The organism is Microbacterium sp. BLY, from assembly GCF_017939615.1.
Lineage (GTDB): Bacteria > Actinomycetota > Actinomycetes > Actinomycetales > Microbacteriaceae > Microbacterium.
The window spans coordinates 382,194-493,458 of sequence record NZ_JAGKSR010000001.1; the positions used below are offsets into that span (position 1 = coordinate 382,194).

The following is a 111,265-nucleotide window of genomic DNA, read 5'->3' on the forward strand; positions in this document are numbered from 1 at the left end:
GCACCGAGGTTGGTGGTCATGATGATGACCGTGCTCTTGAAGTCCACGATCCGACCCTGACCGTCGGTGAGGCGACCCTCTTCCAGGATCTGCAGCAGCGAGTTGAAGATGTCCGGGTGCGCCTTCTCGATCTCGTCGAAGAGGACCACGCTGAACGGCTTGCGCCGTACCTTCTCGGTGAGCTGACCACCCTCTTCGAAGCCGACGAACCCGGGAGGGGCACCGAACAGCCGCGAGACGGTGTGCTTCTCGCCGAACTCGCTCATGTCGAGCGAGATGAGCGCGGCCTCGTCGTCGAAGAGGAACTCCGCGAGCGCCTTCGCGAGCTCGGTCTTTCCGACGCCCGTGGGACCGGCGAAGATGAACGAGCCCGACGGACGCTTCGGGTCCTTGAGGCCGGCACGCTGACGACGGATGGTCTTGGAGAGGGCCGCGATGGCCTCCTCCTGACCGATGACGCGCTGGTGCAGCGCCTTCTCCATGAAGACGAGTCGGCTGGACTCCTCCTCCGTCAGCTTGAACACGGGGATGCCGGTCGCCTGGGCGAGCACCTCGGCGATCAGGCCCTCGTCGACGACCGCCTGGGTCGCGACGTCACCCGCACGCCACTGCTTCTCGAGGCGCAGGCGCTCGGCGAGGAGGCTCTTCTCCTCGTCGCGCAGCGAGGCGGCCTTCTCGAAGTCCTGCTCCTCGGAGGCGATCTCCTTCTGCTCGCGCACGGCGGCGATCTTCTCGTCGAACTCGCGCAGCTCGGGCGGGCTGGACAGGATCGACAGACGCAGGCGGGCGCCGGCCTCGTCGATCAGGTCGATGGCCTTGTCCGGGAGGAAGCGGTCGGAGACGTAGCGGTCGGCGAGGTTCGCCGCGGCGACGATCGCGCCGTCGGTGATCTGCACCTTGTGGTGCGCCTCGTACCGGTCGCGCAGCCCCTTGAGGATGTTGATCGCGTGCGGCAGCGTCGGCTCGTTCACCTGCACCGGCTGGAAGCGGCGCTCGAGCGCGGCGTCCTTCTCGAAGTGCTTGCGGTACTCGTCGAGCGTGGTGGCACCGATCGTCTGGAGCTCACCGCGGGCGAGCAGCGGCTTGAGGATGCTGGCCGCGTCGATCGCGCCCTCGGCGGCACCCGCACCCACGAGGGTGTGGATCTCGTCGATGAAGACGATGATGTCGCCGCGCGTGCGGATCTCCTTGGTGACCTTCTTCAGGCGCTCCTCGAAGTCGCCGCGGTAGCGGGAACCGGCGATGAGCGAGCCGAGGTCGAGCGAGTAGAGCTGCTTGTCCTTCAGCGTCTCGGGCACATCGCCCTTGACGATCGCCTGGGCGAGGCCCTCGACGACGGCGGTCTTGCCGACGCCGGGCTCGCCGATGAGAACGGGGTTGTTCTTGGAGCGGCGGGAGAGGATCTGCATGACCCGCTCCGCCTCCTTCTCGCGCCCGATCACCGGGTCGAGCTTGTTGTCGCGCGCGGCCTGCGTGAGGTTGCGACCGAACTGGTCGAGCACCTGCGAGCCGCCCTGCGCACCCGACGGGGTGTCGTTGGACTGCGCGCCGACGGATGCGGGCTCGCGGCCCGGAGCGCCGGAGAGCAGCTGGATGACCTGCTGCCGCACCTTGTTGAGGTCGGCGCCCAGCTTGACGAGCACCTGAGCGGCCACGCCCTCGCCCTCACGGATGAGGCCGAGGAGGATGTGCTCGGTGCCGATGTAGTTGTGACCGAGCTGCAGGGCCTCGCGGAGGCTCAGCTCGAGCACCTTCTTGGCGCGCGGCGTGAACGGGATGTGGCCGGTCGGCTGCTGCTGACCCTGGCCGATGATGTCCTGCACCTGCTCGCGCACGGCGTCGAGGGAGATGCCGAGCGACTCCAGCGCCTTGGCTGCGACGCCCTCGCCCTCGTGGATGAGGCCGAGCAGGATGTGCTCGGTGCCGATGTAGTTGTGGTTGAGCATCTTCGCCTCTTCTTGGGCGAGGACGACCACTCGACGGGCTCGGTCCGTGAATCTCTCGAACATGTTGACTCCTTATTCGCACGGGGCGAAGACGCATGAAGCGCTTGTACATCGAGAGTAACGACCAGGAATGGCGGGTATGCCCGTGTTCGCCGTGGGCATAGCGAGGCCTTGACGGGTTTATCGACAGTCGTTATGTTAACGAAAGTCGATAACCCATGAACCTCAGGAGGAGCACATGCTCGCCACGGAAAGACGCCCCGCGCTCGCCGACGGCATCGCGCTCGGGCTCATCGCGACCGGCGCCGTCAGCGTCGGGATCGGCGCCATCGTCGCCGTCGGGCAGGCCGCCGCCGCCCTGTTCGCGCCCTCGCCCACGGTCGCGATGCCGGTGCACGACGTCGACCTCTCCGCCCTCGACGGCGTGGCCAGAATCGCGGGCGCCACCGTCGACTCCGCCCTCGTCACACTCACCGCACCGCCCACGGGCGCCCGCTGGCTCCTGCTCCTGGAGACGGCGCTCCCCGCGCTCGCCACCGTGGCTCTGTGCGCGGTGGTCTGGTGGCTGGGCGTCTCGCTCATCCGCTCCCGTCCGTTCCGCGCCTCCCTCGGGTGGATGTTCGCCGTCGCCGCCTGCCTGCTGATGGCGGGCACGCTGTTCGGACAACTCGCCGGCGGCATCGGCCGCGCCGAGATCGTGAAGGATCTGGCCGCGACCGACCCGGGGGTCGAAGACGTGCTGTGGACGCTGCTCGTGGAGTTCGACCTCGCACCCGTGGGATGGGCGTTCGCCCTGGCTCTCGTGGCGGGCGTGTTCACGATCGGCCGCCGCCTGCAGCGCGACACGGAAGGACTCGTCTGATGACCGCCACCACCGCCACCCGCTCCGAACGCGCCGACGCGAGCGCGGTCATCTTCTACGCCGCGGCAGCCCTCGTGGCCGTCGGCATCGGCACCGCGCTCCGTGTCGCCGCCACCTTCCGGGAGGTCGGCATCGCCTGGTCGATGCCGATCGACGAGCAGCCCCTCTCGGCGACCGTCGACTCCGGACAGCAGTCGATCGACGGCGTCGCCCAGGAGGTGATGGTGTTCGCGACCGGCGTCGACGGTGCCGCCGTCGCCGCCATCGTCGCGTCGATCGCTCTGTGGGCCCTCGCCGCCACCGCGGTCATCGGCGCCGTGACCCTCGTCGCCTGGAACTTCCTCCGGGGCCGGTTCTTCGTGCCGAGCAACGCGCGCGCGTTCGACGTGATCGGTTGGACGCTGGTGCTCGCACCGATAGCGATCGTGATGCTCGAGGCGGTGGCCCGCAACGGGATCTCGGCCGCCCTCGGCCTCGGTGCCGGCGAACCGGCGCATCCGATCGAGTTCTGGGCGGTCGCCCCCATCTTCGCCACGGGAGTCGCCGTCGGCCTCATCGCCGTCGCCTTCCGCCGCGGTATCCGGCTGCAACAGGAGAAGAGCGTGCTCGAGAAGGAGACGGAGGGGCTCGTCTGATGATCACGTTCGGTTCGGAGGCCGTCTGGCCCTCGCTGCTCAACATCGGGATCGCGCTCGCGGTCTGCGCGGCCGTCGTCGCGATCGTGGTCTGGAACAGCCGCCGCCGGGGCAGCCGCACCGTGGCCCTCGACGCGGCCCTCACGCTGTCCGGGTGGTGGATCACGCTCTCCGTGCTCGGCGCGGTGTCGTTCATCATCAAGGCGTTCGCGGTCGACTGGGCAGAGCTGCACGGCGGGACGACCGTCTTCCTCGACTGGCCCTCGAGCCTCCCGTGCTCGGAGAACGGCGACAGCACGACCACCATGCTCTCCTGCGGCGGGACAGAGCTGTCGGACTTCACCGTGGGCAACGCCTCGCTCGGGCTACGCCTCCTCGCCGCGGCCGCACAGCTCAGCACCCTCGCCCTCACCACGCTGCCCGCCATCGTCCTCGCGCTCATCTGCTTCCACACCCTTCGGGGACGCGCGTTCTCGCGCACCGTGACCCGCGCCCTGGTCGGCGGCGCGATCGCTTTCGCCGTGCTGGGGGTGCTCTCCGACCTCCTCAACGGCATCGCGGCCACCACCGGGCTGCGGGAGGCCCTGCCGGCGGACAGCCCCTGGTACCCGCACGCGTACCAGCTCACCGTCACACCGCTGCCGTTCGCCGCGGCGCTCGGCCTCCTCGCCCTCGCCGCGGTGTTCCGCCAGGGCATGCGCGTGGAGCAGGAGCGAGCCGCCCTGGAGCGCGAGACGGAGGGGCTGGTGTGAGCCCGGCGGAGAGCGACGACGAGTTCACGGGCATCCATTGCCGTCTCGACGAGCTGCTGGCGGCCCGCGGGATGACGCTGACGGAGCTGAGCGCCGCCGTCGGCGTCAGCATCGTGAACCTGTCGGTGCTGAAGAACGATCGTGCCCGCGCGATCCGCTACTCCACGCTGCGGGCGATCTGCGAGGCCCTCGACTGCGAGGTCGGCGACCTCCTCGTCCTCGCCGATCGCTGACTTCCGTCGACCCACCCCCTTCGGTGCACCCCGGCCCGTTGCGCGCGACCGCAAGGGGCCGGGGTGCGCGGAAAGGGGTGGGTCGACAGAAGCGAGCACGACCGTGCCGCGCTTCGCAAGCCCCTTCTATGAGTCGTCTGTGAGTGGGTACGGTCGTCCCATGATCAGCTCTCGCACCTCGTCGCGCCGCGGCCTCCGCCTTCTGGCGATCGCTCCGGCCGCTGTCCTCGCCTTCTCCCTCGCCGCCTGCGCCGGAGAGAGCCGCCCCTCGGTCGACGAGGTCGCCGACGGCATCCAGAAGGTCTTCGAGGGCACGCCGCAGGAGGAGGCCATGACCGACGACGCCGCCACCTGCCTGGCCGAAGCCCTCGTCGACTCCGACCTCAGCGACGAGACGCTCGGCTACATCGCCGACGGCGAGGACAAGCAGCGGGACGAGGCCGACAAGGCGCTCACGACCCAGATCATCCAGGACAACCTCCAGGACTGCGTCACGCCCTGAGGCGGAACGCAGCGAAGGATGACGGCCCGGGGAGGGCGGCCGTCATCCTTCGTCATATCCGCCCAGGGAATTCCCAGGCTCTCCTAGCGTTGAGCCTCATGGCGTGCACTCGGCGCGCCGCGATTCTGGAGTACCCACCTCAATGAGCACCACCGCACGCGCCCAGAAGGCGCCAGACACCCGCGGGCCGGTCCGGAAGCTGCTGACATCGTTCGGCTTCCAGATCATCGCCGCCCTCGTCCTCGGCATCGCCGCCGGTCTGATCGGCCGCCAGCTGGGCGCCACCGCCGAGAACCCGACCGGCCTGTCGACCACCCTCGACACGATCGGCAGCTCCTACGTCACGCTGCTCCGCGCGGCCGTCGTCCCGCTGATCTTCACGGCGATCGTCGCCAGCATCTCCAACCTGCGTCGCGTGCAGAACGCCGCCCGCCTCGCCGGACAGACGATCCTCTGGTTCGCGATCACCGCCTTCATCGCCGTCATCATCGGCATCGTCCTCGGCCTCGTGATCCAGCCGGGTAGCCGTGCCGGTGAGGGCCTGGAGCCCGGCGAGCCGTACACGGTCGGCACCTGGTGGAACTTCCTCCTCGGCCTGATCCCGCAGAACTTCCTCGGCCTGACCGTCAGCACCTCGCCCGGAGCGACCGACGGCTCCTTCACCTCGAGCGTCGGCTTCAACATCCTCCAGGTGATCGTGGTCGCGGCCGTCGTCGGCATCGCGGCGCTCAAGGCCGGCAAGAAGGCCGAGCCGTTCCTCGTCTTCACCGAGTCGCTGCTCAAGGTCATCCAGCGCGTGCTGTGGTGGATCATCCGCATCGCCCCGCTGGGCACGTTCGGCCTCATCGGCTCCGCCGTCATCAAGTACGGCTGGGAGAAGCTGGCGTCGCTCGGCTGGTTCGCGGCCGCAGTCTACATCGGCCTCGCGCTCGTGCTGTTCGTCGTGTACCCGGTGCTGGTGCGCACGCACGGGCTGTCGATCAAGCAGTACTTCTCGGGTGTGTGGCCCGCGGTGCAGCTCGCCTTCGTGAGCCGCTCCTCCATCGGCACGCTCCCCCTCACGGAGCGCGTGACCGAGCGCAACCTCGGCGTGCCCCGCTCGTACGCCTCGTTCGCCGTGCCGCTCGGTGCGACGACGAAGATGGACGGCTGCGCCGCGATCTACCCGGCCATCGCGGCGATCTTCGTCGCGCAGTTCTTCGGCATCGAGCTGAACTTCGTGCAGTACCTGCTGATCGTCATCGTCTCGGTCGTGGGCTCCGCCGCCACCGCCGGCACCACCGGCGCGGTCGTCATGCTCACGCTGACGCTGTCGACCCTGGGACTGCCACTCGAGGGCGTGGGCCTGCTGCTCGCGATCGACCCGATCCTCGACATGGGTCGCACCGCGGTGAACGTCGCCGGTCAGGCGCTCATCCCGGCGATCGTCGCGAAGCGCGAGGGCATCCTCGACGAGGAGCTCTACAACGCACCGCGCGAGGGTCTGCCGTTCGCCGACGACTCCGGCGACGACGCCCCCGAGGCGCCCGCCACCTCCACCCCGGAGCCCGCCGGCACCCGCTGACCCCGGTCTCCCGACGAGCGCCCCATCTTCCTCCCGGAGGTGGGGCGCTCTTCGTATCCCCGCACCTCCGCCGACCCACCCCTTTTCGTGCGTCCCGGCCCCTTGCGTGCGACCGGAAGGGGCCGGGACGACCGGAAAGGGGTGGGTCGGCGGGAAGGGGAGTCAGTTGCGGCGCAGGGGGCGAGTCGCGCCGCGGGTGTCGAGAGCGAGCTCCTCCGCATCCATCGCGGCGAGCAGCTCCCGCATGACCTCCTCGTCGAGGTCGCCCGCATCGCGCTCCGCCACGAGGATCTCCCGCCGCACCTGCAGCCATCCCTTCGTCAGCGCGACGAGGTCGTCGTAGGACGGACGGGCGACGGCGTCCTCCACCTGCTGGGCGTCGTCGGTGTCCTTCTCCACCCGGGTCATGCGCTTCGTGAACGCGTCGAACATCCCGAGGTCGACCTCGCCGTGCTTCTGCTCCCACTCCCGGCGCTTCTCGGCGAGGTACGCCTTGCCGGCCTCACGACTCTTGGCCTTGACGGTCTCCAGGGCCGCCACATCCTCCTCGTGCTCCTCGTCCCCCGCGATCTCCAGGCGCCGGATGAGCAGCGGCAGCGTGAGCCCCTGCAGCAGCAGCGTGCCCACGGTGACGATGAACGCGACGACGACGATCGCGTGCGCGGCCTCGGTGTCGAGCCCGGCCAGATCGGCGGCGGCGACGGCGATCGCGAGGGTCACCACCCCGCGCATACCCGCCCAGGAGATGACGGCGTTGTCCTTCCAGGTGAGCCGCAGCCCCGCCATGCGCTCCCGCACGATCTGCGTCCGCAACTCGTCGGTGCTCTGATCGCGCCACCGTCGGGACCGCCGTCGACGCTCGTCGAACTCCCCGGAGGCGATCCCCCGATCCATGCGCGCCAACCGGCGACGGTCCTGGAAGTTCGACCACGCGCTGATCGGATAGATGTAGAGCGGCCGAACGACCAGCACCACGAGCAGCACCGCTCCGGAGAGCAGGAGGATGTGCCCGACCGACTCGCTGCCGAGGTCGTTGAGCACCCGCGGGAACTGGAGGCCGATGTACGCGAACACGAAGCTCTCCAGCAGCAGGTCGGCCGACAGCCACAGCGGCGCCTCCTGCTGCCGGGTCGTGTAGTCGGTGCGCGGCGCGTTGAAGCCCACGAAGAGCCCCATCGCGACGACCGCGAGGACGCCGGAGCCGAGCAGGTGCTCCGCGATGTTGTAGGCGCCGAAGGGAGCGAGCAGGCCGAACGTGCCGATCACGACCGGGTCGCCGATGCGCATCCGGAGCTGGTGCAGCACGATCCCGAAGACGAGCCCGATGCCCACCCCCACCCCGACTGCGAGGACGAACTGCCCGACACCGCCCCCGATCGACACGGTCGCCCCCGCGAGGATCGCGGCGAACACCCGGTAGAGGGTGAGCGAGGTGGCGTCGTTGATGAGGCTCTCGCCCGACAGCACCGTCATGATGCGGCGGGGAAGCCCGAGACGACGACCGATCGCCGCCGCCGACACCGCGTCCGGCGGGGCGACGATGGCCCCGAGCAGGAGCGCCCCCGGCAGGGTGAGCGACGGCAGGATCCACCAGGCCACGAGCCCGACAGCGAACGCGGTCAGCAGGACGAGCCAGATCCCGAGACGGCGGATCTGCGGGAGGCTCCGCTTGAACCCCACGAACGACACGTCGAGCGCCGCCGAGTAGAGCAGCGGCGGCAGCACGAGGCTCAGCAGCAGATGCCCGTCGATCTCCATCTCCGGCACCACGGGCAGGAACGACGCGGCGAGCGCGACGACGGTCACCAGCAGCGGGGCGGGCCATCCCCGCCAGCGCGCGATCGCGGCGACGGCGACAGCTCCGACGAGGACGTAGAAGATCCCGGCTTCCATGCGGAAAGCGTAGCGGCGTCATCGATGCGCCCCGGCGGCGGCGTCATCCGGGGCGGGTGGCGCACCGCGGCGGCTGCGGTCGGTCAGGGGGTCGCGGGGCGTTCGCGACCGGCGGTGTTCTCGGCGTCGAGGGCCTCCCGAAGGCCCGCGTTCTCGTCCTGCAGGTCGAGCACGCGGGCGATCCCGGCGATGTTGATGCCGTCCCCGCGGAGTGCGGCCGCCCGGCGCAGCCGCGTGATGTCGTCGTCGCTGTACCGGCGCGTGCCGCCGTCGCTGCGAGCGGGCGCGAGGAGCCCCTTGCTCTCGAAGAGCCGGATCGTCGCCTCCGGGAGGTCGACGAGCTGGGCGGCCACGGCGATGCCGTAGAGCGGGGTACGCGAGTCGCGGGCGGTCATTCGGGGTGTCCTCATTCGGGGTTGCGAGATTTCTGACGGTGTTCTATAACAAATCTATACCTGAAGTGCAGATAATCTGCACCGCACCTCAGCCCTCAGCAGGGCCGCACGAAAGGAGAAACCTCATGGCACTGACCTTCGACCCCTTCAGCCAGCTCGATCGCTTCGCCGCGAGCGTGTTGGACTCCGTGCGCGCACCCCGGTCGATGCCGGTGGACCTGTACCGCGACGGTGACCGCTACATCCTCCACGCCGATCTCCCGGGGGCGGACCCCGGCTCCATCGACGTCGACCTCGACGGCGGCCAGCTCACGATCCGCGCCCAGCGGACGGCCGACACGCGCGAAGGCGTCCGCTGGCTCGCCCGCGAGCGTGGCGCCGGATCGTTCCTCCGCCAGTTCTCGCTCGGCGACGGCGTCGACCTGGACAACATCAGCGCCTCCTACGAGAGCGGCGTGCTGTCCGTCGTGATCCCGGTCAGCGAGCGCGCGAAGCCGCGCAAGATCACCGTCGAGTCCGGCGAACAGCGCCAGGCCATCGACGCCTGATCGCCCGGGGGCGGCCTCGCGCCGCCCCCGCTCCCTTCCTCTCTTCTCACAGAAAGGACGACTCATGGCCCTCTCCCCCACCCTCGACCGCTTCCTCGCCGACATGGAGTACCCGGCGACCCGCGATGACCTCCTGCGCGAAGCCGCACGGGAAGGGCTCCCCGCCGACGACCGCGCCGCACTGCGCGACCTTCCGGAGCAGAGTTTCAGCGCCGCCTGGCTCATCCGCTACCGGCTCGCGCGCGCCGCCCTCGCCGACGCGCTGACCCCTTCGTCGCCCCTCGCCGCCTAGGGAATGCCGGAGCGGCCGCCGAGGTTGCACCCGGAGATGAACGACGTCGCCCTCTCCGTCCTCGACCTCGTGCCGGTCCGCTCCGGCCAGACCAGCGCCGAGGCCATCACCGCTTCCCTCACCCTCGCCGAGACCGCCGACCGGCTCGGATACCGACGCTTCTGGTTCGCCGAGCACCACAACATGCCCGCCGTCGCGTCCACCACGCCGCCGGTCCTCATCGCGGCCGCGGCGACCCGCACCTCCCGCCTGCGCCTCGGGTCCGGCGGCGTCATGCTGCCCAACCACGCGCCGCTGATCGTGGCGGAGCAGTTCGCGGCGCTCGAGGCGATCGCCCCCGGACGCATCGACCTGGGTCTGGGCCGCGCCCCCGGCAGCGACCCGGTGATCACCCAGCTGCTCCGCGGATCCGGCACCACCAGCGACGTCGAGCAGTTCCCGCGGCACGTGCAGGACATCGCCGCCCTCTTCACCACCGAGGGCGCCACCGTGCGCTTCACCTCCGGCGGCGAGTACACCGTGCGGGCCACCCCCGCCGCGACCGGGGTCCCCGAGGTGTGGCTGCTGGGATCGAGCGACTACTCCGCGCAGCTCGCCGCCTCCCTGGGGCTGCCGTACGTCTTCGCGAACCACTTCTCCGGACAGGGTCTCGAGCGCGCGCTCGACCTGTACCGCACGAACTACCGTCCGAGCGAAGAGCACCCGGAGCCGCGGACCTTCCTCACCGTCAACGCCGTCGCGGCCCCGACCGCCGAGGAGGCCGAGGACCGCGCCCTGCCGCAGCTGCGGATGATGGCGCGACTCCGGCTCAACCAGCCGCTCGTCCCGTTGGAGACCGTCGAACAGGCCCTCGCCGCGGAGCACGACGCCGCGACCGACCAGGTCGTCGAGGCCGCGCGATCCCGATGGTTCGTCGGCACGGGTGAGACCGTCGCCGCCGACGTCCGCGCCTTCGCCGCCCGCTTCGGGGTCGACGAGGTCATGCTCTCCCCGGTCGCCGGCGCCTACGACGCGGAGCCCCGCGACGCCGCTCCCGGCCGCACCCAGACCCTGGAACTCATCTCCGCCGCCTGACCCCACCCTGGTCCCCCTGGTCCCGGCCCTCGCGGGATCAAAACCGCCCCTCCCCGCCCGTCCCCACGCCCCTTTCCGATCCCCGCTCCACACGCCCCAGGGTCGCGGGATCGAAAACGGGCCCGAAGCGAGGAACCGGGGAACCTTTTGGATCCGGGCTGCGAGGGCGTCGGCGAACAGGCGTCATCCCGCACACCGGACGGCCGTGACGGGTTCTCCACACGGACTGGAGAGTGGACATCGGGTGAGCTCCGACGGCGGGAAGCCGCGCGCAGCATGAAGGAATGCGACACCGGACTCCTCTCCCTCCCGACCTCGGGACCGCCTTCGCCGTGCGTGACGCCGCCGCGAGAGGCGTCGGCCGAAAGCGGTACTCCAGCCGGGACCTCGCACGGCCCTTCGCCGGGGTCCGGGCGATCCGGACCCCGACGACGTTCGACCAGCAGATCGCCTGCTATCTGCCCCGCCTGCGCGACGGACAGGCGTTCGCCGGACGGACGGCCCTGCGCCTGTGGGGCATCCCCATCCCGGCCCGGTGGACGCCCTCGGAGCCGCTCGATGTGGCCGTCCCGACCGGCACGTCGCCGCCGCGCACCCCGGGCGTCCGCGGCCGCCGCGTCGCACCCGACCGGATCGAGGTGTGGCGCGTCCGCGGAGCCCCGGTCCTCGACCCGATGTCCGCGGTCTTCCTCTGCGCGCGAGAACTCGCGGCTCCGGCGCTGACGGTCGCGCTCGACGCGCTTCTCACCGGCAGCGACGCCTACCCCGGCCTGTACGCGGCGCTCCCTGTCGCGAGCGTCTCGGACATCGAGGAGCGCCTGGCGTGGTGGGGACGATTCCCGGGATGCGGGCGCATTCGCGACGGGCTCCGGCTCGCGCGCCCCGGCGTCGAGTCGCCGAAGGAGACCGAGACCCGTCTCCTTCTCGGGCGATTCGGACTGCCCGAGCCCGCCGTTCAGCACGTCGTCCGGGCGGGCGGCCGATTCCTCGCCCGGGTCGACCTCGCCTACCCGGAGTGCCGCATCGCGATCGAGTACGAAGGGGACGGCCATCGGACGGACCGTGATCAATGGCGGGTCGACGTCCGACGCCAGCGCGACCTCGAGGATCACGGGTGGCTCGTGATCCGGGTGACCGAGCTCGACTTCCGCGACGGCGGCGAAGCGCTCGCGGCACGGGTGCACCGAGCCCTCGCGAGGGGCGGAGGGCACAGCGGATGAAGGCGGACGGTGATCGGCGGACGCGGAAACGAGGGCTCTTCGTTGCGGCCAGAAGGAGGGGCTGGCCCCCGCGAACCGCGAGGCGTAGCCTCAGCGGAAGGAAGGGGTTCGACGATGAGCACCAAGACACTCGCACTCTGGGTCGCCTACGGAACGAACGGCGTCGTGGGCAGCATCCGCCATGACGAGGCCGGCTACGTGGTGACCATGGCGGGAGCGGACGCCGCCACCGGCACCTATCCCACCCTCGCCTCCGCGAAGGGCGCCCTGCACGCACGCATGCTCCCCGGCAGCGCGTGGCCGCGGTTCCAGGAGCACTGACCGCACCCACGGTCCGCCCCGCACCCACGGTCCGCCCCGCACCCGCCGTGGCGCTCTGCACCCGCGAGCCGGAGGGAAAAGGCGCCCGCCGCGCGGGCGGGAGGAACGTTTCTCGTCCCGCCAGCGCGGGAGAGAGCCACGCGGACGGGTCAGGACTCGGGTTCGCCGGAGAGGATACCGCGGAGCCAGTCGCGCGCTTCGATGAAGACCTCGTCGGAGTAGCGGTCCGGATACTGCACGATCTGCCGGTCGGCCCGGGGATACGAGCCGAGAAACACCACGCGCGGGCTGAAGCGGCGGATCCCGAGGAGCGCGTCGGCCATCCGCTCGTGCTCGATGTGACCGTCCGCGTCGATGACGAACCGGTACCGACCGAGCTCGTCGCCGATCGGCCGGGACTCGATGAGAGAGAGGTTGATGCCGCGGGTCGAGAACTGCTCCAGCATCTCCAGCAGGGAGCCGGGGTGGTCGTGCGGGAGCTCCACGATCAGCGAGGTCTTGTCGGCTCCGGTCGGCGCGGGGGAACGGGTGGTCCGGGTCACCAGCACGAACCGCGTGACGGCGGCCGCGTTGTCCCCGATGCCCTCCGCCAGCACCTCCACGTCGTAGTGCTGCACGATCCCGGGCGCGGCGATCGCCGCCTGCGCCGGCGAGGTGCCGTCGAGCACGCCGATCGCGGAGGCGACGTTGCTCGCCGCCGGCACGTGCGAGTGCGTCGGGAGGTGCTCGCCGAGCCAGCCGTGGCACTGCGCGTAGGCGACGGGGTGCGCGGCGATGACCTCGACCTGGTCGAGCGTGGTCCCCCGGGGCGCGACGAGCACGAAGTTCACCTGCACGAGATACTCGCCGATGATGCGCAGGCCGGGGAGGGTCGCCAGCGCATCCTGCGTGGTGGAGACACCGCCCTCGATGGAGTTCTCGATGGCGATCATCGCCGCGTCGCTGCGGCCCTCCAGCACGTCCGCGAGCGCCTCGCCCACGTTGTGCACGGGGCGCCACTCCTGGCCCCGGGCCTCCGCCACCTGGTCGAGGGCCGCCTCCGTGAAGGTTCCGGCTGGTCCGAGGTAGCTGTAGGTGCGGCGTGCGGTCACGGCGTTCAGCCTATCCCTCGGTGACTCATCGCATTCCCGCATGTCAAGGCGGATGCGCGCATCGGCCGCACGGGGCAGACTGAGAGCATGAGCAGCCGTGCCGGCCTCCCCGCGGAGGAAAGTGACCTGATCGACGTCGACGAGCTGATCGCCGCCTACTACGACCGCGTACCGAACCCGGACGTGGCGGCCGAACGGGTCGTGTTCGGCACCAGCGGCCATCGCGGCTCGTCTCTCACGAACAGCTTCAACGAGCACCACATCCTCGCCACCACACAGGCGATCGTCGACTACCGCGCGGCGCAGGGCATCACGGGACCGCTGTTCCTCGGTCGCGACACCCACGCCCTCTCCCTCCCCGCCGAGCGCAGCGCCATCGAGGTGCTGCTCGCGAACGGCGTCGATGTGCGCGTCGACGCCCGGGACTCCTGGGTGCCCACCCCCGCACTCAGCCACGCCATCCTCACCTACAACCGCGGGCGCGCCGCCGATGACCCGGGCCGGGCCGACGGCATCGTCGTGACCCCCTCGCACAACCCTCCCCGCGACGGCGGCTTCAAGTACAACCCGCCGCACGGCGGACCCGCCGACACGGACGCGACCGGCTGGATCGCCGACCGCGCCAACCAGCTCATCGCGGGCGGACTGTCCGACGTCCGGCGCGAGCGGTTCGCCGACGTGGACTGGGACGCGATCACCGGCTACGACTTCCGGGACGCGTACGTCCGCGACCTTCCCTCGATCATCGACTTCGAGGCGATCCGTCGCGCGGGCGTGCGGATCGGCGCCGATCCTCTGGGTGGCGCCTCCGTGGAGTACTGGTCGCTGATCGCGGAGATGCACGACATCGATCTGACGGTCGTGAACCCGGAGGTCGACCCCACCTGGCGCTTCATGACGCTCGACTGGGACGAGAAGATCCGGATGGACCCGTCCTCGCCCTCGGCCATGGCCGCCCTCGTGGCCAAGAAGGGCGACTACGACATCCTCACCGGGAACGACGCCGACGCGGATCGTCACGGCATCGTCACCCCCGACGCCGGGCTGATGAACCCGAACCACTACCTGGCCGTCGCGATCGACTACCTCTTCTCGCACCGCGAGCACTGGCCGCGCGACGCCGCGGTGGGCAAGACGCTCGTGTCGTCCATGATCATCGACCGGGTCGCGGAGTCGCTCGGTCGTCGCCTGCTGGAGGTGCCGGTCGGCTTCAAGTGGTTCGTGCCGGGGCTGCTCGACGGCTCCGTCGCGTTCGGCGGGGAGGAGTCTGCCGGCGCCTCCTTCCTCCGTCACGACGGCTCCGTGTGGTCCACCGACAAGGACGGCATCCTCCTCTGCCTGCTGGCGGCGGAGATCCTCGCCGTCACGGGCAAGACCCCGTCCGAGCGCTACGCCGAGCTGGAGGACGCCTTCGGGTCGTCCGCGTATCAGCGGGTCGATGCTCCGGCGACTCCCGAGCAGAAGGCCACCCTCGGCAGGCTCGCTCCCGAGTCGGTGACCGCGACCACCCTCGCCGGCGAGGACATCACGGCGAAGCTGTCGCACGCTCCCGGCAACGGCGCGGCGATCGGCGGGCTCAAGGTGCAGACGCCGCACGCGTGGTTCGCCGCCCGGCCGTCCGGCACGGAGGACGTCTACAAGCTCTACGCCGAGAGCCTGCGCGGCCCGGAGCACCTCGCCGAGGTGCAGGCCGAGGCCCGCGCCGTGGTGTCCGCCGCCCTCGGCGACTGACACTCCCTCCCGCGGCGCCGCCTCCCGGGCGTGCTGCGGGATCGAAACCGCTCCCCTCGGCCGCCGCCGGGGGGAGTTTTCGATCCCGCCCTGGGCGTCCGCCCGGCACCACCCCTGTCGCGGGATCGAAAACGGGCCCGGGGGACGCTGGGGAGGGGCGGTTTTGATCCCGCACGGGGGCGGGGGCGGGGGGGACGGGGGGACGGGAGCGCGGGGGTCAGTCGGCGTCGGTGGAGGAGCCGAGGAGCTCGCGGACGCGGCTGGAGACGCGGTGGAACTCCTCCGTCTCCAGCACATCGGCGTAGCCGCGGCGGGCCGGGAGGTCGACGCGGTGCTCCTCCAGGATCCGTCCGGGGCGCGGCCCCATCACGATCACGCGACTGGCGAGGTACACGGCCTCCGCGACCGAGTGGGTCACGAGCAGCACGGTCGTGCCGGTGGCGCTCCAGATGCGGTTGAGCTCGACGTTCATGCGCTCGCGCGTGAGGGCGTCGAGGGCACCGAACGGCTCGTCCATGAGCAGCACCCGCGGCTCGTGCAACAGCGCCCGGCAGAGCGACACCCGCTGCTGCATGCCGCCGGAGAGCTCATGCGGCAGCGACTTCTCGAAGCCGGTGAGCCCGGTCATCTCGATGAGCTCGTCGGCACGGGCCTGAGCCTTGCGCATGTCCATCCCGCGCATCTCGGCCTGCAGGAGGATGTTGCCGCGGACGCTGCGCCACTCCAGCAGCGCCGCCCGCTGGAACACGTAGCCGATGTCCTGCCGCGGACCGCGCACCTCGTCGCCGCGGAGACGGATGCTCCCCCGGCTCGGAGCGGTGAGTCCGGCCACGGCCTTCAGGAGGGTGGACTTGCCGCAGCCGGAGGGCCCGGCGATGGAGAGGAACTCCCCCTCCTCGACGCGCAGGTCGACGCCCTCGAGGGCCGTGACCTGGCGTCGCTTGGAGGCGAAGGTGATCGCGAGGTCCGTGACCTCGAGCGCCGGCGCGGTACTCGTGACCGCGGTGTCGCGCTCCTGCTGAACGTGAGTGCCCATGACGTTCGGTCTCACTTGCCGGGGGTGAACGAGTCGTCGAAGTAGGTGTCCACGTCGCCGTCGCCCGAGATGAGCCCGGCCTCGGACAGCACCTCCAGCGTGGACTCCCAGTCCTCGGTGGCGTTCGCGCCGGGCGCCTGGCCCTCGGTGGCGTCGGTGTGGAGCAGCTCGATGGTCTCCTCCCACTGGTGGAGCAGCACCTCCTGCGACGGCATCTGCGGGTCCTTGCCCTCCATCGCGGCGACCGCCGCCTCCGGGTCCTCCTGCGCGGCCTCGAAGGCCTCGGAGGTCGCTGCGACCAGCGCCTCGACGAGCTCCGGGTCGTTCTCGATGGTGTCGGTCGGGGCGATGAGGCCGTTGCTGAAGAAGTTCAGCCCGGCGTCGGAGTAGCGCAGGTACTCGACGTCCTTGCCGCTCTTGTCGGCGATCGTCGGACCCTGGTCGTGGGCGAAGCCGATGAGGCCGTCGACCTTGCCCGAGAGCATGGCGGCGATCTTGCCCGCGGCGTCGAGGTTCTGCTGCGTCACGTCGCCCTCGTCCAGGCCCACGGCCTCGAGGTACATCGGGAAGGTGGTGGTCGGGGCATCGCCCGCAGAGACCGCGATGGTCTTGCCCTTGAGGTCTTCGGGGCTGGAGATGCCGGAATCGGCGAAGACCTGCACGGCCGACGGCGTGGTCTGCAGGAAGACGCCGACGCTCTTGATGCCGACGCCCTTGTCGATGTTCGCGAGGACGGCGGGGGTGTCCGCCCAGCCGAAGTCGACCTGCCCCTGCCCGACGGCCTGCGCGGTCTTCGTCGACCCCTGACCGGCCTTGATCGTGAGGTCGATGCCGTGCTCCTCGAAGATGCCCTGGTCGACGCCGTAGTAGAACGCGGCGTGCTCGCCGTACGGGTACCAGTTGAGCATGAGGGTGACCGGCGTGAGCTCGTCGTCGCCGTCGCCGCCGTCACCGGAGCCGGCGGGCGCCGAGGTTCCTCCGCATCCGGAGAGGGCGAGCACCGCGGCGGACGCGAGGGCGATCGAGCTGAGGATGGTGCCTGACTTCTTCATCAGTGCCTTCTTTCGTGGGAGGGGGGTCAGAGTCGGACGGTGGCCGCGGCGACGTCGCGCTTGGAGGCGTGCCACGGGATGAGGAAGCGCTCGGCGATCTGGATGATGCCGAAGAGGATGACGCCGAGCAGCGACATGATGATGAGCGCGGCGAAGAGCATGGCGGTGTCGAGGTTGCCGTTGGCCTGGAGGATCACGTAGCCGAGGCCTTCGTTCGCACCCACGAACTCACCGACGACGGCACCGGTGACGGCGAGCGTCGCGGCGACCTTGAGGCCGGAGAGGAGCTCGGGCAGCGCCGCGGGCAGTCGCACCTTGAGGAACGTCTTGAACCGGCTGGCCCCCATGGTCGACGCGAGCTGGAGGATCTCCGGGTCGACGGTGCGCAGGCCGGCGAGGCCCGAGATGACGACCGGGAAGAAGGCCATGAGCACGGCCACGAGGATCTTGGGCTCGGCCCCGAACCCGAGCCACACCACGAACAGCGGCGCGATCGCGATCTTCGGGATGACCTGGGCGAAGAGGATGACCGGATAGAGGGTCTGCTCCAGGCCGCGCGAGTAGACCATCAGCACGGCGACGAGGACGCCGACGACGACCGCGATGACGAAGCCGATGACGGTCTCGTAGGTGGTGACCCAGGTGTTCTGCGCGAGGTAGGCGGCGTTGTCGGTGAAGGCGGACCAGGTGTCGGCGGGCGACGGGATGATGAACGCGGGCACCCACCCGAGGCTCGTGGACACCCACCACAGGGCGAGGACGGCGAGCACGAAGACGAGCGGGTGCCAGTGGCGGCTCCACCAGCGGACGATGCCCGGGGGCTCGGGGCGATCGGCGGCCAGCGCCAGGGTCATGGTCGCGTTCGGGGCAGACGACATGGGGTCCTCGACATCTTCGTGAAGGATTCGGGAAAGCGCATTCCCGAGTGGTGGTGCGAGTCTATGCCGAGCGTTCTGCCGTGTCAACGCGCGGTGTCGCCGACACGCGGATCACCCGCGCCCGTGCGGCGTCCCGGACCGTCACCGCGCCCGGGCCAGCTCCGCGCCCGCGACCCGCAGCCAGCGCGCGGGATCAGCCAGGGCGGCGTCCGTCGAGCCCGCCAGCGCGGTCAGCGACCGGGCCTCCGTGAACAGACCGGCATCCGCGTCGTCCGCGATGCGGCCCGCGACGAGCAGCGGTCGTGCCCCCGCCTCGGCCGCGAGCCCGGCGAGGAACGACGGCACCTTCCCATCGCCCGACTGCCCGTCATACGACCCCTCGCCCGTGATCACCACGTCCGCCCCGCGCACGGCCGCGGCGAGATTGATGAGCGCAGCCACCTCCGCCGCCCCCGGCGCGAGCACCCCACCCCAGCGCACGAGAGCCGCCCCCGTGCCCCCGGCGGCACCCGTGCCGGGCAGCTCGGCGTCGACGGGCAGGAGGGCGGCGAGATGGGCGAGCGCGTCGTCGACGCGGGCGATGTCCTCCGGTGCCGTGAGCCCCTTCTGCGGGCCGAACACCGCCGCCGCGCCGCGCGGGCCGGTGAGCGGATTGGTGACATCGGTCAGCACCCGCACGTCCGGTGCTGCCCGGAGCGCCCCCAGATCCGCCCTGACGATGTGCGCCAGGCCCCGGGCCCCGCGGGCGACCGGCCTGCCCTCCCCATCGACGAACCGCGCGCCGAGCGCGGTCAGCAGGCCGGTGCCGCCATCCGTGGAGGCGCTGGACCCGATCCCGAGGATCAGGCGCGAGACCCCGTGGTCCAGAGCGGCGACGATCGCCTGGCCGAAACCGGTCGTGTCGGCGTCCCACGGACGCAGGCCGTCGAGGAGCTCGATGCCGGAGGTCGAGGCGATGTCGACGACGCCGGTGCCGCCCGGGGCGTCCGCCGTGGGCGGCAGGAGGAGCCACGAGGTCTCGACCGGAGCACCGCCCGGGCCGTCGACCGTGACCGGCATCCGCCGGGCGTCGGGAACGGCGGTCGCGAACGCCGCCACGGTCCCCTCCCCGCCGTCGGCCATCGGCCGGAGCACGACCTCCGCCTCCGGATCGACATCCCGCCAGCCGGCGGCGAGTGCCGCCGCAGCATCGGCCGCGGTGATGGTGCCCTTGAAGCTGTCCGGAGCGACGACGACGCGGGTCATGCCCCGAGCCCCGGCGTGCTGGCGCGGACGACCACCTCGAGCGGGAGGGCCGGCTGCTGCCAATCGTCATCGACGATCGCGCGGAACGCCTGGTAACCGGCATCGCTCAGCGGGACACAGACCGTGGTCAGCGCCGGGCTCACGTCGCGACTCGACGGCACGTCGTCGAACCCGCAGACGGCGATGTCCGCGCCGACCTCTCGGCCGGCCGCGCGGATGGCCGCCATCGCGCCGATCGCGACGACGTCGCTGATGCCGAACACGAGCGTGCCGCGGGGCACCCCGGCGGCGAGCGCGGCGGTCATCGCCGCGGCCCCGGACTCGCGCCGGAAGTCGCCGCGGACGATCTGCGCGATCTCGCCACCGCCCTCCGTGAAGCCGGCACGGAAGCCCGCCAGACGATCGTCCGACGTCCGCACGCCCTCCCCCGCCCCGATGAGCACCGCCGACCGGTATCCGAGATCCGCCATGCGCCGACCAAGTGCCGATGCACCCGTCCTGTTGTCGATCTCGACGCGGCGGTCGCCGTCCCCGTCCGCACCGAACGCGACGACCCGTCCGCCGAGGCGGGTGAACTCGGCGAGCTCGCGGGCCGTCTCGGCCTGCCCCTCCTCCTGCGTGCGCGAGGCGGCGAGGATGAGTCCCTGCGGTCGCTGGCCGCGCAGCGCACGGACGATACGGGCCTCGCGGGCCGGATCGCGCTCGGTGATCGCCACGGTCACCACGAGGCCCTGTTCGTCGGCCCCGCGCGCGACGCCGGAGGCGATGAGACCGAAGTACGGGTCGGCGATGTCCGCGACGAGCAGCGCGATCACCGGGGAGCGTCCGCGGGCCGTCGCCTGCGCGGAGACGTTCGCGGTGTATCCGAGGGCCTCCGCAGCCGCCTCCACCCGTTCGCGGAACGGCGCCGCGACCTTGCGCTCGGAACCGTTGAGCACCCGGGACGCCGTCGCCAACGAGACACCGGCCTCCAGCGCGACGTCGTGCAGCGTGGGCGCGGGGCCGCGGGCGTGTCGGGGGCGGCGCGCGGCCGGCGGCTCTGCCGGGGTGGCGGACGAGGTCATGCCCCGAGCCTACCGACGGGAACGGAACCGCTCGGGGCGACGCTCACGGCCGGCGTCCGAGATAGGTGAGGAGGGCCGCGGCTTCCCCGGCGAGGAGCTCCGGGGCGTCGTCGGGTACGAACTCCAGCAGCGCGTCGCGCGGCGGACGCGGCAGGGCGGCAGCCTCCGCGAAGAAGCGCGTCCAGAGCGCGGACCGCGAGCGGAGGGTGTGGCGCTCGGTGCGCGGCCACCAGGAGAAGACATGAGCGGCGGAGACATGGGGGCCGAGCCGGCGGAACTCCTCGAGCGCCACGGGGACGGCGGCGCCGACCGTGGGCTGCCAGTATGTCGACAGCATCGGGTGAGCGACCTCGCGCAGCAGCTCGAGGGTGGCCGGAGCGGTGTCGGCGAGCGTGCCGCCGTGGAACTCCAGGGCGAGCCCGATGCCGCGCGCCGCGGCCTCGTCCGCCGCCTGCCGGAGGCGGGTCACGATGCGGTGGCGCTCCTCCGCCGACGCCTCCGCCGAGCCGCGCGCACCCGCCCACACCCGCACCCGGTCGGCACCCAGGGCCGCGGCACTGTCGAGGACGGCGGTGAGCGACTCCTCCGATCCGGCGCGGAAGTACGATCCGTAGGACGCGACGGCGAGCCCGGCATCCGCGGTCATCCGCGCGACCTCCGCGGCGCGGCCGACGTCTCCCGGCGGCACATGCACGTCGCCGCCCCACTCGATCACGTCGAGGCCTGCGGCAGCCGCGAGCCCGACGATCCTCTCCGGCGGCAGCGCCCGGAACGTCACCGAGCACAGCCCCGCACGGATCCCCGTCATCCCGTCATCCTCTCAGTCCTCCCGTCCGCCGGCACCGTCCGGCCCGTCCACCCCCGGGCTCCTCGGTCGGACGACCCGGCCCCTTCCGTTCCCCGTGTCGAGTCCGTCTGCACGACCTCGTCCCGTCTGCACGACCGAACCCCGGGCCCGACCGTGCACACGTGCCCGAGTCGCGCAGGTGTCCCGTGGGCCGGATGCACGACGACCGAAACCGGGGCCGGGAACTGGGACGGATGCACGACTCCGTCGACGAGTCCGTCTGCACGACCTCGTCCCGTCTGCACGACCGGAGCCCGAGACCGACCGTGCACACGTGCCCGAGCCGTGCAGGCGTCCCGTGGGCCGGATGCACGACGACCGAGACCGAGGACGAAACCGGGGGTCACAGGTGGGGGGCGACCGCCGCCGCGAAGGCCTCGGCCGTGCGGCGGACCACACGAGCGGGGTCATCGGCCCAGACATCGGCATGGAAGATCTCGACCTCGATGTCACGGTCGTAGCCGGTGTCCTGCACGGCCCGGGTGAGGGTGCCGAAGTCGATCACCCCGTCCCCGGGATAGTGCCGGGAGAGCAGGGGGTCGGCGGCGAGGGGCGTCTTCCAGTCGCACACCTGGTACGTGGCGATGCGGCCCTCGCGTCCGGCCCGGGCGATCTGGTCGAGCACCTGCGGGTCCCACCAGATGTGGAACGTGTCGACCGCGGCTCCGACGACCGCGGCGTCGAAGTCCGCCGCGATGTCGAGGGCCTGGCCGAGGGTGGAGACCACCGCGCGATCGGAGGCGTACATCGGATGCAGCGGCTCGATCGCGAGCGTCACCCCGGCTCCGCGGGCGTCGTCCGCGAGGGATCCGATCGCATCGCGAACGCGCTCCCGCGCCCCGACGAGGTCGCGCGACCCCTCGGGAAGACCGCCGGCGACGAGCACCAGGACGGCCGTCGACCCCTCGGCACCGGCCGCCGCGAGGGTGGCGGTCTCCTCGATCGCCCGGCGGTTGTCGTCGAGGGCGGCCTCGCGCTCCGGGCCCGCGGGCAGGGTGAAGAAGCCGCCGCGGCAGTGGGTCGTGAAACGAAGGCCGGAGTCGGCGAGCATGCGGGCGGCGACATCGAGGCCCACCGCGTGCACGGGTTCTCGCCACAGGCCGATGGCCTCGACCCCCGCGGCCGCCGTGACGCGCAGGGCCGTCGCGAGGTCCGCGTGCTTGACGGTGGCCTGGTTGATCGAGAGGCGCGGGTGCGGCACGGTCCCGATGTCGGCTGCCCGGGACTCGCGCTCCGCCGCCACGCTCCGGGGGGCGGTCATGCGTCCACCCCGTTCAGGCGGAGTAGGCCGTGCCATCGCTCCCGTGCGAGCTCCGGGCGCTCCAACGCGAGCGATCCGTTGGCGAGTTCGACGATGCGACTGAGGTGCGGCAGGCTCCGCGCGGAGTGCAGCCCGCCGACCATCTGGAAAGCCGGCTGATGGCCGTTGAGCCAGGACAGGAACGCGACCCCGGTCTTGTAGTAGTAGGTCGGCGCCGCGAACACCTGCCGGCTCAGCTCCTCCGTCGGTCCGAGCAGGGCGAGGTAGCGATCGGGGTCGTCCGCGTCGAGCGCCTGGATCGCGGCGGAGGCCACGGGGGCGAGCGCCGCGAACGCGCCCAGCAGTGCATCCGAGTGCCCTCGGGCGGAGGGCCGATCACCGGACACGGGCGACGGCAGACTGTCCCCGCCGATGAGGCCGACGTAGTGGAAGTCGTCGCCGGTGAACATGCGCACGCCCTCCGGCAGCCGCTCGCGCACCCAGACCTCGGACTCCGCGTCGAGCAGACTCATCTTCACTCCGGCGACCGCGTCGCGGTTCTCGCCGATGATGTCGAGCAGCACCTCGGCGGCCTCCTGCCAGACGGGACCGCCGCTCCGCCCGGAGGACGACGGCGCGAAGTATCCCGCCAGCTCCGGATCGAACGCGGTGCCGAGCCAGTGCAGCACGACGGGCACCGATGCGCGGGAGAGCACCTCGCGGTACACGCGGCGGTAGTCGTCGGCGCTCTCCGCGACCCGGGCCAGGTGCCGGGAGGCCATGAGCACCGGCCCTGCCCCCTGCTCCTCCGCGAAGTGCAGCTGCTCGAGATACGCGGCGATCACCTGATCGAGCGAGAGGTGCGCCTCGTCCTCGTGGTCGGTGTTGACGCCGACCACGACCGCCCCGCCCTCCTCGCGGGCGACCTCGGCGCTGCGGGTGATGAGTTCGCGCACCGCGGTCGCGTCCAGGCCCATGTTGCGCTGCGCGGTGTCCATCGCGTCGGCCACGCCGAGTCCCCACGAGTACACGTTGCGCCGGAACGCGAGGGTGGCGTCCCAGTCGATGTCGGCGGGTCGTCCCGGCGTGTTGTCGGCGTGCACCTTCGGCACAACGTGCGCGGCGGCGTACGCGACGCGACTGCGCAGCGGGCCGTCCGGGCGCGTGACGGCCCCGGCTTCGCGGAGCTCGGTCTCGGAGGTGCGGCCGTCGGCGGCGAGCAGGCGGAGCGTGGTCATGCCCGGTCCAGGGTCAGCGGGTCGAGCACGATCTTGCGTCCCTCGGCGCTGGACGCGAGTCCGGCCTCGGCGAACTGCACGCCGCGCGCGCCGGCGAGCAGGTCGAACGGGTAGTCGGTGCCGAGGGCGAAGGATGTGAGGTACTCCTCCCACTGCTGGCGGAAGCCGTTCTGGAACACGTCGTTCGTCGGCACCTGCTGCCAGTCGGCGTCGTAGTCGTGGCTGTCCTCCAGGTCGGGGTTCCACACCGGCTTCGGGGTGGCGTTGCGCGGCTGGATCTTGGCGCCGAACAGCCCCACGACTGCGGAGCCGTGCGTCCCGTCGACCTGGAACTCGACGAGCTCGTCGCGGTTGACCCGCACGGTCCACGAGGAGTTGATCTCCGCGATCACCCCGCCCTCGAGCTCGAAGATGCCGTACGCGGCATCTTCGGCGGTCGCGGTATAGTGCTCCCCCTTCTCGTCCCAGCGATCGGCGATGTGCACCGCGGCCTGCGCGTAGACGCTCGTGACCTCGCCGAAGAGGTTCTCCAGCACGTAGTTCCAGTGCGGGAACATGTCGGTGATGATGCCGCCGCCGTCCTCGGTGCGGTAGTTCCAGCTCGGCCGCTGCGCGGGCTGCCAGTCGCCCTCGAACACCCAGTAGCCGAACTCGCCGCGGACGGACAGGATGCGGCCGAAGAAGCCGGAGTCGATGAGCCGCTTGAGCTTCTGCAGGCCCGGGAGGTAGAGCTTGTCGTGGACGACGCCGGTCTTCACCCCGGCGTCGCGCGCGAGGCGGGCGAGCTCCAGGGCCTCGTCGAGCGACTCGGCGGTGGGCTTCTCGGTGTAGATCGCCTTGCCGGCGGCGATGGCCTTGCGGATCGCGGAGGCGCGGGCCTTCGTGACGAGGAAGTCGGCGTAGATCTCCCACTGCGGGTCGGCGAGGGCGGCGTCGAGGTCGGTCGTCCAGTCCTCGATGCCGTGTGTCGCCGCCAGTTCGGCGAGCTTGGCCTCGCTGCGGCCGACGAGGATCGGCTTGACGGTGACGCGCGTGCCGTCGGGGAGTTCGATGCCGCCTTCGTCGCGGATCGCGAGGATCGAGCGCACCAGGTGCTGGCGGTATCCCATGCGTCCGGAGACGCCGTTCATGATGATCCCGATCTCGCGGGTCGTGGCCTGTGCCATCTCGGTCGGTTCCTCTCGGTGGAAGCTGTCGGCGCTGACAGGGGAATCGTGGTAAGCGCTTTCCGAGATCATGGCATGAGACGCACGACCTCGCAACCGCGGCTACCGGAGCGGCGCGGTGCTCGCCCGCACGTGTAGCGCCGGAGCCACCTCCACCCGCTCCGCGGGCCGCGCCGGCCCCTCCCGCAGGCGCTCCCGGATGAGCTCCACCGCACGGCGCCCGACGTGCTGCTTGGGTGGCCGGAGCGCCGTCAACGGCGGCGAGCCGTGCTCCGCGACCTCGTCGTCATAGGCGACGAGCGAGAGGTCGTCCGGCAGCCGCCACCCCTCGTCCTGGAGATGCTGCTGGAGGAGGAGCGCCTGCGGGTCGGAGTGCACGAGGAGGGCCGTCGTGCCCGTCTCGCGGATCTCGGCGAGCAGCGCGGACGCGAACGTCGCGCGGTCGGACGCCGCCATCCGATCCAGTGCCGCGTCGTGGTCCACCGACACGGCCAGCCCGAGCTCTGCGGCGGCGCGCGACCAGCCCCGCCGCAGCCCCGCCGAGGTGGGCGAGTGCGGCGACGTGAGCACGCCCACCCGCCGGTGCCCGAGCGCGGCCAGATGCCCCGCGGCGAGCGCCCCGCCGAACGCATGGTCGGTCGCCACGCTCTGCATGCGGGTGAGGGCGAGCGCCGCCGGTGTGCGGCGCTCCACGAGCACCACGGGCACGGGCAGGGCGTCGAGCCACGCGAGCAGGGCGTGCCCGTCGGGGCCGTCGGTCTCGGGGGCGACGATGAGCCCGTGCACGGTGCCGGAGTCGAGGAGGGCGGCGATCTGCCGGCGCTGATCCGCCGCCGCGTAGCTCGCGCCGCGGAGCACGAGCTGCACGCCCGCGTCGGCGCCCGCGCTCCGCGCCCCGACGACCACCTGCGGCCAGTAGTAGCTCAGCGACGGCACGACCATGCCGATGCGGAACTGCGGCCCCGGGCCCGCCGTCCGGGCGACGGTGGTGTCGAGAGCGCTCCGGAGCACCGCACCGCCGTGCACCCGGGTGAGGAGTCCGCGATCGGCGAGCGTCGTGATGTCGCGGCGGATCGTGAGCTCGGCGACCCCGAAGTCGCGGGCGAGGTCGGCAACGCGCACCGCCCCCGTGCGGCGGAGCTCGTCGAGGATCCGTTCGCGGCGCGACAGACCGAAGCGCGGGGTGGTTCGCTCCTCCGTCATGCCGCCCTCCTCGGCCATCGCGGCGCGCGGGGGACGGAGTGGGGGCTCAGCATCGGGTTTTCGCCTTCATTGTTCGAGTGTGTTCGATCTGGACCGTTATCGTCCGATCGCGTTGCCTGCGCTCGAACGCACAGTCTTCACTGGAACCGTGCGCGTCGGCAAGCGCATACCCGACACCCCGGAGACCCATGCCCCCTCGACCGATCGCCCTCGCCGCGTTGTCCGCCGAGGCCTGGGACCTCGTCTTCGACGACGCCCGCCGCGCACGGCTGCACACCCTCGCCGCCGATCCGGTGCACACGACCACCCTGCGGGACCCGGCCCTCGACGAGCGCCTCGCGCGGGTCGAGGTGCTGGTGACGGGATGGGGCGCGCCGACGCTCGATGCGCCGCTCCTCTCGCGCCTGCCCCGGCTGCAGGCGGTCTTCCACGCCGCCGGAAGCGTCCGCGGTCTCGTGTCGGACGCGTTCTGGGAGCGGGGGATCCTGCTCACCTCGGCCGCAGAGGCCAACGCCGCCCCGGTCGCCGAGTACACGCTCGCGATGATCCTGCTCTCCGGCAAGCGCGCCCTCCTGCCGCTGCGGTCGGACGATGCCCAACACGACCTGCGGGTCGGGCCCCGCAGCGGCGGCCGCATCGGCAATCTCGACCGGACCATCGGCATCGTCGGGTTCTCCCGCATCGGACGCCGGGTCGTCGAGCTGCTGCACCCGTTCCCCGGTCTGCGCGTGCTCGTCGCCGACCCGTTCGCCGACCCGGTCGCGGTCGCCGCGGCGGGCGCACGGCTCGTCCCGCTCGACGCGCTGCTCCCCGCCGTCGACGTGCTCTCTCTGCACGCCCCCGCCCTGCCGTCCACCTGGCGGATGATCGGCGGTCCGCAGCTGGCCGCCCTGCGCGACGGGGCGACGGTGCTCAACACGGCCCGCGGCGCGCTGCTGGACCACGACGCCCTGCGCGCCGAATGCGCGTCCGGTCGCCTCGACGCCATCCTCGACGTCACCGACCCGGAGCCGCTTCCGCCCGACGACCCGCTGCTGCATCTGCCGAACGTCGCGGTCACCCCGCACCTGGCCGGCTCCCTCGGCACGGAAGCGCACCGGCTGGCCGACGCCGCCCTGGACGAGTTGGCGGCCTGGACGGAGGGCCGCCCGCCCCGGCACCCCGTGCGGCGCGGCGACCTCGCGCACAGCGCATGACGCCCCTCCCCCTCCCTCCGGAGGACCGCGCGCTCTCTCCGTACACGGGATGGACGCGTGCGCACCTGACGACGGTGGCCGACGCGATCCTCGACGGAGCCGTCCGCCATGCGAGCCCGACCGGCGCCGGCATCCGGTATCCCGGCGCATCCGGCGGCTTCGGCTCCGCGGTCGACGCGCTCGAGGGCTTCAGCCGCACGTTCCTGCTGGCCGCGTTCCGCATCGCGGGCGACCCGCTCGGCACGGAGCCCCTTGTCGCGCGCTACGCCCGCGGGCTCGCCGCCGGGGTCGACCCCGCCGGCGCCGAGCGGTGGCCGCGCCCCGACGAGGTCGACCAGGCGAAGGTGGAGGCGGCCGCCCTCGCCCTCGGTCTCCACCTCACCCGGGAGACCGTGTGGGCGCGACTGGACGACACCACCCGGACGCATACCGTGGACTACCTCGCGGCCTTCGTGGGCGGGAGCCGCCCGGCGAACAACTGGGCGTGGTTCCGGGTGCTCGTCGAGGAGTTCCTGGAGAGCGTCGGCGGCCCGTCCTCCGCCGCGGACCGCGCCGCCGACCTCGCACTGCTCGACGGCTTCGAACGCGCGGGCGGCTGGAGTGCGGATGGCGCCGCGCGGTCGTTCGACCACTACGCCGGCTGGGCGTTGTCCTTCTACCCGCTGCTCTGGGCGGATATGGTCGGCGCGGAGCCACGGCACGCAGACCGCATCGCACGGTATCGCGCCCGCCTGGACGCCTACCTCGACGACGCCCTGCACCTCGTCGGCGCCGACGGCGGACCGCTCTTCCAGGGGCGCAGCCTCACCTACCGCTTCGCCACGGCGGCCGCGGCCGGGGTGGCCGCGTTCAGCGGCACCTCCCGGCATGATCCCGGCCTCCTGCGCCGCGCGGTGAGCGGGCAGGTGCGGCACTTCGCCGACCGGGGCGCGCCGGACGCGACCGGGGTCCTCCCCCTCGGCTGGCACGGCCCCTGGCGTCCGCTCGCCCAGGACTACTCCGGCCCCGGCTCCCCGTACTGGGCGGCGAAGGGCCTCCTGCCGCTCGCGCTTCCCGCCGCGCATCCGTTCTGGACGACCGCCGAGCAGCCCCTGCCGATCGATCGGGGTCCGTTCGCCCGCGTCCTCATCGCCCCGGGATGGCTGGCGACGGGCACCGCGGACGGCATCGTCCGCGTGGTCAACCACGGCACCGACCACCGCACACCCGGCGCCTTCCAGCCGGATGCGCCGCTGTACGCGAAGCTCGGCTACTCCACCGCGACCGCCCCCGTGCTGGCGGGCCCCGGCGTGCGCGACCGGCTCGACGGCACGGTCGCCGTGGTGCGCGGCGGCCGGGCGAGTCACCGCTCCGGGTTCACGACGGGAGCACTGCGGGAGGCCGACGGCACGGTCTTCGGCGGCTCCTCCGGGCCCGTGCACTGGCACGGCGGCATCCGCGCGGGGTTCGACGTCGGCGGGGGCGGCACGGCCGCCGAGACCACGGTCGGGCCCGTGGTCGATGTGGTGTCGGCGCTCCGGGGCCCGTGGGAGGTTCGGCTCCTGCGGGTCCGTGCGGGCGCGGGGACGGACGGGAGGATCCGCGACGGCGACGCGCTCCGCGTCGGCGGGTGGGCGGTGTCCGGCCGGACCATCGTCGAGAACGGGCCCGCCCACGCCACCGCCACCCTCGCCCGCGGCGGGGAGACGCAGAGCCGGGTCGTCGGGCTCCACGGCCTCGACGACGCGAGCACGGGCGTCCGGTGCGAGCGCGACGTGACGCCGCTCGGCCCGCAGACCGCCACCCCGTGGCTCTCGGCAGCGGTGACGCCGGACACGTGGATCGCGATCGGCCTGCTGCTCGGGACCTCCGCCGACGCGCCCCGGCTCGACCTGCGGGGAGGCGAGGCGACGGTGATCTGGCCGGACGGCGCCATGACGAGTCTTCGCCCCGAGGAGTTCCTGCCCCGGGGATGAGCGTCAGCGACGTGCCGTGCTCGACCGCTCCACAAGGCGGGTCGGCACCACGACGGGCGTCTCGGGATCGATCGCCGTCCCGTCGCCCTCCACGGCCGCGATGAGGGCGGTGACCGCCCGCTGCGCCAGCGCCGGGAAGTCCTGCCGGACGGTCGTGAGCGGCGGGAGGAAGTTCGCCGCCTCCGGGATGTCGTCGAAGCCGACCACGCTGACGTCGCCGGGTACCGCGCGCCCGGACTCCGCCACGGCCCGCAGCAGCCCGAGCGCCATCTGGTCGTTGGCGCAGAACACCGCCGTCGCCGGTCCCAGGGCCGGTGCCGCGGCGAAGCCCGACTCCGCGCTCCAGTCCCCGCGCGCGACCGCCGGGGGCGTGCGTCCGGCCGCCGCCAGGGCGTCGCGCCACCCGCGCTCGCGCTCCACGGCCGCGAACGACTCCTCCGGCCCTGCGAGGTGGTGGACGGTCTCGTGCCCGAGAGCCAGCAGGTGCTGCGTCGCGGCGCGCGCTCCCGCGAAGTGATCGCTGTGGACGACCGTCGCTCCGGCACCGGCCCGCGCGTCCACGACGACGAGATGCAGGCCGGGCGGCAGGGTCGCGGCGGGAACGAGCGCGGACGCCTCGTTCAGCACGAGGGCGCCGTCGACGCCCTGGTCCACGAGCCGGGCGAACGCGGCGTCCAGTCCGTCCGCGGCCGTGACGACCGTGAGCGCGTAGCCGCGCTCCGCCGCCGCCTCGGCCGTGGACTGCAACATGCGCGAGTTGCCGACCGTGGCGAGGGTGGTCACGACGAGGCCGATGGTGTGGCTGCGACCGGTGCGCAGGGCCCGCGCAGCCCGGTGCGGCCGGTATCCCAGTTCTGACATCGCGGCCTCGACCCGCGCCCGGGTGTCCGGATCGACGCGCGGGCTGCCGTTGACGACGCGGGACACGGTCTGCCCGGAGACGCCAGCGCGCGCCGCCACGGTCGCCATGGAGACGCGAGCGGCGGTCGCCATCGGGCGCTTCTCGACCACGGATCCTCCGTTCACAACTCAGTGATGTTGACGTTAGCACGGTGCCCCTCCTAGCATGTTGACGTGAACACGCCCGAATCTCCTGAGATCCGCACCGAGCTTCTCGGCGCCGGCGTCGTCAAACGCGCGACGACCCTCGCCGACGGCCGCGACCTCTTCTACTACGACGATCCGGACACCGCGCTCGGTGCGGAGCGCTCCGTCGACGCCCGCACCCTGGCACCGCGACCGGACACGGCGACCATGCGGCTCGACGTGCTCACCGGAGACTGGATCACCGTCGCGGCCAACCGCCAGAACCGCGTCATGATGCCGGGAGCCGACGCCGATCCCCTCGCGCCGCAGACGCCGGGCAACCCGTCCGAGGTGCCATCCCGGTACGACGTCGCCGTGTTCGAGAACCGCTCCCCCGCGTTCGGGCCCGCCCTCGCCGAGCCGACCGGCACCGCCCCCGGCGCCGCGAACGCCCCGCGCGGCCTCGACGACCTCGCCGCTCTCGGGCTCGGACGCACCCGCACCGCGGTCGGCCGCTGCGAGGTCGTGTGCTTCAGCCCCGAGCACACCGGATCGTTCGGCACCCAGACCGTCACCCGCGCCCGCACGGTCATCGAGGCGTGGGCCGATCGCACCGCCGCACTGTCGGCTCTCCCCGGCATCCAGCAGGTGTTCCCGTTCGAGAACCGCGGCGAGGCGATCGGCGTCACCCTCCCGCACCCGCACGGCCAGATCTACGCGTACCCCTACGTGACCCCGCGGACCTCGCGCGTGCTCGACGCGGTCGACCGCACCGCCCCCGACCTCTTCGCCCGCATCCTCGAGGAGGAGCAGGCGTCCGAGCGGGTGGTGTTCCGCGGTGAGCACTGGACCGCGTTCGTGCCCTTCGCCGCACGGTGGCCGCTGGAGGTGCACCTCATGCCGCACCGGCACGTGCCCGACCTCGCGGCGACGAGCGCGGAGGAGCGCGACGAGCTCGCCCCGCTCTACCTGCGGCTGCTGCGCGGCGTCGACGCCCTCTATGCCGACCCGACGCCCTACATCGCCGCCTGGCACCAGGCACCGGTCCACGTCGGCCGCGACTCCGTGCGCCTGCACCTGCAGCTCACGAGCCCCCGCCGCGCCGCCGACAAGCTCAAGTTCCTCGCCGGTTCCGAGTCCGCGATGTGGGCGTGGGCCGCCGAGGTCGCCCCCGAACAAGGCGCCGCGCGACTCCGCGAGGCCATCGCCCGCGCCGACGGGGAGGCCTCCGCATGACCGCCGCGCACGACGCCGCCGTCGACCTCTTCACCCGCCTCACCGGGCGCACCCCGGACGGCGTCTGGTCCGCGCCCGGCCGGGTGAACCTCATCGGCGAGCACACCGACTACAACGACGGATTCGTGCTGCCGTTCGCGATCCCGCAGCGGACCGTCGCCGCGGTCGGCCGCCGCGCCGACCGCCGGATCCGGGTCGCGTCGACCTTCGCGGACGAGCCGGTGGAGGTCGAGCTCGACGACCTCGACCGCGTCTTCCCGACCCCCGCCGGCACGACGCCCGCGGTCGCGGAGTGGGCCGCATACCCGCTCGGCGTGGCCTGGGCGCTCCGTGCCGCGGCCGCGGGCGCGGCCACCGGCCTGGACATCGCGATCGCCTCTGACGTCCCGGTCGGCGCCGGGCTCTCGTCCTCCGCGGCGATCGAGGGTGCCACGGCCACCGCCCTCGACGACCTGTGGGGCACGGGTCTCGACGCCGTCTCGCTCGCCCGCATCGGACGGACGGCGGAGAACGAGGCCGTGGGCGCGCCCACCGGGATCATGGACCAGATGGCCTCGATGCTCGGCGAGTCCGACGCCGCGATCTTCCTCGACTGCCGCTCCCTCGCCACCGAGGTCGTGCCGCTGGGCATGGCCGACGCCGGCCTCGCCGTGCTCGTGATGGACACCCGCGTGACGCACGCGCATTCGACCGGAGGCTACCGGGAGCGCCGGGCCGCGTGCGAACGCGGCGCCGCGCTCCTGGGGGTTCCGGCGCTGCGCGATGTCGCGGTCGCCGACCTCACCCGCGCGGAGCGCCTGATGGACGACGTGACCTTCCGCCGCGTCCGTCACATCGTCACCGAGAACCAGCGCGTGCAGGACACCGTGGCGACCCTGCGGGCGCGGGGCCCGCGCGCCATCGGCGACCTGCTCGTCGCCTCCCACGCATCGATGCGCGACGACTTCGAGATCTCCACTCCCGAGCTCGACGCCGCCGTGGAGACCGCCCTCACCTCGGGGGCCGTGGGCGCCCGCATGACCGGGGGAGGGTTCGGCGGCGCGGCGATCGCCCTCGTCGACCGCGACGCCGTCCCTCTCCTCGCCGACGCCGTCCGGGCACGTTTCACCGCCGAGGGCTTCGTCGCCCCGCACCTGTTCGAGGTCAGCCCGTCCGCCGGGCCCCGCCGCGACGCCTGACAGAATGAAGGGTCGAGCCGCCACCGCCGCGGCCGGAGAGGAACGCATGTCCTGGATCGTCACCGGCGGCGCCGGCTACATCGGCGCCCACGTCGTCCGCGCACTCGCGGACGCGGGGCTCACCCCCGTCGTCCTCGACGACCTCTCCAGCGGCGTCCCCTCCTTCGTCCCCGCGGGGGTGCCGTTCGTCCGTGGCAGCATCCTCGACCGCGCCCTCGTCGAGGAGACCCTGCGCACGCACCAGGCGGAGGGCGTGATCCACGTCGCCGGCTACAAGTACGCCGGGGTGTCGGTCCAGCGCCCGTTGCACACCTACGCGCAGAACGTCGAGGGGACGCGGATCATCCTCGAGGCGATGGAGGCCGCGGGGGTCGCGAACATCGTCTTCTCCTCGTCGGCCGCCGTGTTCGGCACCCCGGATGTGCCGCTGGTCGTCGAGGACACCGCCAAGAAGCCGGCCAGCCCGTACGGCGAGTCGAAGCTCATCGGCGAGTGGCTGCTGCGCGACCAGGCGATCGCCACCGCCGACTCCGCCCGCCCGCTGCGCCACACCTCGCTGCGGTACTTCAACGTCGTCGGCTCGGCCGACCCGACGGTCTACGACGTCAGCCCGCACAACCTCTTCCCCATCGTCTTCGAAGCCCTGATCGAGGGACGCACCCCGAAGATCTTCGGCGACGACTACGACACCCCGGACGGCACGAACGTGCGCGACTACGTGCACGTCGGCGACATCGCGGCCGCCCACGTCGCGGCCGCGCAGCGCTTGGCCTCCGGCGCCCCGATCGAGCCGGCCTACAACCTCGGCTCCGGCGACGGCCTGAGCGTGAAGCAGATCATGGATGCGGTCGCCCGGGTGACGGGCATCGACTTCACTCCGGAGATCGGCCCGCGCCGCCCCGGCGACCCGGACCGGATCGTGGCGACCGGCGAACTCGCCGCCCGCGATCTCGACTGGACCATGCGCTACACGGTCGACGAGATGGTGCGCACGGGCTGGGAGGCCCGCCGCGCCGCCGTCTGACCTCAGACGTCGCGGGTGCGCAGCGGGTAGAGCCAGAAGCACAGCCAGCCGACGGCGGTGAACGCCAGCGGGATGACCGCGAGCATGAGCCGGATGCCGCCGTCGACGGCCTCCGGCTGCGCATCGCCGAGTTCGGCGTCGAAGCCCGTCGCCGTCAGCACGGCGGCGGCGACGATCGCCTGGAGGACCACGGAGCCGCGGACGACGAAGCCGTTCACCCCGAAGTAGGCGCCCTCGCGGCGATGACCCGTGCGGTGGGCGTCGTCGTCGATGATCTGGGCGAGCACCACCTCGAGCAGCTGGAGGAGGCCGCCGACGCCGACGCCGACCGCCACTCCGACGAGAGCCGCCGCCCCCACGGTCGTCGGGATCAGATAGCCCAGCACCGCCACCCCGAAGACGGCGACGCTCCACAGCAGCGCGGTGCGCGGCGAGGTGCGCCGCACCACCGCGCTCCACAGCACGATCGACGGGATCGCAGTGACGAAGATCGCCCCGAGCAGCAGACTCCCCTCCCCCTCCGGCGCTCCCAGCGAGTAGCGCACATAGAACGGGACGGCGGCGAGGATCACCGCGATCGACGTCTGCACGCACAGCGAGCCGAGCACGTAGGGCACGAAGGCACGGTTGCGGAACGTGTAGACGAGCTGGTCCCGCCAGCGCATCGCCTCGGACGCGGCCTCCGGGACGCGGCGCTCGATCATGCCCCCGAGGAAGGACCACGCGAGCAGCACCAGACACACGCCGGACAGCACGAGCGCCATGCCGGGCCAGCCGATCGCGTCGTAGAGCGCCGGCGCCCCGGCCGTGCCGAGCACCATGCCGAGGATCGCGAAGATCTGCCGCGGCACGTTCCCGCGGGCGCGCTCCTCCGTCGTCCGGAAGATCTCCGGGAACAGCGCCGAGATGTTGAGCACCACCACGACGAACGCAATGTCGTAGACGGCCACCACCACGAGGAACCAGACGATGAGGCCCGCCGCCGGCAGGGCGGGCGGCATCCACACGAGCGCGAAGGCGACGACGAGCGGCACGATGCCGAGCCCGATCCACGGGATGCGGCGGCCCCACGGCGTGCGGATCCGGTCGGACAGGGCGCCGACGACCGGATTGAGTGCCGCGTTGAGGATGCCGTGCGCGATCATGGCCGCCGCCACCCAGCCGGCCGGGACGGCGAGGTGCGACACGTAGAAGTAGACGACGAACGCGGAGAACGTCTGCGTCATCAGCTGCGTCGGGAACCCCGATGCCCCGAAGGCGATGGACTGGGCGCGGGTGGGGGCGGCGTCGAGACGGCGGTCGCGCAGCCGCTCGCCGAGAGTGGTCACCGCGCCTCCCCGCGCTGCAGGTCGCGCAGCGCCCGCCACCCGAGCCGGACCAGGCCCTCGTCCGCCATCGCCTGCCGGACGACCGGGTCGTCGAGGAGGCGCCGTTCGTAGTCGCGCTTCGCCGCCCCGAAGTCCACCGCCGCCCGCAGCTCCTCCCCGTCGGTCATCGGGTGCAGGTAGATCTCGGTGACCCCGGACGGCACGGCGCGCAAGAGCGCGAGGAAGCCGTCACGCACCTGCTCGTACGTCTCCTCGTCGGCGGTCCCCTCCCCTCCCAGCTCGAAGGGGTGCGTCCACAGCCGGTCGACGATCTCGACACCGAACGCATCCGCCACCGCCGCCGCCTCGGTCAGCTTCGCCTGCAGCCGCGGGTCCGCGTCCGCCCCCTCCATGTGGCGGGGAAGCCGGAAGGGCAGACCGTGCCGGGCGGCGAGCGCGAAGACCGGGCGCAGGAAGTCGCGACCGGTGAGGAGTCCGTAGACCGATCCCATGTGGTTGTCGAGATGGGTGACGTCGACACCGGCGTCGAGGGCGGCCTGCAGCTGCGCGGCGATCTCGGCCGCGACATCCGCCTCGGACGCCTGCCGCTCGACGGTCGCGACGTCCGCGGGGAAGAAACCGTCGGGGTCGACGACGGTCGCACCTCCGGTCAGCGGGCGCCAGCGGTACCGCCGCCACTCGCTGGTGAGCACGAGATGCACCCCCACGTCGAGGGCGGGCTGTCCCGCGGCGAACGCCAGCGCCTCCGGCGACCAGGCGCACGGCACCATGACCGTGGCGGAGTCGATGCGGTCGCGGGCGAGGAGGTCGGAGATGGCCGTGTTCGCCGCATGGCACATCCCGAAGTCGTCGGCATTGAGGATCACCGCTCGGGCACCGGCTGGCAGCCCGAGACGATCGGCGAGGGCGGAGGAGGCGATCATGGCGGATCCTGTCGGACGGGGGGTCAGCGGCCGCCGGCCGCGGGACGGGACGGCGCGAGGAGGCGCGTGAAGACCTCGGCGCGGAGGGCGGACGCGGCCTCGCCCACCGCTCCGACGAGCGGTGCCTCGGGGCCGAACGCGGAGGCAACGAACCGGAGCGAGAGTTGCGCGGAGTACTCCTCGGCGACGCGCTCGACCGCGTCCAGCAGTGCCGGATGCGCGGCCTCACCGCCGAGGATGAACGCTTCGGGGTCGAGCACGAGAGCGACGCTCCCGGCCACGAGGAACAGCCGGCGGCCGATCTCGGCGACGAGCGCCCGCGCGGCATCGTCGCCGTGGCGGGCCGCTTCGAGGTGGGCGAGGAACGGGGCGTCCACGTCGAGTCCGAGGCCGAGGGCGAGGTCGCTCACGACCGCGGCGCCCACGACCGGGGCGCCGATGGGGACCGGCGTCTGCGGGAGGTACATGACCTCGCCCGCGACGCCCGAGAATCCGCGGTGCAGCGCCCCGTCGATGACGATCCCGGCGCCGAGGTCGTCGTCGAGGAGGAGCAGCGCGAAGCTCGCCAGATCGGCGCCGACGCCGGTGGTGAGCTCCGCGAGCGCGGCGAGGTTCACGTCGTTCTCGATACGCACCGGGCAGTCGAGTGCGGCGGTGAGGGCGGCACGGAACGCGCCTCCGTCCGGACCCTGGTCATCGCGGATCGCGCCGTCGGACCCGACGATCCCCGGGACCCCGACGACGGCGAGGTGGAGGGCGCCCTTGGCGGAACGTCGGCAGGCGGCGACGAGCGCCGCGATGTGCGCGACGCGGTCGCCGCCCACGGGGAACGGGCCGTGCCGCTCGGCGCGCACGGCGCCGGTCGCGTCGACCAGGACGACGTGGGCGGCCTGATGGTCGACGTGCACGGCTGCCGCATGACCGAGCCCCGGGTGCAGCCCGACCCGCCCCGCGGCGGGCCCGCGGGTGTCGCGATCGAGACCGGCGGCGGCCACCGCGCCCGCCGCATCCAGCATCCGCAGCACCTGCGTGACCGCGGTGCGGGACAGTCCGGTCGCCGCCATGAGCTCGGCCCTGGTCTGGGGGCCGCTCGCGGCGAGACGCTCGAGGATGGCGCGTCCGTTGAGCGTGCGGAGCAGGGTCTGCGGTCCTGCGAGGGGTCGGGACATACGGCGGAACCTCTGAGGGGTCGGTGCTCGTGCGGAGTCGGTGCCCGACAGCCTGCCACATCGAGTCGCACCCGTCGACCTCCCCCCGCGGCTGCGCCACCAGCACGACCCCGCCACGCCCGCACGACCCAACCCCGGTTCTGGTCCCGCACACGTCCCCGGCTCGTGCCGGTGACCCGGGACGAGGGAACGGGAGGGAGGACGGACAGACCAATCGGGGCGCCGGAGCCGGTCCGGTCGGGCGACCGGGGTCTCGGATGGGCCCGTGACACCTGCACGACCCGGACACGGCTGCACGACGAAACCCTGGTTCTGGTCGCCCGCACGTCCCGGGGTCGTGCAAGTGCACCTGGGGGGATGGGACGGACGGGACGGGGACGGGGACGGGACGGGACGGACGGGACGGGAGGGGAGGGGAGGGTGTCTGCGGGCCTGCATAGGGTGGAGGGATGACGCCCCTGGTGATCCGTGACGCCGTCGCCGACGATGCCGAGGCCGTCGCGCGTGTGCACGTGCGCTCGTGGCAGGCGGCGTACGAGGGGCTCATCGATCAGGAGGTGCTGGACGGGCTGTCCGTCACCGAGCGGGCCGACGGATGGCGCCGCATCTTCGCCGAACCGCTGCCCACCAGCCTCGGGACGCTGGTCGCCGAGCGCGACGGCGAGGTCGTCGCGTGGGCGTCGTTCGGCTCCGGTCGCGACCTCGACGGTCCGGACGACGCGGAGCTGTACGGGCTGTACGCCGACCCGGACGCCTGGTCGACGGGGGCGGGGCATGCGCTGCTGGATGCAGCGGAGCAGCGGATGATCGATGCCGGGCACACCCGCGCATACCTCTGGGTGCTCGACGGGAACCACCGGGCCGACCGCTTCTACGCCCGGCACGGGTGGGAGCTCGACGGGGCCACGAAGATCGACCAGCGCCCCCAGCTCACGCTCTGCGAGCACCGGCGGGTCAAGCTCCTCGGCCCGCGCTGAGCGTCAGTCCAGCGCGCTCATCACGTGCTTGATCCGGGTGTAGTCGTCGAAGCCGTACTGCGACAGGTCCTTGCCGTACCCGGAGTGCTGGAACCCGCCGTGCGGCATGTCCGACACGAACGGGAGGTGGGTGTTGATCCACACGCAGCCGAAGTCGAGGTCGCGGGAGAACCGCATCGCGCGGGCGTGGTCCCGGGTCCACACGGAGGCGGCGAGCGCGTACGGCACGTCGTTGGCCATCGCGAGCGCCTCGTCCTCGGTGTCGAACGGCTGCACGGTGAGCACCGGACCGAAGATCTCTCCCTGCACGACCTCGTCGTCCTGACGGACCCCGGTCACGACGGTCGCCTCCCAGAAGTAGCCGCGGTCGCCCTGGCGCACTCCGCCGGTGGCGACGGTGGCGTGCGCGGGCAGCCGATCGATGAAGCCCTGCACCTGGGCGAGCTGGGCGGCGCTGCTCAGCGGCCCGTAGAGCACGCCCTCCTCGTGCGGGGCGCCGGTGCGCGCGTGCGTCCGCGTCCGCGCCACCAGCGCGTCGACGAACGCGTCGTGCAGGGAGGCGTGCACGAGAACCCGGGTCGCAGCCGTGCAGTCCTGACCGGCGTTGAAGAAGGCGCCGGCGACGATGCCCTCGACGGCTTTCCCGATCGTCGCGTCCGGGAAGACGATCGCGGGCGCCTTGCCGCCCAGTTCCAGGTGCACGCGCTTGACGTCGTCGGCCGCCGCGCGGGCCACCGCCATGCCGGCCCGCACCGAGCCGGTGATGGCGACCATCTGGGGTGTCGGGTGCGCGACGAGGGCGGCCCCCGTCTCGCGGTCGCCGAGCACGACGTTGAGCGTGCCGGGCGGCGTGTGCCGGGCGACGATCTCCGCGAGCAGCAGCGTCGTGAGCGGCGTGGACTCCGCGGGTTTGAGCACGACGGTGTTGCCGGCGGCGAGGGCGGGGGCGATCTTCCACACCGCCATGTTGAGGGGGTAGTTCCAGGGCGTCACCTGGCCGATCACGCCGATCGGCTCCCGGCGCACGAACGAGGTGTGGCCGGGGAGGTATTCCGCGGCGGCGCGCCCTTCCAGGCTCCGCGCGGCGCCGGCGAAGAACCGCAGCTGGTCGACGGACTGGAGGATCTCGTCGGCGACGAGTGTCGCCCGCGGCTTGCCGGTGTCCTGCGATTCGAGGTCGGCGAACTCCTCGGCGCGCGCCGCCATCTCCTCGGCGATGCGGAACAGCGCGAGCTGGCGCTCGGCCGGGGGCGTCGCACGCCAGACGGGGAAGGCGGCAGTGGCGGCGGCGTAGGCGGCATCGACGTCGGCGCGGTCCGAGAGCGGGATCTCGCCGTAGGCTTCTTCCGTCACGGGATCGATGAGGGGCAGTCGCCCGCTCCCCCGTGCCGCGACGGGCTCTCCGCCGATGAAGTTCTGCAGGGGCGCGGTCGTCGTCGACTGTCGGGACATGGCGCCATGCTAGCCACAAGACAGCGGAATCTGTAGCTTTTCTGCCAAACCTCGACGGAATCAGTTGCGCACGAGGGGTCGAAATGACACGATCGGTATATGAGTCCGAAGTCACCTCCGCCCGCCCTCGATGACATCTCCAAGCGCATCATCGAGCTGCTGCAGGAGGACGGGCGCCGCCCGTACGCGGAGATCGCGCGCGAAGTCGGGCTCAGCGAAGCGGCAGCCCGGCAGCGCGTGCAGCGCCTGACCGAGTCGGGCGTCATCCAGATCGTCGCCGTGACCGACCCGCTGCAGCTCGGCTTCCACCGCATGTCGATGATCGGGATCCGCGTCTCGGGCGACCCCCGCGCGATCGCGGAGGAGCTCTCCGCGATCCCCGAGCTGGCCTACGTCGTCGTCACCCTCGGGACGTTCGACATCCTCGTGGAGGCGGTGTGCGAGGACGACGACCACCTGCTCGACCTCATCGCCACCCGCATCCGCGCCATCCCCGGCATCCTCCAGACGGAGAGCCTGCTCTACGCGGGCCTCTACAAAGACCTCTACAACTGGGGAACGCGCTGACGCGCCCTCCCGCATCGGAGTGAACATGGGCACCACGGTCTTCGAACGCCGACGTCCTCCGCGGTCCGTCATCGACGACGCCCTGCGCGACACGGCCCTGTCCGTCTTCTGGCTCGACGACGTCGAGCGCCCCGTGCACCCGCCCCTCCGCGGCACCGTGCACGCAGACCTCGTGATCGTCGGCGGCGGCTACACCGGCCTCTGGACCGCGGTGCGCGCGAAGGAGCGGGACCCCGGACGCCGGGTCGTGCTGCTCGAGGCGTCCCGCGTCGCCTGGGCCGCGTCCGGCCGGAACGGCGGATTCTGCGAGTCCAGCCTCACCCACGGCCACGAGAACGGCGTGAACCGCTGGCCCGAGGAGATCGACCGGCTGGAGGAGCTGGGGCACGAGAACCTCGACGGCATCGCCGAGACCGTCCGCCGATACGACATGGACGCCGAGTTCGAGCGGACGGGCCAGCTCGCGGTCGCCGTCGAACCGCACCAGGTGGAGTGGCTCCGCGACGAGGAGGGCTTCCTCGATGAGGAGGCGGTGCAGGCGGAGGTGCACTCCCCCACGTTCCTCGCCGGGGCCTGGGATCGGGACGGCAGCGCCCTCGTGCACCCGGCGAAGCTCGGTCTGGAACTCGCGCGGGTGGCCGTCGAGCTCGGCGTCGAGATCCACGAGCACAGCCTCGTCCGGCGGATCGAGGGCGCCGATGCCGGCCCCGTGACCCTCGTCACCGAGCACGGCCGGGTGACCGCCGACGCGGTGGCGCTCGCGACGAACGTCTTCCCCTCGCTGCTGAAGCGCAACCGCCTCATGACGGTGCCCGTGTACGACTACGTGCTGATGACGGAGCCGCTGTCGGCGGAGCAGCTCGCGTCCGTCGGCTGGCACAACCGCCAGGGACTCGCCGACAGCGCCAACCAGTTCCACTACTACCGGCTCACCGCCGACGACCGGATCCTGTTCGGCGGCTACGACGCGGTCTACCACTTCGGGGGCAAAGTGCGCCCCGCCTACGAAGACCGGATGGAGAGCCACCGCCGCCTCGCGTCGCACTTCTTCACCACCTTCCCGCAGCTCGCCGGACTCCGCTTCACGCACCGCTGGGCCGGGGCGATCGACTCGTCCAGCCGGTTCTGCGCGTTCTTCGGCACCGCCCGCGGCGGCCGGGTCGCCTACGCCACGGGGTTCACCGGGCTCGGCGTCGGGGCCGCGCGCTTCGCCGCGGACGTGATGCTCGACAAGCTCGCCGGCGAGGAGACCGAGCGCACGCAGCTGCGGATGGTGCGCGAGAAGCCGATCCCCTTCCCGCCGGAGCCGGCCGCGTCCGTCGGCATCAACCTCGTCCGCGCGGCGATGGACAGGGCCGACCACAACGAGGGGCGCCGCAACCTTTTCCTGAAAACCCTGGACGCCCTCGGCATGGGGTTCGACTCGTGACCGGTCTCGTCCCGGGGGTCGTCGTCGACGCCGCCCGCCTCCCGCTGACGCACGCTTCCCTGCCCGCCGAAGACGTCCGCGACGGCACCCCGACCACGGCCTACACGGTGCTCGACGATGCGGGCGGGATCGAGATCGGCGTCTGGGAGATGACCGCCGGCACCGCGTCCGACACCGAGGAGGACGAGGTGTTCGTGGTGCTGTCGGGACGCGCGACCATCGCGTTCACCGCCCCCGCCCTCCCTCCCGTCGAGGTCGGCCCGGGGTCCGTGGTGCGCCTCTCCGCCGGCATGCGCACCGTCTGGACCGTCACCGAGACGCTGCGGAAGGTCTCAATCGGGATCTGACGCCTCCGCCGAGCGCGTCCCGCTCAGGCCCGACGCACCTCGGCGTGCGGGATCCGCGCCGCCATGACCCGCACGGCCTCCGGATTGTCGTCCACGAGCACCGCCTCCCGGCCGAGTGCGGAGGCCACGGCCCCGGTCGTGCCGCTGCCGGCGAACAGGTCGAGCACCCGATCACCGGGGCGGCTGGACGCCGCGACGATGCGCCGGAGGATGCCCTCCGGCTTCTGCGTCGGGTACCCGGTCTTCTCCCGCCCGGTGGTGGGGACGATCGTGTGCCACCACACGTCCGTCGGGAGCTTGCCGCGCGCGGCCTTCTCCGCGGTCACCAGGCCGGGCGCCATGTAGGGCTCGCGGTCGACGTCGTCGGAGTTGAAGACGTAGGTCCGCGGGTTCTTCACGTACACGAGGATCGTGTCGTGCTTCGTCGGCCAGCGTCGCCGTGACTTCGCCCCGTAGTCGTACGCCCAGATGAGTTCGTTCAGGAAGCAGTCCCGACCGAACACGGCGTCGAGCATGACCTTCGCATAGTGCGCCTCGCGGTAGTCGAGGTGCAGGTAGAGGGTGCCGTCGTCGGCGAGCAGACGCCAGGCCTCCTCCAGCCGCGGCATGAGGAAGGCGCCATAGTCGTCGAAGCTGTCGTCGTACGCGCGCAGCATGCCCCGCACCCGCTCGTACCGGTGTCCGTGGAACCCGTGCCGCACCTCGGGCTCGCCGGGCGCACGTTCAGAACTCAGGAGATCCGATGCGGTGTCGGCCGATTCGGGGCGGTTGCCGTCCGAATCAGCCGATTCCTCCGGAGTTGTGAACGTGCGGCGGGCGGTGACCACCTGCCGCTCCCGCACCCGCCCGGTGTTGAACGGCGGGTCGAGGTAGACGAGCGTGAAGGATCCGGACGGGAGCGTCGCCGCGACCGCGAGGTTGTCCCCCTCGATCACCGACACCCGCCCGACCCCCTGGGTCCCTGAGCCCCCCTGGGTCCCTGAGCCTGTCGAAGGGCCCGAGCCGGTCGAAGGGCCCGAGCCGGTCGAAGGGGTCACGGAACCCGGTGCAACCACGCGTCGGTCGAGAACTTCGACTCCACGAGGGCCTCGGCGTCGGCGTATTCGTCGGGTGTGATGCCGCCGTCCTCGGCGGAGGTGAGCGAGCGGAACGTGTCCTTGAAGCGTTCGATGATCTCGGCGCGCTCGAGCCCGGTCTGGCTGCGCAACGGGTCGACCCGCTTGGCGGCGGACGTCGTGCCCTTGTCGCTGAGCTTCTCCCGTCCGATGCGCAGCACCTCGGTCATCATCTGGCCGTCGATGTCGTAGGAGAGGGTGGCGTGGTGCAGCACGCCCCCGTTCGCGAGGCGCTTCTGCGCGGCGCCGCCGATCTTTCCGGTGGGGCTCGCGATGTCGTTGAGGGGCTGGTAGACCGCATCGATGCCGAGGGAGCGCAGCGCCTGCAGCACCCAGTCGTCGAGGAACGCGTAGGAGTCGGCGAAGGTCATGCCGGCGACGAGCGAGGCCGGGACGTACAGCGAGTAGGTGATGATCTGCCCGGCGGCCATGAGCATCGCCCCGCCCCCGGAGATGCGACGGACGACGTCGAACCCGTGCCGGGCCGCGCCCTCGGGGTCGACCTCGTTGCGGTACGACTGGAACGACCCGATGACGACGGCCGACTCGTTCCATTCCCAGATCCGCAGCGTGGGCCGGCGGCGGCCTTCGCCGACCCGCGAGGTGAGCACCTCGTCGAGGGCGAGGTTCATGCGCGGCGAGACCGCCTTCTCGTGCACGATCTCCCAGTCGAAGTCGCCCCAGCCGGGCGCGGTGACGAGCGCGCGGCGGACGGCGGTGCCGACCGCCTCGGGGGTGAAGCCGAGCAGCTGGGCGCCGTCGGGGAGCGCGCCGCGGACGGCGGCGGCGATCGCCGTCGCGTCCGACTCGGCGGGGAGGCCCTCGACCGCCGCGTTGATGTCGTCGAGCGCGGAGTCCGGTTCGAGGAAGAAGTCCCCGGCGAGCCGGAACCGCGCGATCCGGTCGTTCTCGACCTCGAGGTCGACGACCACGAGCTTGCCCCCAGGAACCTTGTATTCACCGTGCACGGGTCCAGCTTAAGGCGCGCGGCGCCGCGGGGGTCAGCCGCCGAGCACGACCACGCGTTCCCCGGCCCTGATCGGTGTGGAGTAGCGGTTGCCGGGCGTGGGCAGGGGGCAGATGAACTGGTCGGAGAAGGCGCACGGCGGCAGGTAGGCGCGGTTGAAGTCGATCACCGCCGATCCGTCGGCGGCGGGCTCCTCCACCGGCAGGAATCGGAACCGGTAGGTCTCGAGGCCGTTCGTGCCGTCGGCGAAGACGGCGCTGAGCGCCCCGCTGCCGGCGCGGGTGACGGTGAGTTCGTGGGGTGCGCCGGCGAGCTCGAACCGGAGCCGTCCCGCGATCGGCGTCTCCCGCTCCTCACCGTCGACCGCCGTGACGACCATCCGCTCGTCGGCTGCGGGCTCGAATGTCGCCGGGATCCGCCAGCGCTCGTCCGGGGCGTACGCGTCGATCGCCGTGAACCACTCCCGCTGCGGGCGCGCCGGGTTCCAGACGCGGAGGGCGAGCGCCCCGTGACGGTCGAACACGCGCAGTTCCCGACGGCCCAGGCGCAGGGTCTGCGTCCCGCGGAGTGTGACGACCGATCCGGAGGGTCCGAGCTCGCTGCCGCGGATGCCTCCGTCCCCGGTGAGAGCCCAGAGTCCCGGGACTCCGTCGACGGCCGCGGGTTCGGTGATGAGCCAGTTCGTCGACTCGAGCGCCGACGGCCCGTACTCCGACCCCGCATACCGTTCGCGCGACGCATGCCACTCGTGCCAGTCGGTCAGGAAGCTCATCGCGGCGGGCCCTCCCCCTCGCTCGTGCGGTGTGCCCCGAATCTAGGGCGGCTCGCGTGGCGCGCGACCCTCGTCCGTCACACGCCTTCACCCCGCGTCATCCCGCGTCACACACCTCCCTCCCCGCCCCTCCATCCGGTGCGGGATCAGAACCGCTCCCCGGTACTCCCTCCCCCGCCCGTTCCTGATCCCGCCACCCGGCCGGGCGCACCTCGCCCCGTCACCGTGCGTGTTCGAAAACGCTCCGCTCGGGCCGGAGGGAGGTGCGGAAGTGATCCCGCGGGACCGGCGGAAGGGGACGGTCAGCGGGTGGGGATGTGGGCGTCGAGCCAGGCGAGCACGTCGGCGCGCACCTCGTCCTGCTGGAGCTCCTGGAAGATCTCGTGCCGGGCGTCGGGATAGACGAGGGTCGTGACGTCGGTGAGCCCGGAGCGCCGGCGGTACGCGTCGGCGAGCTTGTGGACGCTGCGCGGGCCGCCGACCGGATCGTCACGGCCGACGAGGAGCAGCATCGGGAGGTCGCGCGCCAGGTGCTTCGCCGGGCGTCCGTAGAGTCGCGCCGCGTCGAGCGGGCCGAAGAGCGTGAGCAGCGGCACGCCCGTCGTGAGCGGATCCTCCTCGAAGGCCTTCCACACCGCGGGGTCGCGGCTCAGCCACTCGTACCCGGTCGCGTCGTCGGCGGCCCAGGCGGCGTTCAGCGGCGCCGGGTTCAGCGAGCGGGGCGTGCGCAGCGCCGAGCCCGACAGGATGACCGCGTCGAAGGCCTCGGCGTGCTCGTTCAGCAGCATCTGCGCGAGGAACGACCCCCACGAGTGTCCGAGCAGCACGAGCGGGAGGTCGGGGTTCTCGTCGCGGATGAGGCCGGTCAGCTGCCAGATCGCGTCCTTGGCTGCCCGGAGACCTCCGGGGCCGAGCCGTCCGAGCCGGGCCGGGTCGCCGTGCTGGCGCATGCCGGTGCGCCCGTGTCCGCGGTGGTCGTCGGCGTAGACCCTGAATCCCGCCCCGGTGAGAGCCGCGATGAGCGCGGGGTACCGCCCCGCGTGCTCACCCACCCCGTGCAGCAGTTGGACGACCCCGCGGGGCGTCCCCTCCGCCGGGTGGACGTCGTAGACGATGACGATGCCGTGGCTGTCGGTGTACTCGCGGGTCTCGGTCATGGTCCTGCCTTACCGCTCGGTCTCCGCGAGGGCGTCGCGGATGGCGAAGGCGATGTCGCGATCGGTCACCTCGTATCCGCCGACACCGTCGGAGGCGGAGCCCATGCGTACCCCGCCGTCCTCGACGACGGCGCGCTTCGCGGAGAAGTGGATCGCGTCGACACCGGTCGCGGCCAGCACCGGAGCGCTCGCGACGTCGACGCCGCTGCCGGCCATGATCTCGATCTGCCCCTCGGCCGCGGCGACGAGGGCGCGCAGCGTGTCGATGCCGTCGATCGCGGCGGATGCCCCTCCGGAGGTGAGCACCCGACGGAGTCCGAGCTCGCGCGCCGCACGCAGGGTCGCCACCGGGTCGGGGGTGACGTCGATCGCGCGGTGCAGGGTCGCCGGGGCGCCGTCGGCGGCATCCCGCAGCCGGGCCATGGCGTCGCGATCCAGCCGCCCCTCGCCGTCGAGCGCGCCGATCACCACTCCCGCGGCTCCGGCGGCGATCGCGTGGCGCACGTCGCGCTCGGCGACGGCGAGCTCGTCGGCGCTGTAGTGGAAGCCGCCGGCGCGCGGACGGATGAGGACGTGCACCTCGGGTCCTCCGGCGCCCGCGGCCTCGAGGGCGAGGTCGAGCGTGGCGGGCGAGGGGGTGAGTCCGCCCAGGGCGAGAGCGGTGGCGAGTTCGACGCGGGCGGCGCCGACCTCGGCGGCGATGCGCACTCCGGCGGGGTCCTGGACGGCGATTTCGAGGGCGATCGTTCGGGTCACCCCTCCATTGTGCCCGGTGGCCTCGTCCGTCCCCGACCCGCGGTCGGAAATATTAGATAGACTAACTAAGTATGTCTGCGTCCGATGATTCCCTGCACCTCACCGCCACAGACCTCCGCATGGCCACTTTCCGGCTCGCCCGCCGGCTCCGCTGCGCCCGCGCCGCCGACCTGATGAGCGACACCCAGCTCGCCGTGCTCGCCGAGCTGCGCATGAACGGCCGCCGGACGATCTCCACCCTCGCCGAGCGCGAGCGGGTGACCGCTCCGTCGATGACGAGCATCGTGAACGGGCTCGAGGAACAGGGGTTCGTGGCCCGCACCCCGGACGAGGACGACCGCCGTCGCGTGCAGGTGGACATCACTCCCGCCGGTATCGAGATCGTCGCCGAGACCATCCGCCGTCGCGACGTGCTGCTGGCCGACATGCTCCGCGAGGTCGACTACACCGAGGAGGAGCTGGCGACCCTGCGAGAAGCGAGCGCCCTGATGCGGAGGGTGGTGGAGCGATGAGCGCCATGTTCCGTTCGTTCGCGAACATCAACTACCGCATCTGGTTCGCCGGCGCCCTCGTGTCCAACGTCGGCGGGTGGATGCAGGCCACCGCGCAGGACTGGGTGGTGCTGACCGAGCTCACCGACAACGACGCCACCGCGATGGGCGTCACCATGGCGCTGCAGTTCGGCCCTCCCCTGGTGCTCGTGAGCCTGACCGGCTGGGTCGCCGACCGCTTCGACCGGCGGAAGATCCTCCTGACGACACAGACCGCGCTGCTCGGCCTCGCCATCGCGGTGGGCTCGCTGCTGCTCGCCGGCGTGATGACCCTGCCGATGATGCTCGCTTTCGCCCTCGGATTCGGCATCGTCAACGCGTTCGACGCGCCCGCCCGCCAGGCGTTCGTGTCGGACATGGTGTCCGCGTCCGAGACGTCGAACGCCGTGGCCCTCAACTCCGCCTCCTTCAACCTCGCCCGCATGATCGGCCCCGCGGTCGGCGGTCTGCTGATCGTGGCGATCGGCTCCGGCTGGGTGTTCATCGTCAACGCCGCGACGTTCCTTGCCATGATCGTCGCGCTGCTGCTCATGCGCACGCACCTGCTGGCCCCGCGCCCGAAGAACCGCAGCCGCGGCGGCCTCGCCGAGGGCTTCCGGTACGTCTGGGCACGCAGCGACCTCAAGGTCGTGTTCGTGACGGTGTTCCTCATCGGCGCGTTCGGAATGAACTTCCCGATCTTCGCCTCGACGATGGCGCTGGAGTTCGGGGCCGGCGCCGACGGCTACGGCGTGCTGAGCTCGGTGCTCGCGATCGGCTCGCTGATCGGTGCCCTCCTCGCCGCGCGTCGCGACCGGGCGCGGGTGCGTGTGGTGATCCTCGCGGCGGGCGGCTTCGGGATCGCGGCCTTCGTCTCGGCCGCGATGCCCACCTACCTCTCCTACGCGGTCACGCTCACGTTCACCGGTTTCATGATCGTGACGCTGCTGACCACGGCCAACGGCTACGTGCAGATCACGACGGATCCGGCGCTGCGCGGCCGGGTCCTCGCCCTCTACATGGCCGTCATCATGGGGTCGACGCCGGTCGGCGCCCCCATCGCGGGCTGGGTGGCCGACGCGTTCGGTCCCCGCGCCGCGATCATGCTCGGCGGTACGGCCGGCTTCATCGCGTGCGCGATCGGCGTGACGTGGGTGCTGACGTCCGGGCGACTGCGGCGGGAGGAGAGCAGCCGCTTCCGACTGACGCTCGACGAGACCCGGCCGCTGCGGGTCATCCAGCCGGTCGAGCCGGTCGACTACACGGAGAAGGCGGCGGCGACCACGCCCATCCGCCTGCCGCGCCGCGACGAGTGAGCTGCGGAGGCATTTGTCAACGCCTTCCTCATCGCGGCCCGACGGTCGTAGCGTCGGGTCATGGACGAGAACATGAGCACCCCGCACCCGCAGGATCCGGCCGAAGGCGCTCCCGGCGTCGACGTCCCTGACGAGAACTCCGGCCAGGGCGACGGCACCGGCGGCGCGATCCAGGGCGACAGCTCGCGCGGCGAGTCGACCGGTGGCGCCATCCAGGGCAGTTCCGGCCCCGGCCACGACGCCCCGCTGGGCGGCGACGAGAACACCGAGGACGAGCTCGCGGCCGACAACGCCGCGGAGGAGGATACCCTCCGCACGCTCGACCCGGACTCCCCGCCCGCCTGACCCGTCGACCCACCCCTTTCGAGACGAGCCACCCCCTTGCGGTCGTCCGCAAGGGGGTGGCTCGTATGCAAGGGGGTGGGTCGGCCGCGGTCAGGCGTCGAGAACCACCTTCAGCTGCTCGACGGCCCAGTCCAGCTCGGTCGCCCGGATGACGAGCGGCGGCGCGATGCGGATTGTCTGCCCGTGCGTGTCCTTCACGAGCACGCCCCGGTCGAGCAGCTTCTCCGCGATCTCGCGGCCGGTGCCGACGGCGGGGTCGATGTCGACGCCCGCCCACAGCCCGGCCAGACGCACCCCGGTGACCCCGTGGCCGATCAGCGGCTGCAGCGCCTGCTCGAGATGAGCGCCGAGCGCCCGCGCACGCTCCTGGAACTCGCCCGTCTGCAGCATCTCCACCACGCGGAGGCCGACGGCCGCCGCCAGCGGGTTGCCGCCGAAGGTGGAGCCGTGCTCACCGGGCCGGATCACGCCGAGCACATCGGCGTTCCCCACCACGGCCGACACCGGAAGGATGCCGCCGCCGAGCGCCTTGCCGAGCAGGTACAGGTCGGGGACGACGCCCTCGCGGTCGCACGCGAACGTCTCGCCGACCCGCCCGAGCCCCGCCTGGATCTCGTCGGCGATGAACAGCACGTTCTTCTCGTCGCAGATCTCGCGGATGCGCCGGAGGTAGCCCTCCGGCGGGATCACGACCCCGGCCTCACCCTGGATGGGCTCGACCAGCACCGCCGCGGTGTCCGCCGTGATGGCGGCGGCGATGGCGTCAGCGTCGCCGTAGGGCACCGCGTCGAAGCCCGGCGCGTACGGACCGAAGTCGTCGCGCGCGGTCGGGTCGTCGCTGAAGCCCACGATCGTCGTCGTGCGGCCGTGGAAGTTCCCCGCCGCGACGATGATCCTGGCCTGCCCCTCCGGGATGCCCTTCACGCGGTAGCCCCAGGCGCGGGCGACCTTGATGCCGGTCTCCACCGCCTCGGCACCCGTGTTCATCGGCAGCACGAGCTCCTTGCCGCAGAGGGCGGCGAGCGCGGCGGCGAACGGCTCCAGCATGTCGCTCTGGAAGGCGCGGCTGACGAGCGTCACCCGGCCCAGCTGCTCGGCCAGCGCCGCGACGAGCGCGGGATGCCGATGACCGAAGTTCACGGCCGAGTACGCCGCGAGCAGGTCGAGGTAGCGCTTGCCCTCCACATCGGTGACCCACGCCCCCTCGCCGCGCGCGATCATGACGGGCAGCGGGTGGTAGTTGTGGGCGACGTGCGGCTCCGCGACCGCGCTGGGTCCCTGAGCCTGTCGAAGGGTCGAAGCGCCCGCCGTCTGCTCGATCGTCACTCCGCACCCCGCAGCTCGAGCGTGCAGCACTTGATGCCGCCGCCGCCGAGCAGCAGCTCGGACAGGTCGACGGTGATCGGGTTGTAGCCGCGCTCGCGGAGCTGCTGCTCGAAGCCCTTCGCCCGCGGCGAGATGATGACGTTGTAGCCGTCGCTGGAAGAGTTCAGGCCGAACACCGCGCCGTCCTCGTCCGAGACGAGGATCGCGTCCGGGAAGCGCTTCTCCAGCTCGGCACGGCTCGCGTCGTCGAAGGCGCCGGGGAGGTACGCGATGTTCGCGCGCTCCGGGCCGCCGTTCTCCACGCCCTGAACCGGATCGAGCACGGCGATCGCGGTGTCGAGGTGGTAGAAGCGCGGGTCGGTGAGGTTGAGCGAGACGACCTCCCGGCCGAAGACCTCGCCGACCTCGCGGTGGCTGTCGCCGGTGGAGCGGAAGCCAGTGCCGGCGAGGATGACGTCGCCGACGAGGAGGAAGTCGCCCTCGCCCTCGTTGACCTCCTTCGGCATGACCGTGTCGTAGCCGGCGGCGCGGAACCAGTCGGCGAAGGCCGGAGCCTCGCCCTGGCGCTCCACGAACCGGAACTCCGGCACGTAGGCGCGCCCGTCGATGAGGAAGCCGCCGTTGGCCGTGTAGACCATGTCCGGGTAGCCGGGCAGCGGATCGATGAGCTCCACCTCGTGGCCCAGCTCGACGTAAAGGTCGTAGAGCTTCTGCCACTGGGCGACGGCGTTCGCGGTGTCGGTGGGCCGCGACGGCTCCATCCACGGATTGATGGAGTAGTTCACCGTGAAGTGCTCGGGACGGCACATCAGGTAGTGGCGGCGGTGCGCGGTGCGGGTGGGGGCGGTGGTGACGGCGGTCTCCGGCGTCGACATGGATGCTCCTCGTGTGAACGGGCGCGGCGGACGCTGTCCAGGGGCCCGGCGGTCCTTCGACCCCCTGCTCGGACGAGGCGGAGGGGAAGATGCGACTCGGGCACGCCGGTGACCATTGTGCCACCGCACCCTGGGCGCCACCAGCATCGATCCCGTGTCGTGGTCAGTCCTCGAGCTGCGTCACCACGACCTTGCCGACGGTGTGCCCGGCCTCGACGTGCGCGAGCGCCGCCACCGCCTCCGCGAACGGATGCGCCCGCTCCACCACGGGCACCAGATGCCCTTCCTCCACGAGCTCCAGCAGCTTCGCGAGCACCTCGGGGCGGGAGCGGGCCGCGAGCGACACGACGCGGGGCCCGTTGATCGAGAGCGCCGCTGCGCAGATCATCCGCGGCACCGGGCCGAGGACGTGTCCGCCGTCGCCCGTCACGAGCACCACCCGGCCGTCCGCCCGCACCAGCCGCTGGAGGTCGCGGAGGGGAATCCCGCCCGCGATGTCCACGACCGCATCGAACCGACCGGCGGGCAGGTCGGCCAGCGGGGACGTGCGGTGGTCGAGCGTGTGCACGGCGCCGAGACGTTCCAGCAGGAGGGCGTTCTGCGCGCGGCAGGTCGCCCACACCTCCGCACCCCGGAGTGCGGCGAGCTGCACCGCGAACGTGCCCACGCCCCCGGACGCGCCGATCACGAGCACGCGCTGCGCCCGGTGCCGTAGTCCGATCCGGGCCGCGTCGAGGGCCTGCCAGGCCGTCCCGCCGGCGATCGGCAGGCACGCGGCGGCCTCGGTGGTCACATCGGGCGGGATCGGGACGACCCGGTCGGCCGCGATGCGCGCATGCGTCGCGAGACCCCCGCCGCCCTGCAGCTCCCCGACGACGAGTTCGCCGAGCTCCGCGTTCACGACGTCGGCGCCGACCGCCACGACGGTGCCGGCGACGTCGAGGCCGCGCACCGGGTGCTTCGGACGGGTGAGGCCGAAGAACGGCCGCACGAGCAGCGGGTCGCCGAGGAGCAGCCGCACGTCCCCGGCGTTGAGCGCCGTCGCCCGCACCCGCAGCACGACCTCTCCCCGGCGCGGCCGCGGCACGGGCACCCGGGTCAGCACGGTGCCCGATGCCGGACCGTACGTCTCGCGCGCCCAGACGGGCATCGTCTCGGTCATGCGGCACCTCCGGGGTCGGTCGGGTACGCGAACAGGTCGTCGATGCCGACACCGAAGGCCCGGGCGATCTGGAACGCGAGCTCGAGCGTCGGCGAGTACTTCTGCTGCTCGATCGCGATGAGGGTCTGCCGCGTCACGCCGATCGTGCGGGCGAGCTCGGCCTGGGTGAGTCCCGCGCGCTCGCGGTGGGCGCGGATGCTGTTGGAGACGAGGGTGGGCTTGACCATCAGACGAGGCCCCGACGGTACGCGACCGCCCGGGCGATACCGCCGACGACGGCCGCCACGAGGAACCCGGCGTACATGGTGTTCGCGATCCAGAACGCGTCGGCGCCGATGCCGCAGAGCACGATGACCCCGATGCCGGCGATGGCGACGAAGGCCTGCTCCACGCGGGCTCCCATCCGGCCGATGTCGCGGTCGCGGATGTCGGAGCGGCCCACGCCGTCCGGGTCCGCCATCCCGGCGACGATCCCCCACAGGATGCTGACGACGATCGTGCCGACGATGCCCGCGCCGATCGTCCACAGCATGAGCGGGAACCAGTCCGTCGCGGTGAGCGGGCCGCCGTCAGCCTGCTGCAGCAGCAGCAGGACGTAGGCGATCGCGACGATCGGGCTGACGATGAGCCCCGCCCAGACGTTGCGCTCTTCGTAGACCATGCGCTGCTCCTTGTGTCAAAGATTCTTGACACCAAGCTACGCCGCCCTTCCGTCCATGTCAAGAATCTTTTACACCCACTCCCGTCCCGCATCCCCCTCCCCTCCCCCACACCCCGCACCGCGGGATCACAAACGCACCCCGGATGGCCCGGGGAGGCGCCTTTTCGCACCCGCACCGGAAATGGGCGGGATCGGAAACGTACCGCGAAACGCACTCGACGCACCCGGCGGACCCGCGCGAGCGATCAGATGACGGAGGCGCTCCAGGGATCGGGGTTGCCGTAGCGGTGGGCGGTGATCGACACGGACTGCTCGTGCACGAACGGAAGGAGCTCGATGCGGGCGGCCGCGGTCACCTCCGCGTCGTACACCGCGAGGTCCGGATCACCGTCGGTGGCGCGTGCCAGGCTGGTGTGGAGGGCGGCGACGGCGTCCCGTCCACCGATGAGCCGCACGCGTCCGTGCCGCGGCAGCACCGGAACAGCGACATCCGTCGGCGCCGCCTCCGCCTCGGCCACCTGCATCCGCTGGAGCCACTCGTCGTCGGTCTCCAGGAAGACCACGGCGTCGAGGTCGCCCAGCGCGTGCCGGACGCCGGCCGGAAGCCCCGCCGGGGTCGACACGACGAAGTCGGCGCCGGCGCGGACCCCGGCGATGATGACGCGCAGGAGATCGTGCAGCGCGGCGTCCGCGGTCGCGCGGATCTCCACGGGCACGGGACGGTAGCGGAAGAGGTTGCGTTCGACCTCCAGCCGGCTCACGTCCCGCACGCGCCCGAACTCGCGGTCCCATGCGAGCGCATCGGAGAGGGCGGAGCGCCGCAGCCACTCGAAGGACTCGTACGGGAGCGCCGGCTGCGCGGCCTCGATGAGCCCGGTGATCCGCGAGTCGAGTCCCCGCAGGTGCAGGGTGCTCGACGCCGGGGACCCGTGCTGCGCGCGCCACGACCCGAGTCCGATGAGGTGGTTCGGACCGCCGGGCTTGGCCCCGGCGCCGACCGAGGAGCGCTTCCAGCCGCCGAACGGCTGCCGCTGCACAATGGCACCGGTGGTGCCGCGGTTGACGTAGAGGTTCCCGGCCTGCACCCGGTCGAGCCAGAAGGCGAGGTCGTCGGGGTCCTGCGTGTGCAGGCCGGCCGTGAGTCCGTAGGCGACCGCGTTCTGCAGGTCGACGGCCTTCGCGAGGGTCGGCGCGTGCATGATCCCGAGGACCGGTCCGAAGAACTCCTCCGTGTGGAAGCGGGACCCGGCCTGCACGCCGACCCGCACCCCGGGGCGCCACAGCCGCCCGCTGCCGTCGTCGGCGGCGTCGAGGGCGGGTTCGATGAGCCACCGCTCGTCGCCATCGAGCTCGGTGAGCGCCCAGGCGAGCTTGCCCTGGGGCTTCTCGATGACGGGCCCGACCTCGGCGAGCGGATCGCCGGGCCAGCCGACGCGGAGCGAGCGGACGGCGTCGGCGAGCTGTCGGGCGAAGCGCTGCGAGCGCCCGACAGGTCCGACGAGGATCGCGAGGGAGGCCGCGGAGCACTTCTGCCCTGCGTGCCCGAATGCGCTCTTGACGAGGTCGGCGACCGCGAGGTCGAGGTCGGCCGAGGGGGTGATGATCATCGCGTTCTTGCCGCTGGTCTCCGCGAGCAGCGGCAGGTCGGGCCGCCAGGACCGGAACAGCGCAGCCGTCTCCCACGATCCGGTGAGGATCACCCGGTCCACGGCCTCGTCGGTGATGAGGGCGCGCCCGAGCTCCCCTTCCTCGATGTCCACGAGTGCGAGGGCTTCTCGGGGCACGCCGCCCTCCCACAGGGCGTCGGCGAGAACGGCCGCGCACCGCCGCGCCTGCGGGGCGGGCTTCAGCACGACGCCCGATCCGGCGGCGAGGGCGGCGAGCACCCCGCCCGCGGGGATGGCGAGCGGGAAGTTCCAGGGCGGGGCGACGACCGTCACCCGGGCGGGGACGAACACGGCTCCGGAGATCGCGTCGAGCTCCCGGCACGTCGCCGCGTAGTACCGGGCGAAGTCGACGGCCTCGCTCACCTCGACGTCGGCCTCGGCGAAGACCTTCCCGGTCTCCGCGGCGGCGACCTCGATGAGGTCGCCGCGTCGGGCTTCGAGCGCGGCGGCGGCGCGCAGCAGCACTTCGGCTCGCTCGGCGGCGGGCCGTGCGCCCCAGGCGGCTGCCGCATCCTGCACGCTCCGCACGACACGGCCGAGGTCGTCAGCGTCGTCGACGCGGGCCGCGGCGAGCACCGTCTCCCCGGCCGAGGAGTCCGCGAGGCGGTCGCGGATTCCGTCCGCCCACGTGCGGTTGGCCGACAGAGAGAGGTCGGTGTCGGGGGTGTTCGCGAAGCCCGGGGCACCTCCGGTGTCCTCGCCGCGCTCCCGGGCCGCGTACACGGCGGTCTCAAGGTAGGCACCGGTGTCGCCGTCGTCGGAGCCCCGCACGATGCCGAGCACGGCCTTGGTGAGGTCGACCTCGGCGGCCGGTCCGACGGGAGCGGGCCGCACGGATTCGTGCACGGGGGCGAGGCGATCCTGGGTGCGCCGCGGGCCGACCGCCAGTGCCGGGTCGTCGGCCCGGTCGAGCGCCGCGAGGTAGCGACGGGCCTCGCGCGTGAAGAGCGCCTCGTCGTCGTGGAGGTGGAACGCGGCGGAGAGGAAGTTCTCGGACGACGCGTTCTCCTCCAACCGCCGGACGAGGTAGCTGATGGCGACGTCGAACTCGGCGGGGGCGACGACCGGCACGTACAGCAGCACCGGCCCGACTTCGCGGGAGACCGCCTGCACCTGCCCCTGGGCCATGCCGAGCAGCATCTCGAACTCGACGGCGTCGCGGACGCCGCGCTCCCCGGCCAGCAGCCACGCGTGGGCGATGCCGAAGAGGTTGTGTCCCGCGACGCCGAGACGCACGGCGGACGTGTGGGCGGGCTGCATCGCCCAGTCGAGGCAGCGCAGGTAGTTGGCGTCGGTGTCGAGTTTCGTGTCGTACGGCGCCGGCGTCCACCCGTGCAGGGTCGCCTCGACGTGTTCCATCGCGAGGTTGGCGCCCTTCACGAGACGCACCTTGATGCGGGCTCCGCCGTGGATCACGCGGTCCTGCGCCCAGGCGGTGAGCTCCTGCAGCGCCGGGAGCGCATCGGGGAGATACGCCTGGAGGACGATCCCCGCCTCCAGCCCCGTGAGCCGCGGATCCTCCAGGAGTCGCGTGAACACGGCGATCGTGAGATCGAGGTCGCGGTACTCCTCCATGTCGAGGTTGATGAAGGTGCCGTCGCCCGCGGCCGTGAGGTAGAGCGGCAGCAGCCGCTCCACGACCCGGTCGACCACCTCGTCGAAGCCCCACATCGAGATGCGGCTGACGATGGCGGAGACCTTGACGGAGACGTAGTCGACGTCGGGACGCCGGATGAGCTCGTGGATGCCGTCGAGCCGCCGCTGGGCCTCCGCCTCTCCGAGCACGGCCTCGCCGAGGAGGTTGAGGTTCAGGCGCGAGCCCGACTCCCGCAGCTTCTCGATGGCGGGGCCGAGCTTCGCGGGTCGCGCGTCCACGACGAGGTGCCCCACCATCTCGCGCAGGGCCCGCCGCGCGATCGGTACGACCGGCGTCGGCAGCACGGGGGCGACGCCGCCGCCGAGCCGCACCGCGGAGCGCAGGTACCACGGCAGGAACTCCGGGACGATGGGCGCGATCCGGTGCAGTCGGGCGGCCGCGGCGGTGAGACTCTCGGGCCGCATGACACCGTCGACGAAGCCGAGGGTGAACGGCAGACCGTTGGCATCGCGGAGCACACCGGCGAGACGTGCGGCGGCGGGGTCGACGTCGGCCGCGGCCGCCTCGATCACCCAGCGGCGCGCGAGTTCGACGGCCTTATCGGCGAGGGATGCGGATGCCCCCGCCTCCGCGGAGGATGACGACGACTCTGCCATGTGACCACCCTAGGTCTCCGGTCGAGGAATCCCGGGGTGCCCGACCGGGCGGGCCGCAGTCGGGTCAGTTCCAGATGCTGGGGGCGGGGGTGCGCACGGGAGGCAGGGCGGACGCCGCGGCCCAGTCGTGCACCCACGCGTCGATCTCCGGCACCCCGTCGGGCTTGCCCACCGCGGCGAAGAGCTCCTCGTTGCTGACCGTGCCGCCGGAGCGGCGCAGCACGCGGGCCCGCACGATGGCGCGGGCGTAGACCTCGCCGCCGACCACGGCCCGGTGCTCCAGGAACAGGGCCTTCTCGTCGTGCCCGATGAACCGCGACTGCACCTCGAACCGCTGCCACAGCTGCAGCGACTTGCGGAAGGTGATCGTCTCGCTGGAGACGACCGCGTACCAGCCCTTCTCCTTCATGACGTCGAACAGGCCCGTGCGGATCAGGTGATCCCAGCGGCCGAGGTCGAACAGCGACAGGTAGCGGCCGTTGTTCATGTGCCGCAGGATGTCCAGGTCGGTGGGGAGGGTGGTGACCGTGACGGTGCCGACGGCGGTCGGGTCGAGGGTCTTCCCCTGCCGCACGCGACGACGCGCACCGAGGATCACGAGGAGGGTCCGCCAGATCACATTCACGAGCACTGATCGTAGCCATCCGCGCACGATGATCGAACTTCCTTGTCCGAATCCTCCATGCCCTCGGAGGGCCCCCGGAGCGGCTTCCTCCCGATTTCCGATTTCCACGGACCCGCCGTAGAGTCACCGCATGAGCGCCGAAGCCCAGCCCGAAGTCATCGTCCGTCCGGTCCGTGATGTGGATGCGGAAGCCCTCGGTCGCGTGCATGCGCAGTGCTGGCACGAGACCTACGATCACCTCATCAGCAAGGCGGCGCTGGAGAAGGTCTCCCCCCGGCGCATGGCCGAGCTGTGGACACACTGGGCCGCGCAGGGCCCGGACTTCAAGATGAACGCGGCCCTCGTCGACGGCGAGATCGTCGGCTTCGTCGGATCGGGTCCGGCGCGCGACAAGGACGCCCCGGCGTTCCGCGAGCTGTACTTCATCTACCTGCTGGACGCGTACCACTCGACCGGCATCGGCCAGAAGCTGTTCGACGCGGCCGTCGAGAAGGACGAGCCCCTCTACCTCTGGGTCGCCGAGGACAACCCCCGCGCGCACCGCTTCTACACGCGCAACGGGTTCCACCTCGACGGCGCCGCACACACCGAGCCGTTCCTGGGTGAGACGCTCACCGAGGTCCGGTTCGTGCGTCCCTGATCCTTCGTCCGCACCGAAAGGGCCGCCCCGCGGGGCGGCCCTTTCGTCTGCCTCAGAGGCGTTCGATGATCGTGACGTTCGCGACGCCGCCACCCTCGCACATCGTCTGCAGACCGTAGCGACCGCCGGTGCGCTCCAGCTCGTTCAGCAGGGTCGCGAGGATGCGGGTGCCGGTCGCGCCGATCGGGTGCCCGAGCGCGATGCCGCCGCCGTTGACGTTGACCTTCTCGTGCGGCGCGCCGATCTCGCGCATCCAGGCGAGCACGACCGAGGCGAACGCCTCGTTGACCTCGAACAGGTCGATGTCGTCGATCCGGAGCCCCGTGCGCTCCAACGCGTGCCTGGTCGCCGGGATCGGTGCCGTGAGCATGAGCACCGGGTCGTCGCCGCGCACGGAGAGGTGGTGGATGCGGGCGCGGGGCGTGAGCCCATGAGTGCGCACGGCCCGCTCGCTCGCGATCAGGACCGCACTCGACGCATCGCTGATCTGGGAGGCGACCGCGGCCGTGATCCGCCCGCCGGGCGCGAGCGTCTGCAGGCCGGCCATGCGTTCCAGAGTGGTGTCCCGGCGCACGCCCTCGTCGTGGTCGAGGCCGCCGAGCGGCGCGATCTCCGCCGCGAACCGCCCCTCATCCTGCGCCCGGGCCGCGCGGCGGTGGCTCTCCAGGGCGTACCGCTCCATCTCCTCGCGCGAGATGTGCCAGCGCTCGGCGATGAGCTCCGCGCCTCGGAACTGCGAGATCTCCTGATCGCCGTAGCGCGCCTGCCAGCCCGGGGACTCGGCATACGGCGTTGTGAAGCCGTATTCCCGGCCGACAGTCGCGGCAGCGGTCAGCGGGATCCGCGACATGTTCTGCAGGCCGCCGGCGATCACGAGGTCGCTGGTGCCGCTGAGCACCGCCTGCGCGGCGAAGTGCACGGCCTGCTGGCTGGATCCGCACTGCCGGTCGATCGTGACGCCCGGCACGTGCTCCGGGAATCCGGCGACGAGCAGCGCCGTGCGGGCGACGTTGCCCGCCTGCCCGCCGATCGCGTCGATGGCGCCGAGGATCACGTCGTCGACGGCGCCGGGATCGATGCCCGTGCGCGCCACGACGGTCGTCAGGCTGTGCGCGCCGAGATCGGCGGGGTGGATCTCGGCGAGGGCGCCACCCCGGCGTCCGACCGGCGAACGGACCGCGTCGACGATGTAGGCCTCTGCCATGATCTCCCTCTCCTCAGGCCTCCGCGCCGGCGGGCAGGAGCAGCCGGAAGCGCTCGCACACGACGGGCATGTCGGGGGCGTAGCCGCGCGGGTTCTCGGAGTGGGTGCGCCAGTAGCGCTCGTGCACGTCGCGCCAGTGCGCCAGCGTGCGGTCCCCCTCGCCCTCGGCGAAGGCGTGCGCCTCGTCGACCTCGTCGAACGGCACGATGTCGATCGCGGTGGTCTCGATCACCGCGCGCGGGGCGCCGGTCCCGTCGAGGATGATGCTGAGCTCACCGACGGTCGGCAGCGGCTCCCCTGACTCCTCGTAGTCCCAGAGGGAGGATGCGGTGCCCACCTTGATGCCGGCGAGCACGAGCTCCAGCAGTTCGTCGGCGTGCTCCGGCGTCGCGCCGAAGCCCCACGCCTCGGGAAGCGTCTCGGGCAGGTGGGGCAGCGCGGTGCGGGCCTCGCGCCAGTAGTCCTCGATGGCGGTGCGGTCGGTCATGGATCAGCGCCCCGAGACCTTGCCGAACAGCTTGGCGATCGGCGCGAGCACCAGCGGACGCGCGGCGACCCACGCGATCGCGATCACCACGAGCGAGGCGATGAACACCCAGAACCCGGTCCACGTCGCGGCGTCCTGTGCGGCGAACATGTGGTTGAGGTTGCGCAGGAATCCGGTCAGCATCACCAGCGCGACGTGCGCGATGATGAACGCCACGAAGTACAGCATCACCGGGAAGTGCAGGGCGCGGGCCCATTCCACCGGGTACGCCTTCGACAGGCGCTCCGCCTTCTTGGGCCACAGCCCCGACATGCGGAATCCGGTGACGGCCGCGAGCGGCGCCGCGACGAAGACGGTGACGAAGTAGGCCAGCTGCTGCAGGCTGTTGTAGTTGTTCCAGCCGTTCTCGTGCGGCCAGTCGAACGAGATGTACTGCAGCGCCGCCGACAGCGCGTTCGGGAACACCTCCCAGCTCGTCGGCACGATCCGCACCCAGTGGCCCGTGGTGAACAGCAGCACCACGAAGATCACGCCGTTCAGCAGCCACAGGATGTCGAGGGCCTGATGGAACCAGAGGTTCAGGCTGATCTTGCCCTTCGGGTTGTTCCGCGGCGTCCAGAACACGCTCGGCCGCTTCTCGGTGCGCACCTGCAGACCGGATCGGATGATCAGAACGATGAGGAACATGTTGAAGAAGTGCGCCCAGTTGACCCACGGCGCGAAGCCGGGCTCGACGGGGATCGGCGGCTCGTACTCGCCGGGGTAGGCGGCCAGGAAGTCCTGCAGGAAAGGGAGGCTCAGCAGCGCGCGGACGAGGGCGACGGCTGCGGCGGCGAGCACGCCGAGGGCGGCGGCGCCGAACAGCGCCGCGATCGCCTGGGTCCAGGTCGGACGCCGGCGAGCGGTCGGGGCGGCGGCCGGAAGGTGTCGGGGGGCACGACCGTCCCAGACCGTGCGGGTCCAGGGCAGCGGCGTGCTGATGTCGGCCGCGGGCGCCAGGGCGGTACCGGGGGCGGCGGGCTCGGCAGGCGGCGCCGCCGGAGACGGCGTCTCCCGGATCAGCGCGGCATCCGGCGTCACGGCCGCGGCCGTGGCCGCTCGCGCGGGCGCGGTGCCGGCAGGCGGCCACGGCTCGCCACCCGGCACACGAGGCAGTCCGCGGCGGACGCTCTCGCCCCCGGCGGAGGTCGTCGGAGCGGGCACCGCATCGGACGCCGGGTCCGACGTCGGCGAGGCAGCGGTCGAAGCGGACGCGGGCGCCGCAGGTGCGGGCGGCGTCGGCGCGTCAGCGGCGGTGGGTGCGGCCTGCGCGGCCGCGCCCGGAGCCGCGGCGGGTCCGGGCGACGCCGCGGACGGCGGCCACGGCTCGCCACCGGGAACGCGCGGCAGGCCGCGACGGAGCGCCGGGGGCGGCGCGGCGTCCGGTGTCGCGGCCGGAGCAGTGTCATCCGGCGCGTGCGGCACCGAACGGTCCTCGGCGCGCTCCGCCGGCGTCGCGACCGGGGTCGCCGCCGGCGCGTCGACGGCCGCGGTCACCCCGGACGGCTCGACCGCATCGACGGCATCGACGGTCACGTCGGCGGGCGGCCACGGCTCGCCCCCCGGCACCCGCGGAAGCCCGCGGCGCAGCACCCGCGTCGCCATGACTACTTCTTCCGCGCCTCGAGCGCGGCGATCACCTGGGGCACGATCGTGAACACGTCGCCGACGATCCCGAAGTCGGCGACGTCGAAGATCGGCGCCTCCGGATCCTTGTTGATCGCCACGATGTTCTTCGACGTCTGCATGCCGGCACGATGCTGGATCGCCCCGGAGATGCCCAGCGCGACGTACAGCTGCGGCGACACCGAGACCCCGGTCTGCCCCACCTGGTGAGACTGCGGGATGTAGCCCGCGTCGACGGCGGCACGCGAGGCGCCGACCGCGGCCCCGAGGGCGTCGGCGAGCTCCTCGACAAGCACGAACTTCTCCTTCGAGGCGAGTCCGCGACCGCCCGAGACGACCCTGGTCGCCCCGCGCAGTTCGGGCCGCGACGAGGTGGCCTCGACGGCCTCGACCGGACCAGCGGTCGCCGCGACCGCACCCGAGGGGACGACCGCAAGCTGCTCGACCTGCGGGGAGGCGACCGCCTCGGCCCTGGCCTCCACCGCACCCTGGCGCACCGTGACGACGAGCGTGCCGTACGTCGCGGCCGCGTCGACGAGGTACGCCCCGCCGTACACCGAGTGGTGGGCGACGATGCCCTCGTCGTCGCGGGAGACGCCGACCGCATCCACGGCGAGAGCGCTCTTCGTCCGCACCGCGAACCGCCCGGCGACATCGCGGCCGGAGATCGAGTTCGAGATGAGGACGGCCGCGGGCTGCACCTGCGCGGCGGCGGCCTGCAGCGCGTCGACGATCGGGACCGTGAGCGCCGTCGGGTCGCCGTCGGCCGTGAGCACGACGGCGGCACCGGCCTCCGCCGCCTGGGCGACCGCGGCGTCGGAGCCGCCGACGATCAGCGCGACCGGCGTGCCGATGCCCGCCGCCGCGCCCAGGAGTCCGGCCGTGCTGCTGGCCGGCGCGCCGGACGGGTCGACGTCGAGGAGGACGAGGATCGGGTTCTCGGGGTACGCCATGTCACACCAGCCTGTTCTGCACGAGGAACTCGACGAGCTTCTCGGCGGCATCGCCCTCGTCGGTGATCTTCACTCCGGCCGCCCGCGGGGGCTTCTCGGAGACCGCGGTCATGATGGTGCGCGGAGCGAGCGCCGGGTCGGCCGACACGTCGAGGTCGGCGAGGGACAGCACCTCCAGCGGCTTCTTCTTCGCCGCCATGATGCCCTTGAAGTTCGGGAAGCGCGCATCGGGAAGAGCCTCGGTGATCGAGATCACCGCGGGCAGCGGGGCGGTCACCTGCTGGCCGCCCGCGTCGGAGCCCCGGCTGCCGGAGACGCCCTCGGCCGCAATCTCGACGGCGGTGAGCGCGGTCGCCTGCGCCCAGCCGAGGTGCTCCGCGAGCATCGCGGGGATGACGCCGCCGGAGCCGTCCGTGGACAGATTGCCGGTGATGACGAGGTCGGGGGCGCCGCGGCGGATCGCCGCGGCGAGCACCTCTGCGGTCAACCCCAGGTCGGCTCCGCTGAGCTGCTCGTCGACGATGTGGATAGCGGAGCCGGCACCGATCGCGAGGGCGCGGCGCACCGATGCGGTCGCGCTCTCCGGCCCCATCGTGAGGGCGACGACCTCCGTGCCGTCGTTCTTGTCGGCGTAGGCCAGGGCGACCTCGAGAGCGCGCTCCGTGATCTCGTCGAGGACCACATCCCCGGCGCCGCGTTCGGCGAGTCCGGTCTCGAGATTCAGCGTGCGATCGCCATAGGTGTCCGGCACCTCTTTGACCAGGACGAAGATCTTCATCGAATGCTCCTCACGACACGCTGAGTCTATCCGCACGCTCTTCTATGTAGCCAAAGGCAGAGGGTTCCCCCGGTCGAGACCCCGATTTCCGCCGCGAATGTATACATAGTCGACAGACGCCGCGCGGTGCCCGGCGGTGGCGTCCGCGACCGCCCTCCGCCGGTACCGTAGAGACGTGGTCCGACCCCGCCCGCTTCCCGTCGACCCGCTCGCCGAGGCGAAGCGGCAGTGGATCGCGCACGGCTGGACCGATGCCGCGGACGGCATGACCGTCGTCACCTCGGTGATGCGCGCCCAGCAGCTGCTGCTCGCCCGCGTCGAGGCCGCACTCAAGCCCTTCGCACTGAGCTTCGCGCGATACGAGGTGCTGCGCCTGCTGGCCTTCAGCCGCGCCGGACGGCTGCCGCTGTCGAGCGTCGTCGCGCGCCTCCAGGTCCATGCCACCACCATCACCAGCACCGCCGAGCGCCTCGTGCGCGACGGCCTCGTGGTCCGCGAACCGCACCCGCACGACGGACGCGCCGCGATGCTCGCCCTGACCGATGCCGGCCGCGACCTCGTGGAGCGAGCCACCACCGCCCTCAACGCCGACGTGTTCGCCGACCCCGGCATGAGTGAGGCCGACGCCGCCGAGCTCGTCGCCATCGTCGCCCGCCTGCGCCGCGACGCTGGCGACTTCATCGATCCGCGGCCGCTGCCCGAACCGCTCTGATGCCCCGGTTCGAGCTCGAGACGGTGATCGCGGCACCCCCCGCAGTCGTCTTCGCCGCTGCGCTCGACCCGGAACTGCACCTGCAGTCCATGGCGCGCTACGACGAGACGATGATCGAGGAACCCGCCGGCGGCGTGTTCACCGAGGGGTCCACGGTCACCTGGCGCGCGCGGCACTTCGGCATCCCGTTCCGCCTCCGCTCCGTGGTGTTCGACATCGATCCGCCACGCCGGTTCACCGACCGGCAGATCGCCGGTCCGTTCCGCGAGCTTCGGCACGAGCACGTGTTCGAGGAGCATCAGCGCGGGACGCTCATGCGCGACACGATCGTCTTCCGGTCGCCGCTCGGCCCCCTCGGGCGCCTCGTCGACGCCCTGATCCTCGGCCGCTACATGGAGCGGCTGATCGCGGAACGCAACACCGCGCTCGTCGCCGCGATCGAGGACGGCGGGCGTACTCTTCCTGCATGAGCGAACTGCGCGTGCACACCGTCCTCACCCGCCGCGGTCCCGCGGCGGCGATCCTCCTCACCGACGAGCAGGTGGCCGCGTTCGGCGCGGGAAAGACCTTCCCGGTCGCGGTCACGATCGGCGGTCGCACCGCGCGGCTGCGGCTGGCCCGCATGGGCGGCGAGAACATGATCGGCCTCAGCAAGGCCGCGCGCGCGGACCTCGGGGTCGAGATCGATCAGGAGGTGGACGCGGTGATCCGGCTCGACACCGCGGAACGGACGGTCGAGGTGCCGCCCGAGCTGGCCGCCGCCCTCGACGCCGACCCCGCCGCGCGTGCGGCGTTCGACGCCCTCTCCCCCTCCGCGCGCAAAGAGCACGCCCGGGCGGTCGCCGACGCCAAGCAGGAGGCGACCCGCGAGCGCCGCATCGCCAAGATCATGGAGACCCTGCGCGGCTGATCGTTCACAACTCAGGAGATCTGCGGCGCACAGCCACGTGCAACCGCCGAACGGCGGTTCCGCCACCGATTCTCCTGAGTTGTGAACGGCGGTCAGCGGTTCTGGAAGTCCGGCGTGCGCTTTTCGCGGAACGCCGCCATCCCCTCCTTCTGATCGACCGTGTCGAACAGTGCCGCGAACGCCTGCTTCTCGTGGGCGAGGCCGTCGGACAGCGTCGTCTCCATCGCCGCATCCAGCGCGGCCTTGGCCGCGTACACCGACGGCAGCGACTTCGACGCGATCGTCTCGGCCAGCGTCGTCGCCTCGGCGAGGAGCTCGGCGGCGGGGACGACCCGCGACACGAGGCCGGAGCGCTCAGCCTCCTCCGCTCCCATGAACCGGCCGGAGAGCACGAGCTCCGCCGCCTTGTAGTACCCCACCGCACGGATGAGTCGCTGCGTGCCGCCCATGCCGGGGATCACACCGAGGTTGATCTCGGGCTGCCCGAACTTCGCGGTGTCCGCGGCGAGGATGATGTCGCACATCATCGCCAGCTCGCAGCCACCGCCGAGCGCGAACCCGGACACCGCGGCGATAACCGGCGTGCGCACGGCGGCGAAGTCGTGCCAGACGCCGAAATGGTCGGTCTCGAGCATCTCCGCCGCGGACATGCCCTCCATCTCCTTGATGTCGGCGCCCGCGGCGAAGGCCTTCTCGGACCCGGTCACCACGATCGCCCCGACGCCGTCATCCGCGTCGAAGGCCTGCGCGGCCGCGGTGACCTCCTCGGCGAGCCGACTGTTCAGCGCGTTGAGCGCCTCCGGACGGTGGAGGGTGATCCATCCCACCCGGCCCCGCTGCTCCACCAGGATCGTCTCGTACTCGGCCATCGCTTCCGCCTTCCTCTCGTCTGTGGTCCACCCTCCCCTTCGAATCGCCCGATCGGTCGCATTTCGGCCCGATTCGGGACCGATTGCGCGATTCGAAGCGAGAGGGTCAGCCGCGGATGTCCGTGATGATGCCGGAGAAGTCGCGGCCCGCGCCCTCGCCGGCGGCGTAGGCCGCGTAGAGCTCCTGCGCCAGCCGCCCCATCCGGGCGTCCGTCGACGTCTGCTCGATCGCCTGCAGCGCCAGGCCGAGATCCTTCGCCATGAGGGCTCCCGCGAACCCCGGCTGATAGTCCCGGTTCGCGGGGCTCGTGGGCACCGGACCGGGCACCGGGCAGTTCGTCGTGATCGCCCAGCACTGCCCCGACGCCTGGGACACCACATCGAACAGGGCCTGGTGCTCGAGCCCGAGCCGCTCGCCCAGGACGAACGCCTCGGCCACGGCGATCTGCGACACCGCGAGGATCATGTTGTTGCAGACCTTCGCGGCCTGACCGAGCCCCGGTCCGCCGCAGTGCACGATCCGCTTCCCCATGATCTCCAGCAGCGGCAGCGCCGCGGCGAAGTCGTCGTCGGAGCCCCCGACCATGAACGCCAGCGTCCCGGCCTCCGCCCCGACAACGCCGCCGGAGACCGGTGCGTCGATGTGCCGGTGGCCCGCGGCGAGCGCGAGCGCATGGGCGGCCCGCGCCTCGTCCACGGCGATGGTCGACGACTCGATGAACAGGGTGCCGGGGCGCGCGGCCGCCAGCAGCTCGGTGCGATAGGCCTCGATGACGTGCTTCCCCGCCGGGAACATCGTCACCACGACCTCCGCGTCCGCCACCGCCTCCGCGCCGCTCGCCGCCACGGGGATCCCGGCCGCCCGCGCCGCCTCGATGGCCGCGGGCACGAGGTCGAAGCCGTGCACCTCGTGTCCGGCGGCGACGAGGTTCCTCGCCATCGGCAGCCCCATGTGCCCGAGCCCGAGGAAGGCCACGCGGGTCATGACGCGCTCCGCATCGACGTCGACCCCGCGGGTCGCAGCATCTCCCGGCCGACGATCAGACGCATGATCTCATTCGTCCCCTCGAGGATCTGATGCACCCGGAGGTCGCGGACGATCTTCTCGATCCCGTAGTCCTGCAGGTAGCCGTAGCCGCCGTGCAGCTGGAGGGCGCGGTTGGCGACCTCGAAGCCGGCGTCGGTCGCGAAGCGCTTCGCCATCGCGCAGCGCATCGTCGCATCCGGCGCCTTCTCGTCCACCGCCTGCGCGCCGTCGCGCACCATCAGCCGCGCGGCCTGCAGATCTGTGCGCATGTCGGCGATCGCGAAGAGGATCGACTGCTTCTCCGCCAGGGGCTCGCCGAACGCGACGCGCTCGTGCACGTACTGCACGGCCTTGTCGAGCGCGGCCTGCGCTCCGCCGAGCGAGCACGCCGCGATGTTGAGGCGGCCGCCGTTGAGCGCCGACATCGCGATCGCGAAACCGCGCCCCTCGTCGCCGAGCATCGCGGACGCCGGGACGCGCACGCCGTCCATGATCACGGGCCGGGTGGGCTGCGCGTGCCACCCCATCTTCTTCTCCGGGGCGCCGAAGCTGAGGTTCTCCGCGTCGCCGGGCACGAGGAAGGCACTGATCCCCTTGGCTCCCGGCTCGCCGGTCCGCGCCATGACGACGTACACCGCGGCCTCACCGGCTCCGGAGATGAACTGCTTCACCCCGGTCAGTACATACTCGTCGCCTTCACGGACGGCGCTGGTCGCGATGTTCGCCGCGTCGGATCCGGCCCCGGGCTCGGTGAGGCAGTAGCCGCCGAACTCCTGCATGGCGGTGAGCGACGGCAGCCAGCGCGACCGCTGCTCGTCGTCCCCATAGGTGTCGATCATCCACACCACCATGTTGTGGATGGAGATGTAGGCGGCCACGGCGGGGTCGGCCTTGGCGAGCTCCTCGAAGATGGCGACGGTGTCGACGCGGGTGAGGCCCGTGCCGCCGAACTCGTCGCTCACGTAGATCCCGCCGAGGCCCAGCTCCCCGCCGCGCCGGAGTGACTCCCGCGGGAACAGGTGCTTCTCGTCGCGCTCGGCGGCGAACGGGGCGAGCTCCGCGTCGGCGAACTCGCGCACGGCGTCGAGGATCGCTTCGCGCTCTTCCTCGGTGGTGGTGATGGTGGTCATGGTCATCGCTTTTCCTCAGTGCATGGTCGGGATGACGAAGCTCGCGCCTTCGCGCACGCCCGACGGCCAGCGGCTCGTCACGGTCTTGGTCTTCGTGTAGAAGCGGAAGGCGTCGGCGCCGTGCTGGTTGAGGTCGCCGAAGCCGCTGCGTTTCCAGCCGCCGAACGTGTAGTACGCGATCGGGACGGGGATGGGCACGTTCACGCCCACCATCCCGACCTCCACGCGGGCGGCGAAGTCGCGGGCCGCGTCGCCGTCGCGCGTGAAGATGGCGACGCCGTTGCCGTACTCGTGCTCGGAGGCCATGCGCAGCGCCTCCTCGTAGTCGGCGGCGCGGGCGATCACGAGCACGGGGCCGAAGATCTCCTCGCGGTAGATCGCCATGTCCGTCGTCACGTGGTCGAACAGGGTCGGTCCGAGGTAGAAGCCCTCCTCATGCCCGGGGACCGTGAAGCCGCGGCCGTCGGCGAGCAGCGTCGCGCCCTCGTCGATCCCCTGCTGGATGTAGCCCTCGACGCGTTCGACGGCTGCCCGCGTGACCAGGGGCCCGTAGTCGACGTCCGCCGCGAGGGAAGGGCCGACCCGCAGCTGAGCGACGCGTTCGGCGAGCTTGGCGGCGAGGGCGTCCGCGGTCTCCTCACCGACCGGGACGGCGACGGAGATCGCCATGCACCGCTCCCCCGCGGAGCCGTAGCCGGCACCGATGAGGGCGTCGACGGCCTGGTCGAGGTCGGCGTCCGGCATCACGATCATGTGGTTCTTCGCTCCGCCGAAGCACTGGGCCCGCTTGCCGTGAGCGGCGGCAGTGGCGTAGATGTACTCGGCGATGGGCGTAGAGCCGACGAACCCGACCGCGCGGATCCGGTCGTCGGTGAGCAGTGTGTCCACCGCCTCCTTGTCGCCGTGCACCACGTTGAGGACGCCGGCCGGCAGCCCCGCTTCGAGGAACAGCTCGGCGAGACGCACCGGCACCGAGGGGTCGCGCTCACTGGGCTTGAGCACCACGGCGTTGCCGGCAGCGAGCGCGGGACCGGCCTTCCACAGCGGGATCATGGCGGGGAAGTTGAAGGGCGTGATCGCCGCGACGACCCCGAGCGGCTGCCGCATCGAGTACACGTCGATGCCCGCCCCGGCCCCGGTGGAGTACTCCCCCTTGAGCAGGTGGGGTGCGCCGGCGGAGAACTCGATCACCTCGAGACCGCGCTGGATGTCGCCCTTGGCGTCGTCCACGGTCTTGCCGTGCTCGCTCGCGAGGAGCTCGGCGAGCGAGGTCATCTCCTGCTGCACGAGGTCGAGGAACCGCAGGAGCACACGGGCGCGCTTCTGCGGGTTGGTCGCGGCCCAGCCGGCCTGCGCCTCCTCGGCATTCGCGATGACACGGCTCACCTCCTCCGCGGATGCGAGCGGCACGCGGGCCTGCACCGCCCCGGTGCTCGGGTCGAAGACGTCGGCGAAGCGGCCGTCTTCGGGGGTGACATGCGTTCCGCCCACGAAGTGCGGGATAGTACGGGTCATTGTGCGACATCCCTCCGTGCCGTCTTTGGCACATCGGCGAGTTTACTCCGACGACCATGAAAATACGAGGACGTCCTTGTATTTGTCGTCGTCGCCCGCGCGAACCGCGCTTCCGCCCGTTCGCCCGCCGTTCACCGGCCGGACATCCGGGCCGGTTACAACTGCAGATGCACGGCACAGACTCAGACCGGATCGGGTAGTCGCGTCTCCCGTGCGCATGGTGAGCACTCTGGCTCCCGAGACCCCCGCCGAATCGGGTCGGCGGGGGTCTTCTCTTCGTTTTCGAATCGCGCGAATGGCGGCATCCAGCCCGGATTCGGCGCCAGTCGCCCGACTCGAAGGAGAACTAGAATCGACTGGCGCCGCCACCCTGGCGCATCCCCCCGCGTCCGCACCCCGACGCCCCACCCACCCCGAGGACCGCACCATGTCCGTTGCCGAGCCCGTCACCGTCTCCATCCGCCGCGAAGTCGACCCGGAGCGCATCGCCGAGGCCACCGCGTGGGTGCAGACCGGGGTGAACCTCGCGACGAAGTACCCCGGTTTCCTCGGCTCGGGCTGGGTGCGCGCCGGCGAGGACTCCCAGGTGTGGCACATGCTCTACCGCTTCGCGAGCGAGGAATCGCTCACCGCATGGGAGCAGTCCGGCGAACGGACCTGGTGGCTGTCGATGGGCCAGGGCTTCGTGCGCAGCGAGCGCTCCAAGCGCCGGTCCGGCATCGAGGGCTGGTTCGACGAGCCCTCCACCGGCTCCCTCCCCGTGGTCGACGCGGACGGCTCCACCAGCACCGTGACCGTCGCCCCCGCGCCTCCGCGGTGGAAGCAGGCCGTGTCGATCTGGCTCGGCTTCTTCCCCGTGAACCTCGCCTTCACCTACGCCATGAGCCCGATCCCCGGGTGGGACGCGCTGCCGCTGTGGCTGCGGATCCTCACCACGACCCTCGTGCTCACCCCGATCATGACCTATTGGGTGCTGCCGTTCGTCACGCGCTCCCTGCGGAACTGGCTCGCCCGCTAGCAGCGCACCGCCGTCGTCACGCGCCGGACTCCGTACCCGGGGTGACACCCTTCTTCGCCGGTTCCACGAGCGACAGCGGATCAGCGATGTCCTCCAGCGACTTGCCGGCGGCGCTGACGCCGAAGACACCGCACACGACACCGCCGAACATCATGATCGCCGCACCGAGCACGTAGCCCCAGAACAGCGGACCGCGGTCGCCGGACTCCGCGCTCGCACCGATCAGCGCACCGTAGAGCACCGGGGCGACGGCGCCGACGAGCTGCCCGATCGAGAAGACGTACGAGATCACCTGGCTGCGCAGCTCGAGCGGGAAGATCTCGCTCACCGTGAGGTAGGCGGCGGACGCTCCGGCCGAGGCGAAGAAGAACGACGCGCACCAGAACGCCGTGTGGGTGCCCGCGTTCAGCACGCCCGCGTTGAAGAGGAAGGCGCTGACGAGCAGGATCAGCCCCGCGAGCACATAGGTGCCGAACAGCATCCGGCGCCGCCCCCACGTGTCGAAGAAATGGCCGAGGATGAGGGCACCGGCGAGGTTGCCGACCGCGAAGACGATGAAGTACTGCGACGCGGACGCCGGCGGGGTGTCGTAGAAGTTCTCCAGAACGAGCGCATACGTGAAGAAGATCGCGTTGTAGAGGAACGACTGCGTCACCATCATCGTGATGCCGACCAGGGTGCGCCGCGGGTACTTCTTGAACAGCACCTTCGCGATCACGAGGAAGGGGACGCTGCCGTACTCCTTGACCGTGATGGCTTTGCTCTCGTCGACGGGCTCGATCGTCTTGCCCTCCGTGCGGATGCGCTCCTCGATCTGGTCGACGTTGCGCTCCGCCTCCTCCTCGCGACCGTGCGTCATCTGCCAGCGCGGGCTCTCCGGGATGTGCCGCCGCAGCCAGATGATGAGCAGGCCGAGGATCGGGCCGACGAAGAAGCTCAGCCGCCAGCCGATGTCGGCGGGCAGGATGTCGGTGTTGAGGAAGAACATGTTGGCCACGGCGCCGAGGGCCGCACCGCCCCAGTACGTGCCGTTGATGGCGATGTCGACGCGGCCGCGGTACTTCGCGGGGATGATCTCGTCGATGGCCGAGTTGATGGCCGCGTACTCGCCGCCGATGCCCGCCCCGGCGACGAAGCGCCAGATGTAGAAGAACCAGGGGGCGAACGCGAGGCCGGCGACGGCCGAGCCGACGAGGTACACGCCGAGGGAGAGCAGGAAGAGGTTCTTGCGGCCGAGGCGGTCGGCGAGGCGGCCGAACACGAGCGCGCCGAACACCTGGCCGAGCAGGTAGCAGGTGCCGGCGAGGCCGACCTCGGCCGGGCCCATCCCCAGCGTCTGCGCGTACCCGTTGGCCGCGACGATCTGCACCTCGAGGCCGTCGAGGATCCAGGAGAACCCGAGTCCGACGACGATCATCCAGTGGAAACGCGACCAGGGGAGCCGGTCCATGCGCGCGGGGACGAGCGACCGGACCTCCTTGACGGTGACGTCGGACGCGGACATGGGGCCTCCTTCTCGCGGGACGGTCGTCCGTCCCGGATCCGGTTTACTCCTCCCCGAAATCCGCCGCATCCGCTTGACCCCGGAGCGTCGGCACGCTACTGCATCGAATCGCGCGAATGGCTCCCTCCCGGGCGAGAATGGAGCCAATCAGGCGATTCGAACGGAGGTGGGGGGATGTCCGGCATCCCTGCGACGAAGGATCAGCTCCTTGCCGCCATCGAGACGTCCTATGCCCGACTGTCCGACGACCTCGACCGGGTACCTGCGGCCCGCGTCCGGGAGAAGGTGCTCCCGGGGCACGCGGCCGGCACCTCGATCAGCCCCGCCGATCTCGTGGCCTACCTCATCGGCTGGAACGAGCAGGTCCTCATCTGGAACGAGCGCCGCGCCGCCGGCCTCCCCGACGAGTTCCCGGCGCCCGGTGCGGCGTGGAACGACCTCGGGGCACTCGCGCTCCGCTTCTACCGCGAGCACGAGCACGAGTCCTGGGACGACCTCCGCGCCCGCCTCGACGACGCCGAACGCCGGATCGTGGAGCTCGTCCGCGACCGCTCGGAGGAAGAGCTCTACGGCGCCCCCTGGTACCGGCGGTGGACGCTCGGACGCATGATCTCGCTCAACACCTCGTCGCCGTACGCGAACGCACGGGGCCGGCTGCGCCGCTGGCTCCGTACGCTCTGAACGCCGTCAGCCGGCCACGCGCCGCTCGTCGGGGCCGTCGTAGTGCGACAGCGGGCGGATCAGGGCGTTCGCGCCCGCCTGCTCGATGACGTGGGCCGTCCACCCCGTCACCCGCGCCGCGACGAACAGCGGCGTGAAGGTGAGGGTGTCGAAGCCGATGAGGCTGTACGCGGGACCGGACGGGTAGTCGAGGTTCGGGTGGATCCCCTTGCGCTCGACGAACTGCGACTCCAGCGCGTCGTACAGCTCGGCGACGTCCTCCCGGCCGTAGTGCGCGACGAGGGTGTCCAGCGCGGCCTTCATGGTCGGCACGCGGGAGTCGCCGTTCTTGTAGACGCGGTGCCCGAAGCCCATGATCTTGCGCTTCTCCGCGAGCGCCTTGTCGAGCCAGGCCTCGACGGCGTCCGCCGACCCGATCTCGTCGAAGATGTGCAGCACGGCCTCGTTCGCCCCGCCGTGCAGCGGGCCCTTGAGCGCACCGATGGCGCCGACGACCGCGGAGTAGATGTCGCTGAGGGTCGAGGTGATGACCCGCGCGGTGAACGTCGAGGCGTTGAAAGAGTGCTCGGCGTACAGGATCATCGAGCGGTTGAACGCGTCCACCACGACCGGGTCGGCCTCCTCGCCGAACGTCATCCAGAGGAAGTTCGCGGAGTAGTCGAGGTCGTCGCGCGGGGCGATGAGCTCCTGTCCGCGGCGACGACGCTGACCGTACGCGACGATGGCCGGCAGCGCGGCGAAGAGTCGGATGCTGCGCGCCAGGTTCTCCTCCGGGCTCCCGCCGGCGTCGAGCACGGAGCCGCCCGCACCCGGGTCGGACGCGCCGATGAGGCTCACGGCCGTGCGCACCTCGTCCATCGGATGCGCCTCGAGGGGCACGAGGTCGATGGCGGCCTTGACGTTGTCGGCCAGGGCGCGGTGCTTCCGCTCCTCCAGCCGGAACGCGGCGAGCTCATCGCCCGTCGGCAGCTCCCCGTTCCACAGCAGGTACGCCACGGCCTCGAACGACTGCGTGTCGGCGAGCTCCTGCACAGGATAGCCGCGGTAGAGCAGGCTGTTCGTCTCGGGGTTGACCTTCGAGATCGCGGTCGTGTCGACGACGACCCCCGCGAGGCCCTTCTTGATGTCCGGCTCGGTCATGGTCACTCCTTCGTGTACTTCGACTCGTCGCTGCGCTCCTCGCTCAGCAACCGCGTCGTGTGTCCGCTTCGCTGCGCTCAGCGACCGGTGTTGTCGAGTGTGAAGTTGAAGACGCCGGAGTCGAAACGGTTGTACGACTCGTAGTCGATCAGCTCGTAGAGGTCGGCGCGGTGCTGCATCTCGCCGAGCTTCGAGGTCAGGTGCCCCTCGTCGATCAGCGTATCGAGCGCGCGGCCCGCCGCCCCCATCGCGATCCGCAGCAGCGACACCGGCCAGATGACCATGCGCACCCCGGCGTCGCGGAGGCTGTCGACGGAGAACAGCTCGCTCTTGCCGAACTCCGTCATGTTCGCCAGGATCGGCACGTCCAGCGCCTCGGCCATCGCCTCGAATTCGCCGAGCGTGCGCATCGCCTCGGGGAAGATCGCGTCGGCCCCCGCGTCGACGAGGGCTTTCGCCCGGTCGATCGCCGCGTCCAGACCCTCGATCGCACGGATGTCGGTGCGCGCCATGATCAGGAAGTTCTCGTCACGGCGGGCATCGGCGGCCGCGCGGATCCGCTTGATCGCGGTGTCCTCGTCCACCACGGCCTTGCCGTCGAGATGGCCGCAGCGTTTCGGGTTGACCTGGTCCTCGATGTGCGTGCCGGCGAGGCCCGCATCTTCGAGCTCCTGGATCGTGCGGGCGACGTTCATCGGCTCACCGAAGCCCGTATCGGCATCGACGATCGCGGGCAGTTCGGTCATGCGGGCGATCTGCTGGGCGCGCCCGGCGACCTCGGTCAGCGTGGTGAGGCCGATGTCGGGCAGGCCGAGGTCGGCCGAGAGCACGGCGCCCGAGATGTAGACGCCCTCGAACCCCTTCTCCTCGATGAGCCGGGCACTCAGCGGGTTGAACGCCCCGGGGAACCGCAGCAGCTCCCCGGAGGCCAGCCGTTCCCGGAACAGGCGCCGCTTCTCGGCCGGCGTCGTGGTGGAGTACAGCATCAGTTGCTCCTTCGTGATCGTGCGTCGACAGGCTCAGCATGCTTCGACAAGCTCAGCAACCCAGCGGTGCGTCGACAGGCTCAGCAACCCAGCTGGATGGGTACCTGAGCCTGTCGAAGGGCATCAGAACAGACCCGCCGGGGCGTCGGCGTCGTCGAGCAGACCCGGCTTCGCGACGATCGACAGCTCGGCGACCTCGGCGGCCGTGAGCTCGGGCAGGCGCTGCACGAGCTCCAGGAACCGCTCGATCTCGGCGGGCTCGAGCACGGGCTCCGCGAGCAGACGGAACTTGGCGATGTAGTCCTCCCGCGCGAACGGGCGCGCGCCGAGCGGGTGGGCGTCGGCGACGGCGATCTCGTCGACCACGGTCGACCCGTCGGTGAGGCGGATCTCGACGCGGCCACCGAAGGCCTTCTCGTCCGGGTCCTCCGAGTGGTAGCGGCGCGTCCACTCCGCGTCCTCGGCCGTGGTGATCTTGTGCCACAGCGCGACGGTGTCGGGGCGTCCTGCGCGCTCCGGGGTGTACGAGTCGACGTGGTGCCAGCCGCCGTCCTGCAGCGCCACCGCGAAGATGTACGGGATGGAGTGGTCGAGGGTCTCGCGGGAGGCCGTCGGGTCGTACTTCTGCGGGTCGTTCGCGCCCGAGCCGATCACGTAGTGCGTGTGGTGGCTGGTGTGCAGCACGATCGACGCGATGTTCGCGGGGTCGCGGAGGGCCGGGTTCGCGGTGCCGAGCTTGCGCGCGAGATCGATCCACGCCTGCGCCTGGTACTCCGCGGAGTGCTCCTTCGTGTACGAGTCGAGGATCGCGCGCTTGGGCTCACCGGCGGCGGGCAGCGGCACCTCGTAGGCCGCGTCCTTGCCGTCGAGCATCCAGGCGATCACGCCGTCCTCGCCTTCGTAGATCGGCGCAGGGCTCGTCTGTCCGCGCATCGCCCGGTCGACCGCCTCGACGGCCATCTTCCCGGCGAAAGCCGGGGCGTGCGCCTTCCAGGTGGAGATCTCGCCCTTGCGGCTCTGGCGCGTGGCGGTCGTGGTGTGCAGCGCCTGGCCGACCGCCTGGTAGATCGTCTCCACGTCGAGGCCGAGCAGCGTGCCGATGCCGGCGGCGGCGGACGGGCCGAGGTGCGCGACGTGATCGATCTTGTGCTTGTGCAGGCAGATCGCGCGCACGAGGTCCATCTGGATCTCGTAACCGGTGGCGATGCCGCGCACGAGCGCGCGGCCGTCCTTGCCGGTGTGCTGCGCGACCGCGAGGATCGGCGGGATGTTGTCGCCCGGGTGCGAGTACTCCGCGGCGAGGAACGTGTCGTGGTAGTCGAGCTCGCGCACCGCCACACCGTTGGCCCAGGCCGCCCACTCCGGGCTGGTGCGGCGGTCGAGCGGGGTGCCGAACAGGTTGGCGCCGGCGCCACCGGTGGAGACGGGGTGGCTGAACGCCTGCGCGCGGGCCGCGACGATCGGCGCGCGGGTGAGGGAGGCCGCGGCGACGGCGGCGTTGTCGATGATGCGGTTGATGATCATGTCGACGACGGGCTGCTCGACCTCGACCTGGTCGGCCGCGACCTCGGCGATCTTCCACGCGAGCTGGTCTTCGCGGACGAGGTTCTCGGAGCTGGCGTGCACGCGGACGTGGTGGGTGACGGTCATGAGTGTCCTTCACTGTCGGGGAGGGAGTCGAGGATGCCGGTGAGCGCGTTGTGCAGGTGCACGTGCGTGGCATGGGCGGCGAGGTCGCCGTCACGGGCCGCGAGCGCCTCGGCGATGGTGCGGTGCTCGGCGGCGGAGGCGGCGAGCCGGGCGGGATTGTCGCGCGCCATCCGTCGCACCCGGACGAGGTGGGTGCGGACGGTGCGCAGCGCCGCGGCGATGTAGTCGTTGGCGACGGCGGCGTCGAGAGCCGCATCGAATCGCGCGATCAGGGCGTAGTAGGCATCGCGGCCCTCCGCCCTGGTGAGGTCCACGTGGGCGAACTCCGCGGCGAGCGCGGCGAACACGCCGGCGTCCCCGCGGACCGCGGCGAGCCGGGCGGACGTCTCCTCCAGCGCGCGGCGGATCTCGAACAGGGACCGGATGTCGTCGGCATCGAGGTCGGCGACGACCGTGACGCGCGGCGACTGCTGCACGACGAGGCCGTCGGCGGCCAGGCGACGCAGGGCTTCCCGCAGCGGGGTGCGGCTCACGCCGAGGCGCTCGGCCTGCTCCACCTCGCCGAGCACGAAGCCGGCCGGCAGCTCCCCGGACTGGATGCCGTCGAGCAGTGCCGCGTAGGCACGATCGCCCATGGACGTGCGCTCGACAGGGAGAACCATTCCGCCAGTGTATACATAAAAGGGCCCCTTCGGTCGACTTCTCGGGCGCGGGCGGTCAATTCGTATACATAGTTCCGACCCGACCCACTTCCCCACCCGGGCACGACTTCGGAGAGCGCCGGGGACACGCCGCACGGCGCCGCCTGGGGCCGGCGTGTCGGCTCCGAGCTCCGAAGTCGTGTGCGCGGGAGGGGGCTCAGGCTGCGGGGCGGGGCTCGCCGAGCTTCACCACGACTACGCCGATGAGCACGAGCACGCCACCGACGGCCTGCAGCGGACCGGGGAGCTGACCGAGCAGGAGCCAGCCGAAGAGCAGGGCCGCCACGACCTCGGCGAGGGCGACGAACGAGGCCAGGCGCGAGCCGAGCATCCGTGTCGAGACGATGCCGAGCACATACGCGAGGGCCGTCGCGATCACGCCGATCGCGAGCACCGGCACGAACCAGGGCACCGCGCCGAACCGATAGTCGACGTCGGCCGTCGTCCACGCGAACGGCAGCACGCCGATGAGCGCGGCGAGGCTCAGACCTACGGCACCGAGCAGCAGCCCACTGCCCGCGAGGGCGATCGGCGGGATCCCGGTGTCGGCCCGGGCGGACAGCACGAAGTAGCTCGCCGCCCCCACCATCGCTCCGAGCGCCCAGAGGACACCGACGACATTCACCTGCGCGCCGGTGAGGATGTCGAGCATGAGGACGAGCCCGACGAAGGCGATGCCGGCACCGAGGACGCTGCGCCGCGTGGGACGCTCGCCCCGGCGCAGCCAGAGCCAGAGGAGCACCGCGACCGGGGCGGTGTACTCGATGAGGAGCGCGATCCCGACGTCCATCACCGCCACGGCCTGGAAATAGCAGAGCTGGGTGGCCGCGACGGCGAGGAGGCCGTAGGCGGCGACCATCCCCGCGTTCTGCCGGAGGGCGCGCCACCGCCCCCGGAGCGCGAGAAGAGTGGGGACGAGCAGCACGAGCGCCGCGACCCACACCCGCACTGTGACGGCGGCGCCCGGCGTCCATCCCGCGTCGATGAGTCCGCGCGCCCACGCTCCGGAGGAGCCGAAGGCGAAGGCGGCGGCGAGGGCGAGCGGGAACCCGAGCCGCACGCCGGTCCGGGTCCGGACGGCGTCATCAGCCACAGCGCTCATGGGAGATGACGCTACGCGGACGGGAGTAAGCTGTCAACATGGTCTTCACCGATGACACCGAGGATGCGCTGCGCGCCGCCGTCTGGCTCGCGAACTCGGCGGAAGAGCCGGACACCCTCGTCGACATCGACGACGAGAAGACCTTCCTCCAGGTGTTCCCATACACGGGACGGGTCGACCGGGACGCGGTGGAGCTCGACGACCTCCGCGCTCTGCGCCCGCGGCTCCGTGCCATGCTGCTGGCTCCGCGCGACGAGATGGCCGCGCACGTGAACGCCGCCCTCGCGGAAGTGCGTCTGACCCCGCGGCTCGTGCGTCACGACGAGCTGGACTGGCACCTGCACGGCCTCGCCGATGAGCGCCCGCTCGCCGAACGCGTGCTCGTGGAGACGGCGATGGCCCTGATCGACGTCATCCGCACGGACGAGGGCTCTCGCCTCACCGTCTGCGCGGACGAGACCTGCCAGGCGATCGCGCTCGACCTCTCCCGCAACCGCTCCAAGCGCTACTGCTCGACGAGCTGCGCCAACCGCAACGCCGTGGCCGCCTACCGGGCCCGTCGCGCCGCGGGCTGACCCGCCGCGCCGCCCCGCTCGCTCGACGCACGGACGCCCCGCGTGCGAGTGGGACCTGATGCTGCCCGCTCTTCACAAACGATTATCGATTAGTGTAGTGTCGCGAGCGGCCCTCCCTCATGCATCAGGAAAGGATCAACGATGATCAAGGCCCGAGTCCTCCCCCTCGCCGGGATCGCGGCGGTATCCGCCCTCGCCATCGCCGGCTGCTCGACCAGCGCCGGCGACGGCGGTGACGCGGACGGCGATGTCACCGTCCGCATGCTCGTGAACGTCACCCCCAACCTGACCGAGGAGTTCTGGAACGACCTCGTCGCCCCGTTCGAGGACGCCAACCCGAACATCGACGTCGTCATCCAGAACCCGGGCGCGGAGGGCGTCGAAGCCGCCGTGCCGCGTCTGCTGGCCGCCGGCGACGCCCCCGACGTCGTGCAGTCCATCGCCCCGACGACCAAGCTCGCCCCCGAGCTCGTCGACCTCTCCGAGTACGAATGGGCGTCGTCCGGCCCGCTCGCCGACCAGTACTCGATCGACGGCAAGAACTACATGGCCGGCATCGGCGTGCAGCTGCAGAGCCTCTTCTTCTACAACAAGACCGCGTTCGAGGAGGCGGGCATCACCGAGGTGCCGACCACGGTCGACGAGCTCACCGAGGCCCTCGGCAAGCTCGCGGACGCGGGCTGGACCCCCGTCCAGACCGGCGGCGACTGGATGACCAGCCACACCCTGCAGGCGCTCGGACTGCCGACGATCATCGCCGACGACCCGGACTGGTTCCAGAACATGTCGTCGGGTGACGTCACCTTCAGCGAGACCTACGGCGACGCGGTCGAGACCTACGCGGACTGGGTGTCCGAGGGGTACATCCCCGGCGACGCCCTCGGCATCAAGTACCCGGATGCCGAGCAGGCCTTCCTCTCCGGCAAGACGGCCGTGTATTCGATGGGCAGCTGGTTCGCCGGCACCCAGGCGCAGGCCGCGGACTCGGCCGACATCGGCGTCTTCCGCGCCCCCGCGCTGAGCGCCGACGAGCAGCCCGCGATGGGCGCCAACATCGCCAGCCCGTACTCGATCCTCAAGGCGAGCAAGAACCAGGACGCCGCGGCGAAGCTCATCGAGTTCCTCACCACCGACCAGACCGCGGTGAGCGAGCAGCTCGCGGTCGACGGCAACTTCCGCGACGGGTACGAGTACGACATGACCCCGCTCGGCGAGGAGCTGCTGCAGATCGTCGCCGACACCCCCGCGGAGGCCTACACGCCGACCGGCGGCGGCTACGGCGAGCGCACGCTCCCCGACGGCTACGCGGGCGAGATCAACACCCAGACCCAGGCCCTCCTCGGCGGCGCGCCCGCCGACCAGGTGCTGAAGGCCATGGACGACTGGTTCGCCGCCAACGCCGGCTGACCCTCGAGGCGCCGGAGACCCCTCGTCTCCGGCGCCTCCCCGGCGCGGCCCCGCGCCCTCCCCCGAACGCGCCACCGAGAACGAGAGTGCCGCCCGCCATGACTCCGCCCACCACGACCGCGCCGCCCCCGGCCGCGGCCACCAGCCCGACAGGACCATCGACGCCGATGAGCTCGACCCCCGCCCCGCGTCGCCGCACCGCGCTGCAGCAGTGGCGGAACCGCCTCCCCGGCATCCTCATGGGCGGTCCCGCCGTCGCCGTCTTCCTCGCGATGTTCGTCATCCCGATGATCCTCGCGGCGGTGCTGAGCTTCACCGACTGGAACGGGTACAGCCTCAACTTCAACTTCATCGGCTGGGACAACTACGTCAAGGCGTTCCGCAGCCCGCGCTCGACGCAGGCCGCGATCTTCACGGGCATCATCGCCGTGGTGGGCACGGTCCTCTGCAACGCCATCGGTCTCGCGATCGCCGCCCTCATCGCCGGACCCGGCCGCTCGAACACGATCCTGCGCACGATCTTCTTCTACCCGTACGTGATCAGTGCCCTCATCATCGGCTTCCTCTGGTCGGCGATGCTCTCCCCCACCGGCGCCGTCAACGGTCTCCTCGGCACGCTCGGCCTCCCGGCGATGCCGTTCCTCACCGACCCGACCTTCGCCAAGGCAAGCGTGATCTTCACGATCGTGTGGTCGCACTTCGGCTTCAACATGATCCTGTTCCTCGCCGGCATCAAGTCGGTCCCCGCGGAGTACTACGAGGCGGCGACGGTGGACGGCGCCTCGCGGTGGCAGCAGTTCCGCTCCATCACGCTGCCGCTGATCGCGCCCGTCTTCACGGTGAACCTCGTGCTCACCCTCGTCGGGCTCCTCAAGGCGTACGACGTGGTGCTGTCGCTCACCGACGGCGGACCGGCCGGCTCGACCCAGACCATCGTCTACCAGATCCTCAAGGACTCCTTCGCGAACTCGGCCCTCGGCTTCGGCGCCGCGCAGTCCATGATCCTCCTCATCGTCACCGCGGTCGTCGGCCTCGCCGTCACGCTGGTGCGACGCCGCGCCGAGCAGAAGGCGACCGACTGATGAAGCAGACCCGCAACCGCCCGGCCCTCGCCGTCAGCACGATCCGGTGGATCGTCCTTGGCGTCGTCGCGATCACGATGCTGATCCCGATGTACACGATGCTGATCAACGCCTTCAAGCCGCAGGCCGACATCATCGAGAACCCCCTGCTGATCACTCCGCAGATGTTCACGTTCGACTACCTGTGGGCCGCGATCACGAGCAGCAAGTTCAACGTGATCGCCGCGTACGGGATCACGCTGCTGTTCGTCGTGCTGGTGAACCTGTGCTGCATCGCCCTCGCCGCGCCCGTCGCGTACGTCATCGCCCGCGGGCGGTCGAAGTGGCACCTGGGGCTGCTGCTGCTCTTCGTCTCCGGGCTCTTCATCCCGGGGCAGGTGACGCTGATCCCGGTGGTGTTCGTGCTCCGGGTGCTCGGGCTCATCAACACGATCCCCGGGTTCATCCTCTTCGAGACCGCGGCGACCCTGCCGGTGACGATCTTCCTGTTCACCGCCTACCTCCGCAGCGTGCCGCGCGACATCGACGAGGCGGCATCGCTGGACGGCGCCGGACCCATCCGCGCCTTCTGGGCGTGCATCTTCCCGATCATGAAGCCGGTCGTCGCGACGGTCGTGGTGCTCAACTCGATCGGGGTGTGGAACGACTTCGTGAGTCCGCAGATCATCCTCGGGCCGAGCTCCGGGATCTACACGGTGACCACCGGCGTCTACGCGGCGGTCGGGCAGTTCTCCACCGACTACACGCAGGTGTTCCCGACCCTGCTGCTGGCCGTGCTGCCCGCGATGGTGTTCTTCATCGTCATGCAGCGCCACATCATCGGCGGCCTGGTCGCCGGCGCGACGAAGGGATGACCGTGCCCGAGACCCCGCTCACCCGTCCGCTGCGCACGATCCCGGCGTGGGCCGTGCTGCAGCGCCGGCTCTTCGCCGAGGTCGAGGAGGCCCGCCGCCTCTTCCGCGACCGTTACACGCTGCCGGACGGCCGCCTCCGCGGCGTCGCCGAGTTCATCGACCGTGACGGCGTGGACGACCTGTACGAACCGTTCTTCAACTGGCCCGCGTTCTACCTGCTCGGCGGACCGGATGAGGTGCTCGCCGACGCGAAGCGGAACTGGGAGGGCGTGACGCTGCAGCTCGCCGAGGCGGGGATGCTCGCCGACGAGTACGACAACGGCTACGACTGGTTCCATCAGGGCGAGTCGTTGCTCTTCCTCGCCGGCATCTGCGCCGCCGACCCGGGCGACACCGCGTTCGCCGCGCGCGCCGCCCGGTTCGCGGCCCTCTTCACCGACCCCGCGAAGGGCAACTACGACGCCGAGCGGAACATGATCCGCGCACCGCACAACGGCGCCCTGGGCGCCCGCGAGGGGCTGGACGAGAAGATCGTGCCGTACACCGCCGACCGGGACGAGATGCGCCCCTACGGTCTGCCGCTGCACGGCCTGGACGGCATCTCCTCCTGGGACGACCTCGCCGACCCCGCGCACGCGCAGCGGATGGCGGAGGAGATGCAGCGCCGGGCTGCCGGCGACATCGCCGTGAACCTCGCCGCGACCTCGCTCGCCGCGAACCGCTGGCTCTATGACGGCGACGAGGAGGCGGCCGCGTGGATCCGCCGCTACGTCGACGGCTGGCGCGCGCGGGCGGACGGGGGCCTGCTCCCCGACAACGTGGGCCCGGACGGCACCGTCGGCTCTCTCCACGACGGCCGCTGGTGGGGCGGACACTACGGCTGGGCCTGGCCGCACGGGCTGCATTCCGTGGGCATGAGCGCCCTGATCGGCGCCCTCAACCACGCGCTCGTCACGGGCGACGACGGCGCCCTCGACCTCGTGCGCACCATGCTCGACACGGTGCTCGCCGAGGCGCGCACCGGGAGCGTCGCGGAGTCCACGTACAGCCTGCGCGGCGGGTGGATGGCCCGGCTCGGCGCCGCCGCCACCGAGCCCGCCCTGCTCGTCCCCTACCGGCACGGCGCGGACGGCTGGTTCGACTACGGTCCGCTGCAGCTCGATCTGCCGCTGTGGCTGTGGTGGTGGTCGCGACGTGCGTCCGATCGGGAGCGGCTGGAGACGGCCATCGCCGGTCTGCCGGAATCCGCCGACCTCGTCGCCCCGTTCCGCGACAAGGAGGAGGCGGGTCACGAGGCCGGCTGGTTCGCGTACCTCTCCGGCGACCTGCCCGACTACCCGGTGCGGGCGCTGGAGATGGCGCTCGGCCAGGTGGCTCGCCGGGCCGCGATGATGCTCGCCGACGACCGTGACCCCGATGCCGCGCACCTGCACTTCTGGCAGCGTGTGAACCCGGTGGTGACCGAGGTGCTGACCCAGCTCGTCGGCGGGGCGCCGCAGGTGCTCTACAACGGCGGACTCGGATTCACGGCCCTCCGCTACGAGGACGTCGACCGCGCGCGACCCGGCCTGCCGGAGGACGTCGCCGCGCTCGTGCACCGGCTCGACGACTACGGCATCGGCGTGCAGCTCGTGAACACCTCCGCCGTGCACACGCGCACCGTGCGGCTGCGCGGCGGCCGCTTCGGGCTCGACCGGATCGTTCGGGTCACGGCCACCGGCGAGGAGCCCGGCTTCTGGCCCGGCGCGTCCGGCACCTACACGGCCCCGGACGCTCCCACCGTCACCACGACCCGCGACGTCGACGACGACCTCGTCGTGACCCTGCCCCCGGCGCACATCGCCGACCTCGACCTGACCATCGCGCGTGCGACCGGATCGCCGCGCCACCTGTTCCCTGAAGGAGACGCATGAGCGCCGATCTGATCCGACCCGACTTCGCCCTGCCCGTGCGGGGCGCGGCCTACGAGCGGCCCTCCCGCGAGGTGGTCGACTCCTTCGACGCGATCTCGTCCGCCACCGCGTGCGCGAAGCTGCACGGACTCGGCATCCGCCGCAGTTACATCGACGGCCCGGAGCCGCTGAGCCTCGGCCAGCGCGTCGTCGGCTCGGCGCTGACCCTGCAGTTCATGCCGCAGCGCGAGGACATGGCCTCGGGCGACGGCCAGGAGTATGCCGAGCGGCACACCGCCCTGTGGCACGTGCTCGAGGCCGTGCAGCCCGGTGACGTGCTGGTGATCCAGGCGTACGGCAGCCGGTTCTCCGGCTGCATCGGCGACATCCTGGCGCGCTACTTCGCGCGCAAGGGCGGGGCCGGCATCGTCGTCGACGGCCGCATCCGCGACGCCGGCCGCATCCGCGAGCTCGGCATCCCGGTGTGGTCGACGGGCACGACCCCGCACTACGCCTCGCAGTCGGAGCTCGTGCCGTGGGCGTACGACGTGCCGGTCGCGGTGGGCGGGGCCCTGTGCATGCCGGGCGACCTCGTGGTCGCCGACGACGACGGCCCCGTCGTGGTGCCGCAGGCCATGGCCCCGCAGGTCGTGGACGACGCGCGCGATCATGAGGAGTGGGAGGTGTTCAGCCGCCGCCGTCTCGACGAGGGTGCGCGCCTGAGCGACTACTACCCGTTGACCCCCGACAGCCGCGAGGAGTACGAGGCATGGCGTTCCGTCCAGAGCTCCGTCCGCTGAACCCCGGCGTCACCGCGCGCGCCGATGCCGGACTCGGGTGCGCTCCGATCGGCAACCTCTTCTCCCCCGTCGCCGACTCCGCCGCGGTCGCCACCGTGCACGCGGCACTCGCGCGGGACGTGCGGTTCTTCGACACCGCGCCCCTGTACGGCTCGGGCGAGAGCGAGCGGAAGCTCGGCCTCGCCCTGCGCGGCATCCCCCGCGACGACTACGTGATCGCGACGAAGGTCGGCCGGGTGCTCGTCGATGCGGACGGCCGGCCGGTCTCGGGGGCCGCGAGCGGGCACGACTCCGTCGTCGATCTCACGAGGGACGGCGTGCGGAGGAGCCTCGACGGCAGCCTCGCCCGGCTGGGCGTCGAGCGCGTCGACGTGCTCCACCTGCACGATCCGCTGGACGTGGAGGCCGCGTTCGCCACGGCGCTCCCGGCCCTGGCCGAGCTGCGCGACGAAGGGGTGGTGCGCGCGATCAGTGTGGGCCTCGGGCGGCTCGACCCCCTGGAGCGGTACGTCGCCGAGGCGCCGCTGGATGTGGTGATGGAGGCCGGCCGGCTCACGCTGCTCGACCGCACCGCGCTGGACCGGCTGCTGCCGACCGCGGCCGCCCGCGGCATCGGGGTGCTCGCGGCCGCGGTGTTCAACTCCGGCATCCTCGTCGACCCGGTCGGCTCCCCGTTCTTCGAGTACAAGCCCGCACCCCCGGAGCTCCAGGAGCGGGCGCAGCGCCTGCAGGCCGTCTGCGCCGCGTACGGCGTGCGCCTCGCGGATGCCGCGGTGCAGTTCCCGCTGCGGCACGGCGCGGATGCCGTGGTCGTGGGAGCCCGGACCCCCGCCGAGGTGGACGCGTTCGTCGACGGTCTCGATGCCGCGCTGCCGAACGCCCTGTGGGACGCCATCGATGCGGAGGCCGCATGATCGTGCGGCGCGGGGCCTGACGTGCGGATCGTCGACGCGCACGTGCACGTCTGGGACGCGGACGCCGTCCCGATCCCCTGGTTCCGCGACGACCTCGGCCTCCCGCGGCATGCCGCGGCCGCTCGTCTCGGACGGGCGCTGACGGACGCCGGCGTCTCCTCCGCCATCGCCGTGCAGGCGGCGGACTCGGTGGCGGAGGCGGAGTGGCTGACCGCGACCGCCGCCCGCGACCCCCTCGTGCGGCGCGTGGTGCTGCAGTACACCCCCGCGCCGGGCCGTGCGGCCGGGGCGACGGCCGTCGCCTTCACCCCCGCCGTGGTCGGCGTGCGCGCTGCCGTCCCGCAGTTCGCCGCCGACTTCTCGGATGTGCCCGGCCTCGACGCCCTCGCCGACCACCTCGGCGCGACCGCCCGTACCCTCGAACTGCTCATCCGCCCGGAGCAGCTGCCGGCCGCGGCCGCCCTCTCCCGCCGGCACCCCGGCACCGCGATCGTCGTCTGCCACCTCGGCCTCGGCGCCCGGGCGGCCGATGCCGCATGGCTCTCCGCCCTCGCCGAGGCCGCGTCGGCACCGGGGGTGTTCGCCAAGGTCTCCGGGCTCGATCTCCCCGCGCGCGGCGCGGACGAGTCCCGGGAGGTGCTGCGATCCGCGTTCGCCCTCTTCGGCGCGGAACGGCTGATGTTCGGCAGTGACTGGCCGATGTCCACGCGGACCGCGACCTACACGGAGGTGCTCGCCGCGACCCGCGCCGCGCTTCCGCGGCTCTCGCCGACTGAGACTCGAGCGTTCTGGTCGGGTACCGCCGACCGCCTCTCCCCCTTCACCGCGTAGCCCCGCGGCGGAAGGCGGCCGCGGCGCGAGAGGGCGAGCGCGCGCGAAAGGGCGAGCGCGCGCGAGGGTGGAGGGCGGAGGGTCAGTCGAGGAGGGTGCCGGCGGCGTGGGCGCGGAACAGCGAGGACGCCGCCTCTTCGTCACCGGCGTCCAGCACGTCGAGGAGTCCTTCGTGCCAGTCCGCGACCTCGTGCCAGTCGCCCGTGAAGGTGGGGTCGCCGAGCACGTGCATGACGCGCAGGCTCGGCTCCAGGAGGTCCCACATGCGGGGGAGGTACACGTTGCCGCTCGCCTCGATCACCGCCCGGTGGAAGGTGAAGTCGAGTTCGCGGAATCGGGCGAGGTCCTCCGCCTCGGCCGCCTCGTGCATCTGCGCGATGAGGGCGACGAGCTCGGCACGCCGCGCGGGGTCGAGCGCCCCGCACGCCAGCCGCCCGGCCAGCCCTTCGAGCTCGACGCGCGCGACCTTGGCCTGCGCGGCCTCCTCGGCGGAGTAGCTGGCGACGAAGTTGCCCTGGTGCCGCACGTGCGAGACGAGCCCTTCGTGCGCGAGCCGCTTGAGGGCGTCGCGCACGGGCGCCTGGCTCACCTGCATCTGCCGGGCGAGCTGAGACTCGACGAGCTGCTCCCCGGGGGCCAGCGTGGAGTCCTTGATCATGGCCTTGATGAGCGCGTAGATCTGGTCCGACAGCAGCCCGCGCTGCAGTCCGGCCGTGCCGAGAGCATCCGTCATGACCATCAGTCTACGTCCATTATCGACTATCGCTAATGGACGCGGCCGCGCGCCAGGCATCCGCGATGAGGGCGGATCCGCGCGGGGTCGGGTGCACGCCGTCCGGCGCGAGCTCGGCGACCGGATACTCCTGCGCCGCGACCGTGAACACCTCGTGCAGGGGGACGAACGCCGCCCCGTGCTCCGCGGCGAGGGCTCGTACCGCCGCTCGCTTGCCATCGAGGTCGTCGAGCCACGCGCGCTGCTCCTCCGTCACCGGGAGGAAGTACGGCTCCATGAGGATCAGCCGCGGGGCGTGCGCGGCCACCGCGCGGCCGAGGAGGTCGCCGAGCGTGGCGGCGAACTCCTTGGCCGAGGTCGGGTCGTCGCTGTCGAAGCGCCGCCACATGTCGTTCACGCCGACGTACACGGTCAGCAGCTCCGGTGCCGTCGGCAGCAGCTCGGCGTCCCACCGCGCGGCCAGGTCGCGGGCGCGGTCCCCGGCGATCCCGAGGTTGCGGACCGTGGCCCCCGCCGCCTGCAGCTCGGGCGCGAGGAGCGAGACGTAGCCGTCGCCGAAGGACTCCGGGTCGGAGCGATCGCGCCCCGCGTCGGTGATCGAGTCGCCGATGAAGGTCACCCGCATCGTGGCACGTCCTGTTCGTCGTTCTTGAGCTTCGGTCGCACCGAGATCGGGAGCTCGACGCTCGCGCCAGCGTACGTCACGGTGAGCGTGTGGTGCGGGCGCACCTTGCTGCTGTCGAAGCCGCTGACCATGTCGGCCGTCACCTGCTGCGTGGTGCGGGACCCGTCGCTCCAGTCCACGCCCAGCAGCATGCCGGTCACGTCGAGCTCCTCGCCGCGCACGTAGCGGGTCTTCGGGTCGGCCTCGGGCGCCCAGCAGATGCCGGTCACCGTCGCGGGCGGCGGGGTCGGCCGGACGGCCAGCGTGTTGGTCTTGCCGTAGTGGTAGACGTTGAAGAACCCGTCGGCGCCAATGCGCAGGTTCTCCCGCGCGTCGACCATGTTCCACACGGTCACGTCGTCCACCCGGAGCACGATGCGGGTGCCGCCGTCCTCGGCGACGGCACCGAACTCGATGCGGTGCGTGGAGTTCGGCTCGATGACGGTGTTGGGGATGCTGTCGAGCATGGTCTGGCCCGGCGTCCAGCTCTGGAACTCGATCACGTCCTCCTTGATCACCGCGAGGTATCCGGTGTTGGAGTTCTGCCACGCGGGGAGCCCGGTCTGGTCGGAGCGCGCCTGGAAGCCGTACCAGCCGCCGTCGAAGGCGCCGAACTCCGCGTCGAACTGCAGCAGGGTGTCGCCGAAGCGCTCGGCCTCGTAGCCGTGCACGCCCTGGCCGCTGATCACGACACCCGCGTCGTCCACCGTGATGAGGTCGGACTGGCTCCAGTTCGCCCCGTCCGTGAGCTGGCCGTCGAGGCGGGTGGTCGGGTACTCGGCGTCGTCCACGGTCACGGTGACCGTGTCGCTGAGGCTCGGATCGGCGACCGAGGTCGCGGTGATCGTCGCGGTCCCCGCCGCCAGCCCCGCGATCCGGCCCCCGGAGACCGTGGCGACCTCCGGGGCGTCGGTGGTCCAGGTGACCCGGGCGTCGCTGGCGTCCTCCGGGGCGACCGTGGCCGCGACGGACCGCCGCTCCCCCACGGTGAGCCCGACGGCGTCGGCGTCCAGGCTCACGCCCGTGACCGGCACGCCGGAGAGCGAGAACCCGATGTCGTCGAAGTCGAGCGAGGCGTAGTTCTCGACGTAGAACCCGACCCGCCCGGCCGCGCCGGGGCCGGGATCAGCGCCTTCCAGCGCGATCGCCCCGTTGACGGAGATCCGGATCTGTCCGTCCTGCACCGCGATGCGGACGTGCGAGGTCGCGCCGGGAGTCAGGCCCTGCGCCGCCGGCACGACCTTCTCGGCGACGACCTTCCAGGCGTCGTCGAAGATGGTCCAGGTCGGGCCGGCCGCGGCCTGACGGAACCGGATGTAGCCGCCGCCCTTGCCGTTCCGGTCGTAGACGATGAGTCCCGCGTTGGCGGGGGTCGTGGCCGGGGCCGTGACGTCGAAGTCGAGCACGAACTGCGTGAAGTCCCGCGGCAGGATGCTGTTGGCGCCCTTGAGGATGCGGTACACCTTGTCGCCCGACGCATCCACCTGGATGCTGCGGTTCGGGTCGGTCGGCCAGCCGTTCGCCCCCGACTCGAAGTCGGTGAAGTGCAGCACGCCGTCGCCCTCCTCGACGATCACCTCGATGGTCGCGGTCTTGGTGGCGTCGGCCTTCGCGGTCGCCGTGACCGTGGTCGTGCCGGGGCCCATGCCGAGCACCACGCCCTTGTCGTTCACGGTGGCGACCGCGGCGTCGGCCGAGGCGTAGGTCACCGCGGCGTCGTCGGCGTTCCAGGGCAGCGGCACGGCGCGCACCCGCACCTCGTCCCCCGCATCGATCGTGAGCGTGTCGCTGTCGAACGCGATGTCCTCGAGCGGGACGGTCTGCGGCTGCTGCGTCTGCCCGATCGCGCCGTCGACGCCGATCTCGCCGAAAGCGATGGACTCGAAGCCCGGGATCTGGTCGAACACGGCCGCATCGGCCTTCAGCGTGTAGTCGCCGTTCGCCGCGTCCACGAAGCCGGGGTCGGCGTCGGCCACCCAGTTGTCCTCGTAGTTCAGGAGGTTCTTGCCGTCCTTCGCGCCGTGTTCGTTGACGCCGGCCATCCGCGCCCGGTTCGGGTTCCACACGACGTTCTGCGCGAACGTGCTGTGGTTCGGGAAGTAGTGGTCGTCTTCGAAGAAGTGCCCGAGCTCGGGGTACTTCGTCAGGTACGGCGTGCCGACGAAGTCGTTGTTGTCGGCGAACACCTTCTCCCAGGCCGGCATGTAGTCGCGGTCGACGACGTTGCCCTCCTGATCGCCCATCCACTGCTCGTAGTTGTCGTACGGGGCGTAGGCGTCGACGAAGACGTTGTTGCGCGCCTCGATGTAGTCGGCCGAGCCGCTCTTGATCGCCCCGTTGCCCATGTTCACGAACACGTTCTTCTCGATCGTGAGGTCCCACGTGAAGTTGTCGGCGTAGATGCCCTCGACGCCCGCCATGCCGACGCCGATGTCGTGGAAGTAGTTCTCCCGGAACACGTGACCGCGCTGCTGCGGGGTCTTCCCGGAGTTCATGTAGATCGCACCGAGGTCGTGGAATTGCTTGCAGACGTCGTACACCTCGTTGCGTTCGAACAGGTGGTCGTTGCCGTGCACGATGATCCCGGGGTGCGGAGCGTCGTGGATCTCGTTGTCCCTGGCGATGTTGCCGACGCCGTCGAACATCACCCCAGGGTTGTAGGCCTTGTGGTAGTACGCGAAGTCGGCGATCTCGGAGTTCTCGACCCGGTTGCGGCCGGGCTCGAGGGTCGTCTTGTCGCCGCCTTGGAGCACCACGCCGACGCCGCCGACGTGCGTGAGCCGGCTGTCGGTCACGGCGTGATCGCGCCCGCCGCGGTTCACGGGGATGCCGTCGTACGTGTAGCGCCCCGGCGAGTTGATGAGCACGCCGCCGTCGGTGAAGTTGCGGATGTCGCTGTGTGAGATCGTCACGTGCGAGCCGCCGAGGATCACCGCGGCCGTCGCGCGCCCGTACTCCATCACGAGGTCGTCGAAGTTCACGTACGAGGCCCCGTCGGCGCGCAGCATCGGCTCGTCGAGCGTCGTGACCGTCACGGCGCCGCGACCGGACGTGAACGCGGCGTTGGGGATGAGGTACAGCTTCCCGGCGTCGCGGTCGATGTAGTACTCGCCGGGGGCGTCGAGCTCCTCCAGCAGGTTCTGCGCGAAGTGGAAGTCGGGGAACCAGCTCTTCATGATCCCGGACATCTCGCCGTAGCGGAGCGTGATGGTCTTCGCATCGGTGTCGATGCTCTCGATCTTGTTGTACGACCACTCCCAGCTGTAGCCGAAGATGCCGTCCAGCCACACGTCCTCGGCCTGGGTCCAGTACTTCGGGCGGTCGTAGCCGTAGCTGAACGTGCCGCCGCGGTCCTGCAGGTCGGCGTCGTTGCGGTCGGGCCCGGCGTCGATGATGTCGCCCATCTGCACGGTCGGCGTGGCCGCGTCGGCGTTGGGCCAGCGCGCGAGGGTCATGCCCTGGCCGTCGATGAACAGCTCCATGGGCGGCGTGGTGCTGACGTCGTTGGCCTTCCAGTAGCCGTGGCGGCTGAGCTGGCCGTAGTCGGTGATGCCCAGGTCGGCGAGGTCGATCCCGACGACACGGTCTCGCGCGGCGGGGTCGATGATGCGGTCGGTCACCGCCGCGTCGTCGACCGCGGCGAACTGGTCGCGCGGCAGCTCGCGTCCTCCGGTGAGGGTGGCGGTCTCCCCCGGGTACGAGCGGTAGGTGATGGGGGCGTCGGCGGTGCCCGAGTCCTGCGCGCCGATCTCGAACGACGCCGAGCGCGGGTACGTGCCCTCCCGGAGGTACACCGTGAGGCCGTCGTCCGGCAGGGCGGAGTTCGCCTTGAGCGCGCGGATCCGGTCGCGGGCGCCTTCCAGCGTCGCGAGGGGGTCGTCGATCGTGCCGGAGGCCGCGTCGTCACCTCCCGGCGCGAGGTAGAGGGCGTCGTCGTCCGCGGCCGCAGCCGCCGACGGGACCGCCGCAGCGAGGGCGGATCCGAACACCGCCGCCAGGGTCAGGCTTGCCAGCACACGCTTCATTGCGTCTCCGAACTGTCGCTTCCCGCACGACGAATGCGCGCGGCGCCGCGGGAGCGGCTGCTCCGACCGTAGCCAATCGATAATCGACTAGCAAGGATCGATATTGATCGTTTCGGTTACGCGACGCCCGGCGCTCGGCCTCAGTGCGTCGCGGCGGCGGCCACGTGACGTTCGGCGCGATGCAGCAGGATCACCGCTGTCAGCGTCCCAACGGCGATGAAGACCGTGGTCAGGATCGGGAGCACCGCCAGCAGGACTGCGGCACCGCCAAACGCGACGACAGGGAGGCCGACGGCGACGCCGCCCACCAGAGAAAGCTGCCGGAGAAGGGGACGGAGAAGCACGGCGACCGCCATCCCGTTGAGAGCCACCGCCACACAGGCGACAGCGATGAGTAGCGCCGTGAAGAGTTCACCGGCGTCGACGCCGACGTACCACAGTTCGCACGCAATGCTCGTTGCCGCCGATCCGGCCACCCCGAGGGCCACGGCCCCCCACGACACCTTCAAGACACGCGACGACGCGTGGGCTGCAAGCCCGAGCGAAACGATGGCAAGGGCGGGGACGACTCCCGTCAGACCTGCCCGCCCCCACGCGGCGCCTGTCTCGGTGAATGCAGCGCTCAGCAGAAACGATGCGCACGCAACCGCGGCGCCGACACAGAGGAGCGCAACCCCGATCGCCAGCGACCACCGCCCTCGGAACATCGACGCGATGACCTCCTCCTTCCACCGACGCTCGGGGTGATCGAGATGCGCCTCCGCAAGCATGTCTCGTAGCACCCGATCAGTGTCGAGGTTCGCGCCGCCTCCGCCTGCCCTCATGCGAGGGACTCTCGAACGCTCAGTGCGCGAAGAGCCGCCTCGGACCTCCCGGCCATCAGACGTGCCTGGGTCCTGAGTTCTGTCGATCCTGCAGACGTGATCGAGAAGTAACGACGGACGCGCCCGTCCACGATCTCGTCACCCGCTGGCTCCACAAGGCCCCGACGTTCCAACTTGGTGAGGGCCGCGTACACAGTGGCGACTCCCGCCCGTCGACCTGATGTCTCTCGAATGTGCACGACCACCCCGTAGCCGTGACGGCGTGCAGACGCCAGCGACGCGAGGATGTCGAACTGCAACGACGTCATCTCTGTCATATTCAGATTCTACGAAGCGATTATATTCCCGTCAACAACAGTATCCCCTCGCGGAGTACTAATTGCAGCCCGACGCAATCCACCTCGCCGCGCTTCTCGCGGGCTTCCAAGTCTCAAGGTTCCATTGCGCATCAAACCCAGCGAATCCCATATGGCAGATGTACTGCCCTTTTGCAGATGCGTTCATGCGCGACCGTTGCGACGAGGGCATCTTGTTGTACAGCTCGCTCCAGCCGGCTTCGCCGACAGCCTGGTACGCGAGCGCGCCGGTGATGGTTCGCGCGAAAGGCGTGGGATTGACATTCAGCTTGTAACCCTTGGTCGCGATGTAGCTCCAGTAGAAGCTGCTCACGAGATCGACGCCGATCCACGGATCGGCTACGACCGGGAACGCTGCCGACGAACTGACCTGAACGTGCTGGATCAACGCATCACCCTCTACGGTGTAGGAGGTGGGGACCGGCTCGCCATTGGCATCTGAGGCCCAAGGCGCAGCCACGAAGAACTCCGGAACTCCTTCCGAACTCATCGCGACGATCGAGCCGTCCTGCTTATCCAGCACGAGCCGCGTTCCTGCATTCAAATCGAAGGTGTATCGGTAGGAAGTAGGGGCGTCCGCATCGTTCAACACCGAGTGAATCGCGACTGAGCCATCTTTGAGAGCCACAGGAACGATGTCGCTCGATTCAGTCTCCGAGAGGACGGCCACACCCTCGATGACAGTGGAGTCCACATTCGCCGAGACCGGTAACGTCACGGAAACTACTCCGAAAGCACCGTCAGCGATGAGCACATTTCCGTCAAGCGATTTCGTCTGGTCATCGGCGAGCGGGACCTCCCCAATAACTGGCGAGACGTCGGCAACGGCATCCACCGGATTCAACGGAGAGTCGTCGGCCGATGCCGATGTCACGCCGCTGAACATCAACCCGGCGGACGCCAAGATCGCGACGGCATTCTGACTCTGCGTGAATCTACTCTTGGACATGCGAACCTTTCCCTTGCACAAGGCGCGGCTCGCCTCGCAACCCTGTGACTATGACGTGGGATCGGGCCGGGAGTCAACTGTGAAAAAGCCCAGTTCGCCGTGAAAAATACACCGCTCCAGAAGTCCTTCTGACAGTAACGTTGCCCGCTCCAAGCCCCACCGATTCAGCACGTCACGATCGCACACCCTTGAGAGCGGTCGGCGATCCTCGGCCGGGACCTTGATCCGGCGCGCGGCGAGCAGCCGACGCTAACCCTCCCGAGCCGCGAGGAGGGACGTCGGGATGTGCCCGACCGCGAGGACGACCGCGGCGAGCGCGATCCACGGGTCCTGCAGCCAAGCAGCTGTGCCGAGGAAGGCGGCCACCGGTACGAGGGCCATCGGGACCGGGATGCCGAAGACGGGGTCGAACAGCGCCGACCCGGGCCGGCCGCGACGGAGGTAGCGGACCCAGAGGGCCCAGTACACGAGCACCGCCATCGCCACCGGCGCCGCCCAGCCCCACGCGATCGGGCCGGTCGCCGTGATCGCCGGCACAGTCATGCAGAGCGCCTGCCCGGCCCTCTCGAACACGAGGAGCACGCGGGGCACCGCCGGGCTCTCGAGCTTCGGTCTCGGCGGGAAGGGGATCAGCAGCAGGTTCGGCAGGAAGATCGCGAGAGTCACCGCCAGGCCGAGCAGTGAGAACCCCATGGCGTGATCGTACCGAGCGCCCCCGCACGACAATCAGTTCACAAAAAACACACTTTCCACCACTTTCGGACACTTGTGCTCTCCAGTTGACGTCGCCGTAATCTGCCGGAAATACTGGGGAAGCCCGAGACCGCACCGCGAGAGTGCGGACACATCACCCCAGGCCAAGGATGACCTAGATGACAGAACAGACCATTTCCTCACAGATAGGAACAGGTCGCCGGCCCCGTCGCCTCTCGGACGGGATGTTCGCGCTCCTCCTCACGGCTCCCGGCCTCGCGCTCCTCGCCGCCGTCGTCGTGTACCCCCTGATCACGGCCCTCATCACCGCGTTCTACAAGCAGAGCCTCGTCGAGCCCGGCCGCGAGTTCGTCGGCTTCCAGAACATCGTCGACGTGCTGACGGGCGAGTTCTTCCCCCTCCTCACCCAGACGCTCGTCTTCACCCTCGGCACGACCATCGCGCCGTTCGTGATCGGCTTCGGCCTCGCCCTCGCCCTGAACACGCGCATCCGCGGCGCCAAGGTGCTCCGCGGCCTCATGCTCATCCCGTGGCTGATCCCCGGCGTGGTCGTCTCGTTCCTCTGGATGTGGATCTTCAACGCCAACTACGGCGTGCTCAACGCCGCCCTGGAGACCGTCGGCCTCATCGACTCCCCCCAGGCGTGGCTCGCGAACCCCACCACCGCCATGATCGCCGTGATCGTCGCGAAGACGTGGCAGTCGTTCCCCTGGATGATGGTCATGCTCCTCGCCGGCCTGCAGACCGTGCCGATCGAGCTGCACGAGGCCGCCGAGATCGACGGCGCCGGCACCATCCGCCGGTTCTTCTCCATCACGGTCCCGCAGATGAGCGGCATCATCGGCCTCGTGATCCTGCTGGAGTTCATCTGGAACTTCCAGCACTTCGACATCATCTACGTCCTCACCGGCGGCGGTCCCGCCGGCTCCACCCAGACGTTCGCGACCGCCGTGTACGAGACCGCGTTCGACGGCTTCGACCTCGGCCACGCCGGGGCGATCGGCCTGCTCTGGATGATCCTGCTGATGGCGCTCGTCGTCGTCTACGTCCGCCTGTCCGAGAAGGGAGAGAAGCGATGACCGCCGTGCTGACCGAAGAGACGGTGGCCGCCGTCTCCGCCCCGCCCGCCGCGCCCCGCCGTCGACGCCACCGTGCCGACCGCCGCGCCTCCACCGTGAGCGCCTGGATCGCCGTCGTCGTGTTCGGCGGGTTCGCCCTGCTGCCCGTGTACTGGCTGCTGGCGACCTCGCTCACCCCGCGCACCGAGGTGTTCAGCTACCCGCCGAAGCTGTTCCCCACCGAGATCACGTTCGAGGCCTACGCCGCGCTCGCGAACAACCCGGCCCTGTTCGGCTACCTCCGCAACAGCATCGTCGTCTCCGTCATCACCGCGATCCTCTCGGTGCTGGTGTCGGCCTACATGGGCTACGCGTTCTCGAAGTTCCGCTACCGCGGCCGCCGCAGCCTCATGTACTTCGTGCTGGCGTCGCAGATGTTCCCGCAGGCCCTGCTGCTCATCACGCTCTACGCGGTGTTCTCGGCCTACGGTCTGCTCAACACCTACACGGCGCTCGTGCTGTCGTTCACGACGTTCACGCTGCCGCTGTGCGTGTGGATGCTGAAGGGCTTCTTCGACACGATCCCGGACGAGCTCATCGAGGCCGCCCGCGTCGACGGCGCGTCCCGCATGCGCATCATCCACTCCATCGTGCTGCCGCTGGCGGCGCCCGGCCTCATCGCCGCGGGCCTGTTCGCATTCGTCCGCGGCTGGAACGACTTCATCTTCGCCCTCACCCTCGCCGGTCCCGACAAGCAGACCCTGCCGCCGGGACTCGTCAACACGTTCATCGGCGAGGCGTCCACCGCCTGGCCGGAACTCATGGCGGCTTCGCTCGTGGTCTCGCTCCCCGTGGCCATCGCGTTCATCGCCCTGCAGCGCTTCCTCGTCGGCGGGCTCACCGCCGGCGCGGTCAAGGGCTGACCCGCACCACCCCATCCGCAGTCCCTCGAAGAAGAGAGAGCACCTCCATGTCCGAGAACACCACCGTCTCCCGTCGCCAACTGCTGCAGTTCGCCGGGCTCGGCGCCGCCGGCCTCCTCCTCGCCGGTTGCATGCCGAGCGGCGGCGGCAGCGGCAGTCCGTCCTCCTCCCCCGGCGCCGGGCTCGGCGCCGGCGACTTCACCGCCACCGACTTCTCCTTCTCCAGCTGGTCGCTCACCGAGGAGGCCGCCGCCCCGGCCACCCGCGCGCTGCTCGACGGCTACAAGAAGACCAACGACGTCGGCATCACCGAGGTCTCCTTCCCCTACAACGAGTACTTCAAGCAGCTCATGCTCCAGGTGCGCGGCGGCCAGTTCACCGGCGCCGCCCACGTCGACGTCGCCTGGCTCGCCTCGCTGGCCGCGCTCGGCAAGCTGGAGGACGTCTCGGCGCTCACGAAGGGCCGCGGTTACACCACCTCGAGCCTGGAGGCCACGCAGCTCGACGGGAAGCAGTACGCGTTCCCGTGGACCATCGGCGCGATCGGCCTCATCACCAACTCCGCGCTCCTGAAGAAGGCCGGCATCTCGGAGTTCCCCACCACCGTCGACGACTTCGAGGCGGCGCTGAAGAAGCTCAAGGGCCTCGGCGGCGGGCTCATCCCCTACGCCGCCTCGACCAAGGCCGCGCAGCTGAAGGACGTCCTGATCTGGATGCAGACGTTCGGCAGCGACCTCGTCAAGGATGGGAAGGTCACGATCGGCGACGATGCGAGCATCGAGGCGGTCACCTGGTACAAGTCGCTCTACGACCAGGGGCTCATCGCCGCCGACGTCGACCGCTTCGACGCCCGGTCGCTGTTCGCCCAGGGACGCGCCGCCATCTACGACGACGCCCCCGTCGGTCGCGCCTCCGTCACGAAGGACTCGCCGGATCCCGACCTCGCCTCCAAGCTCGTGCCCGAATCCCGACCGGTGCTGAAGAAGGGCGACACCCCGCGTGCCCTCGTCTGGGGTGGCGCCATCGCCATCGTCGGCGGCGGAGCCGGAGACAGCACCCGCACGGCCGCGGACTTCGGTCAGTGGGCCACGAGCGACCTGAAGGCGGTCCTCGGCGACTACGAGCTGCGCGGTCTGCCGCCCGTCACCGAGGAGGCACAGGCGTCGAAGGAGGTCGCGTCCGACGCGTTCGGCTCGCGCTTCGCCGAGAAGATCACCGCGACCGCGACCACCAACCCCTTCTGGCAGTACCCGCAGTACGCCCAGATCGAGACCGTGATCGCCGACCGCGTGCAGGCCGTCCTCGTGGGACAGCAGAGCGCGAAGGACGCGATGGCGCAGGCCGGCGACCAGGCGCAGAAGCTGCTGGGCTGAGGAGCATCGCCATGACCCTCCGCTCGAAGGCCGGCGCCACCGCTGCCGCCGCCCTCACCGCGATCGTCCTCGCCGCTCCGGCTCCGGCCACCGCTGCGACCCCCGATGTCGAGACCGTGCCCGTGACGGTCGACAGCTCCAACCAGTCCGGCTGGTGGAACCCGCTCGTCCTCGACGGCGACGAGACGTACTTCGCCTACAACGTGCCCGGCTCGGAGGCGACGAAGCACCAGGTGAACCTGGCCGTCCGCGCCGCCGACGGCACGTGGACCTCCGGTTGCCTGCGCCTCACGACCGGCGCGTGCGCGGAGTACCTCGACGACAACGGCCACAACCAGCCGTCCATCGCGATCGACGGCGACGGGTACATCCACGCGTTCGTCTCGATGCACCATGAACCGTGGAAGTACTTCCGCTCCACGGCGCCCTACGACGCGACATCGCTGGTCGACGTGAGCGCGGAGATGCCCGACCCCGGCGCGGCGATCTCCTACCCGGTCACCGCGCAGGGTGCCGACGGCGACATCTGGCTCATGGTGCGCGTCGGCGCCGACCCGCAGGCGCGGCGCGACGGCGTCCTGTACCACTACGACCCCGCCGCCGGGACGTGGACCCGTGAGACGACGATCGCCGCGGCCGTGAACCACTCCTTCTATCCCGACGACCTCGAGGTCGACGCCGACGGGCGCGTGCACGTGCTGTGGGAGTGGGGCCCCTGGCCCGCCGATCCCTACCGCCACCTCGGCTCCTACGCGGTCTACGACCCCGCCACCGGAGGCTTCCGCGACGTCGCCGGGCAGGCCCTGCCGACCCCGATCCGTCCGGACACCCCCGGTGCTGTCGTGTGGCGGGCGTACGAGGCCGGCGAGACCATCGGCGACGCCGTGCCCGCGGTGCAGACCGCGAAGATGGCGCTCGACGGCGGCGACCTCGTCGGCGTGACCTACCGGTACGCGGACGAGACCGAGAACGCGTTCGACGTGCAGTGGGCCGCCTGGAACGGCACGGCCTGGACGAGCGAGACCCTCGTCGACACGGACGCGCTCGGAAGCGGCGTGCAGACCATCGCGGCGCTCGACACCACCACCGCGGGCGGCGAGACCCGCGTGTACGCGGTGATCTCGGTGCAGGACTGCGGCATCACCCGCAGCCAGACCGTGCTGCTGACCGCCGGCGCCTCCGGGTGGACGGCCGACACCGTGGGCGACCCCGTCGTGGGGCAGCAGCGCCTCCGCGCGGCCACCCGCACCGACGGCACCGACGTGGTCTACCTCAGCGCCCCGGCGGTCCCCGGCGGCGGCACCCTCCGTCACGCGGAGATCCCGCGGGACGGCCAGCCGGGGGCCACCACGCTCGCCGATGTCGTCGCGTCCCTCCGCGGCGATGACGGCGGGGTGAACCTGGCCCTGGGCGGCACCGCCACCGCCTCCTCGCAGCTGCGCGCCGACACCGGCCCGGAGAAGGCGATCGACGGCGGCTGCACCGACGCGAGCCGGTGGATCTCGGCGACCGAGGACACCCAGCCGACCATCACCGTCGAGTGGGACGAGGCCGCGCCGCTGGACGTCGTCCGGGTACGCAGCGGCTACACGGTCGGGCCGCCGCAGACGTCCGTGCTGCGCGACTTCACCGTGCAGCTCCGGACCGCCGGCGGCTGGGTCACGGTCGGCACCATCACCGGCAACACGAAGACGACGGTCGTCGTCGACGCCCAGGGACGGACCGCCGACGCCGTCCGACTCCTCATCACCGACCCGTCCGACTCCGCCACCGACGTCGCCCGCGTCTACGAGATCGAAGCGATCGCCGCACGCTGAGCGGCATCACAACCCCTCCCGAAAGGAACCCCATCCCATGCGCACCCAGACCGTCGAAGCCGACATCATCGTCGTCGGCGGCGGCCTCGCCGGAGTGAGCGCCGCCGTCGCGGCCGCCCGCCTCGGCCGACGTACCGTGCTGATCAACAACCGGCCGGTGCTCGGCGGCAACTCCTCGTCGGAGGTGAGGGTCTGGGTGTGCGGGGCGACCGCCCACGGCAATCAGCGGTGGGCGCGGGAGACCGGGATCATCGGCGAGATGTACCGGGAGAACCAGTTCCGCAACCCCGAGGGCAACCCCGTGTACTGGGACGACGTGGTGCTCGACATCGTGCGCCGCGAGCCCAACCTCACGCTGTTCCTCAACACGGAGGTGCTCGAAGCCGAGGCCACCGGGCCCGACGACGCCCGTCGGGTCCGGTCGGTCACCGGCTGGACCATGGGGTCGGAGATCCGCACGGTGTTCCGCGCGCCGCTGTTCCTCGACTGCACCGGCGATGGGCTCGTCGGCCGTCTGGTCGGCGCCCGGCACCGGCTGGGCAAGGAGAGCCGCAGCGAGTTCGGCGAGGACTGGGCGCCCGAGCAGCCGGTGCGGGAGTTCCTCGGCTCGACCCTCCTCTTCTACACGAAGGATCTCGGACACCCGGTGAAGTACGTCGCACCGGAGAGCGCGAAGGACATCTCGACCACGCCGATCCCGTCGTCGCGCATCATCCGCAGCGGCGACAGCGGCGCCCACTATTGGTGGATCGAGTGGGGCGGCACGCTCGACATCGTCGACGACAACGAGGCGATCCGGGACGAGCTGCGCGCGGTGATCCTCGGCATCTGGGACCACATCAAGAACTCCGGCGAGTTCGACGCCGACAACCTGACCCTGGAGTGGATCGGCAACATCCCCGGCAAGCGGGAGTACCGCCGTTTCGTCGGCGACTACACGCTGCGTCAGCAGGACATTCTGGAGCAGACGTCGTTCGACGACGGCGTCGCGTTCGGCGGCTGGTCCATCGACCTGCATCCCGCCGAGGGCATGTATGCGACGGGCGCCGGGGCGGTGCAGCGCTTCTCGGACGGCGTCTTCGAGATCCCGTTCCGCTCGCTGTACTCCGTCAACGTCGACAACCTGCTCATGGCGGGCCGGGACATCTCGGCCACCCACATCGCGTTCGGGGCCGCGCGGGTGATGGCGACGTGCGCCGCGATGGGCGAAGCCGCCGGCACCGCCGCCGCGCTCTGCTACGCGCACGACGCCACACCGCGCGAGCTGTACGAGCACCATCGCGCGGAACTCCGCCAGACGCTGCTGCGCGCCGACGCGTCCCTCATCGGCGTCGCGAACGAGGACCCCTCCGACCTCGCCCGCACCGCCACGGTCACCGCCTCCAGTGCGCTGCGCACGATCGGCACTCCGGAGCGCACGGTGGCCGCGGCGGCCCCGCACCCGCTGACGGAGGACCTCGGCATCGTCGTCCCCGTGCACCCGCGCCTCGACACCACCGAGCTGCTGCTCAGCGCCGAGGCCGACACGCAGGTCACGGTGGAGGTCTGGTCGACGGGTCGTCCGCAGAACGTCGTGCCCGCGGTGCTCGAGCACCGCACCGTGATCGACGTCCCCGCCGGTGGTCCGTCCTGGGTGCGCGCGGAGACGCCGTTCGCCCCGGCGGAGCCCCAGAACGCGATCGTCGTGCTCCGCGCGAACCCGCAGGTGCAGGTGCAGCTCGCCTCCGACCTGCCGCCCGGGGTGCTCACCCTCGTGCACCGGGTCGACAACGACGACCGCAACGTGCAGGTCGACCGCGACGGCCTGCTCGTGCAGTGGCCGACCAAACCGCTGCGCGGCCGGGTGCCCGCGTTCCGCACCAGCCCCGCCTCGGAGGCCGTCGCGCCGGAGCGCGCCGTGTCCGGGTACAACCGTCCCTACGGCGGCCCGCACCTGTGGGCGTCCGACCCGGAGGCGGAGGGTCCGCAGTGGCTGCGCCTGGACTGGGAGCAGCCGGTCACGGCCTCCGAGATCCGGCTCGTGTTCGATGACGACGTGGACCTGGAGCTCAACACCCTGCACCACCACCGCAGTCCCGACGAGGTGCTGCCCCAGCTGGTGCGCGACTACCGCGTCGAGGTGCGACCGGAGGGTTCCGACGAGTGGCGCCTCGTGGCGGAGGAGCGGGACAACCGCCATCGCCTGCGGGTGCACCCCCTGCCGGAGGAGCTCGGTGCCTTCACGGCCGCCCGCCTCGTGGTGGAGCGGACGAACGGCGTCGCCGAGGCGCGCGTGATCGCTTTCCGCGTGCAATCGTGACGGAGAGCGCTAACGTGAAAGGCATCCGCCGCCCCGGCGGAGACCGTCGTCCCTCCAGGAGGCCGCAGGTGACCACCTCGCCCGGCGGCCGCGTGCTCCCCGTCGCGCGGGCCACCCGCACGGGACTCATCGCGCTGGCGGTGCCGCATCTGGAGGAGCCGTACTTCGCGGAGCTCGGCTCGCGCATCGTCCGCGGTGCCGACGACCGAGGGCTGGCCGTGCTCATCGTGCAGACGGAGGGCGATCACGCCCGCGAGATCGACGTCGCCAACGGTGTCGGTCTGCCGCCCATCGACGGGCTGATCCACATCCCGCGCTCGCTCACGGTCGCCGACCTCACGCGCCGGACGTCCCCCGGTCCGCTCGTGCTGCTGGGCGAGCACATCCAGGTGAGTCCGTTCACGCACGTCACGATCGACAACCGCGCCGCCGCCTACACCGCCACCGAGCATCTGGTGGCGGTGGGGTGCCGTCGCATCGCCTTCGTCGGTCGCCGCGACGCCCGCCCCTCGGACGCTGCCGACCGCCGGCATGCGGGGTATCTGGAGGCGCTGGCCGCCGCCGGCATCCCGGCTGACCCCGCGCTCACCGCGCAGGTCGACGCCTTCACGGCGGAGGAGGGCGAGCGCGTGGCGGGGGCGATGGCCGCCGCCGTCCCCGACCTCGACGGCATCGTCTGCTCGAACGACTCCGTCGCCCTCGGCGCGCTGGCCGCCCTCCAGGCCCAGGGGCGGAACGTGCCGGGCGACGTCGCCGTCGTCGGCATCGACGACATCAGGGCGGCGCGCTTCGCCGTCCCCGCCCTGAGCACGATCGCTCCCGACCACGCCCGCCTCGTGGACGCCGCGTTCACGGAACTGGAGCGGCAGATCGCCGCGCCGCCGGGAGCCGATCTTCCGGTGCGGCACGTGACCGTCGGCGCCCGCCTGATCCCGCGGGCGAGCACGGCGCGATGACGGCGGCGGACTCAGTCCGCGAGGGCCGTTGCGAGCGCACGATCGTCGCCGTCCCGCGGCGCGACCTGGAGGGTGCCGACGTGTGCGGCGAGCAGCTCCCGCGCGCCCTCGTCGAGGCCGTCGTCGGTGACGAGGCGGTCGATGTCGCTGAGGTCGGCGACGGTCGTGAGCCCGACCACGCCCCAGCGGCTGTGCTCCGCGACGACGACGACCTCCCGCCCCGCGGCCATGAGCGCCCGGTTGGTCTCGGCCTCCAGCAGGTTCATGGTCGTGATGCCGGCCTGCTCGTCGAGGCCGTGGGCGTCGAGGAACACGAGGTCGCAGTGCAGATGCTCGAGCGCGCGCACGGCGACCGGTCCCACGAGGGCCTGCGAGGGCGTGCGGACGCCCCCGGTGAGCACGACCGTCTGCGTGTACGGAGCGTCCGCACGATCCGGCGGCGAGAACAGGTCGGAGACCGGCAGGGCGTTCGTGACGATCGTCAGCTCGGGGACGCGCACGAGCTCCCGGGCGAGGGCCAGCGCCGTGGGTCCGCCCGAGATGCCGACGGCCATGCCCGGCTCGACGAGCGCCGCGGCCGCCGTGACGATCGCCCGCCGTTCGGCCGAGGTCGCGGGCGCCGGGACGAGCCGCTGGTTGCCGCGCGCTCGGACACCGCCGCGGATGCGCTCGACGGCGCCCTCCTCGGCCAGCTGATCGATGTCGCGCCGCACCGTCATCTCGCTCACCTGCAGCGTCGCGGCGAGCTCGACGATGGAGGCGGTACCGCGATCGCGGGTCAGGGCGAGGATGCGCTCGCGGCGTTCCGTGACCAGCACGCGGTCTCCTTCCGATGGAGCCTCCAGTCTGCCACGCACCCCCGCCCGCCCCACTCCCGGAACAGGATCCCTCAGCCCGCATGACCTTCCCCGAGCCCTACGCCACCTGGTTCCCCGATGCCGCGTTCGACGGCAGCTACGGCCGCACGGAGGCCGAGCTCCGTGCCGTCCGCCCCGTGCCCGCGCCGCCCGGGTTCGCCGACCGCTGGCGGCGCTGGCGGCGCGAGGCCGCCGCGGTGGACGCGGCGCCCGTCGTCCTCTCCACCTCCGAGGAGCAGGGCCGTCGGGTGTCCGTCGTCGAGCATGCCGGCGTGGACGGTGTGCGGCTACGGGCGTGGGTGGTCGAGCCCCTCGACGGCCCTCCCCGCGCCGGCGTCGTGCACGGGCACGGCTACGGGGGTCGTGAGGCGGTCGATCTCGCCCGGGTGCCGGACGACGTGGCGGCGATCTATCCCGTGGCCCGCGGGCTCGGCGTGCTGAACGCGGGTGTCGGTGCCCCGGAGCCGACCCCGGAGCACGTGCTCGCGGGCATCGACGACCCCGAGCATTACGTCCTCGGCCTCTGCGCCCGCGACCTGTGGCTGGCAGCCGATGTCCTCGACGCGGTCGTCGGCGCGCTTCCTCTCTATTACGTCGGGGAGAGCTTCGGCGGCGGCATCGGCGCGCTCGCCCTGCCGTGGGACGACAGGTTCGTGGGGGCGACCCTCATCGTGCCGAGCTTCGGGCAGTACGACGAACGGCTGGCGGTGCCGTGCCTGGGGAGCGGGGAGACCGTGCGTCAGCACGTCCTGCGGCACCCGGAGGCCCGCGAGGTGCTGCGCTGGTTCGACTCCTCCACCGCGATCGGCTTCGCGGAGGTGCCGGTCCGGGTCGAGGTGGCGCTGTGGGACCAGTACGTGCCACCGCAGGGGCAGTTCGCGGTCGCCGCCGGGGCGACGGACGTCGACCTGGCCATCCTTCCGGCCGGTCACGCGGAGTACCCGGGGTCGGCGGACGTGACTGCGGGCGCCATCCGCGGCGGGCGCGAGCACCTGGAGCGCGTGCTCGCCGGCTGACGGCCGTCGCGCGCGCGTCCTCCGCCGCGCAGGAGAGCACTGGACGCCACCTGTCATAACAGGTACAGTGAGCTTGTCATTACAGGTTGCGCGACGACGCAGCACCCGTTTCGAGGAGCATGGATGCCCGAGTACCAGACCCCGCCGATCTCCCCGATGGCGATCGCCTTCGACGCCGAGAAGCTGACGCTCTCCCCCGAAGGCCCCACGCTCACCCGGCGGATGTCCGACCTCGAGGGCCTGTTCCGCGACCACGACGCCTGGGCGGCCGCCGCCGCCGGCGACGACGACCCGATCGTCTACACGGTCGTCAGCTCCCCCGTCCCCGAGATCGAGCGGGAGCTGCCGCAGTCGATCACCACGATCATGCCCGGCGACACGGGCGGCGAGCTCTGGATGACCAAGGGCCACCAGCACCCCGACCACCAGGGCGAGATCTACCTCGCGCTGCACGGCCGCGGCGGGCTGCTCATGTTCGACGGCGAGCGCACCGAATGGCTCGACATGCTCCCCGGCACCATCGGCTACATCCCACCGGGCTGGGCGCACCGCTCCGTGAACACGGGCGACGAGCCCTACTCCTTCCTCGCCGTCTACCCGGGCGGTGCCGGACACGACTACGGCTGGGTGCTGAAGCACGGCATGGGCTCGCGGGCGTTCCGCGCGGAGTCCGGTGTCGACCTCCGTCCCTACGCGGAATAGGCTCCGGCCATGATCATCGCCCACGACCTCGGCACCACCGGGAACAAGGCGTCCCTGCACCACGACGACGGTCGCCTGATCGCCGCGGTCACCGTGCCGTACCCGGCGCACTTCGCGGCCGGCGGCGTCGCCGAGCAGGACCCGGCCGACTGGTGGCACGCGGTCGTCACGGCGACCCGCGACCTCCTCGCGCGCACCGGCACCGCCGCCGCCGAGGTCGCGGGCCTTGTGGTCAGCGGACAGATGATGGGCGCCGTGCTGCTCGACGCCGACGGCGAGCCCGCGCGGCCCGCGATCATCTGGGCCGACACCCGCGCCGGCGCTCAGCAGCGCGAGCTCGAGGCGGCGGTCGGCGCCGCACGCGCCTACGGCATCCTCGGTCATCGCCTCAACCCCACCTACTCGATCGAGAAGATCATGTGGGTGCGTGACAACGAACCCGAGGTATGGCAGCGCGTGCGCCGGGTGTGCGTCGCCAAGGACTTCATCGTGCTGCGGCTGACCGGGCGGCTCGCCACCGACCGCTCGGACGCCTCCGGCACCAACGCCTACGACCAGGTCGCGGGCACGTGGTCCCCGGAGATCCTCGCCGCCGCGCGGCTGGACCCCGCCCTGTTCCCCGAGATCCTCGAATCGACGCAGATCGCGGGACCGCTCACCCCCGCCGCGGCCGACGCGCTCGGACTGCACACGGGCGTGCAGGTCGTGATGGGCGGCGGCGACGGCCCGCTCGCCGCGGTCGGCTCCGGCGTCGTGGCCCCGGAGGACGGCGCCTACGTGTGCCTCGGCACCTCCTCGTGGATCTCGTTCGCGGCGGACGCCCCGCTGCACGACCCCGCGATGCGGACCTTCACGTTCGACAACGTCGTGCCCGCGTCGTTCGTGCCGACCGCGACCATGCAGGCCGGCGGCGCCTCGGTGCAGTGGATCGCCGAAGCCCTCTCCGTCGACCCCGCACACCCGGAGACCGGCCGTCTGGTGGCCGAGGCCGCGAGCGACGTCGACACCGACGACCTCTACTTCCTCCCCTACCTGCTCGGCGAGCGCGCCCCGCTGTGGGACCCGGACGCGCGGGGCGCCTTCGTCGGGCTCGCCCGGCACCACGGGCGGGCCCACCTCGTGCGCGCGGTCCTGGAGGGGACGGCGTTCAACCTCCTCACCTGCATCCAGGCGTTCCGGGAGGCCGGCGCGACGATCGACCGCATCGACGCCGTCGGCGGCGGCGCGCAGAGCGACGTCTACCTCGCCGTCCTCGCCGACGTGTGGGGCGTGCCGGTGCGGCGCCGCACGATCGTGGAGGAGGCGAACAGCCTCGGTGCCGCCGTCACGGGCGCCGTCGGCCTCGGCCTCACCGACTTCTCCGCCGCCCGGGCGCTCAGCGAGGTCACCGCTGAGTTCGTGCCCGACCCGTCCCGGCACGCGGTCTACGCGGAACGCCACGCGCGCTTCACCGACGCGTACACCGCCCTCGCGCCGTGGTTCGCCGGAAGGCCCCGCTGATGGGCGTCATCCTCGTCACGAGCCGCTCGTTCTCGGACGGTGACCTGGACCTGGTCGGGCGCGCCGCGCAGGCCGGACACCGCATCCTCCGCGGTCCCGCCCACCACGACCTCGACGAGCTGCGCGTGCTGCTGCACGGCGCCGACGCCTGGATCGCCGGCACCGGCCCGGTCACCGACGCGCACCTCGCCGCCGGCCCGAAGCTCAAGGTCGTGGCGCGCTACGGGGTCGGCACGGAGGCGGTGGACCTCGCCGCCGCGCGCGACCGCGGCATCCCGGTCACGAACACCCCCGGCGCGAACGCGGATGCGGTCGCCGACCACGCGGTCGGCCTCATGCTTGCCGCCCTGCGCACCATCCCGGACGGCGACCGCCGGGTGCGGACCGGTGACTGGAGCGTCCGCCGCGGACGGGAGCTCGGCGCCGCGACGGTCGGCATCGTCGGCTTCGGGCGGATCGGCCAGGGGGTCGCGCGGCGGCTGGGCGGATTCGGTCCGCGGCTGCTCGCCTCCGACCCGTTCCTGCCCGCCGACCTCGTGCGGGACCGCGGCGCCGAACCCGTCGACCTCGACGCCCTGTTCCGCACGGCCGATGTGATCACCCTGCACGCCCCCGGCGGGCAGCGCCTCGTCGACGCCGACCGCCTCGCCGGGATGCGACCGGGCACCGTGCTCGTCAACACCGCCCGCGGCGACCTCGTGGACGAGCAGGCCGTCGCGGATGCGCTGCGCGACGGCACCCTCGCCGGGTACGCCGCCGACACCCTCGACGGAGACACGGCCGCGCACGACAGCCCGCTGCTCGACCCGGCGCTCGCCGACCGCGTCATCGTCACCCCGCACCTCGGCGCCCAGACCACTCAGGCCGTCGACAACATGGGGGCGCTGTCCCTCGCCGACGTGATCGCGGTCCTCCGCGGCACCGACCCCGCCCATCCCGTGCCCGTCCCCGCGCCCGCCCCCGAGGAGACCCGATGACCACCGCCGCGACCTCCGCCCCCGCCGCCACCGCCGACTACATGGGTTTCGTCGGCGTCACCACCGCCTCCTCGTCGATCATGAAGGTGTTCCCGCTGTGGGCCGACATCCTCGGCCTCCCCACCCGGACCCTCGTCGGCCACGACCTGCCCATGGATGCCGACCCCGCCCAGTACCGCGCGATGGTCGAGCAGATCCGCGACGACCCGCACCACCGCGGCGCACTGGTCACCACGCACAAGATGAACGTGTTTGCGGCGGCGTCCGACCTGTTCGACGAGCTCGACCCGTTCGCCGTGTCGTGCGCCGAGATCTCCAGCATCGCCAAGCGCGGGTCCACGCTGTCCGGCCGCGCGAAGGACCCGATCACGGTCGACCTGGCGCTGCGCGACTTCCTGCCCGCCGACCACTTCGCCCGCACCGGCGCCGAGGTCGTCATCCTGGGTGCCGGCGGATCGGGCACCGCGCTGAGCTGGGCCCTCGCCGAGCGGGACGATGCCCCCGCGCTCATCACGGTGACCGCGCGCACCCAGGATAAGCTCGACCACCTCCGCGAGGTGCACCGCCAGCACGGCACCCCCGAGGGGCTCCTCCGCTACGTCGTCACCGAGACGCCGGAGGAGGCCGACGCCCTGGTCGCCGCCGCGCCCGCGGGATCGGTCATCGCGAATGCCACCGGGCTCGGCAAGGACCGCCCCGGCTCCCCGCTCACCGACGCCGTCGTGTTCCCCGAGGGCGCGTACGTGTGGGAGTTCAACTACCGCGGCTCGCTGGAGTTCCTGCACCAGGCCGAGGCGCAGGAGGACGACCGTGACCTGCACGTCGTCGACGGATGGCGCTACTTCATCCACGGCTGGTCGCAGGTGGTGGCGGACGTGTTCGACCTCGACCTCACGCCCGAGACTGTCGAGCGCCTGGCGGAGGCTGCGGAGTCGGTGCGCTGATGCCCGTCGTCCGGACCGTCCTCGGCGACATCGACCCGTCGCGGCTCGGACGGGTGGACTACCACGAGCATCTCTTCCAGGTGTCGCCCCTTCTGGTCGGGGACGAGCTCGACGACGAGGCCGCGTCCGGCGCCGAGGCCGGTCTGCTGCGAGCCAGCGGCTTCGACGCCATGGTCGACGCCACCCCGTTCGGCCTCGGTCGCGACCCCGCCGCCGTCGCGCGCATCAGCACCGCGACCGGGCTGCACGTGGTCGCCACGACGGGTCGGCACCGCGAGGCCCACTACGGTCCCGACCATCCGATGCAGGTGTGGGGTGCCGAACGGCTGGCGGCCCTGTTCGTGTCCGACCTCACGCGCGGGATGCCGGCCGACGACGCCGCGGTGTTCGAGACGCCCGATGTGCCCCTCGCGACCGGTCCCGACGGCGCGCCCGTCCGGGCCGGGCTGCTCAAGGGCGGGGCGGACTACTGGCGCATCAGCCCGTTCGAGCGGACGACGCTGATCGCCGTGGCGCGGGCGCACCAGGAGACGGGAGCGCCCGTCATGGTGCATCTGGAGTTCGGCACGGCGGCCCACGAAGTGCTCGATCTGTTGGAGGCCGAAGGCGTCGCGCCGGACGGCGTCGTGCTCGCCCACGCCGACCGCGACCCCGATCCCGGTCTGCACGTCGCGCTCGCCGAGCGCGGCGCCCACCTCGGCTATGACGGCTTCGCCCGGCCGCGCACCCGCTCCGACGCCGAGTTGCTGGCCCTCACTGTCGCCGTGGTCGAGCGGGGCGCCGGCGACCGGATCCTGCTCGGGGGCGACGTCGCCCGGCGCACCCGATACATCGCGTACGGCGGCATGCCGGGTCTCGCCTACCTCGGCGACCGCTACCTCCCCCGGCTCCGGGAGGCGGTGGGCGACGATGCCGTGCACCGCATGCTCGTGACGACGCCGGCGCGCTTCCTCTCCCTCCACCCCTGATCACCCGAACCCGAGGAGCCGTCATGCCCGAACCCACCGTCCTCCACGCCGTCTTCACCGCCCAGCCGGGAGCCGGCGACCGTGTCGCGGCGCTGCTCCGCGAGTTCGCGGAGGTCGTGCGCGCCGAGGAAGGCAACATCGTCTTCGATGCCCACCGCCTCGTCGACGACCCGGACCGCTTCTTCGTGTACGAGGTCTACCGCGACGAGGACGCGTTCCACGCCCACCTGCACGCGCCCGCCGGCATCCCCTTCAACACCGCCCTGCAGGAGCTCATCGTCGAGCCCACCTCGATCCTCACCTTCCTCCGCCCCCTCTGACCCCCACCCCCTCCCCCTCTTCCGGTTCCCTCTCCCTCGTTTCACCTGCACGATCCCGTCCCGCCCGCACGACGAATCCCGTCCCTGGGTCGTCCATCCGTCCTCTCGTCGTGCATCCGTCCAGCCCCCTCCGCGCCCGGACCGAGGCCCGGCCAAGACCCCCCACGGTCCCATCCGCACGACCCCGACACGGTCGCACGACCGCCCCGGGCATCTCGACGTGCCCTCGTGTCCCCGTCGTGCATCCGTCCCGTTCCCGGCCACATCACCGGGTCGGGTCCGTTCCCGGGTCGGACCCGGTCATCTGCACGACCCGAACACGGCGGGACGAGGGAACCGGCGGGCTGACCGTGCGGATGATCCGGGGTCGTGCAACCGGACCACCCGCCGAACCACCGGGCCCCGACACGGACCCGGCCCCGGGCCCAGACACAGACCCCCGGACCGAGACCCCCGGCCCCCCGGACCGAGACCCCCGGACCGAGACCCCCGGACACGACGGAGCCCCCCGCCCGAAGGCGAGGGGCTCCGTCGTGCGGGTCACTCGTAGAGGACCGCGGCGATCTTGTCGTCCTCGATGTTGTCCTTGTCGTACCAGTAGGAACCGGTGTCGTAGAACTCTTCGACGTCGTCGCCGTTGGCCGCGTCGTAGGCCGCCTGCACGACCTGGGCGCCGATGCCGATCGGGTCCTGCGTGATGGCGCCGGCCATCGTGCCGTCCTTGATGGCGTTGATCTGGGCCGCACCGGAGTCGAAGCCGACGATGGTGATCTTGCCCTTCTCGAGGCCGAGCTCGTTCACCGCGTTCACGACGCCGATGGCGGAGCCCTCGTTGGTGCCGTAGATGCCCTTGAGGTCGGGGTGGGCGGCGATGATCGTCTTGGCGATGTCGGCCGACTTC

Annotated in this window: 106 protein-coding genes (2 of these 106 only partly in view); 51 read left to right on the top strand and 55 right to left on the bottom strand. The window is 71.6% G+C overall.

Annotation, left to right across the window (positions count from 1 at the left end):
* Positions 1–2,009: the 5' portion of an ATP-dependent Clp protease ATP-binding subunit gene (locus KAF39_RS02100; RefSeq protein ID WP_210675742.1), read on the bottom strand. Its footprint begins 523 nt before the window's first position; only the first 2,009 of its 2,532 coding nucleotides appear in the window; it begins with the start codon at positions 2,007–2,009; its stop codon lies off the left edge, out of view.
* A gap of 175 nt (positions 2,010–2,184) precedes the next feature.
* Here KAF39_RS02100 and KAF39_RS02105 point away from each other — a divergent pair, with 175 nt between their 5' ends.
* The 6 genes from KAF39_RS02105 to KAF39_RS02130 all read left to right on the top strand — a co-directional run bounded on the left by KAF39_RS02105 (position 2,185) and on the right by KAF39_RS02130 (position 6,494).
* Positions 2,185–2,808 (top strand): hypothetical protein, encoded by a 624-nt coding sequence (locus KAF39_RS02105; protein WP_210675743.1) that lies wholly within the window; start codon positions 2,185–2,187, stop codon positions 2,806–2,808.
* Positions 2,808–3,443 (top strand): hypothetical protein, encoded by a 636-nt coding sequence (locus KAF39_RS02110; RefSeq protein ID WP_210675744.1) that lies wholly within the window; start codon positions 2,808–2,810, stop codon positions 3,441–3,443. Before KAF39_RS02105 ends, KAF39_RS02110 begins: the two co-directional genes overlap by 1 nt.
* The gene (locus tag KAF39_RS02115; protein WP_210675745.1) at positions 3,443–4,195 is read left to right on the top strand and encodes a hypothetical protein; all 753 of its coding nucleotides are present in this window, start codon (positions 3,443–3,445) and stop codon (positions 4,193–4,195) included. The genes KAF39_RS02110 and KAF39_RS02115 overlap by 1 nt, the downstream gene beginning before the upstream one ends.
* Positions 4,192–4,428, top strand: coding sequence for a helix-turn-helix transcriptional regulator (locus tag KAF39_RS02120; RefSeq protein ID WP_060922489.1), 237 nt, complete (start codon positions 4,192–4,194; stop codon positions 4,426–4,428). The genes KAF39_RS02115 and KAF39_RS02120 overlap by 4 nt, the downstream gene beginning before the upstream one ends.
* A gap of 160 nt (positions 4,429–4,588) precedes the next feature.
* A complete protein-coding gene (locus tag KAF39_RS02125; protein ID WP_210675746.1) occupies positions 4,589–4,930 on the top strand; it encodes a hypothetical protein in 342 nt (113 codons plus the stop codon).
* 142 nt (positions 4,931–5,072) lie between these two features.
* Positions 5,073–6,494: a dicarboxylate/amino acid:cation symporter gene (locus KAF39_RS02130; RefSeq protein WP_210675747.1), complete on the top strand. Its 1,422-nt coding sequence runs from the start codon at positions 5,073–5,075 to the stop codon at positions 6,492–6,494.
* A 162-nt stretch (positions 6,495–6,656) separates the two neighbouring features.
* Here the strand turns inward: KAF39_RS02130 and KAF39_RS02135 are convergent, their stop codons facing one another.
* Entirely contained in the window at positions 6,657–8,387 is a 1,731-nt protein-coding gene (locus KAF39_RS02135) for a sodium:proton antiporter (RefSeq protein ID WP_210675748.1), read from the bottom strand.
* A gap of 83 nt (positions 8,388–8,470) precedes the next feature.
* Positions 8,471–8,782 carry a MerR family transcriptional regulator gene (locus KAF39_RS02140; protein WP_210675749.1) on the bottom strand — a complete coding sequence of 104 codons (312 nt, stop codon included), beginning with the start codon at positions 8,780–8,782 and terminating at the stop codon, positions 8,471–8,473.
* 125 nt (positions 8,783–8,907) lie between these two features.
* Here KAF39_RS02140 and KAF39_RS02145 point away from each other — a divergent pair, with 125 nt between their 5' ends.
* From KAF39_RS02145 to KAF39_RS02165, 5 genes are all read left to right on the top strand, one after another.
* Positions 8,908–9,330 (top strand): Hsp20/alpha crystallin family protein, encoded by a 423-nt coding sequence (locus tag KAF39_RS02145; protein ID WP_060922486.1) that lies wholly within the window; start codon positions 8,908–8,910, stop codon positions 9,328–9,330.
* A 64-nt stretch (positions 9,331–9,394) separates the two neighbouring features.
* On the top strand, positions 9,395–9,622 hold the full coding sequence (locus tag KAF39_RS02150; RefSeq protein ID WP_210675750.1) for a DUF2795 domain-containing protein: 228 nt from the start codon (positions 9,395–9,397) through the stop codon (positions 9,620–9,622).
* Positions 9,623–9,658: 36 nt separating this feature from the next.
* A complete protein-coding gene (locus KAF39_RS02155; protein WP_210675751.1) occupies positions 9,659–10,696 on the top strand; it encodes an LLM class flavin-dependent oxidoreductase in 1,038 nt (345 codons plus the stop codon).
* 284 nt (positions 10,697–10,980) lie between these two features.
* Positions 10,981–11,916, top strand: coding sequence for an endonuclease domain-containing protein (locus tag KAF39_RS02160; RefSeq protein WP_210675752.1), 936 nt, complete (start codon positions 10,981–10,983; stop codon positions 11,914–11,916).
* Between the two features lie 114 nt (positions 11,917–12,030).
* Entirely contained in the window at positions 12,031–12,237 is a 207-nt protein-coding gene (locus KAF39_RS02165) for a methyltransferase (protein WP_210675753.1), read from the top strand.
* A 149-nt stretch (positions 12,238–12,386) separates the two neighbouring features.
* Here KAF39_RS02165 and pheA read toward each other — a convergent pair whose 3' ends face one another.
* On the bottom strand, positions 12,387–13,370 hold the full coding sequence (gene pheA, locus KAF39_RS02170) for a prephenate dehydratase (protein WP_210675754.1): 984 nt from the start codon (positions 13,368–13,370) through the stop codon (positions 12,387–12,389).
* Positions 13,371–13,415: 45 nt separating this feature from the next.
* Between pheA and pgm the strand changes: the two genes are divergently transcribed.
* Positions 13,416–15,059 (top strand): phosphoglucomutase (alpha-D-glucose-1,6-bisphosphate-dependent), encoded by a 1,644-nt coding sequence (gene pgm / locus KAF39_RS02175; RefSeq protein WP_210675755.1) that lies wholly within the window; start codon positions 13,416–13,418, stop codon positions 15,057–15,059.
* Positions 15,060–15,276: 217 nt separating this feature from the next.
* Here pgm and KAF39_RS02180 read toward each other — a convergent pair whose 3' ends face one another.
* From KAF39_RS02180 to KAF39_RS02225, 10 genes are all read right to left on the bottom strand, one after another.
* Complete coding sequence (locus KAF39_RS02180; RefSeq protein ID WP_210675756.1) at positions 15,277–16,095, bottom strand: ABC transporter ATP-binding protein; 819 nt, start codon at positions 16,093–16,095, stop codon at positions 15,277–15,279.
* Positions 16,096–16,106: 11 nt separating this feature from the next.
* A complete protein-coding gene (locus tag KAF39_RS02185) occupies positions 16,107–17,147 on the bottom strand; it encodes an ABC transporter substrate-binding protein (protein WP_210675757.1) in 1,041 nt (346 codons plus the stop codon).
* A gap of 26 nt (positions 17,148–17,173) precedes the next feature.
* Positions 17,174–18,025, bottom strand: coding sequence for an ABC transporter permease (locus tag KAF39_RS02190; RefSeq protein ID WP_246878205.1), 852 nt, complete (start codon positions 18,023–18,025; stop codon positions 17,174–17,176).
* 141 nt (positions 18,026–18,166) lie between these two features.
* Positions 18,167–19,270, bottom strand: a complete 1,104-nt coding sequence (locus tag KAF39_RS02195) for a glycerate kinase (protein ID WP_210675758.1) — start codon at positions 19,268–19,270, stop codon at positions 18,167–18,169.
* Complete coding sequence (locus KAF39_RS02200) at positions 19,267–20,334, bottom strand: LacI family DNA-binding transcriptional regulator (protein WP_210675759.1); 1,068 nt, start codon at positions 20,332–20,334, stop codon at positions 19,267–19,269. The genes KAF39_RS02195 and KAF39_RS02200 overlap by 4 nt, the downstream gene beginning before the upstream one ends.
* A gap of 43 nt (positions 20,335–20,377) precedes the next feature.
* Positions 20,378–21,142, bottom strand: coding sequence for a sugar phosphate isomerase/epimerase (locus tag KAF39_RS02205; protein ID WP_210675760.1), 765 nt, complete (start codon positions 21,140–21,142; stop codon positions 20,378–20,380).
* A gap of 382 nt (positions 21,143–21,524) precedes the next feature.
* On the bottom strand, positions 21,525–22,442 hold the full coding sequence (locus KAF39_RS02210) for a sugar phosphate isomerase/epimerase (RefSeq protein WP_210675761.1): 918 nt from the start codon (positions 22,440–22,442) through the stop codon (positions 21,525–21,527).
* Positions 22,439–23,659: a DUF993 family protein gene (locus KAF39_RS02215; RefSeq protein WP_210675762.1), complete on the bottom strand. Its 1,221-nt coding sequence runs from the start codon at positions 23,657–23,659 to the stop codon at positions 22,439–22,441. Before KAF39_RS02215 ends, KAF39_RS02210 begins: the two co-directional genes overlap by 4 nt.
* On the bottom strand, positions 23,656–24,825 hold the full coding sequence (locus tag KAF39_RS02220) for a Gfo/Idh/MocA family protein (RefSeq protein WP_210675763.1): 1,170 nt from the start codon (positions 24,823–24,825) through the stop codon (positions 23,656–23,658). The genes KAF39_RS02215 and KAF39_RS02220 overlap by 4 nt, the downstream gene beginning before the upstream one ends.
* Before the next feature lie 102 nt (positions 24,826–24,927).
* Positions 24,928–26,028: a LacI family DNA-binding transcriptional regulator gene (locus KAF39_RS02225; RefSeq protein WP_210675764.1), complete on the bottom strand. Its 1,101-nt coding sequence runs from the start codon at positions 26,026–26,028 to the stop codon at positions 24,928–24,930.
* 188 nt (positions 26,029–26,216) lie between these two features.
* On the opposite strand from KAF39_RS02225, the gene KAF39_RS02230 reads away from it, so the two are divergent.
* The gene (locus KAF39_RS02230) at positions 26,217–27,224 is read left to right on the top strand and encodes a hydroxyacid dehydrogenase (protein ID WP_210675765.1); all 1,008 of its coding nucleotides are present in this window, start codon (positions 26,217–26,219) and stop codon (positions 27,222–27,224) included.
* On the top strand, positions 27,221–29,179 hold the full coding sequence (locus KAF39_RS02235) for a DUF2264 domain-containing protein (RefSeq protein WP_210675766.1): 1,959 nt from the start codon (positions 27,221–27,223) through the stop codon (positions 29,177–29,179). Before KAF39_RS02230 ends, KAF39_RS02235 begins: the two co-directional genes overlap by 4 nt.
* Before the next feature lie 3 nt (positions 29,180–29,182).
* Here the strand turns inward: KAF39_RS02235 and KAF39_RS02240 are convergent, their stop codons facing one another.
* Positions 29,183–30,172 (bottom strand): LacI family DNA-binding transcriptional regulator, encoded by a 990-nt coding sequence (locus KAF39_RS02240; protein ID WP_246878206.1) that lies wholly within the window; start codon positions 30,170–30,172, stop codon positions 29,183–29,185.
* A gap of 81 nt (positions 30,173–30,253) precedes the next feature.
* Here KAF39_RS02240 and galT point away from each other — a divergent pair, with 81 nt between their 5' ends.
* Genes galT through galE form a run of 3 tightly spaced genes read left to right on the top strand, consistent with a single transcriptional unit; the run spans position 30,254 to position 33,643 of the window.
* A complete protein-coding gene (gene galT, locus KAF39_RS02245; protein WP_307805022.1) occupies positions 30,254–31,441 on the top strand; it encodes a galactose-1-phosphate uridylyltransferase in 1,188 nt (395 codons plus the stop codon).
* Positions 31,438–32,619, top strand: a complete 1,182-nt coding sequence (gene galK, locus KAF39_RS02250) for a galactokinase (protein WP_210675767.1) — start codon at positions 31,438–31,440, stop codon at positions 32,617–32,619. The genes galT and galK overlap by 4 nt, the downstream gene beginning before the upstream one ends.
* Positions 32,620–32,665: 46 nt before the next feature.
* A complete protein-coding gene (galE, locus tag KAF39_RS02255) occupies positions 32,666–33,643 on the top strand; it encodes a UDP-glucose 4-epimerase GalE (RefSeq protein ID WP_210675768.1) in 978 nt (325 codons plus the stop codon).
* A gap of 2 nt (positions 33,644–33,645) precedes the next feature.
* On the opposite strand, the gene KAF39_RS02260 is transcribed toward galE, so the two are convergent.
* Genes KAF39_RS02260 through KAF39_RS02270 form a run of 3 tightly spaced genes read right to left on the bottom strand, consistent with a single transcriptional unit; the run spans position 33,646 to position 37,063 of the window.
* Entirely contained in the window at positions 33,646–34,971 is a 1,326-nt protein-coding gene (locus tag KAF39_RS02260) for an MFS transporter (protein ID WP_210675769.1), read from the bottom strand.
* Positions 34,968–35,894: a polysaccharide deacetylase family protein gene (locus KAF39_RS02265; protein ID WP_210675770.1), complete on the bottom strand. Its 927-nt coding sequence runs from the start codon at positions 35,892–35,894 to the stop codon at positions 34,968–34,970. The genes KAF39_RS02260 and KAF39_RS02265 overlap by 4 nt, the downstream gene beginning before the upstream one ends.
* Before the next feature lie 23 nt (positions 35,895–35,917).
* Positions 35,918–37,063 carry an ROK family protein gene (locus KAF39_RS02270; protein WP_210675771.1) on the bottom strand — a complete coding sequence of 382 codons (1,146 nt, stop codon included), beginning with the start codon at positions 37,061–37,063 and terminating at the stop codon, positions 35,918–35,920.
* Between the two features lie 449 nt (positions 37,064–37,512).
* Between KAF39_RS02270 and KAF39_RS02275 the strand changes: the two genes are divergently transcribed.
* Complete coding sequence (locus KAF39_RS02275) at positions 37,513–38,040, top strand: GNAT family N-acetyltransferase (protein WP_210675772.1); 528 nt, start codon at positions 37,513–37,515, stop codon at positions 38,038–38,040.
* Positions 38,041–38,043: 3 nt separating this feature from the next.
* Here the strand turns inward: KAF39_RS02275 and KAF39_RS02280 are convergent, their stop codons facing one another.
* Positions 38,044–39,492, bottom strand: coding sequence for an aminobutyraldehyde dehydrogenase (locus tag KAF39_RS02280; protein WP_210675773.1), 1,449 nt, complete (start codon positions 39,490–39,492; stop codon positions 38,044–38,046).
* A 99-nt stretch (positions 39,493–39,591) separates the two neighbouring features.
* Between KAF39_RS02280 and KAF39_RS02285 the strand changes: the two genes are divergently transcribed.
* Genes KAF39_RS02285 through KAF39_RS02295 form a run of 3 tightly spaced genes read left to right on the top strand, consistent with a single transcriptional unit; the run spans position 39,592 to position 41,835 of the window.
* The gene (locus KAF39_RS02285) at positions 39,592–40,059 is read left to right on the top strand and encodes an Lrp/AsnC family transcriptional regulator (protein WP_210675774.1); all 468 of its coding nucleotides are present in this window, start codon (positions 39,592–39,594) and stop codon (positions 40,057–40,059) included.
* Between the two features lie 25 nt (positions 40,060–40,084).
* The gene (locus tag KAF39_RS02290) at positions 40,085–41,488 is read left to right on the top strand and encodes an FAD-binding oxidoreductase (RefSeq protein ID WP_210675775.1); all 1,404 of its coding nucleotides are present in this window, start codon (positions 40,085–40,087) and stop codon (positions 41,486–41,488) included.
* Positions 41,485–41,835, top strand: coding sequence for a cupin domain-containing protein (locus KAF39_RS02295; protein ID WP_210675776.1), 351 nt, complete (start codon positions 41,485–41,487; stop codon positions 41,833–41,835). The genes KAF39_RS02290 and KAF39_RS02295 overlap by 4 nt, the downstream gene beginning before the upstream one ends.
* Positions 41,836–41,858: 23 nt before the next feature.
* On the opposite strand, the gene KAF39_RS02300 is transcribed toward KAF39_RS02295, so the two are convergent.
* The 5 genes from KAF39_RS02300 to KAF39_RS02320 form a co-directional block, all read right to left on the bottom strand.
* Positions 41,859–42,776 carry a site-specific DNA-methyltransferase gene (locus KAF39_RS02300; protein WP_210677915.1) on the bottom strand — a complete coding sequence of 306 codons (918 nt, stop codon included), beginning with the start codon at positions 42,774–42,776 and terminating at the stop codon, positions 41,859–41,861.
* Positions 42,777–42,868: 92 nt separating this feature from the next.
* Complete coding sequence (locus KAF39_RS02305; protein ID WP_210675777.1) at positions 42,869–43,918, bottom strand: biotin/lipoate A/B protein ligase family protein; 1,050 nt, start codon at positions 43,916–43,918, stop codon at positions 42,869–42,871.
* Between the two features lie 33 nt (positions 43,919–43,951).
* Positions 43,952–44,689: a DUF1684 domain-containing protein gene (locus tag KAF39_RS02310; RefSeq protein ID WP_210675778.1), complete on the bottom strand. Its 738-nt coding sequence runs from the start codon at positions 44,687–44,689 to the stop codon at positions 43,952–43,954.
* A 302-nt stretch (positions 44,690–44,991) separates the two neighbouring features.
* Complete coding sequence (locus KAF39_RS02315) at positions 44,992–45,846, bottom strand: alpha/beta fold hydrolase (RefSeq protein WP_210675779.1); 855 nt, start codon at positions 45,844–45,846, stop codon at positions 44,992–44,994.
* 9 nt (positions 45,847–45,855) lie between these two features.
* Positions 45,856–46,602: a copper homeostasis protein CutC gene (locus KAF39_RS02320; RefSeq protein ID WP_210675780.1), complete on the bottom strand. Its 747-nt coding sequence runs from the start codon at positions 46,600–46,602 to the stop codon at positions 45,856–45,858.
* A 71-nt stretch (positions 46,603–46,673) separates the two neighbouring features.
* Here KAF39_RS02320 and KAF39_RS02325 point away from each other — a divergent pair, with 71 nt between their 5' ends.
* From KAF39_RS02325 to KAF39_RS02335, 3 genes are read left to right on the top strand one after another with little or no spacing between them, the layout of a single operon-like run.
* Positions 46,674–47,114, top strand: a complete 441-nt coding sequence (locus KAF39_RS02325; RefSeq protein WP_210675781.1) for a MarR family winged helix-turn-helix transcriptional regulator — start codon at positions 46,674–46,676, stop codon at positions 47,112–47,114.
* 5 nt (positions 47,115–47,119) lie between these two features.
* Positions 47,120–48,448, top strand: coding sequence for an MFS transporter (locus KAF39_RS02330; protein ID WP_210677916.1), 1,329 nt, complete (start codon positions 47,120–47,122; stop codon positions 48,446–48,448).
* A gap of 60 nt (positions 48,449–48,508) precedes the next feature.
* Positions 48,509–48,793, top strand: a complete 285-nt coding sequence (locus tag KAF39_RS02335; RefSeq protein ID WP_025105431.1) for a hypothetical protein — start codon at positions 48,509–48,511, stop codon at positions 48,791–48,793.
* 90 nt (positions 48,794–48,883) lie between these two features.
* Here KAF39_RS02335 and rocD read toward each other — a convergent pair whose 3' ends face one another.
* From rocD to KAF39_RS02370, 7 genes are all read right to left on the bottom strand, one after another.
* Positions 48,884–50,113, bottom strand: coding sequence for an ornithine--oxo-acid transaminase (gene rocD / locus KAF39_RS02340; RefSeq protein WP_210677917.1), 1,230 nt, complete (start codon positions 50,111–50,113; stop codon positions 48,884–48,886).
* A 2-nt stretch (positions 50,114–50,115) separates the two neighbouring features.
* Entirely contained in the window at positions 50,116–50,994 is an 879-nt protein-coding gene (gene ddaH / locus KAF39_RS02345) for a dimethylargininase (protein ID WP_210675782.1), read from the bottom strand.
* A gap of 163 nt (positions 50,995–51,157) precedes the next feature.
* On the bottom strand, positions 51,158–52,156 hold the full coding sequence (locus KAF39_RS02350; RefSeq protein WP_210675783.1) for an NAD(P)-dependent alcohol dehydrogenase: 999 nt from the start codon (positions 52,154–52,156) through the stop codon (positions 51,158–51,160).
* Positions 52,153–52,383: a helix-turn-helix transcriptional regulator gene (locus tag KAF39_RS02355; RefSeq protein ID WP_187662476.1), complete on the bottom strand. Its 231-nt coding sequence runs from the start codon at positions 52,381–52,383 to the stop codon at positions 52,153–52,155. The genes KAF39_RS02350 and KAF39_RS02355 overlap by 4 nt, the downstream gene beginning before the upstream one ends.
* The gene (locus KAF39_RS02360) at positions 52,383–52,817 is read right to left on the bottom strand and encodes a hypothetical protein (protein WP_210675784.1); all 435 of its coding nucleotides are present in this window, start codon (positions 52,815–52,817) and stop codon (positions 52,383–52,385) included. Before KAF39_RS02360 ends, KAF39_RS02355 begins: the two co-directional genes overlap by 1 nt.
* 245 nt (positions 52,818–53,062) lie before the next feature.
* Positions 53,063–56,737 (bottom strand): bifunctional proline dehydrogenase/L-glutamate gamma-semialdehyde dehydrogenase, encoded by a 3,675-nt coding sequence (locus KAF39_RS02365; protein ID WP_210675785.1) that lies wholly within the window; start codon positions 56,735–56,737, stop codon positions 53,063–53,065.
* A gap of 64 nt (positions 56,738–56,801) precedes the next feature.
* The gene (locus KAF39_RS02370) at positions 56,802–57,362 is read right to left on the bottom strand and encodes an acyl-CoA thioesterase (protein WP_210675786.1); all 561 of its coding nucleotides are present in this window, start codon (positions 57,360–57,362) and stop codon (positions 56,802–56,804) included.
* 130 nt (positions 57,363–57,492) lie between these two features.
* Here KAF39_RS02370 and KAF39_RS02375 point away from each other — a divergent pair, with 130 nt between their 5' ends.
* Positions 57,493–58,002, top strand: coding sequence for a GNAT family N-acetyltransferase (locus KAF39_RS02375; protein WP_025105423.1), 510 nt, complete (start codon positions 57,493–57,495; stop codon positions 58,000–58,002).
* A 52-nt stretch (positions 58,003–58,054) separates the two neighbouring features.
* On the opposite strand, the gene KAF39_RS02380 is transcribed toward KAF39_RS02375, so the two are convergent.
* Genes KAF39_RS02380 through KAF39_RS02400 form a run of 5 tightly spaced genes read right to left on the bottom strand, consistent with a single transcriptional unit; the run spans position 58,055 to position 63,089 of the window.
* On the bottom strand, positions 58,055–59,206 hold the full coding sequence (locus KAF39_RS02380; protein ID WP_210675787.1) for an acetyl-CoA C-acetyltransferase: 1,152 nt from the start codon (positions 59,204–59,206) through the stop codon (positions 58,055–58,057).
* Between the two features lie 13 nt (positions 59,207–59,219).
* Entirely contained in the window at positions 59,220–59,693 is a 474-nt protein-coding gene (locus KAF39_RS02385) for an ASCH domain-containing protein (protein ID WP_210675788.1), read from the bottom strand.
* A gap of 3 nt (positions 59,694–59,696) precedes the next feature.
* Positions 59,697–61,337: a cytochrome b/b6 domain-containing protein gene (locus KAF39_RS02390; protein ID WP_210675789.1), complete on the bottom strand. Its 1,641-nt coding sequence runs from the start codon at positions 61,335–61,337 to the stop codon at positions 59,697–59,699.
* 2 nt (positions 61,338–61,339) lie between these two features.
* Positions 61,340–62,311: an electron transfer flavoprotein subunit alpha/FixB family protein gene (locus KAF39_RS02395; protein ID WP_210675790.1), complete on the bottom strand. Its 972-nt coding sequence runs from the start codon at positions 62,309–62,311 to the stop codon at positions 61,340–61,342.
* Position 62,312: 1 nt separating this feature from the next.
* Positions 62,313–63,089 (bottom strand): electron transfer flavoprotein subunit beta/FixA family protein, encoded by a 777-nt coding sequence (locus KAF39_RS02400; protein ID WP_210675791.1) that lies wholly within the window; start codon positions 63,087–63,089, stop codon positions 62,313–62,315.
* 175 nt (positions 63,090–63,264) lie between these two features.
* On the opposite strand from KAF39_RS02400, the gene KAF39_RS02405 reads away from it, so the two are divergent.
* Genes KAF39_RS02405 through KAF39_RS02415 form a run of 3 tightly spaced genes read left to right on the top strand, consistent with a single transcriptional unit; the run spans position 63,265 to position 64,711 of the window.
* Complete coding sequence (locus tag KAF39_RS02405; RefSeq protein ID WP_210675792.1) at positions 63,265–63,801, top strand: MarR family winged helix-turn-helix transcriptional regulator; 537 nt, start codon at positions 63,265–63,267, stop codon at positions 63,799–63,801.
* Positions 63,801–64,271: an SRPBCC family protein gene (locus tag KAF39_RS02410; RefSeq protein WP_210675793.1), complete on the top strand. Its 471-nt coding sequence runs from the start codon at positions 63,801–63,803 to the stop codon at positions 64,269–64,271. The genes KAF39_RS02405 and KAF39_RS02410 overlap by 1 nt, the downstream gene beginning before the upstream one ends.
* Positions 64,268–64,711 carry a YdeI/OmpD-associated family protein gene (locus KAF39_RS02415; RefSeq protein ID WP_210675794.1) on the top strand — a complete coding sequence of 148 codons (444 nt, stop codon included), beginning with the start codon at positions 64,268–64,270 and terminating at the stop codon, positions 64,709–64,711. Before KAF39_RS02410 ends, KAF39_RS02415 begins: the two co-directional genes overlap by 4 nt.
* 92 nt (positions 64,712–64,803) lie before the next feature.
* Here the strand turns inward: KAF39_RS02415 and KAF39_RS02420 are convergent, their stop codons facing one another.
* The 4 genes from KAF39_RS02420 to KAF39_RS02435 form a co-directional block, all read right to left on the bottom strand.
* Entirely contained in the window at positions 64,804–65,580 is a 777-nt protein-coding gene (locus KAF39_RS02420; protein WP_210675795.1) for an enoyl-CoA hydratase-related protein, read from the bottom strand.
* Positions 65,581–65,686: 106 nt separating this feature from the next.
* Positions 65,687–66,565 carry a 3-hydroxyisobutyrate dehydrogenase gene (gene mmsB / locus KAF39_RS02425; RefSeq protein WP_210675796.1) on the bottom strand — a complete coding sequence of 293 codons (879 nt, stop codon included), beginning with the start codon at positions 66,563–66,565 and terminating at the stop codon, positions 65,687–65,689.
* The gene (locus tag KAF39_RS02430; protein WP_210675797.1) at positions 66,562–67,743 is read right to left on the bottom strand and encodes an acyl-CoA dehydrogenase family protein; all 1,182 of its coding nucleotides are present in this window, start codon (positions 67,741–67,743) and stop codon (positions 66,562–66,564) included. Before KAF39_RS02430 ends, mmsB begins: the two co-directional genes overlap by 4 nt.
* A gap of 9 nt (positions 67,744–67,752) precedes the next feature.
* Complete coding sequence (locus tag KAF39_RS02435) at positions 67,753–69,252, bottom strand: CoA-acylating methylmalonate-semialdehyde dehydrogenase (RefSeq protein ID WP_210675798.1); 1,500 nt, start codon at positions 69,250–69,252, stop codon at positions 67,753–67,755.
* A gap of 427 nt (positions 69,253–69,679) precedes the next feature.
* On the opposite strand from KAF39_RS02435, the gene KAF39_RS02440 reads away from it, so the two are divergent.
* A complete protein-coding gene (locus KAF39_RS02440) occupies positions 69,680–70,270 on the top strand; it encodes an antibiotic biosynthesis monooxygenase (protein ID WP_210675799.1) in 591 nt (196 codons plus the stop codon).
* 16 nt (positions 70,271–70,286) lie between these two features.
* Here the strand turns inward: KAF39_RS02440 and KAF39_RS02445 are convergent, their stop codons facing one another.
* A complete protein-coding gene (locus KAF39_RS02445) occupies positions 70,287–71,774 on the bottom strand; it encodes an MFS transporter (protein ID WP_210675800.1) in 1,488 nt (495 codons plus the stop codon).
* Between the two features lie 174 nt (positions 71,775–71,948).
* Between KAF39_RS02445 and KAF39_RS02450 the strand changes: the two genes are divergently transcribed.
* Positions 71,949–72,455 (top strand): ClbS/DfsB family four-helix bundle protein, encoded by a 507-nt coding sequence (locus KAF39_RS02450; RefSeq protein WP_210675801.1) that lies wholly within the window; start codon positions 71,949–71,951, stop codon positions 72,453–72,455.
* A gap of 6 nt (positions 72,456–72,461) precedes the next feature.
* Here KAF39_RS02450 and KAF39_RS02455 read toward each other — a convergent pair whose 3' ends face one another.
* The 5 genes from KAF39_RS02455 to KAF39_RS02475 all read right to left on the bottom strand — a co-directional run bounded on the left by KAF39_RS02455 (position 72,462) and on the right by KAF39_RS02475 (position 78,034).
* A complete protein-coding gene (locus KAF39_RS02455; RefSeq protein WP_210675802.1) occupies positions 72,462–73,595 on the bottom strand; it encodes a bifunctional 2-methylcitrate synthase/citrate synthase in 1,134 nt (377 codons plus the stop codon).
* 77 nt (positions 73,596–73,672) lie between these two features.
* Positions 73,673–74,581: a methylisocitrate lyase gene (prpB, locus tag KAF39_RS02460; RefSeq protein ID WP_210675803.1), complete on the bottom strand. Its 909-nt coding sequence runs from the start codon at positions 74,579–74,581 to the stop codon at positions 73,673–73,675.
* Between the two features lie 123 nt (positions 74,582–74,704).
* Positions 74,705–76,231: an MmgE/PrpD family protein gene (locus KAF39_RS02465; protein WP_210675804.1), complete on the bottom strand. Its 1,527-nt coding sequence runs from the start codon at positions 76,229–76,231 to the stop codon at positions 74,705–74,707.
* On the bottom strand, positions 76,228–76,893 hold the full coding sequence (locus KAF39_RS02470; RefSeq protein ID WP_210675805.1) for a GntR family transcriptional regulator: 666 nt from the start codon (positions 76,891–76,893) through the stop codon (positions 76,228–76,230). Before KAF39_RS02470 ends, KAF39_RS02465 begins: the two co-directional genes overlap by 4 nt.
* A 196-nt stretch (positions 76,894–77,089) precedes the next feature.
* Positions 77,090–78,034 carry a DMT family transporter gene (locus tag KAF39_RS02475; RefSeq protein ID WP_246878207.1) on the bottom strand — a complete coding sequence of 315 codons (945 nt, stop codon included), beginning with the start codon at positions 78,032–78,034 and terminating at the stop codon, positions 77,090–77,092.
* Positions 78,035–78,072: 38 nt separating this feature from the next.
* On the opposite strand from KAF39_RS02475, the gene KAF39_RS02480 reads away from it, so the two are divergent.
* The 8 genes from KAF39_RS02480 (at position 78,073) to KAF39_RS02515 (ending at position 86,389) form a co-directional block, all read left to right on the top strand.
* A complete protein-coding gene (locus KAF39_RS02480; RefSeq protein WP_210675806.1) occupies positions 78,073–78,609 on the top strand; it encodes a CGNR zinc finger domain-containing protein in 537 nt (178 codons plus the stop codon).
* A 141-nt stretch (positions 78,610–78,750) separates the two neighbouring features.
* The gene (locus tag KAF39_RS02485) at positions 78,751–80,016 is read left to right on the top strand and encodes an ABC transporter substrate-binding protein (protein WP_210675807.1); all 1,266 of its coding nucleotides are present in this window, start codon (positions 78,751–78,753) and stop codon (positions 80,014–80,016) included.
* 167 nt (positions 80,017–80,183) lie between these two features.
* Positions 80,184–81,098 (top strand): carbohydrate ABC transporter permease, encoded by a 915-nt coding sequence (locus KAF39_RS02490; RefSeq protein WP_210675808.1) that lies wholly within the window; start codon positions 80,184–80,186, stop codon positions 81,096–81,098.
* Positions 81,098–81,952 (top strand): carbohydrate ABC transporter permease, encoded by an 855-nt coding sequence (locus tag KAF39_RS02495; protein WP_017204137.1) that lies wholly within the window; start codon positions 81,098–81,100, stop codon positions 81,950–81,952. Before KAF39_RS02490 ends, KAF39_RS02495 begins: the two co-directional genes overlap by 1 nt.
* Complete coding sequence (locus KAF39_RS02500; RefSeq protein WP_210675809.1) at positions 81,949–83,865, top strand: hypothetical protein; 1,917 nt, start codon at positions 81,949–81,951, stop codon at positions 83,863–83,865. The genes KAF39_RS02495 and KAF39_RS02500 overlap by 4 nt, the downstream gene beginning before the upstream one ends.
* Positions 83,862–84,644, top strand: a complete 783-nt coding sequence (locus KAF39_RS02505) for a ribonuclease activity regulator RraA (RefSeq protein WP_187662501.1) — start codon at positions 83,862–83,864, stop codon at positions 84,642–84,644. The genes KAF39_RS02500 and KAF39_RS02505 overlap by 4 nt, the downstream gene beginning before the upstream one ends.
* The gene (locus tag KAF39_RS02510) at positions 84,614–85,558 is read left to right on the top strand and encodes an aldo/keto reductase (RefSeq protein WP_210675810.1); all 945 of its coding nucleotides are present in this window, start codon (positions 84,614–84,616) and stop codon (positions 85,556–85,558) included. Before KAF39_RS02505 ends, KAF39_RS02510 begins: the two co-directional genes overlap by 31 nt.
* A gap of 21 nt (positions 85,559–85,579) precedes the next feature.
* Positions 85,580–86,389 carry an amidohydrolase gene (locus tag KAF39_RS02515; RefSeq protein ID WP_210675811.1) on the top strand — a complete coding sequence of 270 codons (810 nt, stop codon included), beginning with the start codon at positions 85,580–85,582 and terminating at the stop codon, positions 86,387–86,389.
* An 82-nt stretch (positions 86,390–86,471) separates the two neighbouring features.
* Here KAF39_RS02515 and KAF39_RS02520 read toward each other — a convergent pair whose 3' ends face one another.
* The 7 genes from KAF39_RS02520 to KAF39_RS02550 all read right to left on the bottom strand — a co-directional run bounded on the left by KAF39_RS02520 (position 86,472) and on the right by KAF39_RS02550 (position 94,633).
* Positions 86,472–87,122, bottom strand: coding sequence for a GntR family transcriptional regulator (locus KAF39_RS02520; protein WP_210675812.1), 651 nt, complete (start codon positions 87,120–87,122; stop codon positions 86,472–86,474).
* 19 nt (positions 87,123–87,141) lie between these two features.
* Positions 87,142–87,747: an SGNH/GDSL hydrolase family protein gene (locus KAF39_RS02525; RefSeq protein ID WP_210675813.1), complete on the bottom strand. Its 606-nt coding sequence runs from the start codon at positions 87,745–87,747 to the stop codon at positions 87,142–87,144.
* Positions 87,738–91,811 carry an Ig-like domain-containing protein gene (locus KAF39_RS02530; RefSeq protein WP_210675814.1) on the bottom strand — a complete coding sequence of 1,358 codons (4,074 nt, stop codon included), beginning with the start codon at positions 91,809–91,811 and terminating at the stop codon, positions 87,738–87,740. Before KAF39_RS02530 ends, KAF39_RS02525 begins: the two co-directional genes overlap by 10 nt.
* A gap of 140 nt (positions 91,812–91,951) precedes the next feature.
* Positions 91,952–92,635, bottom strand: coding sequence for a hypothetical protein (locus KAF39_RS02535; protein ID WP_210675815.1), 684 nt, complete (start codon positions 92,633–92,635; stop codon positions 91,952–91,954).
* Positions 92,632–92,952 (bottom strand): PadR family transcriptional regulator, encoded by a 321-nt coding sequence (locus KAF39_RS16290; protein ID WP_210675816.1) that lies wholly within the window; start codon positions 92,950–92,952, stop codon positions 92,632–92,634. Before KAF39_RS16290 ends, KAF39_RS02535 begins: the two co-directional genes overlap by 4 nt.
* A 58-nt stretch (positions 92,953–93,010) precedes the next feature.
* Positions 93,011–93,940 (bottom strand): DUF2599 domain-containing protein, encoded by a 930-nt coding sequence (locus KAF39_RS02545; protein WP_210675817.1) that lies wholly within the window; start codon positions 93,938–93,940, stop codon positions 93,011–93,013.
* A 249-nt stretch (positions 93,941–94,189) separates the two neighbouring features.
* Entirely contained in the window at positions 94,190–94,633 is a 444-nt protein-coding gene (locus KAF39_RS02550) for a hypothetical protein (protein ID WP_210675818.1), read from the bottom strand.
* Between the two features lie 245 nt (positions 94,634–94,878).
* Here KAF39_RS02550 and KAF39_RS02555 point away from each other — a divergent pair, with 245 nt between their 5' ends.
* From KAF39_RS02555 to KAF39_RS02580, 6 genes are all read left to right on the top strand, one after another.
* Positions 94,879–95,733, top strand: coding sequence for a carbohydrate ABC transporter permease (locus KAF39_RS02555; RefSeq protein WP_174235390.1), 855 nt, complete (start codon positions 94,879–94,881; stop codon positions 95,731–95,733).
* Positions 95,730–96,635, top strand: a complete 906-nt coding sequence (locus tag KAF39_RS02560; protein WP_101848185.1) for a carbohydrate ABC transporter permease — start codon at positions 95,730–95,732, stop codon at positions 96,633–96,635. Before KAF39_RS02555 ends, KAF39_RS02560 begins: the two co-directional genes overlap by 4 nt.
* A gap of 47 nt (positions 96,636–96,682) precedes the next feature.
* Entirely contained in the window at positions 96,683–98,008 is a 1,326-nt protein-coding gene (locus KAF39_RS02565; RefSeq protein WP_210675819.1) for an extracellular solute-binding protein, read from the top strand.
* A gap of 11 nt (positions 98,009–98,019) precedes the next feature.
* A complete protein-coding gene (locus KAF39_RS02570) occupies positions 98,020–99,825 on the top strand; it encodes a BNR-4 repeat-containing protein (RefSeq protein WP_210675820.1) in 1,806 nt (601 codons plus the stop codon).
* Between the two features lie 37 nt (positions 99,826–99,862).
* Positions 99,863–102,124 carry an FAD-dependent oxidoreductase gene (locus tag KAF39_RS02575; protein WP_210675821.1) on the top strand — a complete coding sequence of 754 codons (2,262 nt, stop codon included), beginning with the start codon at positions 99,863–99,865 and terminating at the stop codon, positions 102,122–102,124.
* 68 nt (positions 102,125–102,192) lie between these two features.
* The gene (locus tag KAF39_RS02580; RefSeq protein WP_307805027.1) at positions 102,193–103,080 is read left to right on the top strand and encodes a substrate-binding domain-containing protein; all 888 of its coding nucleotides are present in this window, start codon (positions 102,193–102,195) and stop codon (positions 103,078–103,080) included.
* Between the two features lie 11 nt (positions 103,081–103,091).
* Here the strand turns inward: KAF39_RS02580 and KAF39_RS02585 are convergent, their stop codons facing one another.
* Positions 103,092–103,898 carry a DeoR/GlpR family DNA-binding transcription regulator gene (locus KAF39_RS02585; RefSeq protein WP_210675822.1) on the bottom strand — a complete coding sequence of 269 codons (807 nt, stop codon included), beginning with the start codon at positions 103,896–103,898 and terminating at the stop codon, positions 103,092–103,094.
* 80 nt (positions 103,899–103,978) lie between these two features.
* On the opposite strand from KAF39_RS02585, the gene KAF39_RS02590 reads away from it, so the two are divergent.
* From KAF39_RS02590 to KAF39_RS02620, 7 genes are all read left to right on the top strand, one after another.
* Positions 103,979–104,953: an acetylxylan esterase gene (locus KAF39_RS02590; protein WP_210675823.1), complete on the top strand. Its 975-nt coding sequence runs from the start codon at positions 103,979–103,981 to the stop codon at positions 104,951–104,953.
* A gap of 123 nt (positions 104,954–105,076) precedes the next feature.
* Positions 105,077–105,655 (top strand): glucose-6-phosphate isomerase family protein, encoded by a 579-nt coding sequence (locus tag KAF39_RS02595; protein WP_210675824.1) that lies wholly within the window; start codon positions 105,077–105,079, stop codon positions 105,653–105,655.
* 9 nt (positions 105,656–105,664) lie between these two features.
* Positions 105,665–107,155 (top strand): xylulokinase, encoded by a 1,491-nt coding sequence (xylB, locus tag KAF39_RS02600; RefSeq protein ID WP_210675825.1) that lies wholly within the window; start codon positions 105,665–105,667, stop codon positions 107,153–107,155.
* Complete coding sequence (locus tag KAF39_RS02605; RefSeq protein WP_246878208.1) at positions 107,155–108,132, top strand: phosphoglycerate dehydrogenase; 978 nt, start codon at positions 107,155–107,157, stop codon at positions 108,130–108,132. Before xylB ends, KAF39_RS02605 begins: the two co-directional genes overlap by 1 nt.
* A complete protein-coding gene (locus tag KAF39_RS02610) occupies positions 108,129–109,076 on the top strand; it encodes a shikimate dehydrogenase (protein ID WP_210675827.1) in 948 nt (315 codons plus the stop codon). The genes KAF39_RS02605 and KAF39_RS02610 overlap by 4 nt, the downstream gene beginning before the upstream one ends.
* Positions 109,076–110,044, top strand: coding sequence for a phosphotriesterase (locus KAF39_RS02615; protein WP_210675828.1), 969 nt, complete (start codon positions 109,076–109,078; stop codon positions 110,042–110,044). Before KAF39_RS02610 ends, KAF39_RS02615 begins: the two co-directional genes overlap by 1 nt.
* A gap of 23 nt (positions 110,045–110,067) precedes the next feature.
* The gene (locus tag KAF39_RS02620) at positions 110,068–110,364 is read left to right on the top strand and encodes a putative quinol monooxygenase (RefSeq protein WP_210675829.1); all 297 of its coding nucleotides are present in this window, start codon (positions 110,068–110,070) and stop codon (positions 110,362–110,364) included.
* Between the two features lie 540 nt (positions 110,365–110,904).
* Here the strand turns inward: KAF39_RS02620 and KAF39_RS02625 are convergent.
* A protein-coding gene (locus tag KAF39_RS02625; RefSeq protein WP_210675830.1) for an ABC transporter substrate-binding protein crosses the window boundary here: on the bottom strand, positions 110,905–111,265 show its final stretch. Its footprint extends 641 nt past the window's final position; 361 of the gene's 1,002 nt are visible here — the last part of the coding sequence; its start codon lies off the right edge, out of view — the gene reads right to left on this strand; it ends in the stop codon at positions 110,905–110,907.

Coding starts and splice junctions, on each gene's coding strand:
- KAF39_RS02105 (WP_210675743.1), top strand. CDS start 2,185: ATGCTCGCCACGGAAAGACGCCCCGCGCTCGCCGACGGCATCGCGCTC.
- KAF39_RS02110 (WP_210675744.1), top strand. CDS start 2,808: ATGACCGCCACCACCGCCACCCGCTCCGAACGCGCCGACGCGAGCGCG.
- KAF39_RS02115 (WP_210675745.1), top strand. CDS start 3,443: ATGATCACGTTCGGTTCGGAGGCCGTCTGGCCCTCGCTGCTCAACATC.
- KAF39_RS02125 (WP_210675746.1), top strand. CDS start 4,589: ATGATCAGCTCTCGCACCTCGTCGCGCCGCGGCCTCCGCCTTCTGGCG.
- KAF39_RS02130 (WP_210675747.1), top strand. CDS start 5,073: ATGAGCACCACCGCACGCGCCCAGAAGGCGCCAGACACCCGCGGGCCG.
- KAF39_RS02135 (WP_210675748.1), bottom strand. CDS start 8,387: ATGGAAGCCGGGATCTTCTACGTCCTCGTCGGAGCTGTCGCCGTCGCC.
- KAF39_RS02140 (WP_210675749.1), bottom strand. CDS start 8,782: ATGACCGCCCGCGACTCGCGTACCCCGCTCTACGGCATCGCCGTGGCC.
- KAF39_RS02145 (WP_060922486.1), top strand. CDS start 8,908: ATGGCACTGACCTTCGACCCCTTCAGCCAGCTCGATCGCTTCGCCGCG.
- KAF39_RS02150 (WP_210675750.1), top strand. CDS start 9,395: ATGGCCCTCTCCCCCACCCTCGACCGCTTCCTCGCCGACATGGAGTAC.
- KAF39_RS02155 (WP_210675751.1), top strand. CDS start 9,659: ATGAACGACGTCGCCCTCTCCGTCCTCGACCTCGTGCCGGTCCGCTCC.
- KAF39_RS02160 (WP_210675752.1), top strand. CDS start 10,981: ATGCGACACCGGACTCCTCTCCCTCCCGACCTCGGGACCGCCTTCGCC.
- KAF39_RS02165 (WP_210675753.1), top strand. CDS start 12,031: ATGAGCACCAAGACACTCGCACTCTGGGTCGCCTACGGAACGAACGGC.
- pheA (WP_210675754.1), bottom strand. CDS start 13,370: ATGCGGGAATGCGATGAGTCACCGAGGGATAGGCTGAACGCCGTGACC.
- pgm (WP_210675755.1), top strand. CDS start 13,416: ATGAGCAGCCGTGCCGGCCTCCCCGCGGAGGAAAGTGACCTGATCGAC.
- KAF39_RS02180 (WP_210675756.1), bottom strand. CDS start 16,095: ATGGGCACTCACGTTCAGCAGGAGCGCGACACCGCGGTCACGAGTACC.
- KAF39_RS02185 (WP_210675757.1), bottom strand. CDS start 17,147: ATGAAGAAGTCAGGCACCATCCTCAGCTCGATCGCCCTCGCGTCCGCC.
- KAF39_RS02190 (WP_246878205.1), bottom strand. CDS start 18,025: ATGTCGTCTGCCCCGAACGCGACCATGACCCTGGCGCTGGCCGCCGAT.
- KAF39_RS02195 (WP_210675758.1), bottom strand. CDS start 19,270: ATGACCCGCGTCGTCGTCGCTCCGGACAGCTTCAAGGGCACCATCACC.
- KAF39_RS02200 (WP_210675759.1), bottom strand. CDS start 20,334: ATGACCTCGTCCGCCACCCCGGCAGAGCCGCCGGCCGCGCGCCGCCCC.
- KAF39_RS02205 (WP_210675760.1), bottom strand. CDS start 21,142: ATGACGGGGATCCGTGCGGGGCTGTGCTCGGTGACGTTCCGGGCGCTG.
- KAF39_RS02210 (WP_210675761.1), bottom strand. CDS start 22,442: ATGACCGCCCCCCGGAGCGTGGCGGCGGAGCGCGAGTCCCGGGCAGCC.
- KAF39_RS02215 (WP_210675762.1), bottom strand. CDS start 23,659: ATGACCACGCTCCGCCTGCTCGCCGCCGACGGCCGCACCTCCGAGACC.
- KAF39_RS02220 (WP_210675763.1), bottom strand. CDS start 24,825: ATGGCACAGGCCACGACCCGCGAGATCGGGATCATCATGAACGGCGTC.
- KAF39_RS02225 (WP_210675764.1), bottom strand. CDS start 26,028: ATGACGGAGGAGCGAACCACCCCGCGCTTCGGTCTGTCGCGCCGCGAA.
- KAF39_RS02230 (WP_210675765.1), top strand. CDS start 26,217: ATGCCCCCTCGACCGATCGCCCTCGCCGCGTTGTCCGCCGAGGCCTGG.
- KAF39_RS02235 (WP_210675766.1), top strand. CDS start 27,221: ATGACGCCCCTCCCCCTCCCTCCGGAGGACCGCGCGCTCTCTCCGTAC.
- KAF39_RS02240 (WP_246878206.1), bottom strand. CDS start 30,172: ATGGCGACCGCCGCTCGCGTCTCCATGGCGACCGTGGCGGCGCGCGCT.
- galK (WP_210675767.1), top strand. CDS start 31,438: ATGACCGCCGCGCACGACGCCGCCGTCGACCTCTTCACCCGCCTCACC.
- galE (WP_210675768.1), top strand. CDS start 32,666: ATGTCCTGGATCGTCACCGGCGGCGCCGGCTACATCGGCGCCCACGTC.
- KAF39_RS02265 (WP_210675770.1), bottom strand. CDS start 35,894: ATGATCGCCTCCTCCGCCCTCGCCGATCGTCTCGGGCTGCCAGCCGGT.
- KAF39_RS02270 (WP_210675771.1), bottom strand. CDS start 37,063: ATGTCCCGACCCCTCGCAGGACCGCAGACCCTGCTCCGCACGCTCAAC.
- KAF39_RS02275 (WP_210675772.1), top strand. CDS start 37,513: ATGACGCCCCTGGTGATCCGTGACGCCGTCGCCGACGATGCCGAGGCC.
- KAF39_RS02280 (WP_210675773.1), bottom strand. CDS start 39,492: ATGTCCCGACAGTCGACGACGACCGCGCCCCTGCAGAACTTCATCGGC.
- KAF39_RS02285 (WP_210675774.1), top strand. CDS start 39,592: ATGAGTCCGAAGTCACCTCCGCCCGCCCTCGATGACATCTCCAAGCGC.
- KAF39_RS02290 (WP_210675775.1), top strand. CDS start 40,085: ATGGGCACCACGGTCTTCGAACGCCGACGTCCTCCGCGGTCCGTCATC.
- KAF39_RS02310 (WP_210675778.1), bottom strand. CDS start 44,689: ATGAGCTTCCTGACCGACTGGCACGAGTGGCATGCGTCGCGCGAACGG.
- KAF39_RS02315 (WP_210675779.1), bottom strand. CDS start 45,846: ATGACCGAGACCCGCGAGTACACCGACAGCCACGGCATCGTCATCGTC.
- KAF39_RS02325 (WP_210675781.1), top strand. CDS start 46,674: ATGTCTGCGTCCGATGATTCCCTGCACCTCACCGCCACAGACCTCCGC.
- KAF39_RS02330 (WP_210677916.1), top strand. CDS start 47,120: ATGTTCCGTTCGTTCGCGAACATCAACTACCGCATCTGGTTCGCCGGC.
- KAF39_RS02335 (WP_025105431.1), top strand. CDS start 48,509: ATGGACGAGAACATGAGCACCCCGCACCCGCAGGATCCGGCCGAAGGC.
- ddaH (WP_210675782.1), bottom strand. CDS start 50,994: ATGTCGACGCCGGAGACCGCCGTCACCACCGCCCCCACCCGCACCGCG.
- KAF39_RS02350 (WP_210675783.1), bottom strand. CDS start 52,156: ATGACCGAGACGATGCCCGTCTGGGCGCGCGAGACGTACGGTCCGGCA.
- KAF39_RS02355 (WP_187662476.1), bottom strand. CDS start 52,383: ATGGTCAAGCCCACCCTCGTCTCCAACAGCATCCGCGCCCACCGCGAG.
- KAF39_RS02360 (WP_210675784.1), bottom strand. CDS start 52,817: ATGGTCTACGAAGAGCGCAACGTCTGGGCGGGGCTCATCGTCAGCCCG.
- KAF39_RS02365 (WP_210675785.1), bottom strand. CDS start 56,737: ATGGCAGAGTCGTCGTCATCCTCCGCGGAGGCGGGGGCATCCGCATCC.
- KAF39_RS02375 (WP_025105423.1), top strand. CDS start 57,493: ATGAGCGCCGAAGCCCAGCCCGAAGTCATCGTCCGTCCGGTCCGTGAT.
- KAF39_RS02380 (WP_210675787.1), bottom strand. CDS start 59,206: ATGGCAGAGGCCTACATCGTCGACGCGGTCCGTTCGCCGGTCGGACGC.
- KAF39_RS02385 (WP_210675788.1), bottom strand. CDS start 59,693: ATGACCGACCGCACCGCCATCGAGGACTACTGGCGCGAGGCCCGCACC.
- KAF39_RS02390 (WP_210675789.1), bottom strand. CDS start 61,337: ATGGCGACGCGGGTGCTGCGCCGCGGGCTTCCGCGGGTGCCGGGGGGC.
- KAF39_RS02395 (WP_210675790.1), bottom strand. CDS start 62,311: ATGGCGTACCCCGAGAACCCGATCCTCGTCCTCCTCGACGTCGACCCG.
- KAF39_RS02400 (WP_210675791.1), bottom strand. CDS start 63,089: ATGAAGATCTTCGTCCTGGTCAAAGAGGTGCCGGACACCTATGGCGAT.
- KAF39_RS02410 (WP_210675793.1), top strand. CDS start 63,801: ATGCCCCGGTTCGAGCTCGAGACGGTGATCGCGGCACCCCCCGCAGTC.
- KAF39_RS02415 (WP_210675794.1), top strand. CDS start 64,268: ATGAGCGAACTGCGCGTGCACACCGTCCTCACCCGCCGCGGTCCCGCG.
- KAF39_RS02420 (WP_210675795.1), bottom strand. CDS start 65,580: ATGGCCGAGTACGAGACGATCCTGGTGGAGCAGCGGGGCCGGGTGGGA.
- mmsB (WP_210675796.1), bottom strand. CDS start 66,565: ATGACCCGCGTGGCCTTCCTCGGGCTCGGGCACATGGGGCTGCCGATG.
- KAF39_RS02430 (WP_210675797.1), bottom strand. CDS start 67,743: ATGACCATGACCACCATCACCACCACCGAGGAAGAGCGCGAAGCGATC.
- KAF39_RS02435 (WP_210675798.1), bottom strand. CDS start 69,252: ATGACCCGTACTATCCCGCACTTCGTGGGCGGAACGCATGTCACCCCC.
- KAF39_RS02440 (WP_210675799.1), top strand. CDS start 69,680: ATGTCCGTTGCCGAGCCCGTCACCGTCTCCATCCGCCGCGAAGTCGAC.
- KAF39_RS02445 (WP_210675800.1), bottom strand. CDS start 71,774: ATGTCCGCGTCCGACGTCACCGTCAAGGAGGTCCGGTCGCTCGTCCCC.
- KAF39_RS02450 (WP_210675801.1), top strand. CDS start 71,949: ATGTCCGGCATCCCTGCGACGAAGGATCAGCTCCTTGCCGCCATCGAG.
- KAF39_RS02455 (WP_210675802.1), bottom strand. CDS start 73,595: ATGACCGAGCCGGACATCAAGAAGGGCCTCGCGGGGGTCGTCGTCGAC.
- prpB (WP_210675803.1), bottom strand. CDS start 74,581: ATGCTGTACTCCACCACGACGCCGGCCGAGAAGCGGCGCCTGTTCCGG.
- KAF39_RS02465 (WP_210675804.1), bottom strand. CDS start 76,231: ATGACCGTCACCCACCACGTCCGCGTGCACGCCAGCTCCGAGAACCTC.
- KAF39_RS02470 (WP_210675805.1), bottom strand. CDS start 76,893: ATGGTTCTCCCTGTCGAGCGCACGTCCATGGGCGATCGTGCCTACGCG.
- KAF39_RS02475 (WP_246878207.1), bottom strand. CDS start 78,034: ATGAGCGCTGTGGCTGATGACGCCGTCCGGACCCGGACCGGCGTGCGG.
- KAF39_RS02480 (WP_210675806.1), top strand. CDS start 78,073: ATGGTCTTCACCGATGACACCGAGGATGCGCTGCGCGCCGCCGTCTGG.
- KAF39_RS02485 (WP_210675807.1), top strand. CDS start 78,751: ATGATCAAGGCCCGAGTCCTCCCCCTCGCCGGGATCGCGGCGGTATCC.
- KAF39_RS02490 (WP_210675808.1), top strand. CDS start 80,184: ATGAGCTCGACCCCCGCCCCGCGTCGCCGCACCGCGCTGCAGCAGTGG.
- KAF39_RS02495 (WP_017204137.1), top strand. CDS start 81,098: ATGAAGCAGACCCGCAACCGCCCGGCCCTCGCCGTCAGCACGATCCGG.
- KAF39_RS02500 (WP_210675809.1), top strand. CDS start 81,949: ATGACCGTGCCCGAGACCCCGCTCACCCGTCCGCTGCGCACGATCCCG.
- KAF39_RS02505 (WP_187662501.1), top strand. CDS start 83,862: ATGAGCGCCGATCTGATCCGACCCGACTTCGCCCTGCCCGTGCGGGGC.
- KAF39_RS02510 (WP_210675810.1), top strand. CDS start 84,614: ATGGCGTTCCGTCCAGAGCTCCGTCCGCTGAACCCCGGCGTCACCGCG.
- KAF39_RS02520 (WP_210675812.1), bottom strand. CDS start 87,122: ATGACGGATGCTCTCGGCACGGCCGGACTGCAGCGCGGGCTGCTGTCG.
- KAF39_RS02525 (WP_210675813.1), bottom strand. CDS start 87,747: ATGCGGGTGACCTTCATCGGCGACTCGATCACCGACGCGGGGCGCGAT.
- KAF39_RS02530 (WP_210675814.1), bottom strand. CDS start 91,811: ATGAAGCGTGTGCTGGCAAGCCTGACCCTGGCGGCGGTGTTCGGATCC.
- KAF39_RS02535 (WP_210675815.1), bottom strand. CDS start 92,635: ATGAGGGCAGGCGGAGGCGGCGCGAACCTCGACACTGATCGGGTGCTA.
- KAF39_RS16290 (WP_210675816.1), bottom strand. CDS start 92,952: ATGACAGAGATGACGTCGTTGCAGTTCGACATCCTCGCGTCGCTGGCG.
- KAF39_RS02545 (WP_210675817.1), bottom strand. CDS start 93,940: ATGTCCAAGAGTAGATTCACGCAGAGTCAGAATGCCGTCGCGATCTTG.
- KAF39_RS02550 (WP_210675818.1), bottom strand. CDS start 94,633: ATGGGGTTCTCACTGCTCGGCCTGGCGGTGACTCTCGCGATCTTCCTG.
- KAF39_RS02555 (WP_174235390.1), top strand. CDS start 94,879: ATGTTCGCGCTCCTCCTCACGGCTCCCGGCCTCGCGCTCCTCGCCGCC.
- KAF39_RS02560 (WP_101848185.1), top strand. CDS start 95,730: ATGACCGCCGTGCTGACCGAAGAGACGGTGGCCGCCGTCTCCGCCCCG.
- KAF39_RS02565 (WP_210675819.1), top strand. CDS start 96,683: ATGTCCGAGAACACCACCGTCTCCCGTCGCCAACTGCTGCAGTTCGCC.
- KAF39_RS02570 (WP_210675820.1), top strand. CDS start 98,020: ATGACCCTCCGCTCGAAGGCCGGCGCCACCGCTGCCGCCGCCCTCACC.
- KAF39_RS02575 (WP_210675821.1), top strand. CDS start 99,863: ATGCGCACCCAGACCGTCGAAGCCGACATCATCGTCGTCGGCGGCGGC.
- KAF39_RS02590 (WP_210675823.1), top strand. CDS start 103,979: ATGACCTTCCCCGAGCCCTACGCCACCTGGTTCCCCGATGCCGCGTTC.
- KAF39_RS02595 (WP_210675824.1), top strand. CDS start 105,077: ATGCCCGAGTACCAGACCCCGCCGATCTCCCCGATGGCGATCGCCTTC.
- xylB (WP_210675825.1), top strand. CDS start 105,665: ATGATCATCGCCCACGACCTCGGCACCACCGGGAACAAGGCGTCCCTG.
- KAF39_RS02605 (WP_246878208.1), top strand. CDS start 107,155: ATGGGCGTCATCCTCGTCACGAGCCGCTCGTTCTCGGACGGTGACCTG.
- KAF39_RS02610 (WP_210675827.1), top strand. CDS start 108,129: ATGACCACCGCCGCGACCTCCGCCCCCGCCGCCACCGCCGACTACATG.
- KAF39_RS02615 (WP_210675828.1), top strand. CDS start 109,076: ATGCCCGTCGTCCGGACCGTCCTCGGCGACATCGACCCGTCGCGGCTC.
- KAF39_RS02620 (WP_210675829.1), top strand. CDS start 110,068: ATGCCCGAACCCACCGTCCTCCACGCCGTCTTCACCGCCCAGCCGGGA.